Source organism: Rhizobium arsenicireducens, assembly GCF_964021225.1.
In genome coordinates, this window is record NZ_CAXHYK020000001.1 from 3,144,341 (window position 1) to 3,255,664 (window position 111,324).

Consider the following 111,324-nt stretch of genomic DNA (forward strand, 5'->3'; position numbering starts at 1 on the left):
CGTATCGTTGAGCCAGGGCATCAGTTCGAATGGGCTTGGCTGCTCGCCCGTTGGGCCGAGTGCAGAAACAATCCCTTTGCTCTTGCGAAAGCAAAACGGCTTTTCGAAATCGGCGAGACTTACGGCATTTGTCGGGAACGCGGCGTAGCCGTCATGAGCCTGGACGACGACTTCACTGTTCGAGACGGTATGGCGCGATTGTGGCCGCAGAGCGAATGGCTGAAAGCCTCGCTGAGGCTTGCTCTCAATGCCGAGGGAGAAGAACGTGGACGATACCTGCAGTCCGCGCTTCGTGCCCATGATGCACTTAGCTTGTTCCTGACATCTCCGACGCCGGGTCTCTGGTACGACAAGTGGCCGCCGAAGAATGACATGATCGATGAACCCGCGCCCGCGAGTACGTTCTATCACATCGTCTGTTCGATATACGAAGCCGGCGAAGTGTTGAGACAGATGCGATGCGATTAGTCTAATGTAGCCGGTGCGCCTCCTGGCGCGTGAACCGAAGTTACGAGAAAATTCCAGTTGTCCTGGCTGTGCAAATTTCCCGAGCCAGCTTTGGCGATGATGGAACGTCCATTTCCGGCCGCATTTTCCAGACGCAGACAGTCCCCTTGGTAGACCGTATACCGCTGAAGCCAGCGCAAATTGGAACTGTTAGTTTCCGGGGGCACAGGCGAGCGGCTTCTCCCACTATTTCCAGAGAGCCCCTCACTCATTACGGCTGGAGGGGTGCCGATCAGCGGCGGTCGATGATCCGCGGATTGACGCCAGGGTACCATCCGCCAGAGGGATTGGGCGGCTCGAGGCTTTCGTAGACCGCGCCATTGCGGGTGCAGCGATAGACGTTGACGGGCACACCGTCGCCGAAGAAGCGCACGCCGTGGCGCTGTTTCACATAGCGGACCACCGTTTCGCATCGATAGCCGGGCCCGAACAGATCGTCGGACTGCGGCTTCACCCCGGGCAGATCATGAAAGGCCTCCGGTGTGGCGGTGGTCGGAGACTGGGCGAGTGCCCGAGCGGCGGGCACGGCGGCGAGACACGAGACGAAAAGCGCAAGCAGCATCCGGCGCAACGGGCGTTGCTGCGGCATTGCGCGGATCGTCCGCCCTATCATCAAAATTGCCTTCATCGCGCCCTGCCTTTCTCGCTTCACGCCAACCCCATATAGCGATCCTGGCCGCCGTGCCCAAGCGCTACCGCCGCACGGCACACGCGGCTTGGCTACCGGTACCGGCTCTCGACGCAGCCCTTGCTCAGGCGACCGGGCGGCGATAACCGGTCGGCATTTCGTAGAGCCAGCCGATGCGCTTTACCGCCGCCTCGAAATCCTCGAGCGCCACAGTCATGGTATGACCATTGGCATGCAGCAGTGTCCTGTCGTCGACCATGATGCCGGCATGGCCCTTCCAGAACACCAGGTCGCCGCGCCGCAGCTCGTCGCGAGAAATAGCCGCGCCAAGGTTTAAGGCCTGCATGTCGGAATCGCGCGGCGCTTTGCGTCCGGTCATTTGCAGCGCCAGCTGGACGAGGCCAGAACAGTCGATGCCGAAGCCGGACCGACCACCCCAGAGATAGGGCGTCTCGATGAAACGGACCGCGATCGCGACATAGTCGTCGGCGGCGTAAGCGCCGAGTGGCAGGCAATGATTGGCGACCACCGCGCGGCCGTCGGCCAGCAGAAGATAGCGGGTGCCGCGCGTCTCGGCCTCTCCGACGACGGTGAGGCGGCTGCCCATGGAGAGCGCTGCCGAGACCGGGAACCGCAGGTCGGGACCGGGATAGAGGAAGGTGCGCGGTACGATCACATGGTGGCTGGGCAAAGGGGTGCCCATGGCCAGTGCGGTTTCCGGCAGGTAGCCGACGTAGCCGTCGGATTGCGCCTGAACCCAGGCCCAGCCGGCGGCGCGATCGAACACGTTGACGTCCTCGCCCAACAAGAGTTCGGTGTCGATACCGGTAGTCGCTTCCGGTTTCGGGCGAAGGCCCGTGACCGGCACGGCGATCCGGCCAGGCTCACCGTGCGTGAACCGGGTGGCCGTCACCTGGCCTTCCAATGCCTTGTCGGCCAGGTCGTCGCGATAGGCGTTCAATCTGCGATCCAGTGCCATGAAACTCTTTCAGTAGCTCAGCTTGCGGCCCTGATCGATAATCAGGTCGCCGAATTTTTCCAGGAAGAGCGCACCGCCGACGGTGCGCTTGACGATGACACTGCGCCGGTCGCGCTCGTCGCGGACCCGGTCGACCAGTCCCATCTCGCCCATGGTGTCGAGCGCGCGGGTGATCACCGGCTTGGTGACGCCAAGCGTCGCGGCAAGGCCGCGCACGGTGTGCGGCGGGGGCACGAGATAGATCTGCAGGAGGATCGCCATCTGGCGCAGGCTCAGATCGCGCTTGTCCTCCTGCACCTGCCGCAGGGTCACCTTGTGCCACAGGCCAAGGGCCTCGCTGGCGGTCAGTTCAACACTCATGCACCGATCCGGAACGTCGTTGTCGCTTCTTCTTTTCCGGCAATCGGAGCGGCATTGCAAGCGCGGCGAGCCAGAAGCCCGCCGCAGGCCTTCGGCCTCTAGCGCAGATTGGTGCGCAGATAGCGGTACAGCGCGCGGATGCCCTGCGCCTCGCCGCCGACCGGCGAATGCGGGCGCTCGGAGGGCGACCAACCGAAGATGTCGAAATGCACCCATTTGGTCGATTTGCCGACGAAGCGCTTGAGAAACAGCGCCGCGGTGATCGAGCCGGCCATGCCGCCCGCGGGGGCATTGGTGAGATCGGCGATCTGCGCCCGGACATTCTTCTCGTAACCCTTGTAGAGCGGCATGCGCCACAGCGGGTCGTCGGTCTCCAGGCTGGCATCGATCAGGTGCTCGGCGAGATCCTCGTCGTCGGTGAAGAAGGGCGGAAGGTCGGGGCCGAGTGCCACACGGGCGGCGCCGGTGAGCGTGGCCATGTCGATCAGCAGATCCGGCTTGTCCTCGTCGGCATAGGCGAGCGCGTCGGCGAGGATCAGCCGGCCTTCGGCATCGGTATTGTCGATCTGGACGGTGAGGCCCTTGCGGCTGCGATAGATGTCGCCTGGCCTGAACGCATTTCCGGCTATGGAATTCTCGACGGCCGGCACGATCACCCGAAGATCGATCTTCAGCTTGGCGTCCATGATCATCAGGGCGAGGCCCATGACATTGGCCGCGCCGCCCATGTCCTTCTTCATCAGCAGCATGTTGGCCGAGCCCTTGATGTCGAGGCCGCCGGTGTCGAAGCACACGCCCTTGCCGACCAGGGTCACCTTGGGATGACCCTTCTTGCCCCAGCGCATCTCGAGCAGGCGGGGCGCCTGGGCGCTCGCCCTGCCGACGGTATGGACGAGCGGGAAATTGCGCTCGATGAGGCCGTCGCCGACCACCACGGAGACCTCGGCCTTGTAGTGCCCTGCCAACGCCCGGAAGGCCTTTTCGAGATCGGCCGGACCCATGTCGTTGGTCGGCGTGTTGATCAGGTCACGGGCGAGATAGACGCCGGCGAGCTGGCGCTTGATGTCGGCGGCATCGGCGTCCTGGGGAATCATCAGCGTCGGTTCGACCGGTTTTTCCGAACGGTAGCGGCCGAAGCGATAGGCGCCAAGGCCATAGCCGAGGAGCAGACGATTGGCGGTGAGCGGTGCCGTCTCGATGTGCCACTCGCCTGCCGGCAGGCTGCGGGCGAGCTTGCCGGTCAGGAACGGGTTCTCCGACGGATTGGTGCCCATGCCGAAGAGCACGCCTCCGAGATGGCCGTCGCCGGTCGGGATCAGCAGCAGGGAACCCGTCTCGGCCTTGAAACCGGCTTTGCGCGCCCAGTCGAGCGCGATCGGATCGATCGACCCGGTTTCGATATGGGCGGGGGTAACGGCGAACACTGGAAGCGTATGGCCACCCTTGGTGCTGAATGGGGTCGATCTTTCGATGTACTGATATGGGGGCATGGTCTGCCTTCTGGGGAGAATCAACTCGGTTGACACTATTAACACTCCGTTAGGGTTAACAGATTATTGCTTGAGTGGAGGTTGCGCCGTCTTCGTCCTGCGGGACTTCAAGCGGCACCGGCAAACCGATCCAGGAACAGGCAACATGGCTCTTCGGCAGACTTCGACATGTCATCGCATCGGCTATTTAGGCAGCATCTGCGTGCTGATCGCGGCCGCGGCACTCGGCGGCTGCTCGACGACCAAGAAGCCGTTGACCACCGGGTCGATCCCAAAGCTCTCAAAGCCTGTCGAAACGATGACCGCGCCGGAACTTGCCCGGGCGGCCGACACCGTCGGCACCAGCTATGAGCGCAATCCAAAGGACCGCAACGCCGGCCTTGCCTATGCCAATATCCTGATGATGACCGGACGCAATAGTCAGGCGCTGGCGGTGATGCAGCAGGTGGCGATCGCTCACCCCACCGACCGCGACGTGCTTTCCGCCTTCGGCAAGGCGCAGGCGGCGGCCGGGCAGTTGGACCAGGCGCTCGCGACGATCGGCAGGGCGCAGACCCCCGACCGCCCCGACTGGCGTCTCTATTCGGCGGAAGGCGCCGTGCTCGACCAGCTCGGCCGCTCCGCGGAAGCCCGCGCCCGCTATCGCATGGCCCTCGACCTCAAGCCGAACGACCCGACAATTCTGTCCAATCTCGGCATGTCCTACGTGCTGGGCGGAGATCTCAGAACCGCCGAGACTTACCTGAAATCGGCCTCTCAGCAGCCCGGCGCCGACAGCCGCGTACGGCAAAACCTGGCACTCGTTATCGGTCTGCAGGGGCGCTTCCCTGAGGCCGAACAGATCGCCCGCCAGGAACTCGACCCGCAGCAGGCGGACGCGAACGTCGCCTATCTGCGCTCGATGATGAGCCAGCAGAATTCCTGGAAGGAACTGGCGGCCAAGGACACGAAGAGCGACAAGAAGACCAATTGAGGTCCCGCATGGAGCCCCATCGCAGGTTTTCCGTCAGAGCGGCCGCATTCTCATGGCGTCGAGGATAAGCCTCAGACCGAGCCCGACCAGCACCGCGCCGGCGACACGGTCGACGATGTGCTTGACCCGGCCATAGGCCGCGCGCGGCCGGTCGGCGGAGAAGACGAGCGCTACCGCCACATACCAGCCCGCCTCGACCAAGAAGACACCGAGCGGCAGTACGGTGAACAGCCATCGCTCCGGGGGTGCCGGCAGGAAGGCGGCGAAGATGCTGCCATAGACCAGAGCGGTCTTCGGATTGCTGAGCTGGGTGGCGAGACCGACGGCAAAGCTCTTCCATGCGGGGGCGCCCTGATCCACGCCCCCGGCTTGCTCCAGCGGCAAGGGCAGACTCGCGCCGCGCCAGATGCGCACCCCCAGATAGGCAAGATAGGCGCCGCCGAACAGCTTGAACAGCAGATAGGCCCACTCGACCCGTACCAGAAGGGCGTGCAGGCCGGCCAGCGCCAGCAGGGCGAAAATCGCACCGCCGATCCCCATGCCGAGCGCGGCGGCAAGACCCGCCTTGCGCGATCGGATGATCGCCGTGTGGGAAACGAGCACAAAGCTCGGACCGGGGCTCATGGCGCCGATCAGGACCGTCCCGACGATGCTCAACAGGATTGCGATGGAAGACATGCGGATCTCCGGCTGCCAAGCCCAACGCGGCGCCAATCACAGTCTGTTAGCCGACGAATTCGCCGGCTGCAATCGGACAGGTCAGAGAGAGGCTAGAAGCGGTCGGCAACCTGGATGCCGGCCGGGCCGAGGATCACAGCGACGAGAACGGGCAGGAAAAACAGAATCATCGGCACGGTCAGCTTTGGCGGCAGGGCGGCCGCCTTTTTCTCCGCCTCGTTCATCCGTTCGTCACGGCCCTCTTGGGCAAGCACGCGCAGGGCCTGGGCAATCGGTGTGCCGTAGCGTTCGGCCTGGATCAGCGCCTGGGTGACGTTCTTCACACCATCGAGCTGGGTGCGGTTGCCGAGGTTTTCGAGCGCAGTCCGGCGGTCCTGGAGGAAGGAGAGCTCGGCCGTGGTCAGCACCATTTCCTCTGCCAGTTCGCTCGACTGGGTGGCGATCTCTTCCGCGACGCGGCGCATGGCGGCCTCGATCGAAATGCCCGATTCGACGCAGATCAGCATGAGGTCGAGCGCATCCGGCCAGGCGCGGCGGATCGAATGCTGGCGCTTGTTCATGCGGTTCTTGACATAGATATTCGGCAGGTAGAACCCGACATAGCCGCCGACGATGGTGACAAGCAGCCGCATGGGAAGCGCCTTGTCGGCCATGTTGCCGAGGCCGAAAATCCACACCGCGGTCAGCGTTACCGTCAGGAAGGGCAACAAGAAGCGTGCGACGAGGAAGATGTTGAGCGCGTTCTGCGAACGGAAACCGGCCGCCTTGAGCTTGTCCATCGTCGCGTCGTCGACCAGCGCCTTGCGCAGGTTGAATTTCTCGACGATCTGACGGACCGACTGGTTGCTCCCGGCGCGCAGGCTCGCCTTGCCATGACTGCTCTCGGCATTCATGCGGGCCCGTTCCCGGGCGCGAATGAAATCGCGCTCGGTCGAAACGGCCTTCATCCGCTTGTTGAGGTCGCCGCGTTCCAGATAGGGGATGGCGAGGGTGTAGAGCGTCGCGAAAACCGCGATGGCAACGAGGACAGCGACCACCATTGCCGGGTCTGTCAGTCTTGCGGCGAGCTGCTCCATGACCGGTCCCCTCCCTAGATGTCGAATTGGATCATGTTGCGCATGACGAGAATGCCGATCGACATCCAGACTGCGGAAGCACCGAGAATGAGATGCCCGCGCGGATCGGTGAACAGCACCATGATGTAATGCGGCGACGTCAGGTAGACGAGCAGCGCCACGATGAACGGAAGGGCGCCGATGATGGCGGCCGACGCCTTGGCCTCCATCGACAAGGCCTGGACCTTGGCGCGCATCTTCTTGCGATCTCGCAGCACCCGCGACAGGTTTGACAGCGATTCCGACAGGTTGCCGCCGGCCTGAGCCTGAATGGTGATGACGATGGCGAAGAAGTTGACCTCCGACAAAGGCATGGTCAGCATCATGCGCGTGCAGGCTTCGGGAACGCTCAGACCCACTTGCTGGGATTCCACGACGCGCCGGAATTCAGTCTTGACCGGCTCCTGTCCGTCGGCCGCGATCAGCCTGAGCGCATCATTGAGCGGCAGACCCGAGCGGATCGAACGGACCATGACATCGAGCGCATTGGGGAATTCGTTCAGAAACTTCTTCTGCCGCCGCCCGATGAGGAATCCGAGAATCCAACGGGGCAATCCGAGACCGCCGACGAAGGCCATGCCGAGGGTCACGAACAGAGGCAATCCACCGAGAAAGGCTACGATGAGCACGACGAGACCGAGCACGAAACTGGCGATGTAGTAATGACTGGTGGTGAAAGACAGTCCAGCCTGGACCAGCCTCTGCTTCAGGCTGGTACTGGCGATCTTCTTCGTCTTCTCTTCCTGCTTACGCTCCAGGTCTTTGAGCGAATCCTGAACCGATTTGCGCCGCTTGGAGATCTCCTGCACCCGGTCTCGTGCCGCCTTGACCTTCAGGGTGTCGGTTTCCGCAGCCTTGACCCGGTTTATTCGGCTCGTCGTCTTCTTGTCGACCTCGATCCGGGAATAGAGGATCCCATAGGCCATGCCGGCCGTCGCGATAGCCGCAAGGCCGATGATGGCGAGCACCATGGGATCGAAACCGAACATCGCGCTTAGATCTCCTTGCTTTTCTGTTCCATGGCGTCGAGTGCGGCAGCGAGACGTCGTTCCTCGTTGTAGTATCGGGCACGCTCCCAGAAATGCGGCTTGCCGATGCCGGTCGAGACATGGCGGCCGATGATCTTGCCTGCGAGGTCCTCGCCCTCCATCTCGTAGCGCATCAGGTCCTGGGTGACGATCACGTCACCTTCCATGCCGATCACCTCGGTGATTTGGGTAATGCGGCGCGAGCCGTCGCGCAGGCGGGCTGCCTGGATGATGACATCGATCGAGCTGGAGATGATCTCGCGCACCGTCTTGGAGGGTAGGCTGAAACCGCCCATAGCGATCATCGATTCCATACGGGATAGGCATTCGCGCGGCGTATTGGCGTGGATCGTGCCCATCGAGCCGTCGTGACCCGTGTTCATCGCCTGCAACAGGTCGAAAACCTCCGGTCCGCGCACTTCGCCGACGATGATGCGTTCGGGGCGCATACGCAGGCAGTTCTTGACGAGATCGCGCATGGTGATCTCGCCTTCACCCTCGATATTCGGCGGGCGGGTTTCGAGGCGCACGACATGCGGCTGCTGCAGCTGCAGTTCGGCGGTATCCTCACAGGTGATGACGCGCTCTTCCTTGTCGATATAACCGGTGAGGCAGTTCAGCAGCGTCGTCTTGCCCGAGCCGGTGCCGCCGGAAATGACCACGTTGCAGCGGACACGTCCGATGATCTGAAGGATCTGGGCACCCTCCGGGGTGATCGCCCCGAACTTGACCAGCTGGTCGAGGTTGAGCTTGTCCTTCTTGAACTTGCGGATGGTGAGCGCCGGGCCATCAATGGCGAGCGGCGGTGCGATGACGTTGACACGGCTGCCGTCGGGAAGACGGGCGTCGCAGATCGGCGAGCTCTCGTCCACACGGCGGCCAACCTGGCTGACGATGCGCTGGCAGATCGACAGGAGCTGGGAATTATCGCGGAAGCGGATTTCCGACTCGATCGTTTTGCCGTTGACTTCGATGAAGGTCTGGCCGGCGCCATTGACCATGATGTCGGCGATGTCGTCGCGGGCAAGCAGCGGCTCGAGAGGGCCGTAGCCGAGCACGTCGTTGCAGATGTCCTCGAGCAGTTCCTCCTGCTCTGATATCGACATCGCGAAGTTCTTGATCGTGATGATGTCGTTGACGATATCGCGGATCTCCTCGCGCGCGCTTTCGCCGTCGAGTTTGGCGAGCTGCGAGAGGTCGATCGTGTCGATCAGCGCCGAGAAGACCTGGCTCTTCGTGTCGTAATAGTCCTGTGTACGGGGCGGGCGCTTGCGCGCCGGGCTCGCGGCAGGCGCCTGGAGCGGCGGCGGCGCCATCTGCTGGCGCACTGCGGGCTCTTCGCCGACCGGATCGGTTGCCGGCGCACGCGGCGGCGCGGCGGCAGCCGTCGGCGAAACCGGCGTCACCGTCCCGGCCGACGATCCGCCCTTGCCAAATCCCTCGCTTCCGCGTCTGCCAAACATCACTGACTACCTGTTCCTGTCGAAGACACTATTTCCGTCCGAGCAGCCCGAGTACCTTGCCGAGACCGCCCTTCTTCGGCTTCTTCACCGTGGCCCGTCCTGTCACCAGATGGGCGATCTGGGCGAAGATCTCCGCCGTCGGCGACTTAGCGTCGATTTCGGAGATCATCCGTCCGCTGTTGGCGGCATTGCCGAACAATCCCGCGTCGAAGGGAATGATGGCGACCGGCTCGATTTCCAGGGGCTCGAAGAAGTCCTGCGGCGCGATCTCCGGCCGCTTCGGCATGCCGACCTGGTTGAGTATCAGATGCGGCGCCTTGTCGTTCGGCCTGAGCTTTTTCAAGGCGTCAAGCATGTTCTTGGCGTTGCGCAGGTTGGCGAGATCGGGGACGCAGGCAATGACCACTTCGTCGGCCTCCGAGAGCACCGCACGGGTCCAGTCGGACCAGGCATGCGGCACATCGAGCACGGTGACCGGGGCAGAGCGCTGCAAGAGCTCGAGCAGCGGATGGAAGGCGCCACGATCGAAATCATAGGGGCGATCGAGCAGGGACGGTGCTGCCAGAAGCGAAAGGTTCTGCGAGCAGGTCGTCAGCAGGCGATCGAGGAAGACCTCGTCCAGGCGCTCCGGCGAGAACACGGCTTCGGCAATCCCCTGGGCCGGATCCTGGTCGAAATCGATATTGGCGGTGCCATAGGCGAGGTCGAGATCGGCGAGAATGGTCTCGGTCGAGAACAGGCTGGAAATGCCAAACGCGCAATTGTGGGCGATGGTCGAGGAGCCGACACCGCCCTTGGCGCCGATGAAGGCGATCGTTCGGCCAAGCGGTTCGGCTTCCGGATCGACGAAAATCGCCGAGACGGCAGCCATGACTTCGGACATGCTGACCGGCGAGACGATGTATTCCGAAATGCCGTTGCGGACGAGCTCGCGATAGAGCGCAATATCGTTGTGCCGCCCGATGAGGATGACGCGCGAACTCGGATCGCAGACCTCGGCCAGCGGCGCGAGTTCCTGCAGCAGGGTCTGCGGGGTCGCCTCGGTCTCGAGGATGATCAGATTGGGCGTGGGGGTCGAGGCGAACATGGCAGCGGCGGCGGCGATATTGCCGCTGGTGATCCGCATGCTGACCTTTGCCATGCGCCGATCCTGGGCGCATTGCTCCATCACCCGCTGCACGCCCTGCGAGACGCAGAAGGCATGCACCGAGATCCGCGGCAAGGGCCGCAGGCTTTCCAGATCACCGGTCCCGACCCTTCCCTCAGGAAGGATGTCGTCTTCGGACGTCGTCTCGAATTCGTAGTCGATCGCACTCATGCTTTCATCCTGCCTTCGAATGGCTCCAGCCATCCTATCTCGTCGAGGTATCCTTGCCTTCACGATAGAGACCGATCACGGTCGAGCGTCTCGTGGCATCGATCGGTGCCTGGGCGCGCGGCGTGACAAGGTCCATCGGATTGGCGATTTGCGCCGCCAGGTTGGCCTGGCTCACACAGCCGAAATTATGCCAATTCTTGTTGGAGAACGTGTTGTCCTGCAGGTCCTCCGGCCACTGGCCGCACTGGTTGGTCACCGCGGTGATCGCCACATAGCTCAAGCGTACCGGAGCCGCGTCGCCGGTCGCGCCAGCCTGATAGCTCGTTTCGATGATGCGCGGTCCAGGCACGCCACGCGAGATCAGCACCTGGCGGATCTGCTTGCGCATTTGCGCGGCAGCACCCGCGTTCGGTGAGCCCTGCGGCAAGAGGATCTGGATCGTGCCGGACGAACTCGACAGATAGTCGGAGGCAAAGCCGCCGACCGCATCCGACATGCCGATGGTCATCTGGCGGTCGCCGGAGGCGATCGGGATGTCCAGCGTGTGCTCGACCTCGGTCAGCGTGATCGGATGGCGGGTGCGATAATCGTCCGGGATCGAGCCCGTCGTCAGATCATCGCGGTTCGTACCGCATCCAGAAAGGATCGCCACAGCGCCGAGTATGGTGGCGGCGAGCGCGGTCCGGGCAAAGCGAGGCGCGGCGAAGGTCGTTGTCTTGATGGGCATGGTGGTGCGGCTTTCGCTGTTGCCGGGCGAGGTCTCATGCTTCTTCATCTCGGCCTCCCCCCTCACTTGTAAATGAACCCGACGTTGCCGTGGTAGCGGCCGGCGGCATCCGCCTCGCGTCGGCCGTAGACCTTGTTGACCTTGTTGAGGAAGAAGGTCGCGGCGTCGTTTTCGGGATTGAAGTTGTCATCGGGCCGCTGCAGCTGGTTGCGCGCCACCGGCCGCACCAGATAGGGCGTCGCAATGATGACCAGTTCGGTCTCGTTGCGCTGGAAGTCCTTGCTGCGGAATAGCGTACCGAGGATCGGCACCTTGGCGAGACCGGGAACGCCCGACGTTGCCTGGCGGATGTTGTCCTGGACCAAGCCGGCGATGACGATCGACCCGCCTGACGGCAGCTCGACGGTGGTCGAGGCCTCGCGCTTGCGGATCGACATGTAGGTCGAGCCCGGAATGCCGTTCGCCGTATTCCCGGTCACGGCCGAGCCTTCCCAGGTCGGCTCGGAGACATTGGTCTCGATCTTCAGGCTGATGCGGCCCGGCGCCAGCACGACGGGGCGGAAATTGAGTTCGATGCCATAGTCCACGGTCTGGGTGGTACGGGTGACGGAGGGCCTGCCGGTCGCGTCGTCGAAATCGATCTCCTGTTCCGCCGCCAGGCGGAACTCGCCACCGACGTAGAACTTCGCATGTTCGCCTGAAATGGCGGTCAGGCTTGGCTCGGCCAGGGTGCGCATCACGCCCGCCTGCTCCATGGCGTTGATATAGCTGCCGATCGTGTAGCGACCGATGGAAGCGACCGCGGTGGGCAGGTTCCCGCCAATGGCATTGGTAACTCCGACGGCATTGCCGAGATTGGCCGGATTCTGGAAGGTGATGCCGCTCGAACCGTCCGACACGCGGCCGTTGAAGCCGAGCTGCTTGAGCACCTGGCGGCTCACTTCCGCCACGGTGACCTTCAGCGTCACCTGATCTTCGCCCTCGATGGTCAAGAGGTTGACGATCGAGGAAACCTGACGCTCTTCCGCGAAGATCGCCACATCGCCGCCATTGTCGCCGCCGGAGGCCGTTTCGTTACGCGTGGTCGCCTCGCCGCCCTTGAGGAAGGCGCTGGCCAGGCTCTGTGCACGGGCGGCATCCTGGGGCGTGCGAACCGTGCCGGTCAGAACGATATTGTCAGAGACGATCTCGACGGTGATGTCGGATTCGGGGATGAAGCGGCGCAGGTTGGCCTCGAGGCCAGCGATGTCGCGCTCGATCTCGATGTCGAGGCTGACGATTTCCTCGCCGTTCTGGCCGAAGATGAAGATATTGGTCTGCCCGACGGCCTTGCCGAACAGGTAGATGCGGCGCGAGGTGCGGGTGACGGCATCGGCCATTTCCGGATCGGCGACGAGAATGTCATGGGCATCCCGCGGCAGATCGACGACCAGCGCCTTGTTGAGGCCAAGCTTGACGGTGCGGCGCGTTCCGGGACCGGCGTCGGAGATGCGCAATATGCTCTGGCTCGCTGCCGCCGCGACCGGAATGGCGAAAAACTGGGGGGCATGATCGCCCGGCATGCCGGAACAGGCCAGGCAAAATGCCAGGCCCGCGGTGAGCGAGGAGCGGAATTTCCGTTTCAAGCTGTTCATGACATCCCCACTCATTGCGACTTCGCATCGGTGGTCGACTTGACCACCTCCCCCGACTTGATGACCTGGATCGATGGCCGGCCCGATCCTCCGCTCAGCAGATAGTCGGCTGCCGACGTGTCTTCTTCCTGCGCATCGGCGACCGAGCGCAGCGCAAGCGACAGGCGCTCGGCCATCTGCTGGGCGACCGTGATGACCTTGGTCTGGTCCGGCGTGAGCTCAAGCGTTGCGGTGGTGCCGATGACAGACTTCTCTCCATCCGGCGTTTCCTGGATCTGCTGGTCGATCGCCAGCACGCGGACATTCGAAAGCACAGTCTCGGTGAGATAGTTGTCCTCCGTGCCACGGCGCACCATGATCACGTCGACACGATCGTTCGGCAGGATGAAACCGCCGGCGCCGGTAGCGACCGAAATCTCGGTTGCAACGGCGCGCTTGCCGGAGGGCAGCAAAGACGACATGACACGGCCGGACGAGTCGGCGATCTTTTCGCGCCGTACCGGCTCGCCCTCGAACATCGGCAGGCGAACGACGACGCCGGTCAGCTCGGTCATCGCCTGTGGGCGGATGCTTTCCGTGATGAACCCATCGATGAGACTGCCTTCAGGCCAGGCCATCCAGCGCATCGACTTGTCATCGAGCCGCGAGCCGACGGGCAAGTTGGCGGCGGATACCAGGACGTTGACCGTCGGTTCCTTCCTCACCAAGGCTTCGGCCTGCTGCACGACGGCATTGGATCCGCTGAGCCGCATGGCCAGCAGCCCGGCCATGCCGGCGGCGACGATAGCCACTGCGAGAATGATGATGCGCGCGGGTTTCATGATCGTTCCTTGAGGGACACAAAGGTCTGTGCCTCGCAGAATGATCAGCAATTGGTGTAATTATGGTTAATGAGCCTCTTACGATCTTGGTTAACGATCGCTTTCTTTTATCTGCCCGTCGCAACCTCAGCCGATGTTGTCGAGCGCCCACAGCACCAGAGGCGAGTGGGGATATGTCATCAGACCGGCAAGGCCGATGGCGATGGCATAGGGCACCTTCTTGGCGCTGAGCAGCGAATGGGGAATGGGCAGGCCCATGGCGATCACCGTATTCGATCGCGCGCGCAGAAGCAGGATGGCGATGGTCAGGATGCCACCCAGGTAGGCGACGTGAATGAGGAAGGACAGGAGTTCGGGGGTGAAACCGTACCAGACGGCCGCCGCGGTCAGCAGCTTGGCATCGCCGCCGCCCATGACATTGAAGGCGAAAAGCGTGAAGCCGACCGAAAAGACGATCAGGCCTGCCACGAGGTGCATGCCGAAGCCGGTCCAGCTGAGCCCGACGAAGGGGGCCACGACGAAAAAGGCCGCCAGCAGGACCGCGGGGATCCGGTTGGGGATCGTCATCTCGAACAGGTCGGTCAGAGCCGCCAGGACGAGGCTTATCGGGAATATGACGAAGATTGCAGCTTCAAGCATGGCAATATTCCACACCGATAGAGATTAATTTTCCGGCAATTCCTGCTCACCGGAGTCGAAGAAATCGGAAAGAGTCCACCTACGAAAAAGTGCCGCTCCGAAAGAGCGGCACTTTTTTATATCGCATTTCAGATCGGATTACGGCTGGTTCTTGTTCAGCTCGGTCGACAGGTTGGTGAACGTGTTGTCCAGTGAATTGCCGAGCGTCGAGGCGCCGGTGATCAGGGCCACGGAGATCAGGGCGGCGATCAGGCCATACTCGATGGCGGTTGCACCGGACTCATCCTTGAAGAAACGTGCGAAAATCTTGGTCATGTTACTCTCCTACTCCACAAAGGTTGTTCAGCACTCCCGGCAACTGTTTGCCGTTGCTCGGATGGCTGAAAACTACACAGCGGCCATTGCCATCGGCTTAACGAAGAGGGTTAGCGAGTGCTGAAGGCCGGATTGCCTCGAGCGTGGTAAATGAATGCGGAACGTGACCGGCAGTATTTTAGTCATCTGCCGAGGTGTCTCGCGCCTTCAGAAATAAGCACCTATTATCAATTACTTGTAATTTCCGTTGAAAGGCTCCTCGGGGCGGGTCAGCGCGCGGCATCCCCAGCGCAGCCAGCCGACTCCTTCCTGGAAAGGAGACAATGCGCCATTTCGGCACGCCCGCATTGCGGAAACCCCAAGAGCGGACCGGATCCAGCCCTTTTCGCTGGCAATGACGCGGGAACAGTTACGTTCCATGCGCCCATGGCGGCGGTGTGTTGTCACAATGGCGAGTGCGATCGTTTCCGCAGGTGACTTAACCGTTCATTCACCATTTCCGCCCATGCTCTCAAACCAGTCACCATCACAGGCGGTTCCAAAGGCTGGCACTCATGTTGTCTCGCAGCGCACTCTTCTCGCTTGCCGGCGCCCTTGCGCTGAGCGGAGCTCTTGTCGCCGGTCCAGGCCGGGCGGAAGATGACACTGTCCTGCGCGTCTATATGAACAGTGCGCGCGTGCTCAAGCTCGACCGCCCCGTCAGCAAGGTGATCGTCGGCAATTCCGACGTCGCGGATGCAACCGTTGCCGATGCTCAGACCATCGTGCTGACCGGCCGGGCCTTCGGCACCACCAATCTCGTGCTGCTCGACGCCGACGGCAATGCCATTGTCGACGAACGCATCCTGGTGTCGATCGACGAGGGCAATACGGTGCGTGTCTTCAAGGCGACCGCCCGCACTGTGCTGTCCTGCTCGCCCAATTGCGAAGAACACGTGGCCACCGGAAATAAGACCGCATCGAACTGAGCCCCGGCTGCTGCACTGTGGCCGGCTCTTCACGCATGTGCTCGCGCCATGCGTCGATTTGTAAAGAAAGCGGCAACGGAAAATCAATATTTCGCTCCTAACGTCGAGACTGATCCCGGACCGCGGATATGAGCGATGAGCGCAGACTTGCAGCACAAAGACGGGCAGCTCCATGAGGGGCAAGCCAATCCCGGACGGCGGAAACGCCGCCTATGGGGTCGTCTCTATCGCTCCCGTGATGGTTCTGCGGCCATCGAATTCGCCATCCTGGCCATACCCTATTTCCTGATCGTGTTTGCAACGCTCGAGACCTTCGTGGCCTTCTATGCCGAGCAATTGGTCAATCTGGCGGTGAACAACATGGCGCGCGAACTGCGCACCGGACGGATCACCTATAATCTCGGCCGTCCGACCGACATGACCGAGGCCCAGTTCCGCCAGGCATTCTGCAATGAAATCTCGATCCTGATGAAATGCTCCGAGACCGAGATCGACACACCTTCGAAACTCTACATCGACGTCCGCAGCTTTCCGACCTTCGGCGACATTCCCACCGAGATACCGCGGCTCTCGAACGCCCAGTTCTCCGACATCGATCCGTCGAGCTTCGATTTTGCGCCAGGTGGAGCCAAATCCATCAACATGGTGCGGGCGCTCTACCGCTGGCAGGTGACGACAGACCTCGTTCGCCCCTACATCACAACGATCCGGCCAGCCGACGGCTCAATGCCCACAGACTTCCTGATCGCCGCGACGACGGCCATCAAGAACGAGGACTACCCGTGAGCGCGCCGAACGAACCCATGCGGGAGGGCCGAGAGTACGGCAGAGTCCGGACGGGAGGATTCGCCCGGCTGATCTCCGCACTGCGCCGCTTAGGCGAAGACCGAAGCGGTCTTGGCGGCGTCGAATTCGCGCTGATCGCCCCGCTGCTGCTGGTCGTCTATCTGATGGCCTTCGAACTGACGCTCGCCTTCAACACATCCAAGCGCGCGACCGTGTCGACCAGCACCGTCGCAGACCTCGTGTCGCGCACCGACAAGGTCGCCAAGAGCGATCTTGAGGACATGGCTGATGTCGTTGCCGCGATCTTTGCGCCTTATAATCCGCAAGCCCTGTCGCTGAAGATTACCGGCGTCAGGGTGGACAACGCCAAGGCCGCGAAGGTCGCCTGGTCGTGGTGGAATGCCGGTTCCGCTCCTTACCCGGTCGGCACCACAGTGCCGGTGCCCATCGACATGCTCGAGGCCGATATCTTTCTTGTCCGGGCAGAGGCTCAGCGTGTCTCATGAATTGCTGATGTATCTGCCGGCTTTCTCCGGCTCGGAGATCAAGAACCTGACGATCGGCCGGGAATTCTACTTCCGGCAGCGCATCAACACCAACATTACCTGCAGCAACTGCTGACCGGCGATCGCTTCGGCGGCAACTCCCTCGGCGCGGATAGAAACTGCCGTCGGCGCGCGCGGGTTTGCCAAGCCTGCGGCTTGGCGCTAAACATGCCGGCTCGATCGCCCGGACGACGACAGCCATGACGGCCACATCCCGCGGCGCAGGTGAACCATGGCACGTGCTTTTCTTTTCGTTCTCGATTCCTTCGGCATCGGCGGCGCCCCCGATGCGCCCGCCTATGGCGACGACGGTTCCGATACGTTCGGACATATCGCCGAGTTCTGCGCGGCGGGTGCGGGCGACCGCAAGGGCTTAAGGTCCGGTCCGCTTTCCCTTCCCAACATGTCGGCACTCGGCCTGGTGGCCATCGCCAAGCTTGCTACCGGCCGCGCGCCGGCCGGCATGCCTATCCCGGAGCGGGTGTTCGGCCTGCACGGTGCGGCAAACGAGGTCTCGCACGGCAAGGACACGCCGTCCGGCCACTGGGAGATCGCCGGAACACCCGTGATGTTCGACTGGGGCTATTTTCCCGCCGAGGGCGACGCCTTTTCTGAAGAACTGGTGGAGGCAATCTGCCGCGAGGCGGAGCTTCCCGGCATTCTCGGCAATTGCCATGCTTCGGGTACAGAGATCATCGCGAAGTTCGGCGAGGAGCATATCCGCACCGGAAAGCCGATCTGCTATACCTCCTCGGATTCGGTCTTCCAGATCGCCGCCCACGAGACGCATTTCGGCCTCGAACGTTTGCTGAAGCTCTGTCAGATCGTGCGCAGGCTGATCGACCCGCTCAATATCGGCCGGGTCATCGCGCGGCCCTTCGTCGGCAAGACGCCCGCCACCTTCCAGCGCACCGGCAACCGCCGCGACTATTCCGTGCTGCCGCCGGAGCCGACATTGCTCGACCGCCTCGTCGAGGCCGGCCGCACCGTACACGGCGTCGGAAAGATCGGCGACATCTTCGCCCATCAGGGCGTCTCGCGCGTCATCAAGGCGAACGGCAACATGGCGCTGATGGATGCGACGCTGAAGGTCATGGACGAGGCCTCAGACGGCGACCTGGTGTTCAGCAACTTCGTCGACTTCGACATGCTCTACGGCCACAGGCGCGACGTGCCGGGCTATGCCGCGGCACTCGAAGCCTTCGACCGGCGGCTGCCGGAGGTGCATCGCAAGCTCAAGCCCGGCGACATGGTGCTGATGACCGCCGACCACGGCTGCGATCCGACCTGGCGCGGCACGGACCACACCCGGGAGCGCGTGCCGATCATGGCCTTCGGCCCCGGCATCAAGTCGTGCATGGTCGGCATCCGCAATACCTATGCCGATATCGGCGAAACGATCGCGGCGCATCTCGGCATCCCGGCCGGACCGCATGGACGGAGCTTCCTTTGACGGCACATCTGAAGAAGGCGGAACTGCACTGCCATGTGGAGGGTGCGGCACCGCCGGCGCTGACGATCGCCCAGGCGGAGAAATACGGCGTGGCAACCGATGGCTTCGTCAAAGACGGCGCCTATGCCTGGAACGATTTCACGAGCTTCATAGCCTGCTATGATTTCGTCGCCTCGGTCTTTCGCACGGCCGAGGACTATGCGGCGTTGGCGGAGGCTTACTTGAGCGAGCTTGCGGCCGCGAACACGATCTATAGCGAGCTATTCGTCTCGCCTGACCATGGCGAAGCCGTGGGCCTGTCACCGGACGACTATATCGGCGGGCTTGCGGCCGGCATCTTGTCGGCCCGGGAAAAGACCGGCATCGAATGCCGCATGGTGATCATCGGCGAGCGGCATCTGGGGCCGGAGAACGTGCTTGCCCGCGCCAAGTGGGCGGCCAGGTTCGACCACCCGCTGGTCACCGGCTTCAACATGGCGGGCGAGGAGCGCATGAACCGTGTGGCCGATTATGCGCCTGCCTTCGACATCGTGCGCGCGGCAGGCCTCGGTCTCACCATCCACGCTGGCGAACTGTGCGGCGCCTTCTCCGTCGCCGATGCGCTGGATCTCGTGAAGCCGAGCCGGATCGGCCATGGCGTGCGGGCGATCGAGGATGCGGATCTGGTCAAGCGCCTTGCCGATCTCGGCACGGTGCTGGAGGTCTGCCCGGGATCGAACATCGCGCTCAAGGTCTTTCCCGACTATGCCAGCCATCCGCTCCGGCGCTTCGTCGAGGCCGGCGTGCGCGTGACGCTCAATTCCGACGACCCGCCCTTCTTCCATACGTCGCTTGCCGCCGAATATGAGACTGCGTCGAAGGTCATGGGCTTCTCCGACGCAGAGATCGACGCCATGACGAGGACGGCCATCGAGGCGGCCTTTGTCGACGAAGAGACCCGGCAGGCGCTACTTGCCCGGCTTTGAGCCGCAGCAATTGGGGATGAGCAGGCAATTTTCATCGATGCCCTTGCGGGCGCCTGAGTGAATGTGGGAAACATTTCCCGTCACAGAAGAAGAATAGAAGGGCCCGGCCATGAACGGCGTCACAGTCATCGACCATCCGCTGGTACAGCACAAGCTCACCATCATGCGCCGCAAGGAGACCTCGACGTCGAGCTTCCGCCGGCTGCTCCGGGAAATCTCCACGCTGCTCTGCTATGAAGTGACGCGCGACCTGGAACTGACCATGGAGACCATCGAGACGCCGCTGACGACCATGCAGTCGCCGGTGCTCGAGGGCAAGAAGCTGGTCTTCGCCTCGATCCTGCGCGCCGGCAACGGCCTTCTGGAAGGCATGTTGGAGCTGGTTCCGGCCGCCCGCGTCTCGCATATCGGCGTCTATCGCGATCACGAAACGCTGCAGCCGGTCGAATACTATTTCAAGGCGCCCGATGCGCTGGACGAGCGCCTGATCATCGTCGTCGACCCAATGCTCGCCACCGGCAATTCGTCGATCGCTGCTGTCGACAAGCTTAAGGAGCGCGGTGCGAAGAACATCCGCTTTGTCTGCCTGCTCGCCGCGCCGGAGGGCATCAAGCACTTCCGCGAAGCGCATCCGGACGTTCCCGTGTTCACCGCCGCGATCGACAGCCATCTCAACGAGAAGGGCTACATCATGCCGGGTCTCGGGGACGCCGGCGACCGCATGTACGGAACGAAATGAAGCCTTAACCAGTTTGCCGAGATCGCGGCCCGGAACAGACTTTCCGGGCCGTTTTCGTTTGCGCTTTAGCGGCTTTTCAACCGCAATGCGCTATCAGCCTGCGACAGGCTGACTGACGGCAGGAGAGATGCCATGCTGATGCGCGCGATCGGACTGGTGTTCGTGGCCGCCGTGCTTGCGACCCAGGTGCCGGGCGCTTTCGAGGCGCTGCAGAAAGGCGCGCCAGAAGGCCGCGATGAGACGCCGCCCCCGACGCCCGTGGCGGTCGCACGAACCGGAACGACGATCCTGCAAGCCGACGCAGCGGGTCACTATCGCGGCACCTTCAAGCTCAACGGAAGGACGACCGAGGCATTGGTCGACACCGGGGCATCACTGGTGGCGATCAATGAGACGACCGCTCGGCGCATCGGTGTGAGCGTCGCCTCTCTCGACTTCAAATATCCGATCAGCACGGCCAACGGCGAAACCCGCGCCGCGCATGTCCGCCTGCAAAGGGTCGAGATCGGCACGGTGCGGGTGGAGGATGTCGATGCCTTCGTGCTTCGCGACAAGGCGCTTTCCGGAACATTGATCGGCATGAGTTTCCTCAAGCGCCTCACCGGCTATGCCGTCGAAGGCGAAAGGCTGCGCCTGGAGCGTTAAGGGGCGGCTCCCGCCCCTCGCCGCATGGCCTAGCTGATGCGTTTGCCGATCACTGGCGCGAGTGCCGGCCGTTCGTCGGCGATGCCATAGCTTGCCGCCACCATCTGCGCTGCACGTTCGCCGCTGTCGCGGTCGTTGGCATGCACGGTAGCGATCATGTCTCCCTTCGAGACAGCCGTGCCAAGCGGCACGAGACCGGTCAGGCCGACGCGGTGGTCAATGGCGTCGGTCGGGCGCTGACGCCCGCCGCCGAGGGCGACGACGCAAAGACCGAGGCCGCGAGTATCGGCGGAAGCGAGGAAACCGTCGGACTTGGCAAGCACCGGGATTTCGATTGCCGCCTTCTGCAGGTAGCGATCCGCGTGGTCCAGGAAGTCGACGGGACCGCCAAGCGCGTGCACCATGCGGCCGAAAAGCTCGGCCGCCTTGCCAGAGGCGAGCACATCGCGGCACCGGGTGAGGCCCGTCTGGAGGTCAGCGACAGTGCCGGCATTCACCAGCATTTCGGCCCCCAGCGCCAGCGTCACCTCCTCGAGCCGCGTGCCGGTCTTGGCCCCGCGGAGGAAGTCGACGGCATTCTGCACCTCGACCGCATTACCCGCCGCATCAGCGAGCGGTTCGTTCATGTCGGTCAGAAGTGCCGAGGTGCGCACCCCTGCCCCATTGGCGACAGTCACCAGCGACCGGGCCAGCGCCTCGGCATCCTCGGCTTTGGCCATGAAGGCGCCATTGCCGACCTTGACGTCGAGGACCAGGCTTTCCAGTCCCGCGGCGAGCTTCTTCGACAGGATCGAGGCGGTGATCAGCGGGATCGATTCGACCGTAGCGGTGACGTCGCGGATGGCGTAGAGCCGCTTGTCGGCGGGGGCGAGGTCGCCCGTCTGGCCGATGATGGCGCAGCCGACCTCGTCCACCACCCGGCGAAAGGTCGCCGCATCCGGCATGACATCGTAGCCGGGGATCGACTGCAGTTTGTCGAGCGTGCCGCCGGTGTGGCCGAGGCCCCGGCCGGAAATCATCGGCACGGCGAGCCCGCAGGCCGCGACGATCGGCGCCAGCATCAGCGAGACATTGTCGCCGACGCCGCCGGTCGAATGCTTGTCGGCGATCGGTTTACTGACGCCGGCCCAGGACAAAACCTCGCCGGAATCGCGCATCGCAAGCGTCAGCGCGACAATTTCTTCTGGCGTCATGCCCTTGAAAAAGACGGCCATGGCGAAGGCCGCCACCTGACCTTCGGAAATTGTCTCCTGGTTCAGCCCCTCGATGAAGGCCGCGATCTCGGTTGTGGTAAGTACGCCACCGTCACGCTTGCGGCGGATGATTTCCTGAGGAAGCATAGATCAGTATCCCGTGTTGTCGGCGATCGACCGGCCGCCGCCGAGCACCGCAAGAATATCGTCGAGCAGGCCGGAGGCGCCGAAGCGGAAGGTGGACGGCATGACCCAGTCCTCACCCATGATGGTGTCGGCAAGGCGCAGGTAAAGGCCCGCATCTGCGACACTCGAAATGCCGCCGGCCGGCTTGAAGCCGACCTTCTTGCGGCTATCGCGGATCGCCTGCAGCATGATGTCGGCTGCCTCCAATGTCGCGTTGACGGAGACCTTGCCTGTCGAGGTCTTGATGAAGTCGGCGCCAGCAGCGATCGCCAGTTCCGATGCGTGCCGTATCAGCCCTGTTCCCCTGATCTCGCCCGTCTCGAGGATGGTCTTGAGGAGGACCGGTTCGGGACAGGCTTCGCGGACAGAACTAACCATGGCCGAGACGGCGGCTTCGTCCCCCGCGATAAAGGCCCGGTAGGGAATGACGAGGTCAATCTCGTCGGCGCCGTCGGCGATCGCCTCCCGGGTTTCGGCAAGCACATCTTCAAGCTTCAATTCACCCGAGGGGAAGTTGACGACGGTTGCGATGCGGACGGGGCTTTCCGGGCCGAGCAGTGTCCTGGCGCGCGCTACGAAGCGGGGCCAGATGCAGATGGCTGCCGTGTGGCCATAGGGCGTCACCGCCTTGGCGCAGAGCGCGTCGATCTGCTGCGGCGTGCAGTCGTCCTTGAGATTGGTGAGATCGACCAGGGCAAGTGCCCGGACGGCGATGGCCCGCGCTTCGTGACTATCCAAGTTCCGTCCCTCCACCAGCGATCATTCTCTTGAGGACGGCGGCAAGGCGCTTGCCCCCGATCGGTGCCATGTCCTTGGTTTCGGCATGACTGAGTTCCGCTCCCGTCATTCCCGCGCCGAAGTTGGTAATAACCGATGCGGCCGCCACGCGCAGCCCGAAAAAGCGCGCAAGGATGACTTCCGGCACCGTCGACATGCCAACAGCATCGGCGCCGAGGATGCGCGCCATGCGGATTTCCGCCGGCGTTTCGAAACTCGGGCCGGAGAACCACATGTAGACGCCGGACGAGAGCGGAATACCCTCCTCCTCTGCTGCGCGCTGCATCGCGGCGGCGAGTTCGGCATCGTAGGCCGATGTCATGCCGACGAAACGGGCGTCGCTCTCCTCACCGATCAATGGGTTGCTGCCGGAAAAATTGATGTGGTCGGTAATCTGCATGACCGAACCCGGTGGCAGGTCCTCGCGGAGCGAACCGGCAGAATTGGTGAGGATCAGCGATTGCACGCCAAGCCCCCGCAGCACTTCGATCGGCACGCGCATGGCGTTGGCATCGCCGTGCTCATAGTAGTGAATGCGGCCGGCCAGCATGATCACCGGCTCGCGGTCGAGGTAGCCCGCAACCAGTTCGCCCGCGTGACCGGACACGCCGCTAATCGGAAACCCCGGCAGTTCATGGTAGGACACGCGGATCGGATCGCGGATTTCGTCGACCAGGGAGCCCAGGCCGGAACCGAGCACGATGCCGTAGCGCGGCAACAGGCCATCCAGGCGGTCGACGAGGAAGTTGATCGCCTCCCTCATCCAAGGATGTCCGTCTTGAACGAGAAGGGCAGAAGCTCATCCATGGTCATCGTCTTCTGCACGCCGACCTCGTCGCAGAGGTAGATCCTGGTGTCTGCATTGGCAAATTCGGCGATCTTCTGACGGCAGCCCCCGCAGGGCGGGCAAAGCGCCATCTTCTCGGCGATGACCGCCATTTCAACGATCTTCCTTCCCCCGCCCATGATCATGCAACCGATCGCGGTCGGCTCAGCACACCAGCCTTGAGGGAATGAGAGGTTCTCGATGTTGGCGCCGGTGTAGATCTGGCCGTCGTCGGCGCGGATCGCCGCCCCGACGGGGAACTTCGAATAGGGCGCGTAGGAGAAATGCATAGCGGCACGCGCCGCTTCGAACAGCTCATGAGACATCGATCAACGCTCCTTCACATAGGGTACACCGCCGGCCTTCGGCGCGTTGGCCGAGCCGATCAGGCCGGCCAGCAGGATGCAGGTCAAGACATAGGGCAGCGCCTGGAAGATCTGTACCGGCACTTCGCCGACCAGCGGCACGGACTTGCCCTGCATGAAATTGGCAAGCGCATCGAGGAAGCCGAACAGCAGGCAGGCGAAGAGCACCGGAACCGGCTTCCACTTGGCGAAGATCAGCGCGGCCAGCGCGATATAGCCCTTGCCGGCCGACATGTTGTTGATAAAGGCCGCCGACTGGGCAATCGCCAGATAGGTCCCCGAAAAGCCGCAGAGGAAACCTGCGACCAGTACTGCGCGGTAGCGCAACCAGGTAACCGAGATGCCGGCGGTGTCGACGGCGCCCGGATTCTCGCCGACGGCGCGCAGGCGAAGGCCGAAGCGGGTGCGATAAAGCACCCACCAGGATATCGGCACGGCGAGGAAAGCGAGATAGGTCAGAAGATTGTTTCCAGAGATCACATGCATGTAGATCGGCCCGATCACAGGCACGTCATGCATCATCTCGGCGCCCGGAAGGGTGATCGGCGAGAAGCGCGCATCGGTGGACAGACCAGGAGTACGCCCGCCCTGACGGAACCAGGCATGGCCGAGAACGGCGGTGAGGCCCGCAGCGGCGAAGTTGATCGCCACGCCGGAAACGATCTGGTTGCCGCGATTGGTTATCGAGGCGAAGCCGTGCACCAGCGACAAGGCGAGCGATACGCCGATGCCCGAGGCAAGACCGATCCATGGCGAGCCGGTCATGTAGGCGGCCGTGGCGGCAGCAAAGGCAGCCGCCAGCATCTTGCCTTCAAGGCCGATGTCGAAAATGCCGGCACGTTCGGAGAACAGGCCTGCGAGAGCTGTGAAGATCAGCGGAATCGACAGGCGGATGGTGGAGCCGAGAATGCTGACGACGATGTCCAGAAAATCCATTGGCTTGACCTCAACCGCTGACGAACTGCTGGTAGATCCGCACGATCGCCGGGCGGAACATATATTCAAGGGCGCCGGCGAAGAGAATTACCAGGCCTTGAATGACGACGATCATGTCGCGGGTGATGTTGGGCATGTCGAACGACAGTTCAGCGCCCCCCTGATAGAGGACGCCGAACAGGATGGCGGCAAGCACGATGCCGAACGGGTGACTGCGGCCCATCAGTGAGACGGCAATACCGACGAAGCCGGCGCCGCCGACGAATTCGACCTGTAGGCGGGCAGACGCCCCCATGACCGGGTTGAGCGCCATCATGCCGGCCAAACCGCCCGAAATCAGCATGGCGATGATCACGATCCGGACATAGGAAATGCCGGCATAGGCCGCGGCCGAGCGGGAAATCCCCATGGTGCGCATTTCATAGCCGAGCTTGGTACGCCAAATCAGCACCCAAACCAGCACGCACATGACAAGCGCGATCAGAAAGGAAACGTTGAACGGCGCCGGACCAAGCTTCAGGCCGAACATCGCCATCAGCCAGTCGAGCTTGGGCAGTCGCCCGCCTTCGAGGAAGGTGCGGGTCTCGGGCGCCATCTTGCCCGGTACGATCAGTACATTGACCAGGAGATAGACCATCAGCGCCGCGCCGATGAAATTGAACATGATCGTGGTGATGACGATGTGGCTGCCGCGCTTGGCCTGCAGCCAGGCTGGGATCAGGGCCCAGGCGGCCCCGAACAACGCAGCCGCCATGACGGCAAAGGGCATGGTGACGTACCACGGCACATAATGGTCGAGCGACAGTGCCACCAGTGCCGCACCCAGGCCGCCGACATAGGCCTGGCCTTCGGAGCCGATATTGAACAGGCCGGCATGATAGGCGACGGCAACCGACAATCCGGTGAAGATGAAGTTCGTGGCATAGAACAGGGTGAAGCCGATGCCCTCGCCACGACCGAGCGCACCGGCCAGCATCAGCTTCAAGGCTTCATAGGGGTTCTCTCCGATCACCCAGACCACGAGACCGGAGACCAGGAAAGCGAGAATGAGGTTGATCAGCGGGATCAATGCATAGTTGATCCAATTGGGCAGCGGCACGGAAACGGTACTCATCAAAACCTCATGCGGCAATGCCGGCCATCATAAGGCCCAGCGTCTGTTCACCAGTCTCCGGGCTTTTCTCGCCGACGACCCTGCCGGCGAACATCACCAGGACACGGTCGGAGAGCGAACGGATCTCGTCGAGCTCGACCGATACCAGCAGCACGGCCTTGCCGGCGTCCCGCGTTTCTATGATCCGGCGATGGATGAATTCGATGGCGCCGATATCGACGCCGCGGGTCGGCTGGCCGACCACCAGGAGCTTCGGATCGCGCTCGATCTCGCGGGCCACGACGATCTTCTGCTGGTTGCCGCCGGAAAAATTGGCGGTTCTCAGGCGCGGATTCGTCGGACGGATGTCATACTTCTCGATCTCGTCGACCGCAGCCTTGCGGACCGCTTCCGGATTGAGGAAGAGGCCCTTGCCGTAGCGTTCATCTCGGTGATAGCCGAGGATAGCGTTTTCAGCTTCCTCGAAGGCCAGCACCAGGCCCATGTGGTGGCGGTCTTCCGGGATATGGGCAAGACCAAGCGCACGCAGCCGGGCCGGATCATAGCCCGTTACCGGATCGCCGCAGAACAAAATCTCGCCCGAGGTCGGCTTGCGGATGCCGGTGATGGCTTCCAGCAGTTCACTCTGGCCATTGCCGGCGACGCCGGCGATGCCGACGATCTCGCCGGAGCGTACGTCGAAGGAGACATTGTCGACCATGGTGACGCCGCGATTGTCCTTGACCGTCAGGTTGCGCACCGACAGGAAGACCTCGCCGGGCTTGGCGTCGCCCTTATCGACCTGCAGCAGAACGCGGCGGCCGACCATCAGTTCGGCCAGTTCCTCGACGGTGGTCTCGGAGGTGGTGCGGGTCGCGACGATCTCACCACGGCGCATGACCGACACCGAGTCGGTGATCGCCATGATCTCGCGCAGCTTGTGGGTGATCAGGATGACCGTCTTGCCCTGGTCGCGCAGCACGCGCAGGATCTTGAACAGGTGGTCGGCTTCGGCCGGCGTCAGCACGCCGGTCGGTTCATCGAGGATCAGGATCTCGGCGCCGCGATACATGGCTTTCAGGATTTCGACCCGCTGCTGAAGACCGACGGGCAGTTCCTCGACGACCGCATCCGGGTCGACCTCGAGTTCGTAGTCGTCCTCGAGCTTCTTCAGTGCGTCGCGCGCCGCATCCGTGCCCTTGCCGAGCAAGGGGCCGCCTTCTGCGCCAAGCATCAGGTTTTCCAGCACGGTGAAATTCTCGACCAGCATGAAGTGCTGGTGCACCATGCCGATGCCGGCGGAAATGGCCGACTGGCTGTCGCGGATGGTGATCGGTTTGCCGTCGATACGGATCTCGCCGCTATCGGCGTGGTAGAAACCGTAGAGGATCGACATCAGGGTGGACTTACCGGCCCCGTTTTCGCCGATGATGCCGTGGATCGAGCCCTTGGCCACGGTGAGGTTGATGTTCTTGTTGGCGTGCACCGCACCGAACCTCTTGTCGATGCCGACCAGCTCGATCGCCGGTGCCTGGCTCTTGTCACTCATTCGGTCCCCCAGACATGGAAAGGGCGCAAGGCGGATTAATCACCCGCCATGCGCCCGGATCAGCTCACTTCGGGCAGGAATTGTCCGACATGTAGTCGTGCACCTTGACGGTTCCGGCAATGATGTCGGCCCTGGCCTTTTCGACCGCTGCCTTCATCTCTTCGGTAATGAGCTTGGCATTATGCTCATCGAGGGCATAGGCGACGCCGTCTTCCTTGACGCCGAGCGACTGGACGCCGGCGGTGAACTTGTCACCCATGGAGTCGGCATAGGCGTTGTAGACGGCAAGGTCGACGCGCTTGACCATCGACGTCAGGACCGAGCCTGGATGCAGGTGATTCTGGTTCGAGTCGACGCCGATCGACAGCTTGCCGTTGTCGGCAGCGGTCTGCAGCACGCCGAGGCCCGTCGCGCCGGCTGCTGCGTAGATCACGTCAGCACCCTGGTCGATCTGGTTCTTGGTGAGCTCACCGCCGCGAACCGGGTCGTTCCAGGCCGCACCCGTCGTGCCGGTCATGTTCTGGAACACCTGAATATCGGGATTGGCAGCGCGCGCGCCCTGCTCGTAGCCGCATTCGAACTTGCGGATCAGCGGAATATCCATGCCGCCGACGAAACCGACCTTGCCGGTCTTCGACGCCATGCCGGCGAGAACGCCGACGAGGTAGGAGCCTTCCTCCTCCTTGTAGACCACCGAGCGCACATTCGGCAGATCAACGACCGAGTCGACGATCACGAACTGGGTATCGGGGAATTCGGCTGCAACCTTCTCGATAGCCGAGGTCCAGGCGAAGGAAACTGCAACGACCGGGTTATAGCCCCTGGAGGCGAAGTTGCGGATCGCCTGTTCACCCTGCGTGTCACCGGTCGGCTCGAAGTCGCGATAGTCGGTGCCGGTCTCGGCCTTGAACTTTTCAGCGCCTGCATAGGCTGCTTCATTGAACGACTTGTCGAACTTGCCGCCCGTACCATAGACGAGGGCCGGGTTCACATCGGCGGCGAGCGCCGTTCCCGACATGGCAGCCACGGCAAAGAGACTCAAAAGGGTTTTTTTCATTTTGCAGCCCTGTTGTTGCTATTGATCTTGTTGGGTCCTCCCGCAAGCGCTTTGACACGCCAGTCTGCGGAACCACCGACCCCTTATTCCAAGGGCCTGGCTGAACGCATCCTTGCATGGCTTTTGGAAAAATTCACTCGATTTTTTTCAACTGGTAAAGAATCATCCGCGCGCCACGAGGTCCATCAACAGGCGCTGAATATTCAGCCAGATCAAAGGGCTCGCCGCTACTGGAACATGCAGCCGACGTTCATCCGGCGGTGGGAAGCGGACAGGCCACGCCGATACCGCGCAGACCGCAATAGCCGTTCGGATTCTTCGCCAGATACTGCTGATGGTAGTCCTCGGCGTAGTAGAAGGGTCCAGCCGGGGCGATCTGCGTCGTCACTGTCTGCTTGCGGCCCGCGGCGATCATCGCCTCCTGGAAGGCATCGCGAACCCTTAGTGCCGCGTCGATGTCATCGGCACTTTCGGCGTAGATCGCCGAACGATAGGTCGTTCCAATATCATTGCCCTGGCGCATGCCCTGGGTCGGATCATGCGCTTCAAAGAAGAGCTTCAGCAGGGCATCGAGTGAGACGACCGTCGGGTCATAGACGACCTTCACCACTTCCGCATGGCCCGTGAGCCCCGTCACCGTTTCCTGGTAGGTGGGGTTGGGCGTGAAACCACCCTGGTAACCGGCGGCGGTCACAAAGACGCCCGGCGTCTTCCACAGCAGACGCTCGGCGCCCCAGAAACAGCCCATGCCAAGATAGATAGTCTTTAAGCCCTTCGGATAAGGCCCTTTCAGCGATCGCCCGGACACGAAATGGGTCTCAGCGGTCGCGAGCGGCTCCGCTCGCCCCGGGAGCGCGGTCTCGGCCGTCGGCATGGTCATCTTCTTGTTGAACATATCGATCAGGAACATGGAAACTCCTCGCAGGCGGGCTCTGCCGCCCGGACACGACTGCACAAGGGTCAGGCCGCGAAACGTCCGGCCGGCGAAGGCTTCTTGTAGCCGACCATCCACAACAGCAATGCCAGCCCAAGGAGCACGGCAAAAGCAGGCTGCGGCAGGAACCAGGCATCGAACATGCGCCAGATGGACGTTCCGATCTTCTCTTCGACGACAGCACGGAAACGGACCAGCGACGTTGGGTTGATCTCCACCCAGGCCAGTCGGACCGGTGTCACGACGATCTGCGAAGCGGACACTGAGGCGATCGAATCCTTGGCGGCAGCAATCACCGCAAGACAAAGTGTTGCGAAACTCGCCAGACGGAAAACAAAACGCACCATCCGATCCCCTTGCATGCACTCCACGCGACAAGACACGAGCCCCTTGCATGCAACCCGGGCATCGACGAAGACCAGCTAACAGGAAGGCTTTTGGCCAGGCAAGTCAAAAATCCGTCAGATTTCGGTTGATCGCCAGGAAATCCTCGTTATATATCGCGCCCGACCGGCCGCTTCGACAATGCGATGCGCTGGCCGTTAAGGACAGGTGGCCGAGTGGTTTAAGGCGCACGCCTGGAACGCGTGTGTACGTGAAAGCGTACCGAGGGTTCGAATCCCTCTCTGTCCGCCATGCAACATTTTAAAATATTGTTTTTAAAATTAGATTTCAGTTTCCTTTGGATTGGCCCGCCACCTAGCCCGCCACGACAGACTTGTCGAAGCTGCCCTCCTGCGCTTTGGAAAAATATTGAAATCGCCTCGTGTCACATGAGACCACATCGGGCGAAATGAGATTCATCATAACCAGCTGCGCAAGACGTGCAGATCCTCCGAAAGGGTCAACCATGTCTTCAATTTTGCAGCTCGTTCTCTTTGAAAATATCGAAGAGCCTGATACGCCAGCCGCTGAACTCGGCAAGCCAATGCCTGCGTCTCCCGTTAAGGAGGCTCGCGATTCATTGGCAACTGTGCAGGAGAATAAGGCCACTTGTGCCAAAGGCTCCTGCGAGCTGACTTGATCATCCGGTCTGTGCGCAAGAGGCCGGATCGCTCAGGCTCGAGCACGTCCCGACAGGACGAGCGCTATCTCTCGGTGCGTGATGTTGTCGACCGATACGCGATCAGCATCCAGACTGTCTGGCGCCACACGAAATACAATCCGGCCTTCCCGAAACCGATCAAGATCCTGAACGGCTCAACCAGATGGCGGATGAGTTGATGCGTCGCCCAACCGGATAACGCTACTTGCACCCGCATGACCGAGCCTGGCGGGCAGGAAATTCATCGCGGGCGCGCTGATGAAGCCGGCGACAAACATGTTGGCCGGCCTTTCTCTGCCGGACACAGACCGAGTCGCGAGCCGCTGTAGTATGGGCGAGCGCCTCGACATCACGCTCTATGTCTTCTCACCACTCGAGTGGCCGGCGTCGATTGCAGCGAGAATTGCCGTCTGAACGGCATCGTCCTGTGCAGCCACGGCGGCTGTCAGTTTCAACAGGCGCTGGCGGGTCTGGTAAAGCTGATCGACCAGGGACAGCACAACAGGCAGCGTCTCTGCATCGACCTCCAGTTCATAGTGCAGGGTGCAGATCAGACGGATGCGTGCGCATTCCATCTCTGAAAAGACCAATACGTCCGTATCTTGCTGCGGCGAGATCAACTGCTCGCCGATCCAGGCCTCGAGATCGCTTTGCTGGAGAGCGTCTATCTGCTCGAGGAGTTCGTCAGCGCGCATCATTTCAACATCTCCCTGCGCGGCTCATCCGGAGATTTCGGCTGCCAGGTCTCCAGAAACGCTGCCAACTCTGGCTCCTCGCCAGCGGGCAGAACGACTTTCAACGCGATCAACTGGTGACCGCGCTTGCCGGACTTTCGGTCGAGCACTCCCTTGTCGCGCAGTCGCAACGTCTGGCCGGTGTTTGCACCTTTCGGAATCGTCATTGCGACCGGGCCAGTGATCGTCGGCACGTTGATCCGCGCCCCCAATATGGCTTCCTTCAGCGTGACAGGTACCTCCACATGGATGTTGTCATCCTTGCGGTGAAAAAACGGGTGCGGCTCGACATGCAGCTCGACAAAGGCGTCGCCTGCCGGCCCGCCGCCGAAGCCGGGCATGCCCTGGCCTTTCAGCCGCAACATCTGCCGGTCGTCAGCGCCCTCCGGGATCGACACATTCAGCGTCTTGCCCTCGGGCAATGTAATGGTGCGAACGGCGCCATTGGCTGCGTCCAAGAAGCTGACTGGAAGCACATAACTCACGTCCTGCCCGCGCGCCCGGACTGAGCCCTGGGACCGCCGCGTCCCGCCGCCAAAAGCCCGCGCCAGGAAATCCTCCAGATCCTCATTGCCGGCAAAACCGTCCTGCGCTGCGTGGGAGGCGTGGCCTGGTCCATCGGCGAAATCACGGTAATACCGCTGCTGAGGCTTTTCCGCTCCGCTGGCGTCGATCTCGCCCGCATCGAACCGTCGGCGCTTTTCCTTGTCTTTCAGTAGATCGTTTGCCGCCGAGATGGCCTTGAACCTCGCCTCGGCCGTCTTATCATCCGGATGCAGATCAGGATGATATTTGCGCGCCAGCTTCTTGAACGCGTCCTTGATTTCCTTGTCGGTCGCAGTGCGAGCAACGCCGAGGGTCTCATAAGGGTCTTTCATGCACTGATCCCATCTCATGCGCGTCTTGAGCGGCCGTAGGACTTCGCCGCGGGCCGATGCCCGATCGGCTCGCTATCCCCGTCTCCTAAAACTTAATCAGCGTGACGGTGAGACGCAATGGAAGCGTTCACTGTTTTCGCTTCGTCGCGGCAGCCGAGACGCGCCAGTCTCTACGCAATGCAGGCAATTGCCGCCAGCGCGACAACGGCTTCACAGCCATCGCCACCTTTTCAATTATTATTCATTGCTACGCAGCTACGCAATAACGTATATATAGCCATTGAGACCAGCGATGTGCACTCGCGCAAGGACAGGACCACCAACGCGGAAGGAAGCAAGATGACTGCAAGACCTGAGGTGAAGGGCTTTTTCGACAAGCGTACCTGGAGCGTTCAATATGTCGTTTCGGATCCCAAGACAAAGAGATGCGCCATCATCGATCCGGTGCTCGACTATGACGAAAAGTCCGGCTCGACGGGCACGATGAATGCTGATGCCCTGCTCGACTATGTCAAGGAACAGGGCCTGACCATCGAATGGATCCTCGACACCCATCCCCATGCTGATCACTTCTCCGCAGCCCACTATCTGCACGAAAAGACCGGAGCCCCCACGGCGATCGGCGCCCATGTGACCGATGTGCAGAAGCTCTGGAAAGGGCTCTACAACTGGCCCGTCTTTCCGGCCGACGGCTCGCAATGGGACCGCCTTTTCGAGCATGGCGACCGCTTCAAGGTCGGCGAGATCGACGCACATGTGCTGTTTTCGCCCGGCCACACCCTGGCCTCGATCACCTATGTGATCGGCGATGCGGCATTCGTTCACGATACGCTGTTCATGCCGGACAGCGGCACCGCTCGGGCCGACTTCCCCGGCGGCAGCGCAGCGGCGCTCTGGGCCTCGATCCAGGAGATCCTCAGGCTCCCCGACGAAACGCGTCTCTTCACCGGCCACGACTACCAGCCGGACGGGCGTGAGCCGCTTTGGGAAAGCAGCGTTGCCGAACAGAAGCAAAAAAACGACCATGTGGCCGGCAAGGACGAGAGCACATACATCGCGCTGCGTCAGGCGCGCGACAAGACCTTACCCATGCCCAAGCTGATCCTGCATGCGTTGCAGGTCAATATCCGGGGCGGCCGCCTACCGGAGCCGGAGGCGAACGGCAAGCGCTACATCAAGATCCCGCTTGACGCGCTTCCCGGCGCCGACTGGGGTTGATAGACCGATGATAGACGGCATGATCGAGCAGACGATCGCGGCGCTTGCATCCGGCGGACTTGTCGGCTTTACGCTCGGCCTGATCGGCGGCGGCGGCTCCATTCTCGCCACACCGCTCTTGCTTTATGTGGTCGGCGTAGCCCAGCCACACATCGCAATCGGCACCGGGGCGCTTGCCGTTTCGATCAATGCCTATGCCAACCTTATCGGACACGCCCGGAAAGGTAATGTCTGGTGGCGCTGCGCGCTTGTGTTCGCCGGCACAGGCACCGTCGGCGCCCTTATCGGCTCGAGCCTCGGCAAGGCGATGGACGGTCAGCGGCTGCTTTTCCTGTTCGGTCTGCTGATGCTCGCCGTCGGCATTTTAATGCTGAGGCCGCGCAAGACCCCTCTACCAGCAGCTCGGCAAGCCGATATGCGCACATGCCTGAAGACGGCAGGCGTTGCCGTCGTTGCGGGTGCAGCTTCCGGGTTCTTCGGTATCGGCGGGGGGTTCCTGATCGTGCCCGGGCTTATGTTCGCTACAGGAATGCCGATGATCAATGCGGTCGGATCGTCCCTCTTCGCGGTGGGTACATTCGGTCTCGCCACTGCGGTCAACTATGCTGTTTCGGGCCTCATCGACTGGCGCATCGCCGCCGAGTTCATTGCCGGCGGCGTTTTCGGGGGAATAGGCGGCATGCTGCTTGCCACGAAGCTTGCCCGTCGCCGCAACACGCTGAACCGTCTCTTCGCAGCCATCGTGATGGTGGTCGCCGGCTATGTTCTTTACAAGAGTGGGTCGTCGCTCGCCCTCTTCTGAGCGATCGGCAGAGCCCGTGGCGGCGGCGGATGGATCTCTGGCGGACGGAGAGATGAAACGCTATGAGGGACGCTCAGGAGCATCCCATGTATACGCTTGAGCGCACCGAGACATTCTCCCAGGACATCAAGAAGAGCCGGTTCATTGCTCACGCCGCTCCGGCGGGGAGTGAAGACGAGGCCAAAGCCTTCATTGCCGTCGTGAGTGATCCCTCGGCCAATCACAATTGCTGGGCCTGGAGGATCGGCCAGGCGTATCGCTTCAACGATGACGGGGAGCCGAGCGGGACCGCGGGCAAGCCGATCCTCCAGGCGATCGACGGCCAGGCGCTCGATCGCGTCGCAGTCGTCGTCACGCGGTGGTTCGGCGGCATTCTGCTCGGCAGCGGTGGCCTGATCCGTGCCTATGGCGGCACGGCGGCCGCTTGCCTCAGGTCAGCGGGCAAGATCGAGATCATCCCGCGGATCGAAGGCAAGATCGTTGCAGGATTTTCCGACCTTGCACTCCTCAAGGCGCGGCTCGGCGCCCTATCCGATATCATCATCCTGAACGAAGAATTCACGGCAACGGGGGCTGTCATGACTATCGCAGTGCCTGAAGCGATAGCCCAACAGGCCAACAGGCTCGTGACCGACGTTACCGGAGGGCGGGCTTTCATCCGCCTTAGCGACAGCTAAGGCCGTCCTGGCTCAGACAAATGTCAGTGGAGGGTGTCCGGCGATTCGCCACGGAGGAGATGCAGCGCATCGGTGAGCGCAGCGACGAGAATGTCGGTCAGCTCATCGCCCTTGTTCTCGACAAGCATGGCCTGGATAGCGGCGTCTTGCTGTTCGAAAAAGTGATCCGGTTCATTGGTCATTCTATCAGTCCCCTCATGGTGCCGATTCAGTCTGCATCGTTCAGGGCAGTTTAACTGCGGCTGGCTTGCGCCGGGCTGTCATGCCCGGCTCTCTCCAATACCGCCAACGGTATCAGGCGGTCTGAGGTTCCCCGCTCTCTTTGCCGCTGGCGACGATCTCACCAAATTTGGAGAAGAACTCACCGGCCAGCTTCTTCGAGGTCGAATCAATCAGACGGCTGCCCAGCTGGGCGATCTTGCCGCCGACCTCGGCCTTGACGGTGTAGGTGAGGATCGTCGCATCCGGCCCGTCTGCCTCGAGCGACACGTTGGCGCCGCCCTTGGCAAAGCCGGCCAAGCCGCCCTTTCCTTCTCCAGCAATCGTATAGGAGTGCGGCGGATTGAGATTCTGCAGCTCGACCGCACCCTCGAACTTTGCCTTGATCGGACCGACCTTCAAAACCACCTTGGCGGTCATGGTGGTGTCAGAGGTCTTGTCCAGGCTCTCGCAGCCGGGGATCGCCTGTCGCAGGATCTCCGGGTCGTTCAGCGCCTGCCAGACGGTTTCGACCGGTGCTTCGATCCGTTCGCTGCCACTCATGTCCATGCTGTTTCTCCTCCCAGAGCGAAAACTTCCTGCCGCGTGCTCCTCCTCGAGCGAAGCGACGGAGTATCTGAAGGACAGCTTACAGACCGGCACACGGATCGCAAGGGACAGACGGAAAGGAGAAGCCGTCAGACGAAAACGGCCTGCTCGACGCGATCCTCGGTGCCGAAGAATCTCAGATAGCGCTCGACCTCGGCCGCATCGCCCGTCGCCTTCTTCGGATTGTCGGAGAGCTTCACCGCCGGCCGGCCGTCCGCCTCGCTGACCTTGCAGACCAGCGAAATCGGCTTCAGGCCCTCGATCTCGCGCGGCGCGCAGCCGGCGAAGTCGTTGGTGAGGTTGGTGCCCCAACCGAAGCTCATGCGCACCCGGCCCTCGAAATGGCGATAGGTGTCGATGATCGCGTCGACGTCGAGGCCGTCGGAGAAGATCAACAGTTTCTGGCGGGGGTCGCGTCCCATCTTCTTCCACCAGTCGATGATCTTCTCGCCGCCTTCGATCGGCGGGGCGCTGTCGGGACGGAAACCGGTCCAGTCGGCCACCCATTCCGGCGCATTGCGCAAGAAGGCGGCCGTGCCATAGGTGTCGGGAAGTACGATCAACAGATTGCCGCCATAGAGGCGGTTCCAGTCGCGCATGACGTCGTAGTTCGAGGAGAGTAGCTGTTGGTCGGTGTTGGCGAGAGCCGCCCTGACCATTGGCAGCTCGTGGGCATTCGTCCCCACCGCTTCCAGATCCGAGTCCATGGCGAGCAAAACGTTGCTCGTTCCAGTGAAAGCCGGGCCGATACCTTCCTTAAGCGCTTCGACGCACCATCGCTGCCAGAGGAAACTGTGGCGGCGGCGCGTGCCGAAGTCGGAGATTCTCAGGCCCGGCAGTTCGCGCAAGCGCTCGACCTTGGCCCACATTTTGGCCTTGGCGCGAGCATAGAGCACGTCCAGGGTGAAAAGGCCCATGTTTTTGGACACGGTGCGGGAGCGCAGCTCGTTGATGATGGCGAGCGCCGGGATCTCCCACATCGTCGTTTCCTTCCACGTGCCGTGGAAGTTAAGGACAAACTGGCCGTCCTTTTTGGAAAGCTCGTATTCGGGCAGCTGAAAGCTGGCGAGCCAGGCGAGAAAGTCCGGTTCGAAGATCTGCTTGGTGCCATAGAAGGTGTTACCCGCGAGCCAGATTGCCTCTTTCTTGCTGAGGCGGAGCGTGCGGGCGTAGTCGAGCTGCGCGCGCAGCTCGCCCTCATCGATTTCATCGGCAAGACGCACCGTCTTGGTTCGGTTGATCAGGGTGAAAGTCGCATTGACGTCCGGATAGAGCTTCCAGATCATCTGCAGCATCAGGAGTTTGTAGAAGTCTGTATCGATCAGACTGCGGATGATCGGGTCGAGTTTCCAGCTATGATTGAAGACTCTTGTCGCGATGTCGGTCTTGGTCATCGAGTGACTGCCCTGCTAGTCGCGGCCGGATCAGACCGCATCAGCGGCCGGAATTCACCCCGGCCATTTCAGAGGTCACTTATCTGGAATTCGTCTTGCAAAGTCCATAGGGGCCAATCAGCCCTGGACCGGCGTATTCTCCGCCGGCGACGGGGCAGTTTCCTGAACCGGCTGGTTCGACGGGCTTTCAGGCGCAATCGAATTGCCCCACCACTCTGCTGGTATCCAGACGAGCATTGCAAGCACGATGCCGGCCAGCAATACAATCAAGACGGGACGGCCGCGAAAACCCTGACGAGCTTCGGTCGGCGTTACGGGCTCGGGTTTCATGCCTCGCGTATGACGTGCGGTGCTGTCGGGCAGGTCGGTTCGGCTGGTCATGGGTCTCTCCCCTGTCGTGCTCAAGGTTCGGCGTGACTGCGCCGCGGTCTCAAGGCAAACGGAGCGAAAGGCCTATTGTTCCCAAGAAGATTCCGAAGACGGGTCAATAACCCGACGCGCGGTCCACGACATGATCGAGCGGATCACCCGCTTCAAATCGGGCGATCTGGCGCTCAGCGTGACGAAAAAGCGCACCAACGTCCGAGGCGGCGGCGGCATGCGGCGTGATCACCACATTGTTGAGATCCCAGAGCGGGCTTGCCGGCGAAAGCGGCTCCTTTTCGAAGACATCGAGCGAGGCCGCACCCAGCACGCCCTTCTTCAGCGCTGCGATAATATCCGTTTCGACCTGGCTTCCGCCGCGGCCGGCATTGATGAAGACCGGCTTGCCCAGCGCCCCGCCCTGGCGGAGCGTGCCGAACAAAGATGCGTTGTAGATGCCGCGCGTATCCGGCGTCAGCGGCAGGAGGCCGACCAGAATGTCGGTGCGGGAAAGGAAGACGTCGAGGCCGGTGGCATCGAAGGTCTCGACGCCATCGATCTGCCGCTTGCGCCGCGACCAACCGACCACGTCGAAGCCCATGACCTTCAGCTTGCGCACCGCATCCTCGCCCAGCACGCCGAGGCCCATGACGCCGACGGTGACATCGCGGGCTTCCGGCTGCGGCGAAATCTCGTCCCACACATGCTCGCGCTGCTGGCGGGCATAGGGGAGTGCTCCGCGCAAATGGGTGAGGCACTGCAGCACAACCCATTCACTCATGCGATCGGTCAGGCTGCGGTCGACGAAACGCACGACGGGCAAGTCCGGAAGCTCGTAGGCGGAGAGGATGTGATCGACGCCGGCGCCGCCAGAGAAAATTATCTTCAGGTCTCCTGCGCGCTGGAACAACGATGGATCCGGCTTCCACACGACGGCATAGGGGACCCCGGAGAGATCACGGCCGGTATTGGCCGAATCGCCCATATCGATCACCTCACGGCCGGGAAAGGCCCCGTTCAGCGCCTCAATGACGCCACTACGTGCGAACTTGAGGTCAATGACGACGGCATTCTGGTCGGGCATGGGATGAGGGTCCGTTACTGGCTGACGCCGCCGGTCTCGACGGCTTCGAGGTTGAAGGCTGCGGCCATCAGCGCGCGCGTGTAGTCGGCTTTTGGCGCATGGAAAATCTCGGTCGCGGGCCCCTGCTCCACTACCTTGCCGGCGCGCATGACGATCACTTCGTTGGCAAGCGCTTTCACGACGCGCAGGTCATGGCTGATGAACAGATAGGCGAGATCGTGCTTCTTCTGCAGGTCGCGCAGCAGATCGACCACTTGAGCTTGCACCGTCATGTCGAGCGCCGAGGTCGGCTCGTCCAGCATGACGAAGCGGGGCTTCAAGACCATGGCACGGGCAATCGCGATGCGCTGGCGCTGACCGCCGGAAAATTCGTGCGGATAACGCCAGCGGGTGGCCGTGTCGAGACCAACCTCGTCGAGCGCCCAGCAGACGCGGGCATCGCGTTCGGCGGCGGAGAGCTTTCGCTCATGCACCTTAAGTCCCTCGGCAATGATCTCACCGACCGACATGCGCGGGCTAAGCGAGCCGAACGGGTCCTGGAAGACGATCTGCAGCCGATCGCGCAATGGCCGCATCTCGGCGAAGGAATAGCCGTCGATGTCCTGGCCGATGAAGCTGATCCGCCCCTTGGACGAGATGAGGCGGGCGAGAGCGAGGCCTAGCGTCGTCTTGCCGGAGCCCGATTCGCCGACGACGCCGAGCGTCTGACCGGCACGCAGCACCATGTCCACCCCATCGACCGCCTTCACGTGGTCGACGACCTTGCGCAGGAAGCCGGCCTTGATCGGGAACCAGACGCGGATGTCGTCGCCCTGCATGACAACCGGCTTGGTCTCGTCAAGTGTGGGCGGTTCGCCGCGCGGTTCGGAGGCCAAGAGCTTCTTGGTATAGTCGTGCTGAGGATTGGTGAAGATGTCCTCGACCGGGCCGCTTTCGACGATCTGACCCTTGGTCATGACGCAGACCTTGTCGGCGAACTTGCGCACGATGCCGAGGTCATGGGTGATGAACAGCATGGACATGCCGTGGTCGGCCTTGAGCTTGCGCAGAAGATCGAGGATCTGTGCCTGGACCGTCACGTCGAGCGCGGTGGTCGGTTCGTCGGCGATCAGGAGCTTCGGCCGGTTGGCAAGCGCCATGGCGATCATCACGCGCTGGCGCTGGCCACCAGACAATTCGTGCGGATAGGCGGAAAGGCGTTTTTCCGGATCGCGGATGCCGACCTGGCGCAGGAGCTCGAGCGTGCGTTCGCGCGCCGTCTGGCCGGCGATGGCCTGATGCAGCGCCAGGATTTCGCCGATCTGCTTCTCGATATTGTGGAGTGGATTGAGCGAGGTCATCGGCTCCTGGAAGATCATGGTGATGTCGTTGCCGCGCACCGCGCGAAGCTCGCGCTCCGGCGCCGTCATCAGGTCGCGGCCCTCGAACATGATCTCGCCTGACGGATGGCTGGCCGCAGGATAGGGCAAGAGCTTGAGGATCGAGGCTGCGGTAACCGATTTACCCGAACCGGATTCGCCGACCAGCGCCACGACCTCGCCCGGCACGATATCGAAGGATACGCGGTCGACAGCGAGCGTCTCCGTATCCCCCTGGTGAAAGGCAACGGACAGATCGCGGACGGAAAGAAGCGGAGCCGTCATCGGAACGTCTTCCTCGGGTCGAAGGCATCGCGCACAGCCTCTCCGACGAAGATCAGCAGAGAGAGCATGATCGACATGGTGAAGAAGGCGGTGAGGCCGAGCCAGGGGGCCTGGAGATTGCGTTTGCCTTGAGCGATCAGTTCGCCGAGCGAGGGCGAGCCGGGCGGCATGCCGAAGCCAAGGAAGTCGAGCGAGGTCAGCGTGGTGATCGAGCCCGACAGGATGAAGGGCAGGAAGGTGAGGGTCGCCACCATGGCATTGGGCAACAGGTGGCGGAACATGATGGTCCAGCTGCCGACACCAAGCGCACGAGCGGCATTGACATATTCGAAGTTTCGGGCGCGCAGGAACTCGGCTCGGACGATGCCGACAAAGCTCACCCAAGAGAACAGCAGCATAATGCCGAGCAGGACGAAGAAGCCGGGCGGCAGGATGGCGGCGATAATCAGCAGGATGTAGAGAACCGGCATGGACGACCAGATCTCGATCAATCGCTGCATCAGGAGATCGGTCCAGCCGCCGAAATAGCCCTGGATAGCACCGGCTGTCACGCCGACGATCGCCGAGCAGATGGTGAGGATCAGGCCGAACAGGACGGAGATGCGGAAACCGTAGATCATCCGGGCAGCAACGTCGCGGGCCTGATCGTCGGTGCCCAGCCAATTGAGGTTGCCGATCACGCAATTCGGGTCCCCGTCCTTAAGCGGATATGCTGAGCAACGCTCAACCTTGTCCATCAGCCAGAAGGGCGCGGTCGGGGCAGAATGGGGAATCTCGGAATTGACGGTCCGGTAGGAATAGCGGATTGGCGGCCAGACCATCCAGCCATTGGCGTTGATCTCGTCGGTGATGAAGGGCGAGCGGTAGTCGGTAACCGCCAGGAAACCACCGAACTTCTCCTCCGGATAGTCAACAACGACTGGAGAGAGGATTTCGCCCTTGTAGGACACAAGCAACGGCCGGTCGTTGGCAATGAACTCGGCAAACAGCGACAGCACGAACAGCACCATGAAGAGCCAGAACGACCAGTAGCCGCGCTTGTTGGACCGGAAGTTTTCCAGCCGGCGCTTGTTGGTTGGCGAGAGCCACGGCTTCCGGACCGGGGCCACGGCATCGGTGCGGGAGGCGTCGAGCGCGGTCATGTCAGACATCCCTCCGCTCGAAATCGATGCGCGGATCGATCCATGTGTAGATCAGGTCGGAAACCAGGCTGACGACGAGGCCCATGAGCGAGAAGATGTAGAGCGTGGCAAAGACGATCGGATAGTCACGGTTGACGACGGCGAGATAGCCGAGGCGGCCGAGGCCATCGAGCGAGAAGATGTTCTCGATCAGCAGCGACCCGGTAAAGAAGGCCGAGATGAAGGCGCCCGGAATGCCGGCAATCACGATCAGCATGGCATTGCGGAAGACGTGGCCGTAGAGCACCTGGCGCTCGGCGAGCCCCTTGGCGCGGGCGGTCACCACATATTGCTTCTTGATCTCGTCGATGAAGGAATTCTTGGTGAGCAGGGTTGTCGTGGCGAAGGCAGAAAGCAGCAGGGCCGTCAGCGGCAGGGTGAGGTGCCAGAAGTAGTCGAGGATCTTCTCCCACCACGAAAGCTCGGCGAAATTGTCCGAGGTGAGGCCACGCAGCGGGAACCAGTCGAAGAAGGATCCGCCGGCGAAGAGCACGATCAACAGGATGCCGAACAGGAAGCCCGGCACGGCATAGCCGATGACGATGACGCCGGAGGTCCAGACATCAAAAGGAGATCCGTCGGCAACCGCCTTCTTGATGCCAAGCGGAATGGAAATGGCATAGGAGATTATCAGAACCCAGACGCCGAGCGAGATTGAAACCGGCATCTTCTCAACGATCAGGTCGATGACGCTGGTGTTGCGGAAGAAACTCTCGCCGAAATCGAAGCGGATATAGTTCCACATCATGTCGAGGAAGCGGGTGAGCGGCGGCTTGTCGAAGCCGAACTGCTTTTCCAGCTTGGCGATCAGTTCCGGATCGAGCCCCTGTGCGCCGCGATATTTCGCGTTCATCTCGTCGCCAGCGAATTGCTGATTGAGCATGTCGCCACCGCCGGAGAGGCGCTGGTCGGCGCTGTCGCCCTGGCCAGTCAACTGGGCGATCACCTGCTCGACCGGGCCGCCGGGGGCGAACTGGATGACAAGGAAGGAAATCGCCATGATGCCGACGATGGTCGGGATCATCAGCAGCAGGCGCCTCAGGATATAGGCACCCATCAGACTTTCGCTCCCGGCGCCCATGCGCCCTGCTCAACCATGGTCATCCTTGCTTCGATCAATCCGCGGACCCCTTCGGTGACACCGATTCGTTATTGTCATTCCTAGCCGTTCAAGGCCTGAGCGCAAAGCCCGGCCTTACCGGACCGCCGCTTTCGACCACCAGACGGCTGGAAAGCCAATCGAATAGGTCGGCAATTCCGCCGGATGATCGAACTTGTCCCAATAGGCGATGCGGGCCGTGCTTCCATAGTAAAGCGGAACGACATAATCGTGGGCGAGCAGCACGCGATCAAGCGCCCGGGTGGCCGCCACCAGTTCGTCGCGCCCCTTGGCGAAGATCACCTTATCGATCAGCGCGTCGATCCCCGGATCTGCAATGCCGGCATAGTTGCGCGAGCCTTCGCGATCCTTTGACACCGATCCCCAGAAGTCGCGCTGCTCGTTACCCGGGTTGAGCGTCTGCGCCCAAACCACCCAGGTCATGTCATAGTCGAAGCTGCGGGCGCGGTTGGCGTATTGCGACGCATCAACGGTGCGCACGCGAGCCTCAATGCCAATCTTGCGCAGGACTTCGCTGTAGGGCACGGCTACCACTTCGAGCAGGGGGCTGGACAGCAGGATTTCAAAACTGAGAGGTTTGCCGGTCCCAGCATGGATCATTCGCCCCCCCTTGATCTCGTAGCCCGCCTCGTTGAGCAAGGCGACCGCATTGCGCAGGTTGTCGCGTTGCGCCTGCGGCGTTCCGCCGACCGGATTAACGTAAGGGGTGGTAAAGACTTCGGCCGGGACGTTGTCCCTGACCTCGTTCAGTATTTCCGCCTCGCGTGCGTCCGGCAAACCTTTGGAGGCGAGTTCCGTGCCGAAGAAGAAGCTGTCCACCCGCGTGTATGCGCCATGGAAGACGGTGCGGTTCAGCTCCTCGAAATCGAGCGCATAGTTCAGCGCCTCTCGGACGCGCTGGTCCTTGAACATCTCGCGGCGCATGTTCGGCACCAGTGCCTGCATGATGCCGGTGGCGCGATAGGGGTTGGGCAATTCCTCACGCTTGACCCGACCCTCCTTGACTGCCGGGAAATCGTAGGACGTCGCCCAGCGCGCCGCCTTGGTCTCCATCCAGTAGTCGAAATTGCCGGAACGGAAGGCCTCGAACTGGACGTTGAGGTCGCTGAACATGGTGTAGCTGATTGAACCGAAATTGTTCTGGCCCACATTGACGTTGAGATCCCTGGCCCAATAGTCGTCGCGCAGCTCGTAGCGGATCGTAGCGCCGGCCTTGAACTCGGCGATCCTGTAGGGACCCGATCCCATGACCGGCTCGAGCGTCGTGCGGTTGATGTCGCGCGGCTTGCCGTCAGGGCCTGAGCCTTCCCACCAGTGCTTGGGCAGGATCTGGAACTGACCGAGGATCATCGGCAATTCGTGATTGTTCTTCTCGTCGAAGCGGAAGGTGACGTCGCGCTCACCGGTTTTCTCAACGGCAATCACATGGCGATAATAGCTCATGTAGAGCGGATTGAGGTCCTTCGATTTCTCGAAGCTGAAAATGACGTCTTCCGGCGTGACCGGCTTGCCATCGGCCCATTTCGCCTCGGCGCGCAGGCGGAAAGTCGCCGACGACACGTCCTCGGGATAGGAAACGCCCTCAGCGAGCAGACCGTAAGAGGCCGAGATCTCGTCTTCGGCGTCCTTCATCAGCGTGTCGAACAGCAGACCGAGACCAGGGGCGGCCTCTCCCTTCTCCAGGATCGGATTGAAGGTATCAAAGGTGCCGGTGGCTGCGAGCTTGAGGTCTCCGCCTTTCGGCGCGGCCGGATTGACGTAGTCGAAATGCGGAAAACCGACGGGGTACTTTACCTCGCCGGACAGGGCGACACCGTGGCGCAGGGGCTCAGCGGATTGCGCCGGCAGAGCGATAACCATAGTCAGAAAGGACAGAAGAGCCCCCACCCACACTTTCGCCAACCCCATACAAATCACCCCTCGTTTTTTATGGATTGCCAAAACAATAAGCCAAACCACGGCAAAAAACAGGCCATACGTACGGAAGTGTACGAACGGGCCTTGGAAAACACGGATTCACCAAAATCCTGTTCCAAGGTATTGTGATGGCAAATCACCCGGACGGGGCGGGCGATCCTGGATGCGGCGGAAGACAGCATGACGATGATGATGCGTGGAAGGTTGAAGGCTCTGGCAAAGGGCCTGACCATGGCGGCGGGACTTGTCGCTACGATAGCCGGCGGCGCGTCGGCGGAAAGCCGGCCAGCCAAGGAATTGTTCGGCGGCATGAAACTTCCTGCGCGGGCGGTGCCTGCTCCGTATGGATCCTACGCCAAGGGCTGTATTGCCGGTGCGGTCGCTATCCCGGTCGACGGTCCCAACTGGCAAGCCATGCGCCTGTCGCGCAACCGGCGTTGGGGCCATCCGCAGATGATTTCACTGATCGAACGGCTGTCGAAGGATGCGCCGAGCGTCGGCTGGCCAGGCATCCTGATCGGTGACGTGTCGCAGCCGCGCGGCGGACCAATGCTGTCCGGCCATGCCTCGCACCAGATTGGCCTCGACGCCGACATCTGGCTGACCCCGATGCCGAACCGGCGCATGTCGGCCAAGGAGCGGGAAGACCTGCCCTTCACCTCGACGCTCAAGAACAACAAGTTCCTGACCATCGACGACAAGGTCTGGACGCCCGCCCACGCCCGGATGATTATGCTGGCGGCGAGTTATCCCGAGGTTGAGCGCATTTTCGTCAATCCGGCGATCAAGAAAAAACTGTGCGACACTTGGTCCGGCAACCGCTCGGCGCTTGGCAAGGTTCGGCCGGTCTACGGCCATGACGCGCATTTCCACATCCGCATGAAGTGCCCGCAAGGGGCCACAGGCTGCAAACCGCAGGCGGCGGTTCCGGCCGGTGACGGCTGCGACAAGTCGCTGGCCTGGTGGTTCACCGACGAACCCTGGGCCAAGCCGAAGAAAGACCCGAACGCTCCCCCACCGAAGCCGCCGCGGCCGACACAATTGTCCGACCTGCCGAAAGCTTGCGCCGCGGTGTTGCAGGCCCCCTCGCCCGACAGCGAAATGGCGGCGACTTATGGCGGCGGTGGAGGAACGGTTGTGGCTTCCGCGCTCGTGCCCGTTGCGGCGGGCCAGAACGACGCCGTTCCTGCGATCGCAGCACAATTTCCGGAGCTTCCACTGGTCGTGCCGATCCCCCTTCCGCGCCCCGCCGGCTACTGACGCGCAGAAGGCTCCGCCCACGGACTTTTCAAGCAGCACATCCTGGGTTAGAAGGCGATCAAATCGATTTAAATCAGGCCGGCAGGTTTCATGACCCGATGCATCGCTTTGATTGCCCATGATCAGAAAAAGGACGATATGGCGGATTTCTCCAGTCGTCACCAGTCGGTACTTGCCTCATGGCGGATCGTCGCCACGGGCACGACCGGCGGCCGGATCCAGGCGGCCTGCCCGAACCTCGAAGTAACCCGGCTGAAGAGCGGCCCGCTCGGCGGCGACCAGCAAATCGGCGCGATGATCGCCACGGGCGAGGTCGACATGCTGATTTTCTTCGTCGATCCTTTGACATCCATGCCACATGATGTCGATGTGAAGGCGCTGATGCGACTGGCGACAGTCTACGACATTCCGATGGCACTCAACCGCGCCACCGCGGAAATCCTGATGAAAACCCAAGCGAACTGAGCGCCCCGCCTCGGTCCAAACGGAACCGGACATGCCCAAGCCCCACGATAACGACAAGCTGACGTTTCCTATCCTGATCGGCGACATTGGCGGAACGAATGCCCGCTTTTCCATCCTGATCGACGCCTATGCCGAGCCGAAGGCGTTTCCGATCGTTCACACCGCCGATTTCACCACGATCGACGAAGCGATCCAGGCGACCGTGCTCGACAAGACCTCGGTTCAGCCACGCTCGGCGATCCTTGCCATTGCCGGTCCGATCGAGGGAGACGAGATCGCGCTCACCAATTGCGACTGGGTGGTGCGCCCGAAAGCGATGATCGCAGATCTCGGCTTTGCCGAGGTGATGGTGGTCAATGATTTCGAGGCCCAGGCCCTGGCGGTGGCCTCTCTCGCCGAGCAGGATCGCACGCCGATTGGCGGCAACCATCTAAGCCCGCTCGCGTCGCGCGTCGTGCTCGGACCCGGCACCGGCCTCGGCGTGGCCGGTCTTGTCCATGCGCAACACACCTGGTTTCCGGTTCCCGGCGAAGGCGGTCACGTCGACATTGGCCCGCGTAGCGAACGGGACTTCGCGATCTTCCCGCACCTGACAGCGATCGAAGGACGCATCTCGGCCGAGCAAGTGCTGTGCGGCCGCGGCATCGTCAACGTCTATACGGCAGTCTGCCTCGCAGATGGCGTCGAACCGAAATTTACGATCCCGGCGGACATTACCGCCACCGGCCTTTCGGGGGCCGACGCCCAGGCCGAAGAGACGATCAGCCTGTTCGTCACCTATCTCGGCCGGCTCGCCGGCGATCTCGCTCTGATCTTCATGGCGCGCGGGGGCGTCTTCCTCTCCGGCGGCATTTCCCAGAAGATCATCCCAGCCCTGCAGCGCCCCGAGTTCCGCCAGGGCTTCGAGGACAAGGCGCCGCACACAGCATTGATGAAGACCATCCCGACCTTTGTCGTCACCCATCCACTTGCGGCACTCTCGGGCCTCGCCAGCTATGCCCGGACGCCCAGCAATTTCGGCCTTGCAACCGAAGGACGGCGCTGGCACGGCTGAACCGGGCTGCTGCTTCAGGGCGGATTGACTATGGCCAAACGCCATTCGACTGGCTATAGAGCGCCCAGCGCGGGCCGATGGCGCATGCCGCGGCCCTTTTCCAACGGGAACGCCCTCATTTGAACGCCAGCAGGAAAAACCAGATACCGGTCAGCTCGACAAGCCTAACCGCTGTCCTCAAGCGTATCATCGCGGAAAACGGCCGCGACCACGTGCGCAGCTACGCCTTTGCCGTTTTCTGCCTGGTGATTGTCGCATTGACGACCGCCTTTACCGCCTGGATCATGGAGGCAGTGGTCAACGAGGCCTTCGCCAACCAGCGTGCCGACGTCGTCCTGCTGATTTGTGGCTCGATCCTCGCCGCCTTCATGCTGCGCGGCTTCGCCGGCTACGGCCAGGCGGTTACGCTTTCGAGGATCGGCAACAACATCGTCGCGCGCTACCAGCGGCGCCTCTACTCGCACCTGATGACCTTGTCGCTCGGTTACTTCACCGAGTCCCGCTCTGCCCGGCTGGCTGCCCAGATCAGCCAGAACATCAACGGCATCCGTGATGTGTTGAATCTGACCGTGACCTCCATGGCGCGCGACCTGCTGACGCTGGTCGCCCTGGTCGGGGTTATGGTGTTCAAGGACCCGGTTCTGTCGCTGATCGTCTTCGTGGCTGCTCCGCCGCTCCTCTTGGCGATGCGTTATATTTCCAAACGGCTCCGCAGCGCCACCAAGGAGTCGGTGATCTACAACAGCCATGTCGTGGGGGCGATCCAGGAAACGATCCAGGGGATCGCCATCGTCAAAGCCTTCACCATGGAGGCCGAACTCGAGCGCAAAGTCGAGGGAACGATCAAGGCGGCCGAGAAACGCTCCAACCGCATCGCACGGCTGAGCGAACGCACGTCGCCGATCACCGAGACCTTTGCCGGTGTCGCGATCTCCGGTGTTCTGGCCTATGCCGCCTTCCGGTCGATCTATGGCGGCGTTCTACCCGGCGCCTTCTTCTCCTTCGTCACCGCCCTTCTGCTGGCCTATGAACCAGCCAAACGCCTGGCCAAGCTGCAGGTGCAGATGGAACGCGCCGTGGTCAATGCGCGGATGATCTACGAGATCCTCGACATGCAGACCCACCAACGCGACCGGGACGGTGCAGCGGACCTGAAAGTGAGCGAAGCACGTATCGAATTCCGCGGCGTAAAGTTCTCCTATGGGGATAACGATGCGGTGCTCAAGGGGATCGATTTTGTCGCGGAGGGCGGCAAGACGACCGCTCTGGTCGGGCCGTCCGGGGCAGGCAAGTCGACAGTGATCACGCTCATCCCACGGTTCTACGATCCGCTCGAGGGCGAAATCCTGATCGACGGGCAGAATATCGCCGACGTCACCAAGGCCTCGTTGCGCAAGCATCTCGCCTACGTGTCGCAGCAGCCGTATCTTTTCGAAGGGACGATCCGCGACAACATCCGCTATGGCCGCCCCGACGCCACCGATGCCGAGATCGAGGAAGCGGCTCGGCTTGCGCATGCCCATGATTTCATTCTGGCCCAGCCGCTCGGCTATGATACCCCGGTCGGTGAAAACGGCGTCACGCTTTCCGGCGGACAGCGCCAGCGCCTGTCGATCGCCCGCGCGCTGGTGCGCAATGCGCCGATCCTTCTGCTCGATGAGGCGACATCCGCCCTCGATACCGAGTCCGAGGCTGCCGTGCAGAAGGCGCTCGACGAGGCGATGACCGGCCGCACCGTTGTGGTGATCGCCCACCGGCTGTCGACCGTCCGCCGGGCCGACAAGATCATCGTCATGCAGGCCGGCACGATCGCCGAGGAAGGCAGCCACGACGACCTTGCACAGCGTCCAGACGGGCTTTACGCTCGACTGAACCAGCTCCAGCCGACCGCCGCCACGGACGACTTCATCTAAGGGACAGCCGATCGCCATGAAGGATGCTATGAAACTCGTCGTGGTGGGTGCCGGCGGTCGGATGGGCCAGACACTGATCCGCGTGATCGAATCGACCGAAGGCGTGAAGCTGCACGCAGCAGTCGAGCGGCAAGGCTCGAACCTCATCGGCCGCGATGCCGGCGAGCTTGCCGGGCTCGGACACATCGAGATTCCCGTGACCGACGACCCGCTCGCCGCCTTCCTCGATGCCGACGGCGTCATCGACTTCACCTCGCCGCAAGCCTCCACCGAATTTGCCGCGCTTGCCGCCCAGGCGCGCATCGTCCATGTAATCGGCACCACAGGTTGCCTGGCCGAACACGACGCCCGGATCGAGGCCGCCTCCCGCCACGCGCGGATCGTCAAGTCCGGGAATATGAGCCTCGGGGTCAACCTGCTCTCGGTGCTCGTCCAGCAGGCAGCGCGCGCGCTCGACGCCGCCGGCTGGGACATCGAGGTGCTGGAAATGCATCATAAGCACAAGGTCGATGCACCGTCTGGAACCGCGCTCTTGCTCGGCGAAGCCGCCGCCCGCGGTCGTGGCGTGGATCTCGCCTCTCATTCGGTACGGGTTCGCGACGGGCATACCGGTGCTCGCGAGACTGGTTCGATCGGCTTTGCCACGTTGCGCGGCGGCTCGGTGGTCGGCGAGCACTCGATCGTTCTCGCCGGCGAGGGCGAACTGGTGACGCTGAGCCACAGTGCCGGCGACCGCTCGATCTTCGCCCGCGGCGCGGTCAAGGCGGCTCTCTGGGCGCGCGATCAAAAACCCGGTCTCTATTCGATGCTCGACGTGCTCGGGCTGTCTTCTTCCATCTGACATCAATGCGGAGGATTTTTCGATGAGTGGTACCCTCGTGCTCGTGCGCCATGGCCAGAGCGAATGGAATTTGAAGAACCTGTTCACCGGCTGGAAGGACCCGGGCCTGACCGAGCTCGGCGTTCAGGAAGCCAATGCCGGCGGCAAGGCGCTTGCCGAATACGGTAAGAAGTTCGACATCGCGTTCACCTCGGTGCTTTCGCGCGCGCAGAAGACCTGCCAGATCGTGCTCGACAATGTGGGCCAGCCAGACCTCGAAACGATCTGCGACGAGGCGCTCAACGAGCGCGACTACGGCGACCTCTCCGGCCTCAACAAGGATGACGCCCGCGCCAAATGGGGCGAGGAACAGGTGCACATCTGGCGCCGCTCCTACGACGTTCCGCCGCCGGGCGGCGAGAGCCTGCGCGACACCGGCGCCCGCGTCTGGCCCTATTACATGACCGAGATCCTGCCGCGCGTCCTGCGGGGCGAGACCGTGCTTGTCGCCGCCCATGGCAACTCGCTGCGCGCGCTCGTCATGGTGCTCGACCGCCTGTCGAAGGAAGAGATCCTCAAGCTCAACCTCGCGACCGGCGTGCCGATGGTCTACAAGCTGAACGCGGATTCGACGGTGAAGTCGAAAGAAGTGCTCGGCGACATGTCGGGCGCGCACTGAGGCATCCTTTCATCGTCAATTCATGATGGTGAACTCGACGCGGTCGGCGGGAAACCGGGTGACCGCGTATTGTATGGGAATGCCGTCCAGGTCGGTATTGAGTGCCCGGGTCACCAGGACGATGGCGCCCGGCGTCAGCGCCAGTTGCGCGACATCGTCGGGCTCGGCATGGGTGGCGGAGACCTTCGTTACATCGCGCAGGTAATCACTCACGCCTTGATCCATAAGCGCCCGGGTGATCGAGCCGGTCCGGCGAAAGGCCGTGTCGATGCCGTCGAAGCGCCCGGCCGGGAACCAGGTCGTGGAGCGTGACAGCGGACGGCCATCGGCCTTGCGCAGCACTTCGAGGCGGATGACCGGATCGCCGGTGGCAAGCTTCAGCCATTTTGCCACCTCGGTGCCGGCCGGCTCCCGCCCTGAAGACAACAGCAGCCCTTCCAAATCCCGTGCCTGCGCGCCGATGCCCTCGGTGAAACGGGTGCGCCTGGCGATCGGGAAGGTGAATTTGTCCTTCCGGTCGATCATTGTGCCGCGTCCCTGCACGGCCCGCACGATGCCTTCCTGGCCGAGCGCCGCGAGCGCACTTCGCACCGTGTGACGATTGACCCCGAACTGCTCGGCGATCTGCGTTTCGGGTGGGACCATGCCCGTCGCATCATAGTCCCCTTGCGCAATGGAGGCACGGATCCTGTCGGCGATCTGGCGCCACAGCGCCACGCCCTTTTGTCGTTCCATCGTTTTCCGCTCAGTCATGTCACACGCTTGTCACGCCGGATTGCTAGCCATAAAGTAACTTGTATAGTTGTCTATATTACTAGACATTTAGGGGCCTGACAATGGAAGCTAGACAGGAAAACCCAGAAATCCAGAAGCCGGAGCGCAAGCGCGTGGTCGACCTGCTGGCGCGCGCCGAACTCGATGACCTGACCCGTGTGTGGGACGACCTGGCCCCACAGCCCGAGATGCAAATGCTGCGCGGACCGGAGATCGGGCTCGTCATGGTGCGCGGACGGATCGGCGGCGGCGGCGCGCCCTTCAACCTTGGCGAAGCCACGGTGAGCCGGGCGACGGTGCGGCTGGGCAATGGCGTGGTCGGGCATGGCCATGTGCTCGGCGCCAATCTCAAGCGCGCCAAACTCGCGGCCGTCTTCGACGCGCTCTGGCAGGACCCGGCGCATCGCCCCCTGGTCGAGGCGCAGTTGCTGCAGCCGGTTGCGGCACGGATCGTCGAAGAGAAACAGAAGAAATCGGAAGAAGTGGCTGCGACGCGCGTCGACTTCTTCACCATGGTGCGGGGAGAGGACTGATGAACCCGAAGATCGAAGCCCTGACCGGCGGTTTCGCCGAACCTGTGCATCACGCCCAGAGCGTGTTCCGCATGATGATGGACTGCCTGTCGCGGCCCGGCACCATCCAGTCCATCCTGCCGGAAGTCGAACCGCCGAAGCCGATGGGCGTCGCCGCCGGTGCGATCGCGCTGACGCTCCTCGACCACGACACTCCGGTCTGGCTGACGCCCGGCCTTGCCAAGTCGCCAGTGGCTGAGTGGATCGGATTTCACACCGGCGCGCCCCTCACCCGGGAAAAATCGGAAGCACGCTTCGCCTTTGCCGAGGCCGGCGCAGCGTTCTCCTCCTTCGGCCTTTTTGCCACCGGCACTCAGGAATATCCCGACCGCTCGACGACCATCGTGCTCGAGGTGACGAGCCTCGACAAAGGGCCGGCGCTGACGCTCTCGGGCCCCGGCATCCGGAACAGCGCGGCCATCACACCGCTCGGCCTGCCCGAGATGTTCCTGCGGCAATGGGCCGACAATCGCGCCCATTTTCCGCGCGGCGTCGACGTCGTGCTGACAGCCGGGCACCAGATGCTCGGCCTGCCGCGCACCTGCAAGATCACGCCCAAGGAGGTTTGAGACCATGTATGTTGCCGTCAAGGGCGGGGAAGCCGCCATCGACAATGCACATCGACTGCTGGCCGACCGTCGGCGCGGCGACCGTTCGCTGCCGGCGCTGACCATCGACCAGATCGTCGAACAGCTCGGCCTCGCCGTCGATCGCGTCATGGCGGAAGCCTCGCTGTTCGACCGGGCGCTGGCAGCTCTCGCCGTCAAGCAGGCGCGCGGCGACATGATCGAGGCGATCTTCCTGCTGCGCGCCTATCGCACCACCCTGCCGCGTTTCGGCTATAGCGTGCCGCTCGACACCGGCCGCATGCAGATCGACCGGCGGATTTCGGCGACCTACAAGGATCTGCCCGGCGGACAGCTTCTCGGGCCGACCTTCGACTATACCCATCGCCTGCTCGACACCTCGCTGCTCGATGACGGCGATGTTGCTCAGCCGGCGCGCAAGAAACCGCTTTGCGAGGCGGTGATGCGCGTCTCCGAAATCCTGGCGGAAGAAGGACTGATCGAGGCGGACGGCGACATGCCCGAGGATCACCTCGCCGGCGACATCACCCGCGAGCCGATCGAATTTCCGATGGAACGCGACACGCGGCTGCAGGCGCTTGCCCGCGGCGACGAGGGTTTTCTGCTGGCGCTCGCCTATTCGACCCAGCGCGGCTACGGCCGCACCCATCCGTTCGTCGGCGAAATCCGCATCGGCGAGGTCGAGGTGGAGCTGGAAGTTGCCGAGCTTGGTTTTGCCGTCTCGCTCGGTGACATCCGCGTCACCGAATGCCAGATGGTCAACCAGTTCATGGGATCGGCCAAGGCGCCGCCGCAGTTTACGCGGGGCTATGGCCTGGTGTTTGGCCAGAGCGAGCGCAAGGCGATGGCCATGTCGCTCGTCGATCGGGCTCTGCGCGCCACCGAGTTCGGCGAGGACATCGTCGCCCCGGCGCAGGACGAGGAATTCGTCATTTCACATTCCGACAATGTGCAGGCGACCGGTTTCGTCGAGCACCTGAAACTGCCGCACTATGTCGACTTCCAGGCCGAGCTCGATCTGGTGCGGCGCATGCGCGGCGAGTTCGAGGTCACACGGCGAACGCAGAGGGCCGGACTCGCCGAGGCCGTCGAATGACAAGGACCAGTTCAGTTACCGCTTGCTCAATCACGGCCCTGCTCATTGAACCAATAAGCGCTGCCGACGGTCGTGGCGATCATGACCGAAATGATGATCGTGAGAATGACATTGATTTCCATATCCAGCACCTCCTTCTGATGCAGGACAACGCCCGATGACGCAGGAAGTTTCACAGTATTCAGGTCTGGCGAGCTATAATTTTGCCTATCTGGACGAACAGACCAAACGGATGATCCGCCGCGCGATCCTGAAGGCGATCGCCATACCCGGGTACCAGGTGCCTTTCGCCTCCCGTGAAATGCCCATGCCCTATGGCTGGGGCACGGGCGGCGTGCAGGTGACCGCTTCGATCATCGGCCAGGACGACGTGCTGAAGGTCATCGACCAGGGCGCCGACGACACGACCAATGCCGTCTCCATCCGCGCCTTCTTCCAGAAGGTCGCCAATGTCGCCGTGACCACCCACACGCGGGACGCGACGATCATCCAGACGCGCCACCGCATCCCGGAAGAAAAGCTCAGGGAAAACCAGGTGCTGGTCTACCAGGTGCCGATCCCGGAACCCCTGCGCTTCCTCGAGCCGCGTGAGACCGAGACGCGCAAGATGCATGCGCTCGAGGAATACGGCCTGATGCACGTCAAGCTCTACGAGGACATCGCCAAGAACGGCCGGATCGCCACGACCTATGCCTATCCGGTGAAGGTTGCCGGCCGCTATGTCATGGACCCCTCGCCGACGCCGAAATTCGACAACCCGAAGATGCACATGTCGGAGGCGCTGCAGTTGTTCGGCGCGGGCCGCGAGAAGCGCATCTATGCCGTTCCGCCCTTCACCGAGGTGGTCAGCCTCGATTTCGAGGATCATCCCTTCGAGATCCAGACCTTCGACAAGCCCTGCGCGCTCTGCGGTGCCGAGCAGGTCTATCTCGACGAGGTCATTCTCGACGACAAGGGCGGACGCATGTTCGTCTGCTCCGACACCGATCACTGCGAAGAACGCCGCGAGCATGGCCATGTGGGCCATCTGGGCGTGGCAAAGGAGGCCGCCGAATGAGCGACACGCCGCTTCTCAAGGTCCGCGACCTTTCAAAATTCTACGGCAAGCGCATTGGCTGCAGCAATGTCGCCTTCGATCTCTGGCCTGGAGAGGTTCTGGCGATCGTCGGCGAATCCGGTTCCGGCAAGACCACCTTGCTCAACTGCCTGTCCACCCGGCTGATGCCGACCACCGGCAGCGTCGAGTACCACATGCGTGACGGCGGCTACCGCGACCTCTATCATATGAGCGAGGCCGAGCGGCGCTTCCTGATGCGCACCGACTGGGGCTTCGTCCACCAGAACCCGGCCGACGGCCTGCGCATGACGGTTTCGGCCGGCGCCAATGTCGGCGAGCGGCTGATGGCCATCGGCAACCGGCACTATGGCAATATCCGCAGTACGGCCAGCGACTGGCTGCAACGGGTGGAAATCAGCACGGACCGCATCGACGACCAGCCGCGCGCCTTTTCCGGCGGCATGCGCCAGCGCCTTCAGATCGCCCGCAATCTCGTGACAGGCCCGCGCCTCGTCTTCATGGACGAGCCGACCGGCGGCCTCGACGTCTCGGTGCAGGCGCGCCTGCTCGACCTGGTGCGCGGCCTCGTCAACGACCTCGGCCTGTCAGCCATCGTGGTTACCCACGACCTCGCGGTGGCGCGCCTGCTTTCCCACCGGATGATGGTGATGAAGGACGGGCATGTGATCGAGCAGGGCCTGACCGACCGCGTCCTCGACGACCCGCGCGAGCCCTATACCCAGCTGCTCGTCTCTTCGATCCTGCAAGTCTGAAGCCTTTAAGAGGAAATCCCCATGGCCACGCCCCTCGTCGTCTCGGAAGTCTCCAAGAGCTTCACCATGCACCTGCGCGACGGCCTCCGCCTGCCGGTGGTCGCCAATGTCTCCTTCTCGGTCGCCTCAGGCGAATGCGTCGTGCTCGGCGGACCGTCGGGCATCGGCAAGAGCTCGATCCTGAAAATGCTCTACGGCAATTATGCCGTGGATGCCGGCCAGATCCTGATCGAGCACAAGGACCGCATCATCGACATCGCCAGCGCCGATCCGCGCTCCGTGCTGGAAGTCCGCCGCGCCACGCTCGGTTATGTCAGCCAGTTCCTGCGCACCGTGCCGCGCGTCGCCACCATCGACGTCGTCGCAGAGCCGCTGGTCGCCCGCGGCGTTGCCGCAGAACAGGCGCGCGAGCGCGCCGCAGAACTCCTTGAAAAGCTCAATCTGCCGCGTGATCTCTGGCAGTTGCCACCCGCCACCTTCTCCGGCGGCGAGCAGCAACGCGTCAACATCGCCCGCGGCTTCATCACCGATCACCGCATCCTGCTGCTCGACGAACCGACAGCCTCGCTCGATGCCGCCAACCGCGCCGTCGTCGTCGCGATGATCCGCGCCAAGAAGGCGGCGGGCGTGGCATTGCTCGGCATCTTCCACGACGAGGAAGTGCGCGAAGCCGTCGCCGACCGCATTCTCGACGTCTCGCGGTTCTCACCGCGGAAGGTCGCCGCATGAGCAGGAAACTCGGGCTCGATCCATACATTCACGAAAGCGCCCGTGTGTCGAATTCGACGCTCGGCCGCTACACCGAGGTCTCCGAGCGTTGCCGCCTGGATGAGGTCGTCATGGGCGACTATTCCTACATCATGCAGGACGGATCTGTGTGGTGCGCGCAGATCGGCAAGTTCGCCAATATCGCGGCGGCCGTGCGCATCAACGCCACCAACCATCCGACCTGGCGCGCGACGCTGCACCATTTCACCTATCGCGCCGTCGACTATTTCGAGGGCGCCGAGAACGATCACGACTTCTTCGAATGGCGCCGGGAGAACCGCGTCACGATCGGTCATGACGTGTGGATCGGCCACGGCGCGACGGTGCTCCCTGGCGTCATCGTCGGCAACGGCGCGGTGATCGGCGCCGGCGCAGTCGTCTCGAAGGATGTGGCCCCCTACACGATTGTCGGCGGGGTGCCGGCTCGGCTTATCCGCGAACGCTTTGGGTCGGAGACGGCGGCCCGCATGGAAAAGCTTTGCTGGTGGGACTGGGACCACGACCGGCTATTTGCCGCGCTTGGAGACTTCCGTGCACTGGAAGCTGAGGAATTCATCGAGAAATACTCCTGATCCCCGTTTTTATTCAAGGCCTTGCAAGGTTTTACATTTCCTACACAAATCTGACATTCGCGCTTCATGGGTGCTCGCTAAAGCCTGTTCGACCCCATGGACATGACGTCGAAAGAGCAGACATGAAATTCCAGCTGAAGAATGTCACCCGCAAGTTTGGCCAGCATCTCGCCGTCGATGGCGTGAATGTCGAGATCGACCGGGGCGAGATGGTTGGCGTCATCGGCCGCTCCGGCGCGGGCAAGTCTACCCTGCTTCGGATGATCAACCGGCTTGTCGATCCCACATCCGGCTCGATCCATTTCGGCGACGTCGAGGTCTCCGCCCTCAAGGGTGCGGGCCTGCGCAACTGGCAGCGCGACTGCGCGATGATCTTCCAGCAGTTCAATCTGGTTCCCCGCCTCGACGTCCTGACCAATGTGCTGCTCGGCCGCCTCAACCATCGCCCGACAGCGCTCAGCATTCTCAACATCTTCTCGCGCGAGGAGCGGATCATGGCGATCGCCGCGCTCGAGCGCCTGGGCATCGAGCAGACGGCGCTTCAGCCGGCCGGCACGCTGTCCGGCGGCCAGCAGCAACGCGTGGCCATCGCCCGCGCCCTGATGCAGGGGCCGAAGGTCGTGCTGGCCGACGAGCCGATCGCCTCGCTCGATCCGCTCAACGCCAAGATCGTCATGGATGCCCTGCGCGACATCAACGAGCGCGAGGGTATCACCGTCGTCACCAACCTGCACACGCTCGACACGGCGCGCAACTACTGCTCGCGCATCATCGGCATGGCACAAGGCCGCGTCGTGTTCGACGGCACGCCGGACCAGCTGACTGCCGATACGGTTCAGGAAATTTACGGCGCCGACAGCCATGGCGCCGGCATCGACGAGAGCATGACCTCGACGAGCATCCGCATCCCGAGCGCCGCAGCCGGCGCCCCCGCATCCCCCGGCTTCAGGACCCTGGCCGTCGCCGAGGCCTGAAATCACATCGATCGACCGCCCGCGTGAAGGGCACTTCATTGATCAGAAAGTTCCGGCCCGGCCGGACAACAGGAGAGAAACTCATGCTGAAGAAGACCCTTCTTGCCGCCGTGGCGCTCGTGGCGCTCGCCGGCGTTGCCGCTGCCGAAGACCTCAAGGAATTCCGCATCGGCATTCTTGGCGGCGAAAACGAAGCCGACCGCCTGCGCAACTTCCAGTGCATGACCGAAAAGCTGCCGGCGGTTCTCGGCGTCGAAAAGGTCTCGCTGTTCCCGGCCGCCGACTATGACGGCGTCGTCCAGGGCCTGCTCGGCGGCACGCTCGACTATGCCGAACTCGGCGCCTCGGCCTATGCCAAGGTCTATCTCGCCAAGGCCGATGCCGTCGAGCCGATCCTGACTACGGTTCAGACCGACGGTTCGACCGGCTACTACTCGATCATGGTCGCCCGCAAGGACTCGGGCGTGACCAAGCTCGAAGACATGAAGGGCAAGAAGCTCGGCTTCGCCGATCCGGATTCCACCTCCGGCTACCTCGTACCGCTCGTCACCCTTCCGGAAGCCATCGGCGGCCCGGTCAAGGAATTCTTCGGCGAGACCGGCTTCGGCGGCGGCCATGAGAACCTCGTCCTCGAAGTGCTCAAGGGCACCTTCGTCGCTGGCACGACCTGGGGCTCGGGCGTCGGCGAGTTCAAGGACGGCTACACCTCTGGCAACCTGGCGAAGATGGTCGACAAGGGCATCCTGAACATGGACGACCTGGTTGAGCTCTGGAAGTCCCCGCTGATCCCGAACGGCCCGATCGTCGTGCGCTCGTCGATGAACGATGACATGAAGACGAAGTTCAAGACCTTCATGATGGAGCTGCCGAAGTCCGACCCGGCCTGCTTCTCGGCCATCCAGGGCGGTGACTTCACTGGCTACACTGAAGTCAACGTCGACTTCTACAAGCCGATCATCGACGCCCGCAAGGCCACCATCGGCGGCTGATCATCCACGAAAAGAAGCGCCGGACGATCTTCGTCCGGCGTTTTCTTGGGGTAATCCGGCTCGCCTGCGCTGCGGCAAGAGGAATGACATGACGCTTTCGACAACGCCTTCGCTGGGCGAGAATGGGTCGCTCGTCGAGCGGCACTGGCAAGAGCTCGCAGCAAAGCGGCGCCTCTATTCCCTGTTCGGTATCGGCCTTCTTCTTCTCGTCGTCAGCGGCTCGCTCTGGTTCGCCAACGAGACCAATTCCGGCAAATTCTTCGACCGTATCCCGCACTTCTTTGATTTCGTCGAGGATCTCGTTCCGCGGGACGGCATGGAGGTTTTCCGTGCACTTTTCGACCTGCCCTCGCCCTATGACGACGGCAGCATGAAATACAACTATCCGGAGGGCCGTCTCTATTTTACCGAGACGCTCTACATTCCCGAATACATTCACAAGATGGTAGAGACCGTCAATATCGCCATCCTGTCGACGCTGATCGGCTTGCTCATCGGCTTTTGCCTGTCCTTTCTAGCCGCCCGCAACATGATGACGAACCCCTGGGCCCGCGGTGCTGCCCGGCGCACCATGGAACTGCTTCGCGCCTTTCCCGAGGTCGTCATCGCCGGCTTCTTCCTCGCTGTCTTTTCGCTCGGCCCTATCCCGGCGATCATCGCCGTGTCGATCCACACGATCGGCGCACTCGGCAAGATGTTCTTCGAGGTCATCGAGAATGCCGACATGAAACCGGACGAGGGCCTGAAGGCGGTCGGCGCCAATTGGTTCGAGCGGGTCTGGTTCGGCATGGTGCCGCAGGTCATGCCGAACTTCATGAGCTATTTCCTGTTGCGGCTCGAAATCAACGTGCGCGCCTCGACTATCATCGGTGCGGTCGGCGGCGGCGGCATCGGCGAACTTCTGCGGCTTTCGATCGGCCAGGGCCATGAGGCGAAGACCCTGGCGATCGTGCTGCTGCTTTTCTGCACCATTATTACCGTCGATCAGTTTTCCGCCTGGCTGCGCCGCAAGCTTGTCGGCGAGCAGGCCTTCCAGACCATCCAGTGAGGACCACGTCCATGCAAACCATGAACATGTACGAACTGGAGGTAATCGCCGCTCGCCATCCCAGCATCCTGCAGCGATCCGTCTGGCAGCGATTCAAGATTGGCTTCATCGCCGGCGGTATACTTCTCTATTTCGTCTTCGCCTGGTGGTTCTTCTCGATCGGCAAGGTTGTCTCCAATGCCAACTGGTCGATTGCCGGTTCCTATCTTGCCGACTGGGTGTCCTACGAGGTACGGCCGGACATTTTGATTGCCGCAGACGGCGCCATGGAGATCACCTATCCGCGCTTCGACCCGCTTGGCCCGAATGCCAATCCGGTTTGGCTAAATGCGACCCGGGAGACTGTGACCCGCACCGCCGCAGTGCCGGCAGCACCGAGCGCCGGCGCCACGACGCCAGCGGCAAGGTCCTCGAGTTTCAGCTTTATGGCGCCAGCGGCGACGACGGCGAAGGTCGACGAGAACGCGCAGGCAGCGATCGCTCCGCAAGCCCGGCAGGAAGAAATCGTCACGCAGGCACTCGTCGAGATGGGCCGCGGGCGCACGGTCGAAATCATGCCCGACCGCGTCGTCCTGGCGCGCGATGGCGAGACGATCATGCTGGATCTCGACGGAACCCGCGACACCGTCGATGCCACGGCAGCGCTCCCCGATTGGGCCGAACAGCGCAAGCCCGGCGCCAAGGTCGTCGCCAGTTTCGGTCTCTCTGGCTGGGTCGAGGTTCAGGCGGACAAGGTCAAGATCCGCAAGCGCTTCTTCGGCTGGGAAAACTTCTTCTTCGACACGAACTCGGCCTTCTTCGACAAAAGCTTTGCCGAAGTTGCCGGCCTGGTCTTTGCCGGCGAGCGGCTTGATCCGGCACGCAGCAATCTGTCGCTGGCCTGGAACGATATTCTCTACAATCCCTCCTGGCAGCATCTCGACGTGTGGACGAAGCTCCTGCAGACGATCGTCATGGCGTTCATCGGCACACTGTTCGCGATGATCGTCGCCTTCCCCCTATCCTTTCTTGCGGCACGCAACATCTTCCGCAACCGGCTGGCCAACCAGATCATCAAGCGATTCTTCGACTTCCAACGCTCGGTCGACATGCTGATCTGGGCGCTGTTTTTTACCCGCGCCTTCGGTCCCGGGCCGCTCGCCGGCATGTCGGCGATCTTCTTCACCGACACCGGCACGCTCGGAAAACTCTATGCCGAGGCGCTGGAGAACATCGACGACAAGCAGCGCGAGGGCGTCAAGTCCGTCGGCGCCGCACCGCTCGCGGTGCAGCGCTTCGGCGTGCTGCCGCAGGTCCTGCCGCTCTTTGCATCGCAGGCGCTCTACTTCTGGGAATCCAACACCCGCTCGGCCACGATCATCGGCGCGGTCGGGGCCGGCGGGATCGGCCTAAAGCTCTGGGAAGCGATGCGGACCAATTCCGATTGGGAAAATGTCGCCTATATGGTGGTGCTGATCCTGATCGTGGTCTTCGTGTTCGACGGCATTTCCAATGCGTTGCGCTCGCGATTGATGGGGACAAGGCACTGATTCTTGAACCAATCTGCTCGCCGTATCATCAATCTGTCATGCGGCTCGGCTAGCGACACCGACTTGTAATCTGCCCCGCTGAGCCGTCATTGTGGCCGCGACCTGTCAAACGAGGATTTCCGCATTGCGCTATGCGCTCTATTTCACCCCGCCCGCCGATGATCCGCTGACCCGGACGGCGGCCGCCTGGCTCGGCCGGGACGCCTTTTCTGGCGAAGACATTGCCGCAAGAGCGGCGGATGCGTTTCCGGCACGGACCATGGCCGCCCTCACCGCCGAACCGCGGCGCTACGGATTTCACGCCACGCTCAAGGCGCCGTTCGGACTGGCTCCGAACCGGAACGAAGCGGAATTGATCGCGCAGTTCGGAGTGTTCTGCGCCGCGCAGCCGGCCTTCGACATCCCTTCGCTCGTGGTCGGGCAACTCGGCCCGTTTTTCGCGCTGATCCCCGCCAAGACGCACCCGCCGCTGCAGGACTTCGCGGCCGCCGTCGTGGAGGCCTTCGAGCCGTTTCGCGCGCCACTCAGCGATGCCGATATCGCCCGGCGCAAGCCGGAACGCCTGAGCGAGACGCAGCGCGCCAACCTGCTGCGCTGGGGTTATCCCTATGTCATGGAAGATTTCCGCTTTCATATGACGCTGAGCGGCCCGGTGGACCCCTCGCAGGCGGATGCCGTGCGCCAGTTCGCCACCGCGCGCTTCGCCCCCTTCACCGACAAACCGCTCCGCATTTCCGGCCTCGCGCTCTTCATCGAGCCGGAACGGGGTGCGCCCTTCACAGTCCACACCTGGCTGCCGCTTACCGGCGCCTGAACCATCGAAAGTCGATCGCATGTCCGCCGAAACCATTCTTGCCAATGCCCGCATCGTTCTCGACGACCAGGTCATCGAAGGCTCCGTCCAGATCCGCGACGGCCGCATCGCCGACATTTCGGAGGGCCCTATGCGCACCGGCGAGGATTTCGGCGGCGACTTTCTGATTGCAGGGCTCGTCGAACTGCATACCGACCATCTCGAATCTCACTATTCACCGCGCCCGGGCGTGCGGTGGAACAAAACCTCGGCGATCCAGGCGCATGACGCCCAGGTGGCAACCGCCGGCATTACCACCGTGTTCGACTGCCTGCGCATGGGGTCGGATGAGGATGGCGGTTTCGCCCAAGGCGAGATGCGCGAGATGGCCGATGCCATCCAGGCGGCCGAGCGCGAGGACCGGCTGAGGGCAGAGCACCTGATCCACCTGCGCTGCGAGGTCTCCGCTGCCGACGTGCTCGACCATTTTTCCGATTTCGAGGCCGATCCCTATGTGCGGCTGGTCTCGCTGATGGACCATGCGCCGGGGCAACGGCAGTTCCAGACGATGGAGCAGTACACGCTCTACTACAAGACCAAGCGCGGCCTGTCGGAAGAGGCGTTTGCCCATTTCGTCGCCCGCCGGCAGGAATCCTCGGCGAAATACGCCGCTCCTCACCGCGACGCGCTCGCTAAAGTCTGCGCGGCGCGCGGCATCACGGTCGCCAGCCATGACGATGCGACGCTCGACCATGTCGAGGAAGCCAAGGGCTATGGGGTGCGGCTCGCAGAATTCCCGACCAGCCTCGAAGCCGCCGATGCCTCGCACCAGGCCGGCATGAGCGTGTTGATGGGTGCGCCGAACGTAGTGCGCGGCAAATCGCATTCCGGCAACATCGCGGCCCGCGACCTGGCGGGGCGTGGTGTGCTGGACGTGCTGTCATCGGATTACGTGCCGCTCAGCCTGCTGCATGCGCCCTTCGTACTTGCGGACGATTTCGATGAGATCAGTCTTCCGCAGGCGCTCGCCATGGTCACCTCCACGCCAGCGCGCACCGTCGGTCTGAACGACCGCGGCCAGATCGCGCCAGGCCTGCGCGCCGACCTCGTTCGCGTGCGGCGCGACAACGGCGTGCCAGTGGTGCGGGCGGTCTGGCGTGAAGGCCGCAGGGTCGCCTGATGGACAATCAGCCCGGCAGATTGCAAACGAAGGGTGTGGCGGGCACGATGGTGGCTGTCGTCGGGCCGAGCGGAGCCGGCAAGGACAGCCTCATACACTTGGCGATGCAACATTTCGCCGGCCGGCCGGACGTGCATTTCGTTCAGCGGGTGATCACCCGGCCCGCCGATTCCGGCGGCGAACAACATCGCGGGGCTTCGCCGGCCGAGTTCGAGGCGATGCGCCGGGAAGGCAGCTTCGCCGTGGATTGGGATGCCCATGGCTTGAGCTACGGCATTCCGGCGTCGGTGCATGAGAAACTGGCGCTCGGCCATATGGTAATCGCCAACGGTTCGCGCTCGGCGCTGAAGCACTGGGCAAGGGCGTTTCCGTCCCTTCTGGTCATCAATGTCACGGCTTCGCCGGAAGTGCTCGCGGAGCGGCTGGTTGCGCGCGGCCGCGAAAGCCGGGAAGAAATCCTCGAGCGGCTGAAGCGAGGCTCCCTCACAGTCGAGGGCGACTACGACGTCGTCACCATCGACAATAGCGGAGCCCTCGCCGAGGCGGGGACGAAGCTGATTTCGACGCTCGAGGCGGTGTTGGCGGGCCGCGCCAGGAACTGATCCGGAGTCAGTCCCGATCGCCAAGCCGTTCGACAGAACCGAGTAGCGACGCGGCATGCAACAGGGCTGCGGCGGTCGCCTCGATCATCTGGGGAAGGATCAGCCATTCCAGTGTCCAGGCGCTGCCGGAGCGTTCCTGTTCATGCACCAGCGCCTGATGAATGCCGGAGAGTTGCGTGGCATTGTAGCGGGCAAGGGTTAGCAGCACTTCGGCAAGGATGGGATTGCGCTTGTGCGGCATGGCCGAGGAACCGCCGGTGCCGGCGATCTCAATTTGGTCGATGCCGTTCTGCGCCATCAACGCGATGTCGAGGCCGACCTTGCCAAGCGCGCCCGTGACCCGCGAAAGGAAGGAAGCGAGATCGGCGATGCGGTCTCGATCGGTATGGGGCACGTATGTCGGCACCGACAGACCCAGTTCCTCCGCCATGGCGGCTCGTACCGGATCGATCTTGTCACCGAATTTTTCCGCCGTGCCGGCCGCTCCGGCGAGCGACAGGATCAACAGCCGGTCGGCCACGGCAGGGAGCGCCGCTGCCAGCTGCGCCAACGCCTTACGCCAGACCAAGAGCCGGTCGCCGACATCAATGAGGATCGCGGCCTGCATGCGGGACCGGGCCATCAGCGGCCGGTCTCCGAACCTGTCGATCAGGTCGGCGAGAATACTGTCGACAGCCTCGAACCGCTGCTCGAGCAGCGTGAAGACGGGCTTGAGTTTGAGGGCCAGCGCCGTATCGATGACGTCCTGCGTGGTTGCCCCGAAGTGCAGGGTCGATGCGGCTTCACCGCCGATCGCCTCGCGCATCTGTGTGACAAGGTCCGGGACCGGGACGCCGTCCCTTAGCGTCGCCTGGGTCAGGCGCGCCATGTCGGGCCGGAAGTGCTCCAGCCTGTCCGCGATCGCGGCCGCAGGCGCGGCGCCCACCAGTCCGCTGGCGGCTTCGGCGCGCGCAAGCGCCACCTCGAAGCGGAGCATGGCGGCAAGATCCGCCGCCTCCCCCAGCATTGCCGATACTTCGGCATCGCCGAGCAGGCGGTTATGATAAGGCAACATCGTCAACGCCATAAGTCAAACGCACTCCAATACGAAGGCCTAACCCTCACCAAAACCGTTGCCGATCGTCAACAATTATCAACGATCAAGGCACGCAACCGCTAAAAGACGGCGCGCCCCTCCCAATGCTGGGAGAGGCTCGCCGCCCGCGCTGGAGCCTAGGGTCAGATGTCGAAGAACACCGTCTCGTTCTCACCCTGAAGGTGGATGTCGAAAGTGTAGGTGTCACCTTCGCGATTAGCGATCAGGGTCGGCACACGTACCTTGTGCTCGATACGGGCGAGTATCGGATCTGCCGCGTTCGCCTCGACCTCGTCGGAGAAGTACATGCGGGTGTGCAGACCGATATTGATGCCGCGTGCCACGATCCACATCGTGATATGCGGCGCCATCAGCCGACCGTCGCTAAACGGCACGCGGCCGGGCTTGATCGTCTCGAAGACGAATTCGCCGGTATCCATGTGGGCCGCGCATCGGCCCCAGCCGAGGAATTCCGGGTCGGCTTTGCCGCGCGTTTCCGACGGGCTGTTGTACAGACCATCGGCATCAGCCTGCCAGATCTCGACCATTGCGTCCTTCAGTGGCGTGCCCGAGCCGTCGATGACGTGACCGCGAATGGTGATGCGCTCACCCCTCGTCTTGTCATTGTGGAGCGGGCCGGAGCCGAGATCCTTCTCGTATACGCCCTCGATGCCGGTGAAACTGGGGGTACAGCCGATATGTACGTAGGGACCTGCGGTCTGGGAGGGCAATTCCTTGAGGTAGCCTAGCGATTGCACCATGTCAGTTGCCCTCCTTGCGATTTTCGAACAGCGTCGAGCGACGGCCACGCAGCACGATGTCGAACTTGTAGGCGCGCATGTCGTGCGGCATGGTGGCGTTCATGTCGAGCGGTGCGATCAGCCGCTCGATCGCCTCCTTGTCCGGGATCGTCTTGACGATCGGGCAGATCCAGATCAGCGGATCGCCTTCGAAATACATCTGGGTGATCAGCCGCTGGGCAAAGCCGTGGCCGAAGATCGAGAAGTGGATATGCGCCGGGCGCCAGTCGTTGACGCCGTTCGGCCAGGGATAGGGGCCGGGCTTGATCGTCTTGAACCAGTAATAACCGTCCTCGTCGGCGATGGTGCGGCCCACGCCGCCGAAATTCGGATCGAGCGGCGCGAGATAGGTATCCTTCTTGTGCCGGTAGCGGCCACCGGCATTGGCCTGCCAGAACTCAACCAGTGCGCCTGCAACGCCCTTGCCCCGTTCATCGACGACGCGGCCATGGACGAGGATGCGCTGACCGATCGGGCTCTCGCCTGGCTTGGCGTAGTTGACGATCAGATCGTTGTCGAACTCGTTCAGGATGCTGTGGCCAAACACCGGACCGGTGATCTCACTCTTTGTACCTTCGAGCGAGATCAGCGCACGCTGCGGCGAGCGTAGCACGCTTGTCTTGTACCAAGGCGTATAAGCTGGCGGGTGCATCTCGCGGTCGCGGGGGAAAAATGCCCCCGTTTCTGGCATGACGTTCTTCATCTTGCTTCCTCCTCCGTCTTATTTTCGGCTTCCATGTCCTGAAGCGCTGTCCTGGCGATCTTGATCGCATGATTGGCCGCCGGCACACCGGCATAGATGGCAACATGCAGCAGTGCTTCCATGATATCCTCCGGCGTCGCGCCGGTGTTTTTCGTCGCCCGCACGTGCATGGCCACCTCGTCGTGGTGGCCAAGGGCGGCGAGCAGCGCAATGGTCACCATCGAGCGCTCGCGCTTGGTCCAGTTCGGTCGCGACCAGACATGGCCCCAGGCAGCCTCCGTGATCAGGTCCTGGAACGGCTCGTCGAAGGCGGTCTTCGACTTTTGTGCCTGGTCCACATAGCTGTCGCCGAGCACGCTGCGGCGGGTCGCCATACCCTGATGGTAGCGGGGAGACTTTTCCGGGGCTTCGCTCATGTCAGTCCTTCATGCCTTCTTGAGAAACGATTGCAGCAGTTCGGCCAGTTCCTCCGGCTGCTCGACGCAGGGAATATGACCGCAGCTCTCGATGATCTCGAACCGGGCGTTCGGGATTGCGCCAGCCATCGCCTCGACCAGTTCCGGCGGGGTGGAGCCATCCTGATCGCCCACAAGGCAGAGAACGGGGACGGAAATCGTTGGGAGCGCATCGGTGAAATCGGTGTCGCGGATCGCCGCACAGGTGGCGGAATAGCCGTCCGCAGGCTGGCGGGTCATCATCAGCCGGTAGCCGACGAGATCGTCAGCGCGCTCCCGATGGAAGTCCGGAGTGAACCAGCGCTCCATCACATTGTCGCCTATGCTCTCGAGACCATCCTTGGCGATGGCATCGATGCGCGCGTTCCAGACGTCGGCCGAGCCAATCTTGGCCGCGGTGTCGCACAGCACCAGTCTCTTCACCAGATCCGGCCGTTTCTGCCAAACGCCCTGGCATACGAGTCCGCCCACCGACAGGCCGCAGAACACCGCGCGCTTGATTCCGACATGCTCGACCAGGGCAATCAGGTCATCGACCAGGTCGCCCATGCCGAAAGGCTTGTCGGCGCCGCCGGTCAGGCCATGGCCGCGGCTGTCGTAGAGCAGCACGGATATATCTTCGCTGATTTCGTCGAACAGCGGCAGCCAGATGCGGAAATCGGTGCCGAGCGAGTTCGAGAAGACGACGAGATTCTTAGCGTCGGGCTCGCCGAGAAGTTCGTAGTGAACTGTGATGCCGTTGATGGTGGCGAAGGCCATGGGATTCTCCTCACTGGATGGAAGGTTATTCGATGCATTTCGGTGGGTAAAATGATATTTCCTCCCCTATCCATAATCAAACTGGTATGAATCATGGATCAGAGGATCAAGTTCAGACACCTTCAGACTTTCCTTGAGGTCGCACGCCAGAGGAGCGTGGGCAAGGCCGCAGATGCACTGGCGATCACCCAGCCGGCGGTGACCCGGACGATGCGGGAACTCGAGGACATCCTTGGCGTCTCCCTGCTGGAGAAGGACGGCCGGGGCATCCGCGTCTCGCATTTCGGCGAAATATTCCTCAAGCATGCCGGAGAAAGCCTCGCCGCCGTGCAGCGCGGAATGGACTCGCTTGCCCAGGCGCTCAAATCGGAAGGTCCGCCCATCCGAATTGGAACATTGCCGACCGCGTCCGCGACCATCATGCCCGATGCGGTGGCCGATTTCCTGGCGATCGGAACGGGCAGCCAGGTCACCATCGTCTCGGGAGAAAACCGCGTCCTGCTCAATTCCCTCAGACTGGGTGAATTGGATCTGGTGGTCGGGCGGCTGGCGGCACCGGAGTACATGACCGGCCTTACCTTCGAACCTCTCTACAGCGAGGAGGTGGCGATCATCGTTTCACCCAACCACCCGCTGCTCGCCCGACGCAACTTCACGCTCGGGGCGCTGGCGAACTTCACCGTGCTGATGCCGACGAGGAAGCTCGGTCATCCGGCCCTTCGTCGACCGGCTGCTGCTGACCAACGGCATTCCGGACCTGCCGAACACGGTAGAGACCGTGTCTGATTCCTTCGGCCGCGCCTTCGTCACGCGTCATAATGCCATATGGTTCATTTCGCGCGGGGTGGTGGCCGACGAGTTGCAGAGCGGCCGGCTCGCGGAACTTGAGATCGACATGGGCGAGACGCGGGGTGCGGTCGGACTGACGACCCCGGCGGCCGTAGAGCCAAGTGCTGCGCTTGCCCTAATGAAACAGACGATCCGCAACCATGTGGCGGCGCGGACCGCGCTGATCTGACCCGTCAGTGCGCCTCGTCCCAGTTATGGGCGGCACGGGCATCCACCTTGAGCGGCACGCGCATGGAAACGGCCGGCATGGCGGCATGCTCCATGGTCTCAACGATGATCCGCATGGCGGCCTCGACCGCCTCGTCCTCGACCTCGAAGATCAGTTCGTCGTGAACCTGCAGGAGCATGCGCGCCCGCTCCTTGAGACCGGCCGTCTCGAGCGCCGGTTCGACCTTGATCATGGCGCGGCGGATGATGTCGGCGGCCGAACCCTGGATCGGGGCGTTGATCGCGGCCCGCTCGTTGAAGGCGCGCATCGAGGGGTTGGACGACTTGATTTCCGGATAGTGGGCGCGGCGGCCGAAGATGGTTTCGACATAGCCGTTTTCGCGCGCAGACGCCTTGGTGCTCTCCATGTAGTCCTTGATACCGGGGAACCGCTCGAAATATTTCTTGATATATTCACCGGCTTCCGTCCGTTCGATGCCGAGCTGGTTGGCCAGCCCGAAGGCGGAAATGCCGTAGATGATGCCAAAGTTGATCGCCTTGGCGCGGCGGCGCACTTCCGAAGGCATGCCCTCGACCGGCACGCCGAACATTTCAGACGCCGTCATCGCATGAATGTCGATGCCGTCGGCAAAGGCCTGGCGCAATTGCGGGATCTCGGCGACATGGGCCAGCACCCTGAGTTCGATCTGGCTGTAGTCGGCCGACAGCAACTTGTGGCCTGGGGTCGCGACGAAGGCCGTGCGGATCTTGCGGCCTTCGGCCGTGCGCACAGGGATATTCTGCAGGTTCGGTTCGGAGGACGACAGGCGGCCGGTCGTGGTTGAAGCGAGCGAATAGCAGGTGTGAACCCGTTTGGTCTGGGGGTGGACGAAACTCGGAAGGGCATCGGTATAGGTCGACTTCAGCTTGGTCAGCTGGCGCCAGTCGACGATCTTGCGCGGCAGCGGCGCGCCTTCAGCCGCAAGATCCTCCAGCACCTGGGCCGAGGTCGACCACTGGCCGGTCTTGGTCTTCGAGCCGCCTGGCAGGCCCATGCGGCCGAACAGGATGTCTCCGAGCTGCTTGGGCGAACCGATGTTGAAGCGTTCGCCGGCGAGTTCATAGATCTCGTCCTCGAAGGCGGCGGCCTTCTGGCCGAGTTCGCCGGAGAGGCGCGACAGGATCTGGCGGTCGATCGAGATGCCGCGCTCTTCCATGTCGGCGAGCACGGGCACCAAGGGGCGCTCCAGTCGCTCGTAGATGCGGGTCAGCTTGTCGGCGGCGAGCCGGGGTTTCAGCACCATCCACAAGCGCAGCGTCACATCGGCATCTTCCGCGGCATAGGCGGTCGCCTTGTCGATATCGACGTGGTCGAAGGTGACCGATGACTTGCCGGTGCCGGCGACGTCCTTGTAGGCGATCGGCGTATGCCCCAGCCAACGCTCGGACAGGCCGTCCATCCCGTGATTGCCCTTACCGGCATCCAACACGTAGGACATCAGCATGGTGTCGTCGAAGCCTTTGATGACGATGCCGTGGCGCTTCATCAGCAGGTAGTCGTATTTGAGGTTCTGCGCGACCTTGAGGATCGACGGATCTTCCAGCAGGCCTTTGAGCGCCGCAAGCGCCGCCTGCATGGGCATCTGCCCTTCCGCCAGTTTCAGACCGTCGCTGAACAGGTCGTCGCGGCCGGTCTTGTGGCCAAGCGGCACATAGGCGGCGCGAATGTCGGTCGAGCCGGGCTGCTGCCCGTTGTCGGCGATGGCGAGCGAGAAGCCGACCAGTTCGGCCAGCATCGGATCGATGGAGGTCGTCTCGGTATCAAAGGCGACAAGGCCGGTTTCGCGCGCCGCATCGATCCAGGCCTGAAGCGTGTCGAGGTCGCGGATCGTCTGGTACCCGGCCGTGTCGATCTTTTGGCCGTGGAACGCAGCGGCGCGCACGGCGGCGAGATCCGCCGGCGTCGGATCGCCGGTCGGCGCCGCGGCCGACGGCAGCGTCTTGCCGACCGCGACCAAGACAGATGCTGAAGGGGCGGCCGTGTCTTTTGCAGGCGCTGCAGCATCGAGATCCGGCCCGTGTGCGGCGGGCCCCCACTCGACCGTGACCGGAGCCGGGTCGATGGCGGCGGCATCACAACCGCAAGCGTCGGCGACGCGGCGCGTCAGCGTGGTGAATTCCATCGTCTTGAGGAAGCCGATCAGCTTCGGCCCATCCTGCTTCTCCAGCACCAGGGCATCAAGCGGCATGTCGACCGGCACGTCGGTCTTCAGCGTCACCAGCTGGCGCGACAGGCGGACGAGTTCCGCATTGGCCACGATGTTCTCGCGGCGCTTGACCTGCTTGATCTCGCTGGCGCGGGCGAGCAGCGTATCGAGATCACCGAACTCTCCCAGCAGCTGCGCGGCCGTCTTCGGGCCGATACCCGGAACGCCCGGCACATTGTCGGTCGAATCGCCGGTCAGCGCCTGAAGATCGATCATTTTTTCCGGCGGGACACCCCATTTTTCCACGACGTCGGGAATGCCTATCTGCTTGTCCTTCATGCTGTCATACATGTGGACCATGGGGGTGACGAGCTGCATCAGGTCCTTGTCGGAGGAGATGATGGTGACGTCTGCGCCAATTGCCTCGGCCTGGCGCGCATAGGTCGCGATCAGGTCATCGGCCTCGAAGCCCTCGGATTCGATACAGGGGAGATTGAAGGCTCGGGTCGCCTGACGGATGAGGCCGAATTGCGGGACCAGCTCTTCCGGCGGCGCAGATCGATTGGCCTTGTACTGCGGATAGAGCTCCTTGCGGAAGGTCTTCGACGAATAGTCGAAGATGACGGCGAAATGGGTCGGCGTCACCCCGACATTCGTGTCACGCGCTTCCGTCAGCAACTTCCACAGCATGTTGCAGAAGCCCGAAACGGCGCCGACCGGCAGCCCGTCCGACTTTCGCGTCAGCGGGGGAAGAGCGTGGAAGGCGCGGAAGATGAAACCCGAGCCGTCGACGAGGAAAAGATGATCGCCTTTTTTCATGTCGGCATGGATAGCGCGAGGCGTTCGAGGCGTCCATATAAAGTTCGAGCAAGAGCAAGGACGGCGAACACGGAAACGTTACGAATTTGTAATCCAGCATTCCCTTGAAAAACCATATTTCACGGCACATTTGATAGTCACCGGCGCCTGATCACGCCGCGGTCTGAAAGAGGCTCGTCCCCCGCCGCTTCAGACTGGACAAAGGCCTTATCCCCCCTCTCCGGGCCTTTGTCCCCCGTTTCGAAGCCGCCATGGCATTCCGCCTCCAGCCATGGCGGCTTCTTCGTGTCCGGGCAATGGTACGCCCGCTGCAACCTCCCAAAAAAGACCTGATACGGAATTGGATCGCCTGCGATTTATTCTTGAGAGAAGCCTTGAACCGGCCTATCCATGGCCATGGCTCAAAATCGCTCCGATTCCGCCACTTATCTCGCGGGCCAACTGGCCAAGGGATTTGCCCGCGCCCTGCAGGTGCGTGCGGCGAAACTGGGATTTTCGGCCGGGCAATTGCCCATTCTGATCGAATTGTGGGGCGAAGAGGGACTGACCCAGAAACAGCTTCTTGAACGGGTCGACATCGAACAGGCGACCATGGCGAATACGCTGTCGCGCATGGAGCGGGACGGCCTGATCGAGCGGCGGCCGCATCCCTCAGACCGCCGCGCGCAACTCGTTTTTCTCACCGAGAAGGCGCGTGGACTGAAGGACGAGGCGCTCGCCGCTGCCGACGAGGCGGATCAGGTGCTTTTCTCCGGCTTTCGCCGCTTTGAGAAGGAGTTGATGCTCGAATATATTCGCTGGGCGATCGACAACGCGCGCAAGCTCTAGACGCACCATTCGTGCTCGCGGCTGACGAAATTTAGTTTCCAGCGCCCTCGAAACCTCCAAGCCTTTGGTCTATCGTCCGGCCGATTTGCAACGTCCAGGATGGATGCCATGACCGATATTTCCGCCGTACTCGACAGCGCCGACGAGGCACTGCCGCAGAGCCTCGACCGCCTGTTCGACCTCGTCCGTATCCGCTCGATCTCGACCGATCCGGCCTACAAGCCCGAGTGCCGCAAGGCCGCCGAATGGCTGGTCAAGGAATTGACCGAACTCGGCTTTACGGCTTCGGTGCGCGACACGCCCGGCCATCCGATGGTCGTCGCCCATCACACCGGCGCGACCGCGAATGCGCCGCATGCCCTTTTCTACGGCCACTACGACGTCCAGCCGGTCGATCCGCTGAACCTGTGGGAAAACGATCCCTTCGCGCCGGCGATCAAGGAACTCGACGGAGGCCGCAAGGTCATCACCGGCCGCGGAACGTCCGACGACAAGGGACAGCTGTTGACCTTCGTCGAAGCCTGCCGCGCCTACAAGGCCGTGCACGGCAGCCTGCCAATACAGATCACCATCCTGTTCGAAGGCGAAGAAGAATCCGGTTCGCCCTCGCTGAAGCCTTTCCTGCTGGCCAATGCCGAAGAACTGAAGGCCGACTACGCGCTGGTCTGCGACACCAGCATGTGGAACACGGAGACGCCGGCTATCGCGGCTGCGCTACGCGGATTGGTGGGCGAGGAGATCACGATCACCGCCGCCGACCGCGACCTCCATTCCGGCCTGTTCGGCGGCGCTGCCGCCAACCCGATCCATATCCTGGTCGACATCCTGGCCGGCCTGCATGACGAGACCGGCCGTATCACCCTGCCGGGCTTCTATGAAGGTGTCGAAGAGACGCCGGCCAACATCAAGGCATCGTGGGAAACGCTCGGCCGCACCGCGGAAAGCTTCCTCGGCGAAGTGGGGCTGTCGATCCCGTCGGGTGAAAAGGGCCGCTCCGTGCTGGAACTCACCTGGGCGCGGCCGACGGCGGAAGTCAACGGCATTTCCGGCGGCTATACCGGCGAGGGCTTCAAGACAGTGATCGCCGCCAAGGCGTCGGCCAAGGTGTCGTTCCGGCTGGTCGGCGACCAGAACCCGGGCCAGATCCGCGAGAGCTTCCGCGCTTACGTGCGCTCGAAGATCCCGGCCGACTGCTCGGTCGACTTCCACGAACATGGCGGGTCGCCGGCAATCCAGCTGTCCTATGACTCACCGGTGCTGACCAAGGCCAAGAACGCCCTGTCGGACGAATGGCCGAAGCCGGCCGTCGTCATCGGCATGGGCGGATCGATCCCGATCGTCGGCGATTTCCAGAAGATGCTCGGCATGGATTCGCTGCTGGTCGGGTTCGGCCTGACCGACGACCGCATCCATTCGCCGAACGAGAAATACGACCTGAACTCGTTCCACAAGGGCATCCGGTCGTGGATCCGCATTCTCGATGCACTGGCTTCCTCCTGAGGGAGCCAGGGCTTCTTGGCGCATCCCGCCTTTCCGTGTGGCATACCAAAAACGCAAAAAGGCCGGGAGTTACCCGACCTTTCCTCTGCCGTTTCGACGCCCGTGCCAGTACATCCGTGGTCAGGGGCGGAAACGAGCAATGCGCATTTCCGGATTTTGGCCCGCCTTTCGGCCTTGCCTAAATCCCATAATCAAGAGAATGGGGCTAAGTGATTAACCAATGGTTAACGTCAGCTTCATCCTTGATCCAAAAAGCTGCAGCCATCTTGCTGTGGCCGCTGCATTGGTTGATCTTTAGGTGGGACGTCCCGACGTCCATATCAAGGGCTTTATTCGAATGAGACACACTCGAACCTAAAGACTTAGGACAGAAAAGACCCATGAGCCTCGAATCCGTCCGTTCCTTCTTCGCCGAAACAGCCCCCGAGATTAACGTCATCGTCACCGATGGAAGTTCCGCTACGGTCGCGCTGGCGGCGGAGGCCCATGGCGTAGAACCCGACCAGATCGCCAAGACGATCTGCCTGAGGATCGGTGAAGAGGTCGTGCTGGTGGTGACCGCCGGCACCAGGCGACTCGACAATCGCAAGTTCAAGGATCGCTTCGGCGTCAAGCCGCGCATGCTGGGTTCGGAAGAGGTGGTCGAGTTCACCAGCCATCCGGTCGGCGGCGTCTGTCCGTTCGGCCTGCCCTCGCCTCTCAAGGTCTATTGCGACGTGTCGCTGAAGTCGTTCGACCAGGTCGTGCCGGCCGCCGGCGCCACCAATTCGGCGGTCCATATCGCGCCGGGGCGCATGGCGGAACTGACCAGTGCCGAGTGGGCGGACCTCTGCCAGTAGTGCAGTGTCCTGATGCCCCGCAAAAAACGCCGGTTCATGTCGGCGCAATGCGATAGGGGAATGTTTACCACGTGTTAACCCCCCCTTAAATCGCCGCAATTAAACTCCAATCCTCCGGCCGCGCCTTCCTGCTTGTCATGCGGCTGCAACACACAGCGCCAAGCGCGTCCCGGCGACGGCCAAGGACGCTGGCGTACAGGATTCTGGAGCAAGATCGCCCGCCATGGCAAGCAGAGGCAAATCCCGTGAACGCGTCGAGCCGACCTTCGAGGCGGAGGATGAGCGCGATGACGAGCTTCGTGCCGATGCTGGCGACCGTATCGGCGGCAAACGCGCCGGCCGCACCGCCAAAGGAAAGACGTCCAAGACCACGAAGGCCACCTCCAGACCACGCGAACGAAGTGCCAAGGGCAAGCCGAAGCGCAGCACCGGCGGTATCACCGGCCTGCTCGGACGCCTGATCTATTGGTCAATCGTGCTGGGCATCTGGGGCGCGATCGGCGTCGGTGGGATCGTCATGTATTATGGCGCGCGCATGCCAAGCGCCAGTTCCTGGTCGATCCCCGAGCGCCCGCCCAACCTCAAGGTCGTTTCGGTCGAAGGGACAGTCATCGCCAATCGCGGCGCGACCGGCGGCGAAGCGCTGGCGCTCGAAGACATGTCGCCCTTCATTCCGCAAGCCGTCATCGCCATCGAGGATCGCCGCTTCTATTCGCATTTCGGCGTTGACCCCCTCGGCCTTGCCCGCGCGGTGGTGACCAATCTTGCCAGCGGCCGCACGGTCCAGGGTGGCTCGACGCTAACGCAGCAGTTGGCGAAAAACCTCTTTCTCTCGCCCGAGCGTACGGTCGAACGCAAGATCCAGGAAGTGCTCTTGTCTTTCTGGCTCGAACACAAGTTCACCAAGGACCAGATCCTGGCGATGTATCTCAACCGCGTCTATTTCGGTTCGAACGCCTATGGCGTCGAGGCGGCGTCGCGGCGTTATTTCTCCAAGTCGGCCCGCGACGTCAATCTCGGTGAAGCGGCGCTTCTGGCCGGTCTCCTCAAGGCGCCGTCCCGCCTCTCGCCCGCGCGCGATCCGCAGGCGGCAGAAGCCCGGGCGCAGGTCGTTCTCGGCACGATGCGCGAGGAAGGCTTCGTCTCCGACGACGAGATCAAGACGGCTATGTCGCAGCCCCCAACCACTGCCAAGCGTTATTGGACCGGTGCGGGGCAGTATGTCGCCGACATGGTGCTCGAGGAAACGCGGCGGCTGATCGGGACCATCGGCGAGGATCTCCTCGTCGAGACGACGATCGACATGGCGCTGGAGAGGAAGGCCGAGGCCGTGATCGTCGAGACGCTCAAGGTCGAAGGCGGAAAGCTTGAGGTATCGCAGGCGGCCCTCGTCTCGATCGACGGCACAGGCGCGATACGCGCGCTGGTCGGCGGCAAAGACTATGCCGAGAGCCAGTTCAACCGCGCAGTCAAGGCGAAGCGCCAGCCCGGTTCGGCCTTCAAGCCCTTCGTGTATGCGGCAGCGCTCGAGACCGGCATTCGCCCCGATTCGTCCCGCAACGACGCACCGGTCAGGATCGGCAACTGGACGCCGCAGAACTATGACGAAAAATACCGCGGCCCGGTGACCATATCCCATGCGCTTGCCAACTCGCTGAACACCATTGCTGCCCAGCTGGTGATGGAGGTCGGCCCGGACCATGTGATCAAGCTTGCGCATCGGCTTGGCATCGAATCGGAACTGCAGGCCAATGCCTCGATCGCGCTCGGCACCTCGGAAGTCTCCCTGCTCGAACTGACGGCCGCTTATGCCCCCTTCATGAATGGCGGCTACAAGGCGACACCGCACATCATCCGCCGTATTTCCACCGCCGAGGGCAAGGTGCTCTACGAGAACGACTATGCGGAACCGCCGCGCGTGCTTGGCGAGCCTGTTGTTGCTGCCATGAACCGCATGATGAAAGGCGTCCTTACGGAGGGTACCGGCAGGAAGGCGCGCCTCTCCGGATGGGAAGCGGCCGGCAAGACCGGTACGACCCAATCCTTCCGCGACGCGTTGTTTGTCGGCTATACCAGCAATCTGACGACGGGCGTTTGGTTCGGCAATGATGACGGGAAATCGATGAAGAAGGTGACGGGCGGTGGGCTGCCTGCCCAGGCTTGGCGCGAGTTCATGACCGCCGCTCATACCGGTCTGACGCCGGTACCGCTGACCGGCAGCGATTATGTCGAGCCGCAGCCCATGCCGATGACCATCGGCACCATTCTCTCCGACGTCTTTTCCGGCGGCGAGAAGCGCTATCCCGCCGCGCCGGCCACAAACAGAACGGCAGTGCCACAAGGCGAGGTCCCCTTGGTGGGAACGCCGCAGGCAGATCCCTATCAGCCGGGCTCGGGCGGTCCCATTCCACCGGCCGCCGTCGGTGATTCCTCGCCGGTTCAACCCGCGAGCCGGCGCACGACGCTGCTGGACATCATCATGGGACGGTGAGAGCATCGAACGCGTGCCGCTTGAATCCGTGCGAGGCAAGAGCCATGTTTTGGCTGCAGCCCGGCGCAAGGCTTGACTGTTACCGGCGTTCTCCCGCTCAGGAAGAAATTTCGGGGCCGCAGGAAGGCGGAACAAGAGGAGCCAATCTGTTCTTTTTACTGGACAACACCGAGTTTCCAGCCTTGCAGTCCGAAAAACCGCTTCTTATATACGCGACATAACCGCGGCGAAGGCCGCGAGATCCCAGACCATCCACGTCGAGGGGCCGTCAGGGGAATGCCTTTCGGGGGTTCCGACGGCCTGCTTCAAGGAGAGAATGACATGGCTAAAGTTATCGGTATCGACCTTGGAACAACCAATTCCTGCGTATCCGTCATGGACGGCAAGGATTCGAAGGTCATCGAGAATTCCGAAGGCGCACGTACCACGCCCTCGATGGTTGCCTTCACGGATGACGGTGAACGCCTCGTGGGTCAGCCCGCCAAGCGTCAGGCAGTGACCAATCCGACCAATACCCTCTTCGCTGTCAAGCGCCTGATCGGCCGCCGCTACGAAGATCCGACTGTGGAGAAGGACAAGGGTCTCGTTCCGTTCCCGATCGTCAAGGGCGACAACGGCGATGCCTGGGTCGAAGCCCAGGGCAAGGCCTATTCTCCGGCACAGATCTCAGCCATGATTCTTCAGAAGATGAAGGAAACCGCGGAAGCCTATCTCGGCGAAAAGGTCGAGAAGGCCGTCATCACGGTTCCCGCCTACTTTAACGACGCCCAGCGCCAGGCGACCAAGGATGCCGGCCGGATCGCCGGTCTTGAGGTCCTGCGCATCATCAACGAGCCGACGGCTGCTGCCCTTGCCTATGGTCTCGACAAGAAGGAAGGCAAAACCATTGCCGTCTACGACCTGGGCGGCGGTACCTTCGATATTTCGGTCCTGGAAATCGGCGACGGCGTCTTCGAAGTGAAGTCGACCAACGGCGACACCTTCCTCGGCGGTGAAGACTTCGACATGCGCCTGGTCGAATATCTCGCAGCCGAGTTCAAGAAGGACCAGGGCATCGACCTGAAGAGCGACAAGCTGGCCCTTCAGCGCCTCAAGGAAGCGGCCGAAAAGGCCAAGATCGAATTGTCTTCGTCGCAGCAGACCGAAATCAACCTGCCGTTCATCACGGCCGACGCCTCCGGCCCGAAGCACCTGACGCTGAAGCTGACGCGCGCCAAGTTCGAAAGCCTGGTCGACGACCTGGTCCAGCGTACCGTTGCGCCGTGCAAGGCAGCGCTCAAGGATGCCGGCGTCACCGCTGCCGAAATCGACGAAGTGGTTCTGGTCGGCGGTATGAGCCGCATGCCGAAGGTCCAGGAAGTGGTCAAGCAGTTGTTCGGCAAGGAGCCGCACAAAGGCGTCAATCCGGATGAGGTCGTCGCCATGGGCGCGGCCATCCAGGCGGGCGTTCTGCAGGGCGACGTCAAGGATGTTCTGCTGCTCGACGTGACCCCGCTGTCGCTCGGCATCGAAACGCTGGGTGGCGTCTTCACCCGTCTGATCGATCGCAACACGACGATCCCGACGAAGAAGAGCCAGACCTTCTCGACTGCCGAAGACAACCAGAACGCCGTGACCATTCGCGTTTCACAGGGCGAACGTGAAATGGCGGCCGACAACAAGCTGCTCGGCCAGTTCGACCTCGTCGGCCTGCCGCCGTCACCCCGCGGCGTGCCGCAGATCGAAGTGACCTTCGATATCGACGCCAACGGCATCGTCCAGGTTTCGGCCAAGGACAAAGGCACCGGCAAGGAGCAGCAGATCCGCATCCAGGCCTCCGGTGGTCTCTCCGACGCAGACATCGATAAGATGGTGAAGGACGCCGAAGCGCACGCCGAGGAAGACAAGAAGCGCCGCGCCGCGGTCGAAGCCAGGAACCATGCCGAGAGCCTCGTCCATTCGACGGAGAAGTCGCTCGGTGAATATGGTGACAAGGTTTCGGAAACCGACCGCAAGGCCATCGAGGATGCAATCGCCGCTCTCAAGACCGCGATTGAAGCCTCCGAGCCGGACGCTGAGAGCATCCAGGCCAAGACCCAGACTCTCATGGAGGTTTCCATGAAGCTTGGTCAGGCAATTTACGAAGCGCAGCAGGCCGAAGAAGGCGCTGGTGCCTCGGAAGGCGGCAAGGAGGACGATGTCGTCGATGCCGACTACGAGGAGGTCAAGGACGACGACGCGAAGAAGTCGGCCTGATGCAGCGGCCTGAGCGACGCTTTACCTTCAAGGGGCTGGCCTTCGGGCCAGCCGCATTTTCATTGGCCCTTGGAGCGAGCACCGTTTGGGCGCAAGAGAGCGGTCAACTGGAAACGGTTTTTCGCAAGCTGAGCGCCGCAGAAGCCACCATCGTCAAGGCGATCGGTGCGCGCGACAGCCGGCAACTTTCCAAGACAGGTAGCGAACTCGGCCGGATCATCGAAGCGGCGCTCAAACGCCGCGAAGATGGCGGCAGCGTGACCTCTTGCGACATGGCGGCCCATTCCTTGGCCTATCTCGCCGTTTCGGTGGCCGACGGCTTGGCGAACAAGGGCGATCCGCGCCGAATGCTGATCGAAGATGCACGTGCCGCGGCGTCTGACTTCCAGAAGGACATGGCCGCCTGCGAGAAGCAGGCGGGCAAGAAGACTGGCAGCCACACGAGCGTGGAGAAAGCTTTGAGAGCTTTGTAAGACCATGGCAAAAGCAGATTTCTACGAGACCCTCGGGGTCACCAAGACCGCCGATGAGAAAGAGCTGAAGAGCGCCTTTCGCAAGCTAGCGATGAAATTTCACCCGGACAAGAATCCGGGCGACGACGAAGCCGAAAAGAAGTTCAAGGAACTTAACGAGGCGTACGAGACGCTCAAGGATCCGCAGAAGCGCGCAGCCTACGACCGTTTCGGCCATGCCGCCTTCGAGCATGGCGGCGGCGGTTTCCATCCGGGCGGCGGCGGTTTTGCCGGCGGTGGGTTCTCCGACATCTTCGAGGACATCTTCGGCGAGATGATGGGCGGCGGCCGAGGTGGCCGGGCCCGCTCCACCGGCGGTCGCGAGCGCGGTGCCGACTTGCGCTACAACATGGAAATTTCGCTCGAGGAGTTTTTCACAGGCAAGACCGCGCAGATCCACGTTCCGACTTCGATCACTTGCGAGACCTGCACCGGGACCGGCGCCAAGCCAGGCACCAAGCCGACAACCTGCGCTACCTGCCAGGGGACGGGACGCATTCGTGCGGCACAGGGCTTCTTTTCGATCGAGCGGACCTGTCCGACCTGTCACGGTCGCGGTCAGACGATCTCGGATCCTTGCGGAAAATGCCACGGTCAAGGCCGTGTTACGGAAGAGCGATCGCTTTCGGTTAACATTCCGGCCGGTATTGAGGACGGGACCCGCATTCGCCTGCAAGGCGAAGGCGAGGCAGGCCTGAGGGGCGGTCCATCGGGCGACCTCTACATCTTCCTGTCGGTGAAACCCCACGAGTTCTTCCAGCGCGACGGCGCGGATCTCTATTGCTCCGTACCGATCTCCATGACGACGGCGGCCCTTGGAGGCACGTTCGACGTGGTGACGCTGGACGGTGCCAAGTCGCGCGTGACGGTCCCGGAAGGCACCCAGCCAGGCAAGCAGTTCCGGCTGAAGGGCAAGGGAATGCCGGTCTTGCGTTCGGCGCAGATGGGTGATCTCTACATCCAGATCCAGATCGAGACACCGCAGAAACTGACCAAGCGGCAGCGCGAGTTGCTGCAGGAATTCGAGCAGCTTTCGTCGAAAGAAAACAACCCGGAATCGACGGGCTTCTTCGCCCGTATGAAAGACTTTTTCGACACGCTCAGCGACTGAGCAAAGCATCATCTTTCGAGAGAAAAGAAGCGCGCCAAGGCCGGCAAGCTGACCATCTACCGTTGGTGGCCATCCAGGGCGGCACTTCTGCTGGATCTCGCTGTTCCTGTCAGGGCTACTCGGTTTCTGGCGCGACGGCGGAGGGGCGATATTCCGCTCGATCATCGCAGAAGCGCAGATCGATCCCGCCGCGCTACAGGCGCTCCAGGACTATGCCGCGTCCAGGTGTCGGCAGAGCGGGGCTATCCTCAAGCGAGGACAGGCGCGCGGACAGGTGCGAGCGGACATCGATCCCGCACTGTTGATCGAGCTGTTCTCGAGCCTTGCCTGGAACCGACTGCTGACCAGCCGGCTGGACGTGAGCCAAAACGAGATCGAGCAGATCGTCTCGGCGGTCGTAGAAGGGGAAGCCGTTCGAAAATAGGCGTTCAATAGTGCGGCGGCCGGGTGATGGCAGGCGCTTCCAGTGACTGCTCCTCGAGCGACAGAAAACGCTCGGTCAGCCGATCGAGCTTGGCGCGCGCCTGCTCGACCACCTTCCACTGTTCGGTGATCTGGTCGGAGAGCTCCTCGATCACCCGGGCCTGATGTGCCACCGTCTCTTCGAGCCGCAGCACGCGGTCTTCCTGGTCGGTCATGATCTGCTCCCGTTGTTAGGTTGGAGGCGGTTCTGGCGGATGTCCGCCGCCCGGTCAATGGTGGCGAAACGGCAGGCCTTCGTCTAGCGCTGCTTCTTTTTCTTGTAGGGCATCAACATGATCGCCGACGCAGTCACCGCCGCGCCAAAGGTGAGTGCCAACGGGATTGCGATCATCGCCGCGGGTAAATACGGATTGCGGCTATGCGCGAGGTGTGTTCCGAGCCCGCCGATGTCGAGCCAGATCAGCACGATGGCTACGGCAAGGCCCAGGCCCGCACCGAAAAGCGCGTTTATCGCAAGGAAGCGCAGCATCTCCCAGTGATCGCGGCGCGCTTCTTCCGGCGTTAGTTCGTCTCGATCAAAATTCATATCCTTGGCCTCTGCTTTGCGCACTGACCGACCAGATACACCCGTCCCAGGTGCCGGTCCATGCGTCCGAACGTCCACAGCCTATTGACGCTTCGGGACCAGGGCCCGGGAAAACCCGAACGCCGCCTTGTTATTGATGGGTTTTCAGCCTAGCTCAGAGACACACCGAATTCGGACCACCATGACGCACAAGACCTCGATCCACCGGCTGAAGCTCACGGATTTCCGCAATTATGCGACCGCAGCACTTGCGCTCGATAGGCGGCACGTCGTGCTGACGGGGGAAAACGGCGCCGGCAAGACCAATCTCATGGAGGCCGTCTCCTTCCTTTCGCCCGGCCGCGGCCTGCGCCGGGCCGTACTGGGCGATGTGGCGCGCGTCGGCGCACCGGGCGGATTCTCGGTCTTCGCCGAAATCGACGGCATGGAGGGCAATGTCGAGATCGGGACAGGCTCGGAGGGCGAAGGCGAGGCCGTGGTGCGGCGGCTCCGTATCAACGGTACTCCGGCCAAGTCCGTCGACGAGTTGACCGATCACCTACGCATCCTCTGGCTGACGCCGGCGATGGACGGGCTTTTCACCGGCTCCGCCTCCGATCGCCGCCGATTCCTCGACCGGCTGGTGCTGTCGCTTGATCCTGCGCACGGACGCCGCGCCAGCGACTTTGAGCGTGCCATGCGCAGCCGCAACAAGCTACTATCCGAGGGCCGGTTCGATCCGGCCTGGCTCACCGGCATCGAGCAGCAGATGGCGGCTCTCGGCGTGGCCATGATGCTCGCCCGCCGCGAAATGCTCGGGCTGCTTGCCGGCCTGACGGCCCGGCAGGACGACTCGAGCTTCCCTTCGGCCCAACTGGCCCTCAGCGGCTTTCTTGCTGAAGAGGGCGAAGCCCCAGCCATCGAAATCGAAGATCGATACCTCGCGAGTCTCGCCAATGGCCGCTATCGCGATGCGGCTGCCGGCAGGACGCTCGAGGGGCCGCACCGCGCCGATCTTCTGGTGCGCCACGCCGACAAGGACATCGAGGCCGAGCGCTGCTCGACGGGAGAGCAAAAGGCCCTGCTCGTCGGCCTGGTGCTTGCCCATGCGCGTCTCGTCGCCACCATGACCGGCCACGCGCCCATCCTCCTGCTTGACGAGATCGCCGCCCATTTCGACGAGGGCCGGCGCGCAGCATTGTTCGACCGAATCGATTCACTGGGCGGCCAGGCCTTCATGACCGGAACCGACCGGGCGATGTTTTCGGCGCTCGGCGAGCGTGCCCAGTTCATCACCGTGCGCGACAGCGTGCTTTCCGCCTGACGGCCTTTCCCAGCCGCGCCAACCGTGCGATCATTGCCGCCATGGATCCGCTCAGCCCCGACGAAATCTCCCGTTATCACCGGCATATCCTACTCCCCGAGATCGGCGGGCAGGGCCAGCAGAAACTGAAGGCCGCCCGCGTCATGGTGATCGGCGCTGGCGGACTGGGCGCACCTGCCCTGTTGTACCTTGCCGCCGCCGGCGTAGGCACCCTCGGCATTGCCGACAACGATCATGTCTCGCTCTCCAACCTGCAGCGCCAGGTCATCCACGACAGCGGCACGATTGGCGAAGAGAAAACGGAAAGCGCGGCGCGATCCATCGCCCGCCTTAACCCCCATGTCAGGGTACGGCGTTTCGAGGAGCGCTTCGACGGTGCATTCGCAGCAACTCATCTCGGTGGCTTCGATCTGCTGATCGATGGTTCCGACAATTTCGACACCCGCTATGCGGCAGCGGATGCGGCCGAGGCTCGGCAAATCCCACTGGTAACGGGCGCCGTCGGTCGATTCGATGGTTCGCTCACCGTTTTGCAGCCTTATGTGGAGAATGCGGAAGGCGAGCCCAATCCGCGCTACCGCGACCTCTTTCCGGAAAAGCCGCCCGCTGGCCTTGTGCCGGCCTGTGCCGAAGCGGGTATCGTTGGGGCTCTGACTGGTGTGATTGGCACGCTGATGGCGATGGAAGCGATCAAGCTGATCACCGGGATCGGGGAGCCTCTGGTCGGCCGCCTGCTACTCTACGACGCGCTCTCGGCCCGCTTCGACACGATCCGCTATCGGCGACGCAAGGCTTCGCTTTCGCCATGACGATCGAGATCCTCCGAATTGGTGCAGACTTTGACCGCTACGGGGAGTTGCTCGATCTGATCCTGGCCGCATTTGCCTTCATGGACGGACGGATCGACCCGCCCTCCTCCGCCCGTCGGCTGACGCCAGCCTCGCTCAGGCAAAAGGCCAGACAGGAGATCGCGTTTGCCGCGATCGACAATGGACGCCTGGTCGGCTGCATCTTCCTGAAGCCCGAAGAAGCGCTGCTCTACATCGGCAAGCTCGCGGTCCACCCCTCCACGCAAGGCAAGGGCGTTGGACGATCACTGCTCGGGCAAGCCGAAGCGACAGCGCACGAACTCGGGCTCTCCAGTCTCCGGCTGGAGACGCGCATCGAGCTGATCGAAAATCACCGCCTCTTTGCCGCCTGGGGCTTTGGCAAGACGACGGAAAGCCGCCATACCGGCTATGACCGGACGACATCCATCGAGATGCGTAAGAGGCTCGACTGACAGAAGCCCGGATCAGGTGCGGCCCGGCAGCACCCGGTTCGGCGGGCGATGGCCGTCGAAATAGGTGCGGATGTTGATGATCACCTTGTCGCCCATGTCGATGCGCCCCTCAATCGTGGCCGAGCCGGTATGCGGCAAGAGCACGACCTTCCCTTCATTGGCGAGCTTGACCAGCTTGGGATTGACCGCCGGCTCCTTCTCGAACACATCGAGGCCGGCACCGGCGATCCGGCCTTCGCGCAGGCTCTGGATCAGGGCGTCCTCATCGATGATGTCGCCGCGCGCGGTGTTAACGATGTAGCTGTTCGGCTGCATCAGCGCGATACGCCGCGCCGACAGGAGATGAAAGGTGGCCGGGGTCGACGGGCAGTTGACCGAGACGATGTCAACGCGGGCGAGCATCTGGTCGAGGCTGTCCCAGTAGGTCGCTTCCAGCTCGTCTTCTGTCGCCGGATTGACGCGCTGGCGGTTGTGGTAGTGAATCGACAGACCGAAGGCCTTGGCGCGGCGGGCGACGGCCGTGCCGATGCGGCCCATGCCGATAATGCCGATCCGCTTGCCCCAGATGCGTCGACCGAGCATCCAGGTCGGCGACCAACCGGTCCATTCGCCGGGCCTGTCCATCAGGATGCGTGCACCCTCGACGAGACGGCGGGGCACCGCTAAAATCAGTGCCATAGTCATGTCGGCGGTGTCTTCGGTCAGCACGTTCGGCGTGTTGGTGACGGTGATGCCTTTTCTCGCCGCCGCGTCGACATCGATGTGGTCGATACCGTTGGAGAAGCTGGCGATCAACTTGAGCTGGGGGCCCGCCTGCTCGATCAGCGCCGCATCGATGCGATCGGTTACCGTCGGCACCAGAACGTCGGCGATTTTCATCGCCGCGACGAGTTCCGGCTGGGTGCGCGGCTTGTCATCGATATTGAGCTCGGCCTCGAACAGTTCGCGCATGCGGGTCTCCACGGCGTCCGGCAATTTCCGGGTGATGTAGACCTTGGGTCTTTTCCTGTTCGTCATGGGAAGAATCGATGCCTTGTTCAGAGGTCGTTAACCAAGACGGGGGATAATTTCCCCGTTCAGGGCATTTTCTACCAAACCCGTCAGCGAAGACAAACAAAACCTCGCAGGTCGGCGCCCGTTTTCTGGCGAGACCTGCGGATCGATTGGCGGAATCGCGGGGAAGCCTTTGAAATCTTTGAGCGATCGGAACCGCCATGCGTCACTTCGTGCTTCGTGCCTCACTCATTGCGTGGATCGCCCTCGGGCTTTCGGCGATGGGGGGAACGATAGCCGATGCCCAAGCCGTGTCCAAGGGGTCGAGCGGCCTGCCCTTGCCACGCTTTGTCAGCCTGAAAGCCCAACGCGTCAATCTCCGGATCGGTCCCAGCACCGACTATGCGGTGTCCTGGCTCTACCTGAAATCCGGCCTACCGGTCGAGATCATCCAGGAGTACGAGAACTGGAGGCGCATTCGCGATGCGGACGGCACAGAGGGATGGGTGAGCCAGAGCCTGGTATCCGGCGAGCGCACTGCAGTCGCCGCGCCCTGGATGCGCGGCAATGATGTCTTCGTGATCTTGCGCGCCGACTCGCAGTCTAGCGCCGCAGCCGTCGCAAAGCTCGAGCCGGGTGTGGTGATCCGCCTCCAGCAGTGCACCGGCAACTGGTGCCTGGCAGAAGCGGGCGGCATCACCGGCTGGGTCGCCCAGGCCGAGATCTGGGGCGCTTATCCCGGAGAGGCGTTCAAATAAGGCCGGCGTCGTGGGCTGCGTGCGAAAGCGACCCGAATGGACGGGGACCTATCTGCTGAATGACGATTCCGGCAGCGAGGCAGCCGAGCCGCCCGCAGTCGTAGAGTGTCCGGCCTTGCGTATAGCCATAGAGGAAGCCGGCGGCGAACAGGTCCCCAGCGCCGGTCGTATCGACCAGCTTGTCGATCACCGTTGCTTCGACACGGATGCGCTCGCTACCTTTTAGGATCACCGCTCCATCTTCGCTCATTGTCACGGCTGCGAGCTTGCAGTCTTGCGCCATCTTTTCCAGCGCGAGATCAAAATCGTCGGTCTCGTAGAGGGAAAGAGCTTCCTGTTTGTTCGAAAAGACGATGTCGACCGTGCCGGATCGCATCAGGTCGAGGAATTCGCCACGGTAGCGGCCGACACAGAAGCTGTCCGACAAGGTCATCGACATTTCGCGACCGTTCTCGTGAGCAATGCGGGCACAATCGAGGATTGCCTGTTTGGCACGCGGCGGATCCCATAGATAGCCCTCGAAATAGGTCACCTTCGACTGGGCGACGACTGCCGGCTCGACATCTTCCGGACCGAACTCGACGCAGGCGCCGAGGTGAGTGTTCATCGAGCGCTCGCCGTCCTCGGTGACGAAGATCATGCTGCGCGCGGTCGGCGGAAAGCTACCTTCCGGCTTGGTCTCGTAGTGCACACCCTGGGCACGAATGTCATGCGCGAAGATCTTGCCCAGTTGATCGTCGGCAACCTTGCCAAAATAAGCGGCTTTCCCACCAAGACTGGCGATTCCGGCGGCTGTATTGCCGGCGCTGCCGCCGGAGGCTTCGACGGCGGGGCCCATCAGAGCGTAGAGCTTCTCGGCGCGCGCGGCGTCGATCAGGTTCATCGCGCCCTTGGTAATCCCATTGTCGACGAGGAAGGCTTCCTCACAACGTGAAATGATGTCGACGATAGCGTTACCGACGGTGAGAACATCGAACCTGCTCATGAATTCCGGATCTCCGATAGTGTAGGTTTTCAGGTCATAACCGTTTTTCTCGGGCGTAAAAGGAAAAACCGCCAGCTGAAGCGGAATTGCGTAGACGTCATTCCGTTGTCACGCAGACCGATTAGACAGAGTTCAAGTGACGACGGCACAATGCGCCTCACACGCAGTGCCGTCGGCTCGGGACAGATCCGTCCCCCTTCCAGCTCGCATCGACCACGGATGTACTGGCGACGCGGCGTGGAGCCCAACGGGATTGGGCAGGAAAGCGGGGGAAGCCCCGCTTTTTTCGTATGTCTGCCGTACTGACAATGACCAAAGCGCACTGGCCGCACGGCAGGCATCGCGGTAGGTCTTCGCTCCCCAAATCCTCCCGAGAGCCATTCCTCCCATGTATGCCATAGCCCAGGACGTCTTTCCGATTTTCATTCTCATCCTATTCGGCTGGAGCCTCGTGAAGGTCAGGGTGCTGAATGCGGATATCGGCGATGGTCTCGGGGAGTTTGTGTTCAAGGTCGCGGTGCCGGTCCTGCTCTTCAACACGATATCCCACGCTGACTTCCACGGGGCTTCGCCCTTCCGCCTCTGGACCGCCTACTTCTCCGGCGTGGGAGTGACCTGGGCGGTCGGTCATCTTCTCGCGACACGGCTCTTCGGGCGGGATGCGCGCGTGGGCGTGCTGGCAGGCGTATCCTCCGCCTTTGCCAACAACATCTTCATCGGCCTACCGCTGGTCGAGCGCACCGTCGGCAGCGATGGCATCGTCGCGGTGTCAATCCTGCTTGCCGTGCATCTGCCGCTGATGATGGTGATCGGCACGGTGTTGATGGAGCGCGCCGAGCAAAAGGTGAACGGCGGCGTATCCCGGGGGCTGGTAGACATATTTCGCCAGGTCGGCACCAATCTCATGCGCAATCCGCTGGTCATAGGCCTTGTCGCTGGCCTTCTGATGCACCTGAGCGGGCTCAAACTGCCCAATGTGCTGGCGAGCGTTGTTGATCAGGTCACCGCCATGGCAGCCCCGGCCGCGCTGATTTCACTCGGCATGGCACTGAACAAATACGGGATCCACGGCAATGTCCGCATCGCCTCCGTTGTCGCCATTCTCAAATTGCTGCTCATGCCGGCCTGCGTCTGGCTCGCCTGTCGGCTCCTGGGGCTGAGCGACGACTGGACCGCGGCCCTGGTGCTGACCTCCTCGGTTCCGACCGGCATCAATGCCTGGCTGATCGCCAATCGGTTCGGCGTAGGCCATGGACTTGCTGCTTCGGCGATCTCGCTTTCCACGGCCGTCGGCGTGCTGAGCGTCACCCTGTGGGCCTGGTTCCTGCAGTAGACCGCATGCGGGGACCCTGAACGAAAAATGCCCGGTCGAGACCGGGCATTCCAATTGAACAAATCCGCTGGGATCAGTTATTTGCCGCCGGTGCCGGCTCAGTTTGCGCAGCCGGTGCTTCGGCATCAGCAGCAGGCGCCGCGTCGGTTGCCGGAGCAGCTTCTTCTGCAGGCGCTGCATCCGCAGGCGCTTCCGCTTCAGCCGGTGCAGCCTCCACGCCCTCGGCGGGAGCAGCGGCCTCTTCCGGGGCAGCGGCTTCAGCCTGCGGCAGCGGAACCGGGGTGTCGGCCAGCGAGCGCAGATAGGCGATCAGGTTGGCGCGCTCGTCTTCCCTCTTGAGACCGGCGAAGCTCATCGCCGTACCGGGGACGAAGCTCCTTGGAGCAGTCAGGTAGTGGCTAAGGTTGTCATAGGTCCAAGTGACCGAAGCACCCTGCGAGAATTCCTTCATGGCGGCCGAATAGCCGAAACCTTCATGCGATGCGACCGGACGCTCGACAATGCCGAACAGGTTCGGGCCAACCTTGTTGGCGCCGCCCTTGTCGCCGGTGTGACAGCTGACGCATTTCTTGAAGACCGTTTCGCCAACGGCGGCATCGGCGCTTGCCAGGAGCGTGGCAATCGGCGTCTCCGCAGCTGCGGCGGCATCGGCGCCAGCTTGAGCCTCAGAAGAAGCTTCGGCGACGATCGCATAGCCTTCCTTCTCCGGAACCTCCGCGTGGAAAATGCCTTCCGACACGATGGATACGGTCATCAGGACGAAAACGGTGCCAAGAAGAGCACCAACGCCCATGTTCACATATGAGTTCATCTGCAAACGCTCCCATGCAGCCGGCGGATCAGCGGCCGGACGATCTTGAAATCGCGCGGAACCTATGTCTTTTGCTTGACAGTTGCAACACGATTGTGGTCCCCAATTCGGGACTTTTTGACACTTTTCCGGCGTGATTTGAAGGGGCTGACGATGAATAAAGACGAATTGGGTAAGACCCTCGTGCTGATCCCCGCCCGTATGGCTTCAACCCGCTTGCCAGGCAAGCCGCTCGCCGACATCAGCGGAAAGCCGATGATCGTCCAGGTGGCGATGCGGGCACGCGAGGCAAATGTCGGACGAATCATCGTCGCGGTCGATGACCAACAGGTCTACGATGCGGTCGAGGCTGCCGGTTTCGAGGTGGTGATGACGCGCTTCGATCACCAATCCGGATCGGACCGGATCCACGAGGCTCTCACCAAGGCCGATCCGGACGGCAAGGTCGAGACGGTGATCAATGTCCAGGGTGACTTGCCAACGATCGAGCCAGAAACCATCCGCGCAGCGCTGCGCCCTCTCGACAACCCGGACGTCGACATCGCCACGCTGACGGTCGAGATCACCGACGAGGAAGAGAAGACCAATCCCAACGTCGTCAAGGTCGTCGGTTCGCCGTTGTCGGACACACGGCTTCGCGCCCTCTATTTCACCCGCGCGACCGCGCCCTACGGCAAGGGGCCGCTCTACCACCACATTGGCCTTTACGCCTATCGTCGCGAGGCACTTGAGCGCTTCGTGGCCCTTCAGCCCTCGCCTCTGGAAAAGCGCGAGTCGCTTGAACAGCTCAGGGCGCTCGAGGCCGGCATGCGCATCGACGTCGAAATCGTCAACTCGGTCCCGCTCGGCGTCGACACGCCCGCCGACCTGGAAAAGGCAAGGCAGATACTTGGCCTCAAGGCCAGTTAAGAGAACGGACAATCCGATGATGACCAGGACCAACAGGATCGCCTTCCAGGGTGAATTCGGCGCCAATTCCGACATGGCATGCCGGGACATGTATCCACAGATGGAACCGCTCCCTTGCCCGACCTTCGAGGATGCCTTCGTGGCACTCGAGACCGGCGAGGCCGACCTTGCAATGATCCCAATCGAGAACACGCTCGCGGGCCGCGTTGCCGATATCCACTATCTGCTGCCGCTGTCGCGGCTACACATCATCGGCGAATACTTCATGCCGATCCGCTTCCAGTTGATGGTGCTGCCGGGTGTGAAGATGGATGAGATCCGCACCGTCCACAGCCATATCCACGCGCTCGGCCAGTGCCGCAAGATCATTCGCAGCAACGGCTGGAAGGCCGTCGTCGCCGGTGACACTGCAGGCGCGGCAAAGCTGGTGGCGGAAAAGGGTGATCGAAGCATGGCGGCACTCGCCCCAGGGCTTGCCGCCTCCCTCTACGGGCTGGAAATCCTCGCCGAGAATGTCGAGGATTCGGACAACAACGTCACGCGTTTCGTCGTCCTGTCCCGCGACGAAGACGAGCCGAAGCGAAAGAGCGCCGACGAGACGTTCATCACCACCTTCGTCTTCAACGTGCGCAACATTCCAGCAGCCCTCTACAAGGCGATGGGCGGCTTTGCCACGAACGGCGTCAACATGACCAAGCTCGAAAGCTACCAGATCGGCGGCAAGTTCATCGCGACGCAGTTTTATGCCGATATCGAGGGACACCCGGACGACGCGCCGGTGAAACGGGCACTGGAAGAACTGCGCTTCTTCTCGGAGAAAGTACACATTCTCGGCGTCTACAAGGCCCACGCCATGCGCGGCAGGTTCTGAGGCCGGGCCTCAGCGCTTCCAGTCAAGCCAGTCGACGATCAGGCGCCTGGCTATCGTTCCGTCGATCGGAAGGCTCAGGCCGTTGACCGGGCCCTGCTGGATCAGTTCGGCGATTTCCGCCCGACCGAACCAACGGCAATCGGCAAGCTCGGCCTCGTCCGCCTGGATGTCGAAGGAGATCGCCTCGGCGAAGCAGCCCAGCATCAGCTGATGCGGCATCGGCCAGGGCTGCGAGGCGTGATAGCGGACGCGACCGATCTCGATGCCGGATTCCTCGCGCGTCTCGCGCCGCACTGCATTCTCTATGGTCTCGCCCGGCTCGACGAAGCCCGCAAGGCTCGAATACAAGCCGTCGGGGAAGCGATGGTTACGGCCAAGCAGGCAACGGTCGCGCTTTTCGTCGATCGCCAGCATGATCGCCACCGGATCGGTGCGGGGAAAGATCTCGTGGTCGCAAGCCATGCAGACGCGCTTGTAGCCGCCGATGCGAATCGCCATTGCCGAGCCGCATCGCCCGCAGAAGCGATTGTCGGCATTCCAACGCAAGAGACTGAGTGCCTGGGCCGCCTCGCCCACGAGATCCTCTCCGACCAGCTTGTCGCGATAAAGGGCACGGGCATCGGCCGGCTTGTAGTGGCTCTCCAGGTCCTCGGCAGGGCATTGCACCGGGACGGCTATCCTCGGCTCGCCATTCGGCCGAAAGCCGAGCAGGACGGCATTGTCGAAGTCGGGTGCCAGTTCGGCCAGTTCGTAAGGCGCAAAGAGCGGATCGAGCACCTGGCCGTCATGCTTCAGTACGAGTTTGGCATCGCAGAAGGCGAGGATGTGGGTTCCCTCCACCGCGAGCGCCTTTTCAAGGGAAGTCTCGTCGCGGTGCTCGCTGTCGCGGGCCAGGGCATTACGGGAAAAGGCGGTCAGGTCGCTGGGCTCGAGATGCGGGCCGCTGAAGTCGAAAATCGATTTTTTCATGAGTGGATGGCTTCGAGTATCTTGTGCTGGAAGACGTGTCGTTCGTCCTCGCCGTAAGGCACGGCGGTTCCATGGCCCCAGACGGGACCCGGCCAATTGGCATCGCCTTCGGTTCGGGCAATGACATGGACATGAAGTTGGCGGACAATGTTGCCGATCGCGGCGATATTGATCTTGGTCGCTCCGGTCACGGATTTGAGTGCGGCAGCGACGGTATTCTGCTCGAAGGTCAGCACGGCCTGGTCGAGCGGAGTCAGGTCGAACACCTCGGAAATGCCGGGACGCTTCGGCACCAGCACGAGCCAGGGCCAGCGACTGTCTTTGATCAGCCGCAGTTGGCACAGGCCCAGATGAACCAGGAGTTCACTGTCGCGCGCCAGCCGCTCGTCGAGTGCGAATGTGTCCAAGGCGTCCCTCCTGACGTTTTTCTCCTTCATAGCAGTTTTTTGTGGGCTTGGCTTGCATTTGATCGCGCAATTGCCGATATGTGGCTCGGGAGGTTGGTGGTGGACGAGCCACTCGCCAACCGGGTCAGGTCCGGAAGGAAGCAGCCCTAACGAGCGCGGCACGGGTCATCGTGCCAGCCTCCCACCTTCCGTTTCATTTGGCCGGCCACGTTGCTGGCCAGTGCGTGCCCGGGCATCGGGTCTTCGAGAGACGCTGGCAGGGCGATGAGCGATTTCGAGCCGAAAGCATCGAATTCCGAGGGTAGCGTCACCGGCTACCGGGTTCTAGCCCGCAAGTATCGTCCCAAGGATTTCACCGACCTGATGGTCGGTCAGGAGCCGATGGTGAGAACCCTCACCAACGCCTTCGAGACCGGACGGATCGCGCAAGCCTACATGCTGACCGGGGTGCGCGGGGTGGGCAAGACCACGACCGCCCGTATTCTGGCGCGAGGCCTAAACTACAAGACCGCCGAAATCGACAAGCCGACGATCGACCTGAAAATCCCCGGCGAGCACTGCCAGGCGATCATGGAAGGCCGCCATGTCGATGTGATCGAGATGGACGCTGCCTCGCATACCGGCATCGACGATATCCGTGAGATCATCGAGCAGGTGCGCTACCGACCGGTATCGGCGCGCTACAAGGTCTACATCATCGACGAAGTGCACATGCTGTCAACGCAGGCCTTCAACGGCTTGCTGAAGACGCTCGAGGAACCGCCCGAACATGTGAAGTTCATCTTTGCCACCACCGAGATCCGCAAGGTTCCGATCACGGTCCTGTCACGCTGCCAGCGCTTCGACCTGCGGCGCATCAGCGCCGGCGATCTGGTGGGGCTCTTTGCGACGATTTCCGCCAAGGAAGGCATCATCGCCGAGGAAGAGGCGCTCGCCATGATCGCCAGGGCGGCCGAAGGCTCGGCGCGCGACGGTCTGTCGCTGCTGGACCAGGCAATTGCCCATGGCAGCGGTGTGGTGCGCGCCGAAGCCGTGCGCGGCATGCTGGGCCTTGCCGACCGCGCCCGCATCGTCGACCTGTTCGACCATATCGTGCGCGGCGATGCAGCCGCGGCATTGGCCGAATTCGGCAGCCAGTACGAGGCCGGCGCCAACCCGACCGTCGTCTTGACCGATCTTGCCGATTTCACCCATCTGGTGACGCGCCTGAAATATATCCCGTCCGCCTCCCAGGATCCTTCGCTTAGCGAAGTGGAACGCGTGCGTGGCGCAGCGCTTGCCGACAGCGTCTCGGTTTCCACCCTGTCGCGCATGTGGCAGATGCTGCTGAAGGGCATTCCCGAAGCGGAGAACTCGTCGCGGCCTGCCGGGGCTGCCGAAATGGTGATCATCCGTCTGTCGCACGCCGCCCACCTGCCCTCGCCGGAAGATGCGGCGCGTCGGCTTTTGGAAATGTCCGAAGGTGGCGTGGACGCGCAGCCTGGCGGCGCCCCGCGTGGCGGCAATGGTGGCGGCACTTCCGCGGCCTATCGTACAGCCGTCGCCCCGCAACAGGCCATTGAAGTCTCGGCCCGGTCCTCTGGCGCACAGCCTGTTGCGCGGCTGCACAGCGTGCCGCAGCTTGAGAACGTGCCAGCGGTGCTCGGCCGCAGCGAAGCGAAGCCCGCCGAGGCGCAGCCTCAGCCGAAGGTTCACATCAATTCGCTTGAGGACCTGTCCGAGCTATGCACGAAAAACAGGGATCCCAAGCTTAGGGCACTGTTGCGCAATTTCGTTCGGCTGGTGCGTATCGAACCCGGCAGACTGGAGATCAACCTTCCGGCGGAAGCGCCGAAGACATTGGTCAGCGACCTGCAGAAGCGTCTCGAGGAATGGACAGAGATCCGCTGGATGGTCATCCTCAGCCGAGAGGTAGGACAGCCTACATTGGTCGAGGCGGATGCTTCGACGCGCGAGGCGCGCCTCATCGACGCAAGGCAGGACCCGGACGTGGCAGCGATTCTATCCCGCTTTCCGGGTGCGCGGATCACTGACGTTCGGATCCGTGCGCCGATCGCCGAGGATGAAGCGCCAAGCCTGCCCGCGGCAGCGGAATCAGCCGAGGGCGACATCCTTCCAGGCGACGACATCGAATTCTGACCAAGGCGAATTTACTTCAGACATCCAAGGAGACAACGACGATGCGCGACATCATGGGCATGATGGGCAAGGTCAAGGAAATGCAGGCCAAGATGGAGAAGATGCAGGCGGAAATCGCCTCGCTCGAAGTCGAAGGCAAGTCCGGCGGTGGCTTGGTTACCGTGACCATGACCGGCAAGGGCGACCTCAAGGGCCTGAAGATCGACCCGTCACTCTTCAAGGAAGACGACGTCGAAATCCTCGAGGACCTGATTGTCGCCGCACACAAGGACGCCAAGGACAAGGCCGAGGCTGTCATGGCGGAAAAAACCAAGGAAATGACCGCCGGCCTGCCGATCCCACCCGGCATGAAGCTGCCGTTCTGAGACCTGCCGCTCGACTGTTCTTGGGCACGGCCGCCCCTCGCGGCCGTTTTCATTTGGCGGTCAGAAACGCTCTCAGCTTTTGGTGAATGGGTGCCGAGAGATAACGCTCCCTTTCCACGCCCTCGAGCCGCTTGCCATACGTCGCCATCAGTTCCGGCATGAGGATGCGCTCGCCGTCATGGCGGTGATAGGCGACAGTCTGGCCGGCCTCGAGCATGCCACCGGTCAGGACGCGCGCATAGGCTCCGGCACGGCCGGACGCCATGTAACGTTTGGGAAATTTCGGATCTCCCATCTTCGCGGCAAACGTGGCGCAGGGGATCCGTGTCGAGGTCACCTCCAGAACCACTTCGCCGGCAATGAACCGGTCGCCGACTGCGATCTGGCGATTGTCGATGCCGGAGATCACCAGGTTTTCCCCGAAGGTTCCGGGCTCCAGGGGATGGCCGAGCTCATCCGCCCACCAGTCAAGCGTCTTTGACCCTTCGATGTAGATCGCCTGCTCCTCACCACCATGGAGGTCGCCGTTGCAGATCGCATCGCCGACAATGCCATGAGCGTCAACCATAACCGGACCGTTCACCGGCACCTTGTTGATACCGGTCTTGTATTTCTTGCCGGGCAGGATTTCGGCACTGCCGCGGCAGATGGCGAGGATTTTCATGCAGCGGCGCTCCTTTGGACGATTCCGTTCGACTAAGATATGGGGTAGAAGCGCCCAATGGCAAAGCGAGTCACCGGTCCGGAAATCGAGAAACTTATCCAGCTCCTGGCAAAGGTGCCGGGACTTGGACCGCGCTCGGCCCGCCGCGCGGCCCTGCACCTGATCAAGAAGAAGGACCAGTTGATGGGTCCCTTGGCGCAAGCCATGGGCGATGCCTTCGACAAAGTGAAGGTCTGCTCGCATTGCGGCAATGTCGATACGGTCGATCCATGTACGGTCTGCACCGACCACCGCCGCGACCAGTCCATCATCATTGTCGTCGAGGATGTCTCAGACCTCTGGGCGCTGGAGCGTGCCGGCGCGATGAATGCCGCCTATCATGTACTTGGCGGCACGCTCTCGCCGCTCGACGGCGTCGGGCCGGACGATCTCAACATCAAGGGCCTGATCGAGCGCGTCGCCAAAGGCGGGGTCCGCGAGATCATCATCGCCGTCAACGCCACCGTCGAGGGACAGACGACAGCACACTATATCACCGACCACCTTGCCGGCCTCGACGTGAAGATCACGCGGCTGGCGCATGGTGTTCCGGTTGGAGGCGAGCTGGATTATCTCGACGAAGGCACACTTTCGGCCGCTTTGCGGGCCAGGACAGTCATCTGATTCTCTGCACGAATACGGGAGACCTGCCATGATCGGCCTTAGTTCCATCCGTCCCGTCGGGCCTTTCCCCGGCAAGAGGAGTATTCGTGGCATCCTCGCAGTGGCCTTGTCCGCCTGCCTATGGTGGAGCGCACCCGCCTTCGCCGCACCGTCAAAGACCGCCGTCGAGCAGCAATTCCAAGCCTGGCTTGCCAACGACCTGTGGCCGGAGGCGAAGGGCGCCGGCATCTCGCGCGCCGCTTTCGACAAGGCGGTTAGCGGCCTCCGGTTGAACTGGGATCTCCCCGATCTGGTGCCGCCGGGCAGTGCCGCGCCCAAGGACCGGAAACAGAGCCAGGCCGAATTCTCCTCCCCCGGCGCCTATTTCTCGGAAAAGCGGTTGCAGGGATTGGCCGCCACCGGGCGCAGCCTTGCCGATCGCCATGCCTCGACGCTGCGCAAGGTCGAGGCGACCTATGGCGTGCCGGGCCCGATTATCGTCGCCATATGGGGCCGGGAATCAGGTTTCGGCGGTGCCAAGCTGCCCTACTCCGCCGTCGAGGTGCTGGCCACCAAGGCCTTCATGTCGACGCGCACGGATCTCTTCCGCCGCGAACTGATCTCGGCACTGCATATCATCGAGGGCGGCGATATCGGTGCGGGCCAGATGATGGGGTCCTGGGCCGGTGCACTCGGCCAGCCGCAATTCATGCCGACGAGTTTTCTGAAATACGCGGTCGACTTCGATGGTGACGGCCATCGCGACATCTGGAACTCAGTCCCCGACGGCTTGGCATCGATCGCCAACTACCTCAAGAAGAGCGGATGGCAGACCGGCCGCGACTGGGGCTTCGAGGTCAATATTCCGGACGGCGTCTCTTGTGCGCAAGAGGGTCCGGACCGGGCAAAGCCACTGTCGGAGTGGTCGACGCAGGGGATCACCCGCATTTCTGGCAAGGCTTTTCCGAGCAAGGAGCTTTCGGCCTCGACCATGATGCTGGTGCCGGCCGGTACGCACGGGCCAGAATTCCTCGTCAGCCCGAATTTTTATGTGCTCAAGGAATACAACAACTCCGACCTCTATGCCCTCTTCATCGGCAATCTGGCCGACCGCATCGCCTATGGCAGCGGGGCGTTCAAAGGGCCATGGGGCGATGTCGGCAAAATGCTACGCTCGGACGTGCTCGCCATGCAGAAGGCGCTCGTTGCCAAGGGCTATGACGTGGGCAACGTCGACGGCCTGCCCGGTTTCAAGACGCGCCGTGCACTTGGCGACTGGCAGCAGAAGAACGGACTTGCTCCGACCTGCTTCCCCGATGCCGCGCTGAAGAGCAGGCTCCGCTAGCACTCGGCGCCTCGCGCACTCAGTGTGGGTCGATATGGGTCTTGTGGAAGATATCGCCGGCCGGCGGGATCGCCTGCCGCTCGATCATCCGGTGGACCCTCGGCGCCGTTTCGCCGCGATGCAGGGCGAGCAACCGGTCGGTGGTCTCGGCATCCGCTTTGGTGCGGCGCTGGTTGTGGCGGACATATTCGACCCAGGTCGGCGTGTGATAGGTCTCTGTCCAGATATCCGGGTTCTCCAGGTCGCGCATCAATGCCCAGTTTCTGGCACCGTCGCGGATGCGGATGCGACGCCGCTCGACCATGAGACCAAGGAATTCGGGCAAGTCCTCGTCGGCGATCTCGTAGTCGATATTGACGACGATGGGTCCGCTGCGCGGCCGGATGTCGAGCTTCAGCGGCGGCTCGTTGAAGCGGTTGAGCGGATCGAGGTTGAGGGAGGCAAAGGCCGGCATCGGCAGCCACAGACCGATTGCGACACCGAGGATCATCAGCAGGCTCGAGGCGAAGAAGGCGTTGGTCAAACCATGGCTTTCCGCCAACAGACCCCAGATCCAACTGCCTCCAGCCATGCCGCCGAAGGTTGCGGTCTGGTAAAGGGAAAGCGCGCGCCCCACCACCCAGCGCGGCGTCGATAGCTGGACGACGGTGTTGAAGAGCGACAAAGCCAGCACCCAGCAGGCCCCGGCGACCAGAAGAGCGAGGCTGGTTAGCACCGCATAGGAACTGATGCCGATGATGGCAGAACTCAAGGCAAAGCCGGCAAAGGCGCAGCGCACGATGTCCTCGCTCGAAAGGGCCTCCCGCAGCCTGGAGTTCGCGAGCGCCCCGGCGATAGCCCCGGCGCCGAAGGCGCCGAGCATGACGCCATAGGTGAGCGCGCCGCCGCCGACCAGATCGCGCGCAACGACCGGCAGCAAGGCCAGGACGGCGCTTGCGGTCAGGCCAAACACGAAACCACGGAACAGCACCTTACCGATGTTCGGCGACATGGCGACGTAGCGCAGGCCGGCGCCGATCGCCCGGCCGAGTGCCTCACGCGGCAACGTCCGCTTCGGCAGTTCCGGTTTCCAGCGGTAGAGCGCGAAGATGAGGGTAAAATAGCTGAGCGAATTGGCGGCAAAGGCAGCGGCCGCGCCTGCGACAGCGACAATCATGCCGCCGATCGCCGGGCCGACGCTCCGGGTAATGTTGAAGCCGACGCTGTTCAGTGAAACCGCGCCGGCCAGATCCTCGCGCGGCACCATGTCGCCGACCGAGGCCTGCCATGAGGGATTATTGAGCGCAACGCCGCTGCCGAGCAGGAAAGTGAAGAGCAGCAGCAGCCAGGGCGTGATCAGATCAAAATAGGCAAAGAGCGTCAGAAGCACGGAGACGCAGAACATGAAGACCTGGGCTGTCAGCATGACGCGGCGACGGTCATAATTGTCGGCGATGGCACCGGAAAGCAGCGAAAATAGCATCAATGGCAGGGTGGTCGAGGCCTGCACCAGCGCCACCATGTTTTCGGACTGAGAGATCGACGCCATCATCCATGCCGCACCGACCCCCTGGATCAGTCCACCGAGATTGGATGCAATGCTTGCGCTCCATATACTGCGGTAGACGGGATGCTTCAACGGGGACAGGAATGAGCTGCGCTCGGGCATGTCGGCTTACCTTTTCTACGGCCATTTCTCTGGCGATGACTGCAATAGACTGCCAGCAATGATCTTCCTCGTGAACCAGCATCCTGTCGCCCGAAGGCAGAAACATGCCGATCCTCGTGAAAAGCTTGCAATCCCGTCCGAGGTGGCGTATAAAACGTTCAAATTCTTGATCGATAGATGAAGGGTGGGGCCGCAAGGACCCGCTCTTTTTTGTTGGCGATCACATCCATCCGGGAGTATGACGATTGACTGACAGCATGCCGACGCCGGAAGCCGGCGAAGCACGTATCATCATCGAAACTGGGCTTGACCGGCGTATCGCCGAGATCATCGAGCCGGTTTTGGTTGCGATGGGGTACAAGCTGGTGCGCGCGCGGCTGATGAACCAGAACGGCCTGACACTGCAGGTGATGGCAGAACGCAACGACGGAACGATGACCGTCGCGGATTGCGAAGATGTTTCGATGGCGATCTCTCCCGTTCTCGACGTCGAAGATCCAGTCGACAAGGCCTATCACCTTGAGGTTTCATCGCCGGGCATCGATCGCCCGATGGTGCGCAAGTCGGATTTCGAGCGGTGGAGCGGACATATCGTCAAGTGCGAGACCTCCATCCTGGTCGAGAACCGCAAACGTTTCCGCGGCAAGATCACCGAGGTCGATACCGATGGCTTCACACTCGAGCGCGACCAGGTCGCCTATGGCGAGGAGCCGCGGGTCAAGATCCCGTTCAATGCGCTCAGCGAAGCGAAGCTGGTCCTGACGGATGATCTCATTCGCGATGCGCTGCGCGCCGACAAGCAGGCGAAAGCGCAAGCGGCCAACCAGAACGACGAAGACAGCGACGAAGCATAACGTTTGACTAACCGCCTCGAGGGCCAGGGCCCCGGCAGGAAGACGGAGACTTAAGACAATGGCAGTCAGTGCTAACCGGCTCGAGCTCTTGCAGATCGCGGACGCGGTCGCCCGTGAGAAAGTCATCGACCGCGAAATCGTCCTTGCAGCTATGGCCGACGCCATCCAGAAGGCCGCCCGCTCGCGCTACGGCTCCGAAACGAATATCCGCGCCGACATCAACTCGAAGACCGGCGAAATCCGTCTGCAGCGTCTTCTGGAAGTCGTCGAGAAGGTCGAGGATTATTCGACCCAGATCGCGCTGGAACTCGCCCGCGACCGCAATATCGAAGCCAAGATCGGCGACTTCATCGCCGATCCGTTGCCGCCGATGGATTTCGGCCGTATCGCTGCGCAGTCGGCCAAGCAGGTCATCGTGCAGAAGGTGCGTGAAGCAGAGCGTGACCGCCAGTTCGACGAGTTCAAGGACCGTGTCGGGGAAATCATCAACGGTACCGTCAAGCGTGTCGAATACGGCAATGTCATTGTCGACCTCGGCCGTGGCGAAGGCATCATCCGTCGTGACGAGATGATTCCACGCGAGGCCTTCCGTTACGGCGACCGCGTCCGCGCCTACGTCTACGACGTGCGCCGTGAACAGCGCGGGCCGCAGATCTTCCTGTCGCGAACCCATCCGCAGTTCATGGTCAAGCTCTTCACCATGGAAGTGCCGGAAATCTACGACGGCATCATCCAGATCAAGTCGGTTGCCCGCGATCCTGGTTCGCGCGCCAAGATCGCCGTCATCTCGAACGATAGCTCAATCGATCCAGTCGGCGCCTGCGTTGGTATGCGCGGCTCCCGCGTCCAGGCCGTCGTCGGCGAACTGCAGGGCGAAAAGATCGACATCATTCCGTGGTCAAGCGATCCGGCCGCCTTCATCGTCAACGCACTGCAGCCTGCGGAAGTCGCCAAGGTCGTTCTCGACGAAGATGCGGAACGCATCGAAGTCGTGGTGCCCGACGAGCAGCTGTCGCTCGCTATCGGCCGTCGCGGCCAGAACGTGCGCCTCGCATCGCAGCTGACCGGTTGGGACATAGACATCATGACGGAAGCCGAGGAATCGGAGCGCCGCCAGAAGGAATTCAACGAGCGCACCAACCTGTTCATGGATGCTCTCGACGTCGATGAAATGGTAGGCCAGGTTCTGGCCTCGGAAGGCTTTGCCGCCGTCGAGGAAGTCGCCTATGTCGATCTCGACGAAATCACCTCGATTGACGGCTTCGACGAGGACACCGCCCAGGAAATCCAGACCCGCGCCCGCGAGTACCTGGAAAAGATCGAGGCAGAAATGGACGCCAAGCGCAAGGAACTCGGCGTTGCCGACGAACTGCGCCAGATCGACGGCATCACTACGCAAATGATGGTCGCGCTCGGCGAAGACGGTATCAAGACCATTGAAGACTTCGCGGGCTGCGCCGCCGACGATCTGGTCGGATGGAGCGAACGCAAGGACGGCGAGACGAAGAAGTTCGAAGGCCTGTTCTCGAAGTTCGACGTTTCGCGCGCCGAAGCGGAAAATATGATTGTTCAGGCCCGCCTTTCGGCCGGCTGGATCACCCAAGACGATCTGGCAGCTCCTGCTGAAGAAGAAGTGGCAGAAGAAGCCGGGCAGGCTGAATGATCATGACCGGTGCGGCCGAAGAAAAGCCCGGGGACGATGGTCCCGAGGGTGACGTGAACGGCCGCATGTGCATCGTTACGCGAGAGAGCGGTTCACCGGAGTCGCTCATCCGTTTCGTTGCCGCCCCGGATGGAACCATCGTACCGGACCTGAAGCGCCAGCTTCCCGGCCGAGGTTGCTGGGTGACGGCGCGTCGCGAACTGGTGGACAAGGCGGTGGCGAAGAAGCTCTTCGCCCGGGCCCTGAAAAAGGAAGTAAGGGCGGATGCCGACCTCGGTCAGACTGTCGACCGGCTCCTTGCTCAACAGCTTGCCGGGATGATGAACCTGGCACGCAAGGCGGGTCAGTTCGTGTCGGGATCGGCGAAAGTCGACGCGGCCGTCCGCGGTGGCGAGGCGCTGGCCGTCTTCCATTCGACGGACGCGGCAGCTGACGGCGTCAGAAAAATCGACCAGGCCCGCAAGGCCTGGCACCTCGGGATGGAGACGGACGCGGAGATTCCCGCGTTTCACCTGCTTTCCAGAGCAGAAATGGACGAACTGATGGGCCAGAACGCGTTTATCCATGCAGCAGTGCTTGCAGGGCAGGCGGGTGAAGGTGTAGTGAAACGCGCAAACCTACTTGAACAGTACCGCACAGGCGGCCTGTCTCAGAAAAAGGATGTCGCAGACATGCCGAAGCAATGACGCGGTCAACGGCTTCAGCCGGACGCTTTATGGGAATTTATGATTTGAACGACGAGGTCTGATGTTCCATCCGGCCTTGTCCAAGGAACGGAACGGAATGACCGACAACAACGACGACAAGACACTCAGCACGCCGGCCAAGAAGACCCTCACCCTGAAACCGTCAGGCGTGACACAGGGTACCGTGCGCCAGGACATGGGTCGCGGTCGTACCAAGGCCGTCGTGGTCGAGACCCGCAAGCGCCGCACGACCCGTCCCGAGGACGAAAAGATCGTGACGCCGGTCGCTCCGGTCGCGCGCGCGTCTGAACCTGCGGCAGCGCCGGCCGTCCAGGCCCGTCCCGCAGCACCCGCCCCGCAGACCCGCACTCATCAGCCGACTCCTCAGCCGCAGCGCCCTGCGCCGCAGCAACCCGTCCGCCAGGAGCGCCCGCGCGGCGCCGTCCTTCACGACCTGTCGGCCGGCGAGATGGAAGCGCGTCGTCGCGCGTTGATCGAGGCCCAGGCTCGCGAAGTCGAGGAAGCCAAGCAGCGCGTTATCGATGAGGCGCGGCGCCTCGAGGAGGCCAAGGAACACGCTCGGCTGGCTGCTGAAGAGGCCGTCCGCCGCGCTTCCGAGCCCCAGCCGGAAGAAGAGCCCGCAGCGCCTGTTGCCGAAGCCAAGCCCGAAGTTACAAGGCCGGCTGTCGCGCCGGCCGCTCCAGGGCAGCCCGGTTTCGTACGCGGCCGCAAGGCCGTTGGCGATGAAGAGGAGGAGCGCACTGTCAGTCGCGGCGCGCCCGCTCGCGGCAAGATCGCTATCCCGGCTCCGGCCAAGGTTCCGCCGCGTCCCAAAGCTGAAGAGGACCGTCGCCGCGGCAAGCTGACCGTCACCACGGCGAATGTCGATGAAGAAGGCGGTCCCGCGCGCGGTCGCTCGCTTTCCGCCATGCGTCGCCGCCAGGAAAAATTCCGCCGCAGCCAGATGCAGGAAACGCGTGAAAAGGTCATGCGCGAAGTCATCCTGCCGGAAACCATCACCATCCAGGAACTGTCGCAGCGCATGTCCGAACGGGCAGTCGATGTCATCAAGTATCTGATGAAGGAAGGCCAGATGATGAAGCCGGGCGACGTCATCGACGCCGACCTTGCCGAACTGATCGCCACCGAATTCGGCCATACCGTCAAGCGTGTTTCGGAGTTGGATGTTGAAGAAGGCATCTTCAATGTCGCCGACGACGAAGGCGAACTGGTTTCCCGTCCGCCGGTCGTGACCATCATGGGTCACGTCGACCACGGCAAGACCTCGCTGCTTGACGCGATCCGCAATGCCAGCGTCGTTTCCGGCGAAGCCGGCGGCATCACCCAGCATATCGGTGCCTACCAGGTGGAGCAGAACGGCCACAAGATCACCTTCATCGACACCCCCGGTCACGCCGCCTTTACTGCGATGCGTGCCCGCGGAGCGCAGGCAACCGACATTGCGATCCTGGTGGTCGCAGCGGACGATGCCGTCATGCCGCAGACGATCGAGTCGATCAACCACGCCAAGGCGGCCAATGTGCCGATCATCGTGGCGATCAACAAGATCGACAAGCACGAGGCGAACCCGGACAAGGTGCGCCAGCAGCTTCTGCAGCACGAGGTGTTCGTGGAATCCATGGGCGGCGAAGTGCTCGACGTCGAAGTCTCGGCGAAGAACAAGGTCAACCTCGACAAGCTTCTCGAAGCCGTCCTGTTGCAGGCCGAAATCCTCGACCTGAAAGCCGACCCGAAGCGTACCGCAGAAGGCACTGTCATCGAAGCGCAGCTCGACCGCGGTCGTGGTGCCGTGGCGACCGTACTTGTCCAGAAGGGTACGCTGAAGCCCGGCCAGATCATTGTCGCAGGCGACCAGTGGGGCCGTGTACGCGCCCTCGTCAACGACCGTGGAGACCATGTCAAGGAAGCTGGTCCTGCCATGCCTGTCGAGGTGCTCGGCCTGTCCGGAACGCCGGCCGCCGGCGACCGCTTCGCGGTGGTCGAAAGCGAAAGCCGCGCTCGCGAGATCTCGGAATATCGTCAGCGCCTCGCCCGCGACAAGGCCGCCGCTCGTCAATCTGGTCAGCGCGGCTCGCTTGAGCAGATGATGACCCAGCTGCAGGCGACCGGTTTCAAGGAGTTCCCGCTGCTGATCAAGGCCGACGTGCAGGGTTCTGTGGAGGCCATTGCCGGCGCATTGGATAAGCTCGGAACCGAAGAAGTTCGGGCGCGGATCGTCCACTCCGGTGCCGGCGGAATCACCGAGTCGGATATTTCGCTGGCGGAAGCTTCGAACGCCGCCATCATCGGCTTCAACGTTCGCGCCAACACCCAGGCCCGCAGTGCAGCAGAGCGTGCCGGCATCGAAATTCGCTACTACAACATCATCTACGATCTGGTGGATGATGTGAAGGCAGCGATGTCGGGCCTGCTCTCGCCCGAACGGCGCGAGACCTTCCTCGGCAATGCCGAGATCCTCGAGGTGTTCAACATCACCAAGACCGGCAAGGTCGCGGGCTGCCGCGTCGTCGAAGGCAAGGTCGAGCGTGGGGCAGGAGTGCGCCTGTTGCGCGACAACGTCGTCATCCACGAAGGCAAGCTCAAGACGCTCAAGCGCTTCAAGGACGAAGTGGCCGAGGTGCCGATGGGTCAGGAATGTGGCATGGCCTTCGAGAACTACGAAGACATCCGCGCCGGCGATACGATCGAGTGCTTCCGCGTGGAACACATCACGCGCACGCTTTAAGGCGACGACCCGCACGGGCTAACAGGACGGGCGCCGGACGATCCGGCGCTCGCTTCGTTTGAGGCGAAAAGACATGACCAGACCAACTTCTTCCGTGCCCAACCAGCGCATGTTGCGCGTCGGCGAACAGGTGCGCGCCGCAATCTCGCAGGTGTTGCAGCGTGGCGACGTGCGCGATCCGCTGATTGAAAAGACGGTGATCTCAATCTCCGAGGTCCGCATGTCGCCGGATCTGAGGGTCGCCACCGCCTATGTGACGCCGCTCGGCGTCGCCGACCATCAGGCGGTGATCGACGCGCTGAACCACCACGCCAAATATATCCGCGGACGGCTCGGCCCCCAACTCCGGCAGCTGAAGTACATGCCCGAGGTGCGTTTCAAGGACGATACCAGTTTCGACAATTACCAGAAGATCGACGCGCTCTTGCGCTCGCCCGAGGTCCAGCGCGACCTGGGGCACACCGACAGCGACGACGAACAAGAATAGAGGCGCATGTCCAAACCCCGCAAACCCAAGGGCCGGCCGATTTCCGGTTGGTTGATCCTCGACAAGCCTGTAGACTTCGGCTCGACTGAGGCTGTTTCCAAGATCAAGTGGCTGTTCGACGCCCAGAAGGCCGGCCATGCCGGCACGCTCGATCCGCTTGCCTCCGGCATGCTGCCGATCGCGCTCGGCGACGCCACCAAGACAGTGCCCTATGTCATGGATGGCCGAAAGATCTATGAATTCACCGTGAGCTGGGGCGAAGAGCGCTCGACCGATGACCTCGAAGGCGAGGTGACACAGTCATCTGTCCATCGTCCGACGGAGGAGCAAATCCGCGCCCTATTGCCGAACTACACCGGTGTCATCTCTCAAATACCACCGCAGTTCTCAGCCATCAAGATCGCCGGCGAGCGTGCCTATGACCTGGCACGCGAAGGCGAGACGGTGGATATTCCATCCCGTGAAGTCGAGATATTTCGTCTCAATCTGATCGGTTGTCCCGACGCCAACCGCGCGCAGTTCGAAGTCGAATGCGGCAAGGGCACTTATGTGCGTTCGCTCGCCCGCGATTTCGGCCGCGATCTCGGCTGCTACGGCCACATCTCCTCGCTCAGGCGCTCGTTCGTCGCGCCTTTCGCCGAGGAAACGATGGTGCCGCTGGCCGAACTGACCGCGCTCGAAGCGATCGAGGACAAGCAGGAACGGCTGGCCGCCCTCGATGCGTTCCTAATCGATACCGGCGAGGCACTGTCCAGCCTACCGCACATCGCCATCACAGAAGATCAGGCGCATCGCCTCCGAATGGGCAATCCGATCCTGCTGCGCGGCCGCAACGCACCGGTCGCTGAGGCTGACGCCTTTGTCACCTGCTTTGGCAAGCTGGTGGCAATCGGCGAGATCGGCGAAGGCGAGTTCCGGCCGCGGCGCGTTTTCACCTGAACTGCGTCTGGACAAACAACGCTTTCATTTCGTCTCCGGATGAGCTATAGGCACGCCAGTACGGCGGTTTTCCGCCTGCTTTCACGGCCTTTGCTGGACGACATCCCGGCATATGGCGACTTTTTCTCCTGATATTCAGAAAGGATCTCCGATGTCGATCACTGCAGAGCGCAAGGCTGCCCTCATCAAGGAATATGCAACCGTCGAAGGCGATACCGGCTCGCCGGAAGTCCAGGTTGCGATCCTGACCGAGCGGATCAACAACCTCACCGGACACTTCAAGGACCACAAGAAGGATAACCATTCCCGTCGTGGCCTGCTGACGATGGTGTCGAGCCGTCGCTCGCTTCTTGACTACCTCAAGAAGAAGGACGAAGGCCGCTACACGAAGCTCATCACGAGCTTGGGCATTCGCCGCTAAAAATTTACCGGCGGACCATCTTCACGGGGGTCCGCCGGTTCCTTTTCGGGACCCCGTCCCGGCCGGTCGCAACGGGCGGAATGCTCCGCGACCTCTATATGAAGGGCAGCCCGGATGGGCCGGCGCTGCCAAAACCAACCGATGGCCTGTCATGGGGCAGGATTGCAGGGTGCTTTCGCCGAAGATCTTCGGCAAGTCGTGAGAGAAGATGTCCCAAACGCGCGGATGTCTCTCGACCTAGGAGAGCCTCCCGCTGTCTTGCCCGTGATGCGTCAGCATTCCCGTGGATGCGAACGCTCTTTTCGAGCGGCGGCCTTAGGGCCCGCAATCGCGGAAGAAGGACAAGACAGATGTTTGATATCCATAGCGTGGAAATCGAGTGGGCAGGTCGCCCGCTCAAGCTCGAAACCGGCAAGATCGCCCGCCAGGCTGACGGCGCCGTTCTCGCCACTTACGGCGAGACCGTCGTGCTCGCCACCGTCGTTTCGGCCAAGTCGCCGAAGGCGGGCCAGGACTTCTTCCCGCTGACCGTGAACTACCAGGAAAAGACCTATGCCGCCGGCAAGATCCCGGGCGGCTATTTCAAGCGCGAAGGCCGCCCTTCGGAAAAGGAAACGCTGGTTTCCCGCCTGATCGACCGCCCGATCCGCCCGCTCTTCCCGGACGGCTACAAGAACGACACCCAGGTCGTCGTCACCGTGATCCAGCACGACCTTGAAAATGATCCCGACGTCCTGTCGATGGTCGCCGCTTCGGCAGCGCTTACGCTTTCCGGCGTACCCTTCATGGGCCCGGTCGGGGGCGCCCGCGTCGGCTTCATCAACGGCGAATATGTTCTGAACCCGCATCTCGACGAGATGGACGAGTCGGTTCTCGATCTGGTCGTCGCCGGCACGCAGGACGCCGTCCTGATGGTCGAGTCGGAAGCCAAGGAACTCAACGAAGAGATCATGCTCGGCGCCGTCATGTTCGGCCACAAGGGCTTCCAGCCTGTCATCGACGCGATCATCAAGCTCGCCGAGGTTGCCGCCAAGGAACCGCGCGATTTCGATCCGGCTGACTATTCCGCGCTCGAAGCCGAAATGTTGGCGATGGCCGAGACCGAACTGCGCGACGCCTACAAGATCACCGAGAAGGCCGCCCGTTACGCCGCCGTCGACGCCGTGAAGGCGAAGGTCAAGGCGCACTTCCTGCCCGAGGGCGGCGAAGCCAAGTACACGGCTGAGGTCGTCGGCTCGGTGTTCAAGACCCTGCAGGCGAAGATCGTCCGCTGGAACATCCTCGATACCAAGAGCCGCATCGACGGTCGCGACTTGGAAACCGTTCGTCCGATCGTATCGGAAGTCGGCATCCTGCCGCGCACCCATGGCTCGGCCCTGTTCACCCGCGGCGAGACCCAGGCGATCGTGGTTGCCACGCTCGGCACCGGCGAAGACGAGCAGTATGTCGACAGCCTGACCGGCATGTACAAGGAACGCTTCCTGCTGCACTACAACTTCCCGCCCTACTCGGTCGGTGAAACGGGCCGCATGGGCTCCCCGGGCCGCCGTGAAATCGGCCATGGCAAGCTCGCCTGGCGAGCCATCCGCCCGATGCTGCCTTCGGCTGAACAGTTCCCCTACACGCTGCGCGTCGTCTCCGAGATCACCGAGTCGAACGGCTCGTCCTCGATGGCAACCGTCTGCGGCACTTCGCTGGCGCTGATGGACGCAGGTGTTCCGCTGGCCAAGCCGGTTGCCGGTATCGCCATGGGCCTGATCCTCGAAGGCGAGCGTTTTGCTGTTCTCTCCGACATTCTCGGTGACGAAGACCACCTCGGCGACATGGACTTCAAGGTTGCCGGCACCTCCGATGGTATCACTTCGCTGCAGATGGACATCAAGATCGCCGGCATTACCGAAGAGATCATGAAGGTGGCTCTGGCCCAGGCACAGAGCGGCCGCAAGCATATCCTCGGCGAAATGGCGAACGCCATCACCGAAGGCCGTTCGCAGCTCGGCGAATTCGCCCCGCGCATCGAAGTGATGAATATCCCGGTCGACAAGATCCGTGAAGTTATCGGTACCGGTGGCAAGGTTATCCGCGAGATCGTTGAAAAGACCGGCGCCAAGATCAATATCGACGACGACGGTACGATCAAGATCGCCTCTTCCTCGGGCAAGGAAATCGAAGCCGCCCGCAAGTGGATCCATTCGATCGTTGCAGAACCCGAAGTTGGCGTCGTCTATGAAGGTACCGTTGTAAAGACCGCCGATTTCGGCGCCTTCGTCAACTTCTTCGGCTCACGTGACGGCCTCGTGCACATCTCGCAGCTCGCTTCGGACCGCGTTGCCAAGACCTCGGACGTCGTCAAGGAAGGCGACAAGGTTTGGGTCAAGCTGATGGGCTTCGACGAGCGTGGCAAGGTTCGCCTCTCCATGAAGGCCGTCGACCAGACGACCGGCAAGGAAATCGCAGCCGAGAAGAAGAAGGAAGAGGGCGAAGCCGCCGAATAAGTGGCCCCTCACTTTTGAACCAAGGCGCGGAAACCATTCCGCGCCTTTTTTATTCGCCCGGAGAACCTGCCATGAGCCGCGAAACGCTGAAAACCCTGTTCCACCCCTTCGCCAGTGGCGTCGTCGCCGCACCCGCGGACGGTGAACGCTTCCTGTTCCTCGGGGCCGAGGCTGGCTTTGCGGCGCCCGCTGAGTTCGCAGCGTCCCTCGTGCCCGTACAGGGTCATCGCGGGGAGTTCCTCAAGCTGCAGGCCGCACGACTCGAACCGATCCCCCAGGTCGAGGGCGAGGGCTTTGACGGGGCGCTGGTGCTGCTTGGCAAGCATCGGGGCGAGAACGACAATCGCGTCGCGGAAGCCCTTAAGCGGGTCAAGGCGGGCGGCCTGATCGTGGTTGCTGGCGGCAAGGAGGACGGCGTCCAACCCATGCGCAAGCGTCTGGCCGGGCTCGGGATCGAAGCCGAGCACATGCCGAAATACCACGGCGTCGCGCTGTGGTTCAACACACCGGAGAATGCTGGCGCGGCAGTCGCCAAGCTTGCCGCGCAAGATGCACTCGTTGACGGACGCTTCCATACCCGCCCCGGCATGTTCTCGCATGATCGCATCGACGACGGCTCCGAGCTGCTAGCAAGCCGACTGCCCGAGAATTTCGACGGCAATGCCGCAGACTTCGGCGCCGGCTGGGGCTATCTTTCTACCATGCTCGCCACGCGCTCGCCGCGGACCGCCCGCATCGACCTGTTCGAGGCCGATTTCGACGCCTTGGAATATGCCAAGGCCAACCTCGCGGCCAGCTGCCCTAACCTGACGGCACGCTTTTTCTGGCAGGACCTCACGCGCGAGCCGGCAAAGGAAAAATACGACCTGGTCATCATGAACCCGCCCTTTCACCAGGGCCATGCCGCGGAGCCGGGCCTGGGCCAGGCGATGATCAAGGCTGCAGCCCAGGCGCTGCGCAGCGGCGGCATGCTGCTGATGGTGGCCAATCGTGGCCTGCCCTATGAGGCAATCCTCGGCGAAGGCTTCCGCGAGCATGGCGAAACCTGCCGAAATGCGCGGTTCAAGGTTCTCTGGGCCAAGAAATAGGCTCTGCTAACCCGTTATCCGACATTGTTGGCCCGTTACGGAAGAGTGAGCGGGGGCCGCGGTGGGCGGACCGCTCCGTATTCCGTGCCGGCGCGATATGAGATCGCGCCAGGCTCCTCCGG

111 protein-coding genes, 1 tRNA gene, 1 other RNA gene and 2 pseudogenes (1 of these 115 running past the window's edge) are annotated in these 111,324 nt (G+C 62.4%); 64 read left to right on the plus strand and 51 right to left on the minus strand.

Annotated elements, in window-relative coordinates:
• Positions 1-468: the 3' portion of an AGE family epimerase/isomerase gene (locus ACWPVA_RS15580; RefSeq protein WP_454289610.1), read on the plus strand. It extends 711 nt beyond the left edge of the window; only the last 468 of its 1,179 coding nucleotides appear in the window; its start codon lies beyond the left edge, outside the window; the stop codon is at positions 466-468.
• Positions 469-739: 271 nt separating this feature from the next.
• Here the strand turns inward: ACWPVA_RS15580 and ACWPVA_RS15585 are convergent, their stop codons facing one another.
• The 4 genes from ACWPVA_RS15585 to ACWPVA_RS15600 all read right to left on the minus strand — a co-directional run bounded on the left by ACWPVA_RS15585 (position 740) and on the right by ACWPVA_RS15600 (position 3,964).
• The gene (locus ACWPVA_RS15585) at positions 740-1,135 is read right to left on the minus strand and encodes a hypothetical protein (RefSeq protein ID WP_454288548.1); all 396 of its coding nucleotides are present in this window, start codon (positions 1,133-1,135) and stop codon (positions 740-742) included.
• A 124-nt stretch (positions 1,136-1,259) separates the two neighbouring features.
• Positions 1,260-2,114, minus strand: a complete 855-nt coding sequence (locus ACWPVA_RS15590; RefSeq protein WP_454288549.1) for a C40 family peptidase — start codon at positions 2,112-2,114, stop codon at positions 1,260-1,262.
• 9 nt (positions 2,115-2,123) lie between these two features.
• Positions 2,124-2,474 carry a MarR family transcriptional regulator gene (locus ACWPVA_RS15595; RefSeq protein ID WP_454288550.1) on the minus strand — a complete coding sequence of 117 codons (351 nt, stop codon included), beginning with the start codon at positions 2,472-2,474 and terminating at the stop codon, positions 2,124-2,126.
• A gap of 98 nt (positions 2,475-2,572) precedes the next feature.
• Complete coding sequence (locus ACWPVA_RS15600) at positions 2,573-3,964, minus strand: leucyl aminopeptidase family protein (protein ID WP_454288551.1); 1,392 nt, start codon at positions 3,962-3,964, stop codon at positions 2,573-2,575.
• 145 nt (positions 3,965-4,109) lie between these two features.
• Between ACWPVA_RS15600 and ACWPVA_RS15605 the strand changes: the two genes are divergently transcribed.
• Entirely contained in the window at positions 4,110-4,937 is an 828-nt protein-coding gene (locus ACWPVA_RS15605; RefSeq protein ID WP_454288552.1) for a tetratricopeptide repeat protein, read from the plus strand.
• A gap of 33 nt (positions 4,938-4,970) precedes the next feature.
• On the opposite strand, the gene ACWPVA_RS15610 is transcribed toward ACWPVA_RS15605, so the two are convergent.
• The 10 genes from ACWPVA_RS15610 to ACWPVA_RS15655 form a co-directional block, all read right to left on the minus strand.
• Complete coding sequence (locus tag ACWPVA_RS15610) at positions 4,971-5,615, minus strand: LysE family translocator (protein WP_454288553.1); 645 nt, start codon at positions 5,613-5,615, stop codon at positions 4,971-4,973.
• Between the two features lie 92 nt (positions 5,616-5,707).
• Positions 5,708-6,691, minus strand: a complete 984-nt coding sequence (locus ACWPVA_RS15615; RefSeq protein ID WP_454288554.1) for a type II secretion system F family protein — start codon at positions 6,689-6,691, stop codon at positions 5,708-5,710.
• 14 nt (positions 6,692-6,705) lie between these two features.
• Complete coding sequence (locus ACWPVA_RS15620; RefSeq protein WP_454288555.1) at positions 6,706-7,719, minus strand: type II secretion system F family protein; 1,014 nt, start codon at positions 7,717-7,719, stop codon at positions 6,706-6,708.
• 5 nt (positions 7,720-7,724) lie between these two features.
• Positions 7,725-9,221, minus strand: a complete 1,497-nt coding sequence (locus tag ACWPVA_RS15625) for a CpaF family protein (protein WP_454288556.1) — start codon at positions 9,219-9,221, stop codon at positions 7,725-7,727.
• 28 nt (positions 9,222-9,249) lie between these two features.
• Positions 9,250-10,539 (minus strand): CtpF protein, encoded by a 1,290-nt coding sequence (locus ACWPVA_RS15630; RefSeq protein WP_454288557.1) that lies wholly within the window; start codon positions 10,537-10,539, stop codon positions 9,250-9,252.
• Between the two features lie 34 nt (positions 10,540-10,573).
• Positions 10,574-11,266 (minus strand): CpaD family pilus assembly protein, encoded by a 693-nt coding sequence (locus ACWPVA_RS15635; RefSeq protein WP_454289611.1) that lies wholly within the window; start codon positions 11,264-11,266, stop codon positions 10,574-10,576.
• Positions 11,267-11,328: 62 nt separating this feature from the next.
• Positions 11,329-12,900: a type II and III secretion system protein family protein gene (locus tag ACWPVA_RS15640; RefSeq protein ID WP_454288558.1), complete on the minus strand. Its 1,572-nt coding sequence runs from the start codon at positions 12,898-12,900 to the stop codon at positions 11,329-11,331.
• Positions 12,901-12,911: 11 nt separating this feature from the next.
• A complete protein-coding gene (cpaB, locus tag ACWPVA_RS15645; protein ID WP_454288559.1) occupies positions 12,912-13,721 on the minus strand; it encodes a Flp pilus assembly protein CpaB in 810 nt (269 codons plus the stop codon).
• Positions 13,722-13,847: 126 nt separating this feature from the next.
• Positions 13,848-14,360, minus strand: coding sequence for an A24 family peptidase (locus tag ACWPVA_RS15650; RefSeq protein ID WP_454288560.1), 513 nt, complete (start codon positions 14,358-14,360; stop codon positions 13,848-13,850).
• A 138-nt stretch (positions 14,361-14,498) separates the two neighbouring features.
• Positions 14,499-14,675 (minus strand): Flp family type IVb pilin, encoded by a 177-nt coding sequence (locus ACWPVA_RS15655; protein ID WP_454288561.1) that lies wholly within the window; start codon positions 14,673-14,675, stop codon positions 14,499-14,501.
• A 554-nt stretch (positions 14,676-15,229) separates the two neighbouring features.
• Between ACWPVA_RS15655 and ACWPVA_RS15660 the strand changes: the two genes are divergently transcribed.
• The 8 genes from ACWPVA_RS15660 (at position 15,230) to ACWPVA_RS15695 (ending at position 20,776) form a co-directional block, all read left to right on the plus strand.
• Positions 15,230-15,643, plus strand: a complete 414-nt coding sequence (locus ACWPVA_RS15660) for a pilus assembly protein N-terminal domain-containing protein (protein ID WP_454288562.1) — start codon at positions 15,230-15,232, stop codon at positions 15,641-15,643.
• Between the two features lie 135 nt (positions 15,644-15,778).
• Positions 15,779-16,429, plus strand: a complete 651-nt coding sequence (locus tag ACWPVA_RS15665; protein WP_454288563.1) for a TadE/TadG family type IV pilus assembly protein — start codon at positions 15,779-15,781, stop codon at positions 16,427-16,429.
• Entirely contained in the window at positions 16,426-16,935 is a 510-nt protein-coding gene (locus ACWPVA_RS15670; RefSeq protein WP_454288564.1) for a TadE/TadG family type IV pilus assembly protein, read from the plus strand. The genes ACWPVA_RS15665 and ACWPVA_RS15670 overlap by 4 nt, the downstream gene beginning before the upstream one ends.
• On the plus strand, positions 16,925-17,050 hold the full coding sequence (locus tag ACWPVA_RS15675; protein WP_454288565.1) for a hypothetical protein: 126 nt from the start codon (positions 16,925-16,927) through the stop codon (positions 17,048-17,050). Before ACWPVA_RS15670 ends, ACWPVA_RS15675 begins: the two co-directional genes overlap by 11 nt.
• Before the next feature lie 156 nt (positions 17,051-17,206).
• On the plus strand, positions 17,207-18,427 hold the full coding sequence (locus ACWPVA_RS15680) for a phosphopentomutase (RefSeq protein WP_454288566.1): 1,221 nt from the start codon (positions 17,207-17,209) through the stop codon (positions 18,425-18,427).
• Positions 18,424-19,392 carry an adenosine deaminase gene (locus ACWPVA_RS15685; protein WP_454288567.1) on the plus strand — a complete coding sequence of 323 codons (969 nt, stop codon included), beginning with the start codon at positions 18,424-18,426 and terminating at the stop codon, positions 19,390-19,392. The genes ACWPVA_RS15680 and ACWPVA_RS15685 overlap by 4 nt, the downstream gene beginning before the upstream one ends.
• Before the next feature lie 109 nt (positions 19,393-19,501).
• Positions 19,502-20,131: a uracil phosphoribosyltransferase gene (upp, locus tag ACWPVA_RS15690; protein WP_454288568.1), complete on the plus strand. Its 630-nt coding sequence runs from the start codon at positions 19,502-19,504 to the stop codon at positions 20,129-20,131.
• Between the two features lie 132 nt (positions 20,132-20,263).
• Complete coding sequence (locus tag ACWPVA_RS15695) at positions 20,264-20,776, plus strand: TIGR02281 family clan AA aspartic protease (protein WP_454288569.1); 513 nt, start codon at positions 20,264-20,266, stop codon at positions 20,774-20,776.
• Between the two features lie 29 nt (positions 20,777-20,805).
• On the opposite strand, the gene deoA is transcribed toward ACWPVA_RS15695, so the two are convergent.
• The 10 genes from deoA to ACWPVA_RS15745 all read right to left on the minus strand — a co-directional run bounded on the left by deoA (position 20,806) and on the right by ACWPVA_RS15745 (position 30,036).
• Complete coding sequence (deoA, locus tag ACWPVA_RS15700; protein WP_454288570.1) at positions 20,806-22,116, minus strand: thymidine phosphorylase; 1,311 nt, start codon at positions 22,114-22,116, stop codon at positions 20,806-20,808.
• Between the two features lie 3 nt (positions 22,117-22,119).
• Positions 22,120-22,893 carry a deoxyribose-phosphate aldolase gene (gene deoC / locus ACWPVA_RS15705; RefSeq protein WP_454288571.1) on the minus strand — a complete coding sequence of 258 codons (774 nt, stop codon included), beginning with the start codon at positions 22,891-22,893 and terminating at the stop codon, positions 22,120-22,122.
• Positions 22,886-23,695 (minus strand): purine-nucleoside phosphorylase, encoded by an 810-nt coding sequence (locus tag ACWPVA_RS15710; protein ID WP_454288572.1) that lies wholly within the window; start codon positions 23,693-23,695, stop codon positions 22,886-22,888. Before ACWPVA_RS15710 ends, deoC begins: the two co-directional genes overlap by 8 nt.
• Positions 23,692-24,084 (minus strand): cytidine deaminase, encoded by a 393-nt coding sequence (locus tag ACWPVA_RS15715; RefSeq protein ID WP_454288573.1) that lies wholly within the window; start codon positions 24,082-24,084, stop codon positions 23,692-23,694. The genes ACWPVA_RS15710 and ACWPVA_RS15715 overlap by 4 nt, the downstream gene beginning before the upstream one ends.
• 3 nt (positions 24,085-24,087) lie before the next feature.
• Positions 24,088-25,059, minus strand: coding sequence for an ABC transporter permease (locus ACWPVA_RS15720; RefSeq protein WP_454288574.1), 972 nt, complete (start codon positions 25,057-25,059; stop codon positions 24,088-24,090).
• 10 nt (positions 25,060-25,069) lie between these two features.
• A complete protein-coding gene (locus tag ACWPVA_RS15725; protein WP_454288575.1) occupies positions 25,070-26,173 on the minus strand; it encodes an ABC transporter permease in 1,104 nt (367 codons plus the stop codon).
• 7 nt (positions 26,174-26,180) lie between these two features.
• Positions 26,181-27,701, minus strand: a complete 1,521-nt coding sequence (locus ACWPVA_RS15730; RefSeq protein WP_454288576.1) for an ABC transporter ATP-binding protein — start codon at positions 27,699-27,701, stop codon at positions 26,181-26,183.
• Positions 27,702-27,765: 64 nt separating this feature from the next.
• Positions 27,766-28,758: a BMP family lipoprotein gene (locus ACWPVA_RS15735; RefSeq protein ID WP_454288577.1), complete on the minus strand. Its 993-nt coding sequence runs from the start codon at positions 28,756-28,758 to the stop codon at positions 27,766-27,768.
• A gap of 250 nt (positions 28,759-29,008) precedes the next feature.
• The gene (gene msrA / locus ACWPVA_RS15740) at positions 29,009-29,668 is read right to left on the minus strand and encodes a peptide-methionine (S)-S-oxide reductase MsrA (RefSeq protein WP_454288578.1); all 660 of its coding nucleotides are present in this window, start codon (positions 29,666-29,668) and stop codon (positions 29,009-29,011) included.
• Positions 29,669-29,718: 50 nt separating this feature from the next.
• Positions 29,719-30,036 (minus strand): hypothetical protein, encoded by a 318-nt coding sequence (locus ACWPVA_RS15745; protein ID WP_454289612.1) that lies wholly within the window; start codon positions 30,034-30,036, stop codon positions 29,719-29,721.
• Between the two features lie 202 nt (positions 30,037-30,238).
• Between ACWPVA_RS15745 and ACWPVA_RS15750 the strand changes: the two genes are divergently transcribed.
• Positions 30,239-30,328: transfer RNA gene (locus ACWPVA_RS15750), tRNA-Ser, on the plus strand.
• Between the two features lie 765 nt (positions 30,329-31,093).
• On the opposite strand, the gene ACWPVA_RS15755 is transcribed toward ACWPVA_RS15750, so the two are convergent.
• On the minus strand, positions 31,094-31,435 hold the full coding sequence (locus tag ACWPVA_RS15755) for a chaperone modulator CbpM (RefSeq protein WP_454288579.1): 342 nt from the start codon (positions 31,433-31,435) through the stop codon (positions 31,094-31,096).
• Positions 31,432-32,349 (minus strand): DnaJ C-terminal domain-containing protein, encoded by a 918-nt coding sequence (locus tag ACWPVA_RS15760; RefSeq protein ID WP_454288580.1) that lies wholly within the window; start codon positions 32,347-32,349, stop codon positions 31,432-31,434. Before ACWPVA_RS15760 ends, ACWPVA_RS15755 begins: the two co-directional genes overlap by 4 nt.
• Positions 32,350-32,697: 348 nt before the next feature.
• Here ACWPVA_RS15760 and ACWPVA_RS15765 point away from each other — a divergent pair.
• The 3 genes and pseudogenes from ACWPVA_RS15765 to ACWPVA_RS15775 form a co-directional block, all read left to right on the plus strand.
• Positions 32,698-33,567 (plus strand): annotated as a pseudogene (locus tag ACWPVA_RS15765) (MBL fold metallo-hydrolase); the annotation flags it as partial.
• Between the two features lie 19 nt (positions 33,568-33,586).
• The gene (locus ACWPVA_RS15770; protein ID WP_454288581.1) at positions 33,587-34,369 is read left to right on the plus strand and encodes a sulfite exporter TauE/SafE family protein; all 783 of its coding nucleotides are present in this window, start codon (positions 33,587-33,589) and stop codon (positions 34,367-34,369) included.
• Between the two features lie 86 nt (positions 34,370-34,455).
• A complete protein-coding gene (locus ACWPVA_RS15775) occupies positions 34,456-35,046 on the plus strand; it encodes an IMPACT family protein (RefSeq protein ID WP_454288582.1) in 591 nt (196 codons plus the stop codon).
• A 23-nt stretch (positions 35,047-35,069) separates the two neighbouring features.
• On the opposite strand, the gene ACWPVA_RS15780 is transcribed toward ACWPVA_RS15775, so the two are convergent.
• From ACWPVA_RS15780 to ACWPVA_RS15820, 9 genes are all read right to left on the minus strand, one after another.
• A complete protein-coding gene (locus tag ACWPVA_RS15780; protein WP_454288583.1) occupies positions 35,070-35,228 on the minus strand; it encodes a hypothetical protein in 159 nt (52 codons plus the stop codon).
• 112 nt (positions 35,229-35,340) lie between these two features.
• The gene (locus ACWPVA_RS15785; RefSeq protein WP_454288584.1) at positions 35,341-35,814 is read right to left on the minus strand and encodes an SRPBCC family protein; all 474 of its coding nucleotides are present in this window, start codon (positions 35,812-35,814) and stop codon (positions 35,341-35,343) included.
• Positions 35,815-35,942: 128 nt separating this feature from the next.
• On the minus strand, positions 35,943-37,247 hold the full coding sequence (gene pncB, locus ACWPVA_RS15790) for a nicotinate phosphoribosyltransferase (protein WP_454288585.1): 1,305 nt from the start codon (positions 37,245-37,247) through the stop codon (positions 35,943-35,945).
• A 117-nt stretch (positions 37,248-37,364) separates the two neighbouring features.
• Positions 37,365-37,628, minus strand: coding sequence for a hypothetical protein (locus ACWPVA_RS15795; protein ID WP_454288586.1), 264 nt, complete (start codon positions 37,626-37,628; stop codon positions 37,365-37,367).
• A gap of 103 nt (positions 37,629-37,731) precedes the next feature.
• Positions 37,732-38,694 carry a 2-hydroxyacid dehydrogenase gene (locus ACWPVA_RS15800; RefSeq protein WP_454288587.1) on the minus strand — a complete coding sequence of 321 codons (963 nt, stop codon included), beginning with the start codon at positions 38,692-38,694 and terminating at the stop codon, positions 37,732-37,734.
• A 14-nt stretch (positions 38,695-38,708) separates the two neighbouring features.
• Positions 38,709-40,337: an ABC transporter ATP-binding protein gene (locus tag ACWPVA_RS15805; protein ID WP_454288588.1), complete on the minus strand. Its 1,629-nt coding sequence runs from the start codon at positions 40,335-40,337 to the stop codon at positions 38,709-38,711.
• Positions 40,334-41,479: an ABC transporter permease gene (locus ACWPVA_RS15810; protein ID WP_454288589.1), complete on the minus strand. Its 1,146-nt coding sequence runs from the start codon at positions 41,477-41,479 to the stop codon at positions 40,334-40,336. Before ACWPVA_RS15810 ends, ACWPVA_RS15805 begins: the two co-directional genes overlap by 4 nt.
• Position 41,480: 1 nt before the next feature.
• Positions 41,481-42,575 carry a microcin C ABC transporter permease YejB gene (locus tag ACWPVA_RS15815; protein ID WP_454288590.1) on the minus strand — a complete coding sequence of 365 codons (1,095 nt, stop codon included), beginning with the start codon at positions 42,573-42,575 and terminating at the stop codon, positions 41,481-41,483.
• 138 nt (positions 42,576-42,713) lie between these two features.
• Positions 42,714-44,546 carry an extracellular solute-binding protein gene (locus tag ACWPVA_RS15820; RefSeq protein ID WP_454288591.1) on the minus strand — a complete coding sequence of 611 codons (1,833 nt, stop codon included), beginning with the start codon at positions 44,544-44,546 and terminating at the stop codon, positions 42,714-42,716.
• A 189-nt stretch (positions 44,547-44,735) separates the two neighbouring features.
• On the opposite strand from ACWPVA_RS15820, the gene mepA reads away from it, so the two are divergent.
• The 6 genes from mepA (at position 44,736) to ACWPVA_RS15850 (ending at position 50,746) form a co-directional block, all read left to right on the plus strand.
• Positions 44,736-45,815 (plus strand): penicillin-insensitive murein endopeptidase, encoded by a 1,080-nt coding sequence (gene mepA / locus ACWPVA_RS15825; RefSeq protein ID WP_454288592.1) that lies wholly within the window; start codon positions 44,736-44,738, stop codon positions 45,813-45,815.
• Positions 45,816-45,905: 90 nt separating this feature from the next.
• Positions 45,906-46,280, plus strand: a complete 375-nt coding sequence (locus ACWPVA_RS15830; protein ID WP_454288593.1) for a methylglyoxal synthase — start codon at positions 45,906-45,908, stop codon at positions 46,278-46,280.
• A 31-nt stretch (positions 46,281-46,311) separates the two neighbouring features.
• The gene (locus ACWPVA_RS15835) at positions 46,312-47,334 is read left to right on the plus strand and encodes a glucokinase (protein ID WP_454288594.1); all 1,023 of its coding nucleotides are present in this window, start codon (positions 46,312-46,314) and stop codon (positions 47,332-47,334) included.
• A 119-nt stretch (positions 47,335-47,453) separates the two neighbouring features.
• A complete protein-coding gene (locus ACWPVA_RS15840; protein ID WP_454288595.1) occupies positions 47,454-49,247 on the plus strand; it encodes an ABC transporter ATP-binding protein in 1,794 nt (597 codons plus the stop codon).
• Positions 49,248-49,263: 16 nt separating this feature from the next.
• Positions 49,264-50,088, plus strand: coding sequence for a 4-hydroxy-tetrahydrodipicolinate reductase (dapB, locus tag ACWPVA_RS15845; RefSeq protein ID WP_454288596.1), 825 nt, complete (start codon positions 49,264-49,266; stop codon positions 50,086-50,088).
• A gap of 22 nt (positions 50,089-50,110) precedes the next feature.
• Positions 50,111-50,746 (plus strand): 2,3-bisphosphoglycerate-dependent phosphoglycerate mutase, encoded by a 636-nt coding sequence (locus ACWPVA_RS15850; protein WP_454288597.1) that lies wholly within the window; start codon positions 50,111-50,113, stop codon positions 50,744-50,746.
• Positions 50,747-50,761: 15 nt separating this feature from the next.
• On the opposite strand, the gene phnF is transcribed toward ACWPVA_RS15850, so the two are convergent.
• Positions 50,762-51,499 (minus strand): phosphonate metabolism transcriptional regulator PhnF, encoded by a 738-nt coding sequence (gene phnF / locus ACWPVA_RS15855; RefSeq protein ID WP_454288598.1) that lies wholly within the window; start codon positions 51,497-51,499, stop codon positions 50,762-50,764.
• 83 nt (positions 51,500-51,582) lie between these two features.
• Here phnF and phnG point away from each other — a divergent pair, with 83 nt between their 5' ends.
• The 14 genes from phnG (at position 51,583) to phnN (ending at position 64,060) form a co-directional block, all read left to right on the plus strand.
• On the plus strand, positions 51,583-52,053 hold the full coding sequence (gene phnG / locus ACWPVA_RS15860; RefSeq protein ID WP_454288599.1) for a phosphonate C-P lyase system protein PhnG: 471 nt from the start codon (positions 51,583-51,585) through the stop codon (positions 52,051-52,053).
• The gene (gene phnH, locus ACWPVA_RS15865; RefSeq protein ID WP_454288600.1) at positions 52,053-52,661 is read left to right on the plus strand and encodes a phosphonate C-P lyase system protein PhnH; all 609 of its coding nucleotides are present in this window, start codon (positions 52,053-52,055) and stop codon (positions 52,659-52,661) included. Before phnG ends, phnH begins: the two co-directional genes overlap by 1 nt.
• 4 nt (positions 52,662-52,665) lie before the next feature.
• Positions 52,666-53,775 (plus strand): carbon-phosphorus lyase complex subunit PhnI, encoded by a 1,110-nt coding sequence (locus tag ACWPVA_RS15870; protein WP_454288601.1) that lies wholly within the window; start codon positions 52,666-52,668, stop codon positions 53,773-53,775.
• 157 nt (positions 53,776-53,932) lie between these two features.
• A complete protein-coding gene (locus ACWPVA_RS15875) occupies positions 53,933-54,832 on the plus strand; it encodes an alpha-D-ribose 1-methylphosphonate 5-phosphate C-P-lyase PhnJ (protein ID WP_454288602.1) in 900 nt (299 codons plus the stop codon).
• Positions 54,829-55,605: a phosphonate C-P lyase system protein PhnK gene (phnK, locus tag ACWPVA_RS15880; RefSeq protein WP_454288603.1), complete on the plus strand. Its 777-nt coding sequence runs from the start codon at positions 54,829-54,831 to the stop codon at positions 55,603-55,605. Before ACWPVA_RS15875 ends, phnK begins: the two co-directional genes overlap by 4 nt.
• A gap of 21 nt (positions 55,606-55,626) precedes the next feature.
• On the plus strand, positions 55,627-56,334 hold the full coding sequence (phnL, locus tag ACWPVA_RS15885; protein WP_454288604.1) for a phosphonate C-P lyase system protein PhnL: 708 nt from the start codon (positions 55,627-55,629) through the stop codon (positions 56,332-56,334).
• A complete protein-coding gene (locus ACWPVA_RS15890) occupies positions 56,331-56,945 on the plus strand; it encodes a DapH/DapD/GlmU-related protein (RefSeq protein ID WP_454288605.1) in 615 nt (204 codons plus the stop codon). The genes phnL and ACWPVA_RS15890 overlap by 4 nt, the downstream gene beginning before the upstream one ends.
• Positions 56,946-57,067: 122 nt before the next feature.
• Complete coding sequence (phnC, locus tag ACWPVA_RS15895; protein ID WP_454288606.1) at positions 57,068-57,919, plus strand: phosphonate ABC transporter ATP-binding protein; 852 nt, start codon at positions 57,068-57,070, stop codon at positions 57,917-57,919.
• Positions 57,920-58,002: 83 nt separating this feature from the next.
• Entirely contained in the window at positions 58,003-58,908 is a 906-nt protein-coding gene (gene phnD, locus ACWPVA_RS15900) for a phosphonate ABC transporter substrate-binding protein (protein ID WP_454288607.1), read from the plus strand.
• A gap of 88 nt (positions 58,909-58,996) precedes the next feature.
• Positions 58,997-59,956 (plus strand): phosphonate ABC transporter, permease protein PhnE, encoded by a 960-nt coding sequence (gene phnE, locus ACWPVA_RS15905; protein WP_454288608.1) that lies wholly within the window; start codon positions 58,997-58,999, stop codon positions 59,954-59,956.
• Positions 59,957-59,967: 11 nt separating this feature from the next.
• Positions 59,968-61,485, plus strand: a complete 1,518-nt coding sequence (gene phnE / locus ACWPVA_RS15910; protein ID WP_454288609.1) for a phosphonate ABC transporter, permease protein PhnE — start codon at positions 59,968-59,970, stop codon at positions 61,483-61,485.
• A gap of 124 nt (positions 61,486-61,609) precedes the next feature.
• A complete protein-coding gene (locus ACWPVA_RS15915; protein WP_454288610.1) occupies positions 61,610-62,299 on the plus strand; it encodes a DUF1045 domain-containing protein in 690 nt (229 codons plus the stop codon).
• 19 nt (positions 62,300-62,318) lie between these two features.
• On the plus strand, positions 62,319-63,458 hold the full coding sequence (locus ACWPVA_RS15920; RefSeq protein ID WP_454288611.1) for an alpha-D-ribose 1-methylphosphonate 5-triphosphate diphosphatase: 1,140 nt from the start codon (positions 62,319-62,321) through the stop codon (positions 63,456-63,458).
• Positions 63,458-64,060, plus strand: coding sequence for a phosphonate metabolism protein/1,5-bisphosphokinase (PRPP-forming) PhnN (gene phnN, locus ACWPVA_RS15925; RefSeq protein WP_454288612.1), 603 nt, complete (start codon positions 63,458-63,460; stop codon positions 64,058-64,060). Before ACWPVA_RS15920 ends, phnN begins: the two co-directional genes overlap by 1 nt.
• Positions 64,061-64,067: 7 nt before the next feature.
• Here phnN and ACWPVA_RS15930 read toward each other — a convergent pair whose 3' ends face one another.
• The 5 genes from ACWPVA_RS15930 to pcaD form a co-directional block, all read right to left on the minus strand.
• A complete protein-coding gene (locus tag ACWPVA_RS15930) occupies positions 64,068-65,114 on the minus strand; it encodes a 3-carboxy-cis,cis-muconate cycloisomerase (RefSeq protein ID WP_454288613.1) in 1,047 nt (348 codons plus the stop codon).
• A 164-nt stretch (positions 65,115-65,278) separates the two neighbouring features.
• On the minus strand, positions 65,279-65,896 hold the full coding sequence (gene pcaG / locus ACWPVA_RS15935; RefSeq protein WP_454288614.1) for a protocatechuate 3,4-dioxygenase subunit alpha: 618 nt from the start codon (positions 65,894-65,896) through the stop codon (positions 65,279-65,281).
• 1 nt (position 65,897) lies between these two features.
• Positions 65,898-66,638 (minus strand): protocatechuate 3,4-dioxygenase subunit beta, encoded by a 741-nt coding sequence (pcaH, locus tag ACWPVA_RS15940; RefSeq protein WP_454288615.1) that lies wholly within the window; start codon positions 66,636-66,638, stop codon positions 65,898-65,900.
• Positions 66,635-67,054: a 4-carboxymuconolactone decarboxylase gene (pcaC, locus tag ACWPVA_RS15945; protein WP_454288616.1), complete on the minus strand. Its 420-nt coding sequence runs from the start codon at positions 67,052-67,054 to the stop codon at positions 66,635-66,637. Before pcaC ends, pcaH begins: the two co-directional genes overlap by 4 nt.
• Positions 67,055-67,063: 9 nt before the next feature.
• Positions 67,064-67,852 carry a 3-oxoadipate enol-lactonase gene (gene pcaD, locus ACWPVA_RS15950; protein WP_454288617.1) on the minus strand — a complete coding sequence of 263 codons (789 nt, stop codon included), beginning with the start codon at positions 67,850-67,852 and terminating at the stop codon, positions 67,064-67,066.
• 90 nt (positions 67,853-67,942) lie between these two features.
• Between pcaD and pcaQ the strand changes: the two are divergent.
• A pseudogene (gene pcaQ / locus ACWPVA_RS15955) lies at positions 67,943-68,870 on the plus strand (pca operon transcription factor PcaQ).
• A gap of 4 nt (positions 68,871-68,874) precedes the next feature.
• Here pcaQ and polA read toward each other — a convergent pair.
• Positions 68,875-71,874, minus strand: a complete 3,000-nt coding sequence (polA, locus tag ACWPVA_RS15960; protein ID WP_454288618.1) for a DNA polymerase I — start codon at positions 71,872-71,874, stop codon at positions 68,875-68,877.
• Positions 71,875-72,270: 396 nt separating this feature from the next.
• Between polA and ACWPVA_RS15965 the strand changes: the two genes are divergently transcribed.
• The 8 genes from ACWPVA_RS15965 to ACWPVA_RS16000 all read left to right on the plus strand — a co-directional run bounded on the left by ACWPVA_RS15965 (position 72,271) and on the right by ACWPVA_RS16000 (position 81,814).
• Positions 72,271-72,702: a MarR family winged helix-turn-helix transcriptional regulator gene (locus ACWPVA_RS15965; RefSeq protein WP_454289613.1), complete on the plus strand. Its 432-nt coding sequence runs from the start codon at positions 72,271-72,273 to the stop codon at positions 72,700-72,702.
• Positions 72,703-72,810: 108 nt separating this feature from the next.
• A complete protein-coding gene (locus ACWPVA_RS15970) occupies positions 72,811-74,202 on the plus strand; it encodes a M20/M25/M40 family metallo-hydrolase (RefSeq protein WP_454288619.1) in 1,392 nt (463 codons plus the stop codon).
• Positions 74,203-74,582: 380 nt separating this feature from the next.
• A complete protein-coding gene (locus ACWPVA_RS15975) occupies positions 74,583-75,041 on the plus strand; it encodes a YbaK/EbsC family protein (RefSeq protein ID WP_454288620.1) in 459 nt (152 codons plus the stop codon).
• 223 nt (positions 75,042-75,264) lie between these two features.
• Positions 75,265-77,532, plus strand: coding sequence for a transglycosylase domain-containing protein (locus ACWPVA_RS15980; RefSeq protein WP_454288621.1), 2,268 nt, complete (start codon positions 75,265-75,267; stop codon positions 77,530-77,532).
• A gap of 321 nt (positions 77,533-77,853) precedes the next feature.
• Positions 77,854-79,767, plus strand: a complete 1,914-nt coding sequence (gene dnaK, locus ACWPVA_RS15985; protein ID WP_454288622.1) for a molecular chaperone DnaK — start codon at positions 77,854-77,856, stop codon at positions 79,765-79,767.
• Positions 79,767-80,240, plus strand: coding sequence for a hypothetical protein (locus ACWPVA_RS15990; protein WP_454288623.1), 474 nt, complete (start codon positions 79,767-79,769; stop codon positions 80,238-80,240). Before dnaK ends, ACWPVA_RS15990 begins: the two co-directional genes overlap by 1 nt.
• Positions 80,241-80,244: 4 nt before the next feature.
• Positions 80,245-81,390, plus strand: coding sequence for a molecular chaperone DnaJ (gene dnaJ / locus ACWPVA_RS15995; RefSeq protein ID WP_454288624.1), 1,146 nt, complete (start codon positions 80,245-80,247; stop codon positions 81,388-81,390).
• Between the two features lie 163 nt (positions 81,391-81,553).
• Positions 81,554-81,814: a TetR-like C-terminal domain-containing protein gene (locus ACWPVA_RS16000; RefSeq protein WP_454289614.1), complete on the plus strand. Its 261-nt coding sequence runs from the start codon at positions 81,554-81,556 to the stop codon at positions 81,812-81,814.
• 4 nt (positions 81,815-81,818) lie between these two features.
• Here ACWPVA_RS16000 and ACWPVA_RS16005 read toward each other — a convergent pair whose 3' ends face one another.
• Together ACWPVA_RS16005 and ACWPVA_RS16010 are read right to left on the minus strand one after the other, a co-directional pair.
• Positions 81,819-82,028, minus strand: coding sequence for a SlyX family protein (locus tag ACWPVA_RS16005; protein WP_454288625.1), 210 nt, complete (start codon positions 82,026-82,028; stop codon positions 81,819-81,821).
• An 83-nt stretch (positions 82,029-82,111) separates the two neighbouring features.
• On the minus strand, positions 82,112-82,423 hold the full coding sequence (locus tag ACWPVA_RS16010) for a hypothetical protein (RefSeq protein ID WP_454288626.1): 312 nt from the start codon (positions 82,421-82,423) through the stop codon (positions 82,112-82,114).
• A 157-nt stretch (positions 82,424-82,580) separates the two neighbouring features.
• On the opposite strand from ACWPVA_RS16010, the gene recF reads away from it, so the two are divergent.
• From recF to ACWPVA_RS16025, 3 genes are read left to right on the plus strand one after another with little or no spacing between them, the layout of a single operon-like run.
• Positions 82,581-83,702 (plus strand): DNA replication/repair protein RecF, encoded by a 1,122-nt coding sequence (recF, locus tag ACWPVA_RS16015; RefSeq protein WP_454288627.1) that lies wholly within the window; start codon positions 82,581-82,583, stop codon positions 83,700-83,702.
• 41 nt (positions 83,703-83,743) lie between these two features.
• Positions 83,744-84,511 (plus strand): molybdopterin-synthase adenylyltransferase MoeB, encoded by a 768-nt coding sequence (gene moeB, locus ACWPVA_RS16020; RefSeq protein ID WP_454288628.1) that lies wholly within the window; start codon positions 83,744-83,746, stop codon positions 84,509-84,511.
• The gene (locus tag ACWPVA_RS16025) at positions 84,508-84,984 is read left to right on the plus strand and encodes a GNAT family N-acetyltransferase (RefSeq protein ID WP_454288629.1); all 477 of its coding nucleotides are present in this window, start codon (positions 84,508-84,510) and stop codon (positions 84,982-84,984) included. The genes moeB and ACWPVA_RS16025 overlap by 4 nt, the downstream gene beginning before the upstream one ends.
• A gap of 12 nt (positions 84,985-84,996) precedes the next feature.
• Here ACWPVA_RS16025 and ACWPVA_RS16030 read toward each other — a convergent pair whose 3' ends face one another.
• On the minus strand, positions 84,997-86,001 hold the full coding sequence (locus ACWPVA_RS16030) for a 2-hydroxyacid dehydrogenase (protein ID WP_454288630.1): 1,005 nt from the start codon (positions 85,999-86,001) through the stop codon (positions 84,997-84,999).
• Positions 86,002-86,198: 197 nt separating this feature from the next.
• Here ACWPVA_RS16030 and ACWPVA_RS16035 point away from each other — a divergent pair, with 197 nt between their 5' ends.
• Entirely contained in the window at positions 86,199-86,735 is a 537-nt protein-coding gene (locus tag ACWPVA_RS16035) for an SH3 domain-containing protein (RefSeq protein ID WP_454288631.1), read from the plus strand.
• Here the strand turns inward: ACWPVA_RS16035 and ACWPVA_RS16040 are convergent.
• A complete protein-coding gene (locus ACWPVA_RS16040) occupies positions 86,728-87,720 on the minus strand; it encodes an adenosine kinase (protein WP_454288632.1) in 993 nt (330 codons plus the stop codon). The two genes, ACWPVA_RS16035 and ACWPVA_RS16040, sit on opposite strands and share 8 nt — an antisense overlap.
• A 388-nt stretch (positions 87,721-88,108) precedes the next feature.
• Between ACWPVA_RS16040 and ACWPVA_RS16045 the strand changes: the two genes are divergently transcribed.
• A complete protein-coding gene (locus ACWPVA_RS16045; RefSeq protein WP_454288633.1) occupies positions 88,109-89,053 on the plus strand; it encodes an AEC family transporter in 945 nt (314 codons plus the stop codon).
• A 73-nt stretch (positions 89,054-89,126) separates the two neighbouring features.
• Here ACWPVA_RS16045 and ACWPVA_RS16050 read toward each other — a convergent pair whose 3' ends face one another.
• Positions 89,127-89,864 (minus strand): c-type cytochrome, encoded by a 738-nt coding sequence (locus tag ACWPVA_RS16050; protein WP_454288634.1) that lies wholly within the window; start codon positions 89,862-89,864, stop codon positions 89,127-89,129.
• Positions 89,865-90,017: 153 nt separating this feature from the next.
• Between ACWPVA_RS16050 and ACWPVA_RS16055 the strand changes: the two genes are divergently transcribed.
• Complete coding sequence (locus ACWPVA_RS16055; protein WP_454288635.1) at positions 90,018-90,773, plus strand: 3-deoxy-manno-octulosonate cytidylyltransferase; 756 nt, start codon at positions 90,018-90,020, stop codon at positions 90,771-90,773.
• Between the two features lie 16 nt (positions 90,774-90,789).
• Positions 90,790-91,644, plus strand: a complete 855-nt coding sequence (locus ACWPVA_RS16060; RefSeq protein WP_454288636.1) for a prephenate dehydratase — start codon at positions 90,790-90,792, stop codon at positions 91,642-91,644.
• A 9-nt stretch (positions 91,645-91,653) separates the two neighbouring features.
• Here ACWPVA_RS16060 and nudC read toward each other — a convergent pair whose 3' ends face one another.
• Positions 91,654-92,613, minus strand: coding sequence for an NAD(+) diphosphatase (gene nudC, locus ACWPVA_RS16065; protein WP_454288637.1), 960 nt, complete (start codon positions 92,611-92,613; stop codon positions 91,654-91,656).
• Complete coding sequence (locus ACWPVA_RS16070) at positions 92,610-93,020, minus strand: HIT family protein (RefSeq protein ID WP_454288638.1); 411 nt, start codon at positions 93,018-93,020, stop codon at positions 92,610-92,612. The genes nudC and ACWPVA_RS16070 overlap by 4 nt, the downstream gene beginning before the upstream one ends.
• Before the next feature lie 88 nt (positions 93,021-93,108).
• On the opposite strand from ACWPVA_RS16070, the gene ffs reads away from it, so the two are divergent.
• The 3 genes from ffs (at position 93,109) to ACWPVA_RS16085 (ending at position 95,524) form a co-directional block, all read left to right on the plus strand.
• An RNA gene (gene ffs / locus ACWPVA_RS16075) (signal recognition particle sRNA small type) lies at positions 93,109-93,205 on the plus strand.
• 79 nt (positions 93,206-93,284) lie between these two features.
• The gene (locus ACWPVA_RS16080) at positions 93,285-95,159 is read left to right on the plus strand and encodes a DNA polymerase III subunit gamma/tau (RefSeq protein ID WP_454288639.1); all 1,875 of its coding nucleotides are present in this window, start codon (positions 93,285-93,287) and stop codon (positions 95,157-95,159) included.
• A gap of 41 nt (positions 95,160-95,200) precedes the next feature.
• Complete coding sequence (locus ACWPVA_RS16085) at positions 95,201-95,524, plus strand: YbaB/EbfC family nucleoid-associated protein (protein ID WP_028737439.1); 324 nt, start codon at positions 95,201-95,203, stop codon at positions 95,522-95,524.
• A 49-nt stretch (positions 95,525-95,573) separates the two neighbouring features.
• Here the strand turns inward: ACWPVA_RS16085 and ACWPVA_RS16090 are convergent, their stop codons facing one another.
• A complete protein-coding gene (locus ACWPVA_RS16090) occupies positions 95,574-96,188 on the minus strand; it encodes an MOSC domain-containing protein (RefSeq protein WP_454288640.1) in 615 nt (204 codons plus the stop codon).
• Between the two features lie 57 nt (positions 96,189-96,245).
• Between ACWPVA_RS16090 and recR the strand changes: the two genes are divergently transcribed.
• Complete coding sequence (gene recR / locus ACWPVA_RS16095; RefSeq protein ID WP_454288641.1) at positions 96,246-96,851, plus strand: recombination mediator RecR; 606 nt, start codon at positions 96,246-96,248, stop codon at positions 96,849-96,851.
• Between the two features lie 28 nt (positions 96,852-96,879).
• Complete coding sequence (locus ACWPVA_RS16100; RefSeq protein ID WP_454288642.1) at positions 96,880-98,175, plus strand: lytic murein transglycosylase; 1,296 nt, start codon at positions 96,880-96,882, stop codon at positions 98,173-98,175.
• Between the two features lie 19 nt (positions 98,176-98,194).
• On the opposite strand, the gene ACWPVA_RS16105 is transcribed toward ACWPVA_RS16100, so the two are convergent.
• The gene (locus ACWPVA_RS16105) at positions 98,195-99,823 is read right to left on the minus strand and encodes an MFS transporter (RefSeq protein ID WP_454288643.1); all 1,629 of its coding nucleotides are present in this window, start codon (positions 99,821-99,823) and stop codon (positions 98,195-98,197) included.
• Between the two features lie 257 nt (positions 99,824-100,080).
• On the opposite strand from ACWPVA_RS16105, the gene rimP reads away from it, so the two are divergent.
• The 9 genes from rimP (at position 100,081) to ACWPVA_RS16150 (ending at position 111,202) form a co-directional block, all read left to right on the plus strand.
• A complete protein-coding gene (gene rimP / locus ACWPVA_RS16110; RefSeq protein ID WP_454289615.1) occupies positions 100,081-100,677 on the plus strand; it encodes a ribosome maturation factor RimP in 597 nt (198 codons plus the stop codon).
• A gap of 58 nt (positions 100,678-100,735) precedes the next feature.
• Positions 100,736-102,340 (plus strand): transcription termination factor NusA, encoded by a 1,605-nt coding sequence (nusA, locus tag ACWPVA_RS16115; protein WP_454288644.1) that lies wholly within the window; start codon positions 100,736-100,738, stop codon positions 102,338-102,340.
• The gene (locus tag ACWPVA_RS16120; RefSeq protein WP_454288645.1) at positions 102,337-103,026 is read left to right on the plus strand and encodes an RNA-binding protein; all 690 of its coding nucleotides are present in this window, start codon (positions 102,337-102,339) and stop codon (positions 103,024-103,026) included. Before nusA ends, ACWPVA_RS16120 begins: the two co-directional genes overlap by 4 nt.
• Positions 103,027-103,123: 97 nt before the next feature.
• Positions 103,124-105,772, plus strand: a complete 2,649-nt coding sequence (infB, locus tag ACWPVA_RS16125) for a translation initiation factor IF-2 (protein ID WP_454288646.1) — start codon at positions 103,124-103,126, stop codon at positions 105,770-105,772.
• A gap of 73 nt (positions 105,773-105,845) precedes the next feature.
• Complete coding sequence (gene rbfA / locus ACWPVA_RS16130; protein WP_454288647.1) at positions 105,846-106,259, plus strand: 30S ribosome-binding factor RbfA; 414 nt, start codon at positions 105,846-105,848, stop codon at positions 106,257-106,259.
• A gap of 6 nt (positions 106,260-106,265) precedes the next feature.
• Positions 106,266-107,198: a tRNA pseudouridine(55) synthase TruB gene (gene truB, locus ACWPVA_RS16135; protein WP_454288648.1), complete on the plus strand. Its 933-nt coding sequence runs from the start codon at positions 106,266-106,268 to the stop codon at positions 107,196-107,198.
• A gap of 151 nt (positions 107,199-107,349) precedes the next feature.
• Positions 107,350-107,619 (plus strand): 30S ribosomal protein S15, encoded by a 270-nt coding sequence (gene rpsO / locus ACWPVA_RS16140; RefSeq protein ID WP_034512717.1) that lies wholly within the window; start codon positions 107,350-107,352, stop codon positions 107,617-107,619.
• Positions 107,620-107,969: 350 nt separating this feature from the next.
• A complete protein-coding gene (pnp, locus tag ACWPVA_RS16145) occupies positions 107,970-110,114 on the plus strand; it encodes a polyribonucleotide nucleotidyltransferase (protein WP_454288649.1) in 2,145 nt (714 codons plus the stop codon).
• A gap of 71 nt (positions 110,115-110,185) precedes the next feature.
• A complete protein-coding gene (locus tag ACWPVA_RS16150; RefSeq protein ID WP_454288650.1) occupies positions 110,186-111,202 on the plus strand; it encodes a class I SAM-dependent methyltransferase in 1,017 nt (338 codons plus the stop codon).
• Positions 111,203-111,324 lie beyond the last annotated feature (122 nt).

Excerpts from the sequence above, each read along its gene's own strand:
- ACWPVA_RS15585 (WP_454288548.1), bottom strand. The coding sequence starts at position 1,135 with ATGAAGGCAATTTTGATGATAGGGCGGACGATCCGCGCAATGCCGCAG.
- ACWPVA_RS15590 (WP_454288549.1), bottom strand. The coding sequence starts at position 2,114 with ATGGCACTGGATCGCAGATTGAACGCCTATCGCGACGACCTGGCCGAC.
- ACWPVA_RS15595 (WP_454288550.1), bottom strand. The coding sequence starts at position 2,474 with ATGAGTGTTGAACTGACCGCCAGCGAGGCCCTTGGCCTGTGGCACAAG.
- ACWPVA_RS15600 (WP_454288551.1), bottom strand. The coding sequence starts at position 3,964 with ATGCCCCCATATCAGTACATCGAAAGATCGACCCCATTCAGCACCAAG.
- ACWPVA_RS15605 (WP_454288552.1), top strand. The coding sequence starts at position 4,110 with ATGGCTCTTCGGCAGACTTCGACATGTCATCGCATCGGCTATTTAGGC.
- ACWPVA_RS15610 (WP_454288553.1), bottom strand. The coding sequence starts at position 5,615 with ATGTCTTCCATCGCAATCCTGTTGAGCATCGTCGGGACGGTCCTGATC.
- ACWPVA_RS15615 (WP_454288554.1), bottom strand. The coding sequence starts at position 6,691 with ATGGAGCAGCTCGCCGCAAGACTGACAGACCCGGCAATGGTGGTCGCT.
- ACWPVA_RS15620 (WP_454288555.1), bottom strand. The coding sequence starts at position 7,719 with ATGTTCGGTTTCGATCCCATGGTGCTCGCCATCATCGGCCTTGCGGCT.
- ACWPVA_RS15625 (WP_454288556.1), bottom strand. The coding sequence starts at position 9,221 with ATGTTTGGCAGACGCGGAAGCGAGGGATTTGGCAAGGGCGGATCGTCG.
- ACWPVA_RS15630 (WP_454288557.1), bottom strand. The coding sequence starts at position 10,539 with ATGAGTGCGATCGACTACGAATTCGAGACGACGTCCGAAGACGACATC.
- ACWPVA_RS15635 (WP_454289611.1), bottom strand. The coding sequence starts at position 11,266 with ATGCCCATCAAGACAACGACCTTCGCCGCGCCTCGCTTTGCCCGGACC.
- ACWPVA_RS15640 (WP_454288558.1), bottom strand. The coding sequence starts at position 12,900 with ATGAACAGCTTGAAACGGAAATTCCGCTCCTCGCTCACCGCGGGCCTG.
- cpaB (WP_454288559.1), bottom strand. The coding sequence starts at position 13,721 with ATGAAACCCGCGCGCATCATCATTCTCGCAGTGGCTATCGTCGCCGCC.
- ACWPVA_RS15650 (WP_454288560.1), bottom strand. The coding sequence starts at position 14,360 with ATGCTTGAAGCTGCAATCTTCGTCATATTCCCGATAAGCCTCGTCCTG.
- ACWPVA_RS15655 (WP_454288561.1), bottom strand. The coding sequence starts at position 14,675 with ATGACCAAGATTTTCGCACGTTTCTTCAAGGATGAGTCCGGTGCAACC.
- ACWPVA_RS15660 (WP_454288562.1), top strand. The coding sequence starts at position 15,230 with ATGTTGTCTCGCAGCGCACTCTTCTCGCTTGCCGGCGCCCTTGCGCTG.
- ACWPVA_RS15665 (WP_454288563.1), top strand. The coding sequence starts at position 15,779 with ATGAGCGCAGACTTGCAGCACAAAGACGGGCAGCTCCATGAGGGGCAA.
- ACWPVA_RS15680 (WP_454288566.1), top strand. The coding sequence starts at position 17,207 with ATGGCACGTGCTTTTCTTTTCGTTCTCGATTCCTTCGGCATCGGCGGC.
- upp (WP_454288568.1), top strand. The coding sequence starts at position 19,502 with ATGAACGGCGTCACAGTCATCGACCATCCGCTGGTACAGCACAAGCTC.
- ACWPVA_RS15695 (WP_454288569.1), top strand. The coding sequence starts at position 20,264 with ATGCTGATGCGCGCGATCGGACTGGTGTTCGTGGCCGCCGTGCTTGCG.
- deoA (WP_454288570.1), bottom strand. The coding sequence starts at position 22,116 with ATGCTTCCTCAGGAAATCATCCGCCGCAAGCGTGACGGTGGCGTACTT.
- ACWPVA_RS15710 (WP_454288572.1), bottom strand. The coding sequence starts at position 23,695 with ATGAGGGAGGCGATCAACTTCCTCGTCGACCGCCTGGATGGCCTGTTG.
- ACWPVA_RS15715 (WP_454288573.1), bottom strand. The coding sequence starts at position 24,084 with ATGTCTCATGAGCTGTTCGAAGCGGCGCGTGCCGCTATGCATTTCTCC.
- ACWPVA_RS15720 (WP_454288574.1), bottom strand. The coding sequence starts at position 25,059 with ATGGATTTTCTGGACATCGTCGTCAGCATTCTCGGCTCCACCATCCGC.
- ACWPVA_RS15725 (WP_454288575.1), bottom strand. The coding sequence starts at position 26,173 with ATGAGTACCGTTTCCGTGCCGCTGCCCAATTGGATCAACTATGCATTG.
- ACWPVA_RS15730 (WP_454288576.1), bottom strand. The coding sequence starts at position 27,701 with ATGAGTGACAAGAGCCAGGCACCGGCGATCGAGCTGGTCGGCATCGAC.
- ACWPVA_RS15735 (WP_454288577.1), bottom strand. The coding sequence starts at position 28,758 with ATGAAAAAAACCCTTTTGAGTCTCTTTGCCGTGGCTGCCATGTCGGGA.
- msrA (WP_454288578.1), bottom strand. The coding sequence starts at position 29,668 with ATGTTCCTGATCGATATGTTCAACAAGAAGATGACCATGCCGACGGCC.
- ACWPVA_RS15755 (WP_454288579.1), bottom strand. The coding sequence starts at position 31,435 with ATGATGCGCGCTGACGAACTCCTCGAGCAGATAGACGCTCTCCAGCAA.
- ACWPVA_RS15760 (WP_454288580.1), bottom strand. The coding sequence starts at position 32,349 with ATGAAAGACCCTTATGAGACCCTCGGCGTTGCTCGCACTGCGACCGAC.
- ACWPVA_RS15770 (WP_454288581.1), top strand. The coding sequence starts at position 33,587 with ATGATCGAGCAGACGATCGCGGCGCTTGCATCCGGCGGACTTGTCGGC.
- ACWPVA_RS15775 (WP_454288582.1), top strand. The coding sequence starts at position 34,456 with ATGTATACGCTTGAGCGCACCGAGACATTCTCCCAGGACATCAAGAAG.
- ACWPVA_RS15780 (WP_454288583.1), bottom strand. The coding sequence starts at position 35,228 with ATGACCAATGAACCGGATCACTTTTTCGAACAGCAAGACGCCGCTATC.
- ACWPVA_RS15785 (WP_454288584.1), bottom strand. The coding sequence starts at position 35,814 with ATGGACATGAGTGGCAGCGAACGGATCGAAGCACCGGTCGAAACCGTC.
- pncB (WP_454288585.1), bottom strand. The coding sequence starts at position 37,247 with ATGACCAAGACCGACATCGCGACAAGAGTCTTCAATCATAGCTGGAAA.
- ACWPVA_RS15795 (WP_454288586.1), bottom strand. The coding sequence starts at position 37,628 with ATGACCAGCCGAACCGACCTGCCCGACAGCACCGCACGTCATACGCGA.
- ACWPVA_RS15800 (WP_454288587.1), bottom strand. The coding sequence starts at position 38,694 with ATGCCCGACCAGAATGCCGTCGTCATTGACCTCAAGTTCGCACGTAGT.
- ACWPVA_RS15805 (WP_454288588.1), bottom strand. The coding sequence starts at position 40,337 with ATGACGGCTCCGCTTCTTTCCGTCCGCGATCTGTCCGTTGCCTTTCAC.
- ACWPVA_RS15810 (WP_454288589.1), bottom strand. The coding sequence starts at position 41,479 with ATGACCGCGCTCGACGCCTCCCGCACCGATGCCGTGGCCCCGGTCCGG.
- ACWPVA_RS15815 (WP_454288590.1), bottom strand. The coding sequence starts at position 42,575 with ATGGGTGCCTATATCCTGAGGCGCCTGCTGCTGATGATCCCGACCATC.
- ACWPVA_RS15820 (WP_454288591.1), bottom strand. The coding sequence starts at position 44,546 with ATGGGGTTGGCGAAAGTGTGGGTGGGGGCTCTTCTGTCCTTTCTGACT.
- mepA (WP_454288592.1), top strand. The coding sequence starts at position 44,736 with ATGACGATGATGATGCGTGGAAGGTTGAAGGCTCTGGCAAAGGGCCTG.
- ACWPVA_RS15830 (WP_454288593.1), top strand. The coding sequence starts at position 45,906 with ATGACCCGATGCATCGCTTTGATTGCCCATGATCAGAAAAAGGACGAT.
- ACWPVA_RS15835 (WP_454288594.1), top strand. The coding sequence starts at position 46,312 with ATGCCCAAGCCCCACGATAACGACAAGCTGACGTTTCCTATCCTGATC.
- dapB (WP_454288596.1), top strand. The coding sequence starts at position 49,264 with ATGAAGGATGCTATGAAACTCGTCGTGGTGGGTGCCGGCGGTCGGATG.
- ACWPVA_RS15850 (WP_454288597.1), top strand. The coding sequence starts at position 50,111 with ATGAGTGGTACCCTCGTGCTCGTGCGCCATGGCCAGAGCGAATGGAAT.
- phnF (WP_454288598.1), bottom strand. The coding sequence starts at position 51,499 with ATGACTGAGCGGAAAACGATGGAACGACAAAAGGGCGTGGCGCTGTGG.
- phnG (WP_454288599.1), top strand. The coding sequence starts at position 51,583 with ATGGAAGCTAGACAGGAAAACCCAGAAATCCAGAAGCCGGAGCGCAAG.
- phnH (WP_454288600.1), top strand. The coding sequence starts at position 52,053 with ATGAACCCGAAGATCGAAGCCCTGACCGGCGGTTTCGCCGAACCTGTG.
- ACWPVA_RS15870 (WP_454288601.1), top strand. The coding sequence starts at position 52,666 with ATGTATGTTGCCGTCAAGGGCGGGGAAGCCGCCATCGACAATGCACAT.
- ACWPVA_RS15875 (WP_454288602.1), top strand. The coding sequence starts at position 53,933 with ATGACGCAGGAAGTTTCACAGTATTCAGGTCTGGCGAGCTATAATTTT.
- phnK (WP_454288603.1), top strand. The coding sequence starts at position 54,829 with ATGAGCGACACGCCGCTTCTCAAGGTCCGCGACCTTTCAAAATTCTAC.
- phnL (WP_454288604.1), top strand. The coding sequence starts at position 55,627 with ATGGCCACGCCCCTCGTCGTCTCGGAAGTCTCCAAGAGCTTCACCATG.
- ACWPVA_RS15890 (WP_454288605.1), top strand. The coding sequence starts at position 56,331 with ATGAGCAGGAAACTCGGGCTCGATCCATACATTCACGAAAGCGCCCGT.
- phnC (WP_454288606.1), top strand. The coding sequence starts at position 57,068 with ATGAAATTCCAGCTGAAGAATGTCACCCGCAAGTTTGGCCAGCATCTC.
- phnD (WP_454288607.1), top strand. The coding sequence starts at position 58,003 with ATGCTGAAGAAGACCCTTCTTGCCGCCGTGGCGCTCGTGGCGCTCGCC.
- phnE (WP_454288608.1), top strand. The coding sequence starts at position 58,997 with ATGACGCTTTCGACAACGCCTTCGCTGGGCGAGAATGGGTCGCTCGTC.
- phnE (WP_454288609.1), top strand. The coding sequence starts at position 59,968 with ATGCAAACCATGAACATGTACGAACTGGAGGTAATCGCCGCTCGCCAT.
- ACWPVA_RS15920 (WP_454288611.1), top strand. The coding sequence starts at position 62,319 with ATGTCCGCCGAAACCATTCTTGCCAATGCCCGCATCGTTCTCGACGAC.
- phnN (WP_454288612.1), top strand. The coding sequence starts at position 63,458 with ATGGACAATCAGCCCGGCAGATTGCAAACGAAGGGTGTGGCGGGCACG.
- ACWPVA_RS15930 (WP_454288613.1), bottom strand. The coding sequence starts at position 65,114 with ATGTTGCCTTATCATAACCGCCTGCTCGGCGATGCCGAAGTATCGGCA.
- pcaG (WP_454288614.1), bottom strand. The coding sequence starts at position 65,896 with ATGGTGCAATCGCTAGGCTACCTCAAGGAATTGCCCTCCCAGACCGCA.
- pcaH (WP_454288615.1), bottom strand. The coding sequence starts at position 66,638 with ATGAAGAACGTCATGCCAGAAACGGGGGCATTTTTCCCCCGCGACCGC.
- pcaC (WP_454288616.1), bottom strand. The coding sequence starts at position 67,054 with ATGAGCGAAGCCCCGGAAAAGTCTCCCCGCTACCATCAGGGTATGGCG.
- pcaD (WP_454288617.1), bottom strand. The coding sequence starts at position 67,852 with ATGGCCTTCGCCACCATCAACGGCATCACAGTTCACTACGAACTTCTC.
- polA (WP_454288618.1), bottom strand. The coding sequence starts at position 71,874 with ATGAAAAAAGGCGATCATCTTTTCCTCGTCGACGGCTCGGGTTTCATC.
- ACWPVA_RS15965 (WP_454289613.1), top strand. The coding sequence starts at position 72,271 with ATGGCTCAAAATCGCTCCGATTCCGCCACTTATCTCGCGGGCCAACTG.
- ACWPVA_RS15970 (WP_454288619.1), top strand. The coding sequence starts at position 72,811 with ATGACCGATATTTCCGCCGTACTCGACAGCGCCGACGAGGCACTGCCG.
- ACWPVA_RS15975 (WP_454288620.1), top strand. The coding sequence starts at position 74,583 with ATGAGCCTCGAATCCGTCCGTTCCTTCTTCGCCGAAACAGCCCCCGAG.
- ACWPVA_RS15980 (WP_454288621.1), top strand. The coding sequence starts at position 75,265 with ATGGCAAGCAGAGGCAAATCCCGTGAACGCGTCGAGCCGACCTTCGAG.
- dnaK (WP_454288622.1), top strand. The coding sequence starts at position 77,854 with ATGGCTAAAGTTATCGGTATCGACCTTGGAACAACCAATTCCTGCGTA.
- ACWPVA_RS15990 (WP_454288623.1), top strand. The coding sequence starts at position 79,767 with ATGCAGCGGCCTGAGCGACGCTTTACCTTCAAGGGGCTGGCCTTCGGG.
- dnaJ (WP_454288624.1), top strand. The coding sequence starts at position 80,245 with ATGGCAAAAGCAGATTTCTACGAGACCCTCGGGGTCACCAAGACCGCC.
- ACWPVA_RS16005 (WP_454288625.1), bottom strand. The coding sequence starts at position 82,028 with ATGACCGACCAGGAAGACCGCGTGCTGCGGCTCGAAGAGACGGTGGCA.
- recF (WP_454288627.1), top strand. The coding sequence starts at position 82,581 with ATGACGCACAAGACCTCGATCCACCGGCTGAAGCTCACGGATTTCCGC.
- moeB (WP_454288628.1), top strand. The coding sequence starts at position 83,744 with ATGGATCCGCTCAGCCCCGACGAAATCTCCCGTTATCACCGGCATATC.
- ACWPVA_RS16025 (WP_454288629.1), top strand. The coding sequence starts at position 84,508 with ATGACGATCGAGATCCTCCGAATTGGTGCAGACTTTGACCGCTACGGG.
- ACWPVA_RS16030 (WP_454288630.1), bottom strand. The coding sequence starts at position 86,001 with ATGACGAACAGGAAAAGACCCAAGGTCTACATCACCCGGAAATTGCCG.
- ACWPVA_RS16035 (WP_454288631.1), top strand. The coding sequence starts at position 86,199 with ATGCGTCACTTCGTGCTTCGTGCCTCACTCATTGCGTGGATCGCCCTC.
- ACWPVA_RS16040 (WP_454288632.1), bottom strand. The coding sequence starts at position 87,720 with ATGAGCAGGTTCGATGTTCTCACCGTCGGTAACGCTATCGTCGACATC.
- ACWPVA_RS16045 (WP_454288633.1), top strand. The coding sequence starts at position 88,109 with ATGTATGCCATAGCCCAGGACGTCTTTCCGATTTTCATTCTCATCCTA.
- ACWPVA_RS16050 (WP_454288634.1), bottom strand. The coding sequence starts at position 89,864 with ATGAACTCATATGTGAACATGGGCGTTGGTGCTCTTCTTGGCACCGTT.
- ACWPVA_RS16055 (WP_454288635.1), top strand. The coding sequence starts at position 90,018 with ATGAATAAAGACGAATTGGGTAAGACCCTCGTGCTGATCCCCGCCCGT.
- ACWPVA_RS16060 (WP_454288636.1), top strand. The coding sequence starts at position 90,790 with ATGATGACCAGGACCAACAGGATCGCCTTCCAGGGTGAATTCGGCGCC.
- nudC (WP_454288637.1), bottom strand. The coding sequence starts at position 92,613 with ATGAAAAAATCGATTTTCGACTTCAGCGGCCCGCATCTCGAGCCCAGC.
- ACWPVA_RS16080 (WP_454288639.1), top strand. The coding sequence starts at position 93,285 with ATGAGCGATTTCGAGCCGAAAGCATCGAATTCCGAGGGTAGCGTCACC.
- ACWPVA_RS16085 (WP_028737439.1), top strand. The coding sequence starts at position 95,201 with ATGCGCGACATCATGGGCATGATGGGCAAGGTCAAGGAAATGCAGGCC.
- ACWPVA_RS16090 (WP_454288640.1), bottom strand. The coding sequence starts at position 96,188 with ATGAAAATCCTCGCCATCTGCCGCGGCAGTGCCGAAATCCTGCCCGGC.
- recR (WP_454288641.1), top strand. The coding sequence starts at position 96,246 with ATGGCAAAGCGAGTCACCGGTCCGGAAATCGAGAAACTTATCCAGCTC.
- ACWPVA_RS16100 (WP_454288642.1), top strand. The coding sequence starts at position 96,880 with ATGATCGGCCTTAGTTCCATCCGTCCCGTCGGGCCTTTCCCCGGCAAG.
- ACWPVA_RS16105 (WP_454288643.1), bottom strand. The coding sequence starts at position 99,823 with ATGCCCGAGCGCAGCTCATTCCTGTCCCCGTTGAAGCATCCCGTCTAC.
- rimP (WP_454289615.1), top strand. The coding sequence starts at position 100,081 with ATGCCGACGCCGGAAGCCGGCGAAGCACGTATCATCATCGAAACTGGG.
- nusA (WP_454288644.1), top strand. The coding sequence starts at position 100,736 with ATGGCAGTCAGTGCTAACCGGCTCGAGCTCTTGCAGATCGCGGACGCG.
- ACWPVA_RS16120 (WP_454288645.1), top strand. The coding sequence starts at position 102,337 with ATGATCATGACCGGTGCGGCCGAAGAAAAGCCCGGGGACGATGGTCCC.
- infB (WP_454288646.1), top strand. The coding sequence starts at position 103,124 with ATGACCGACAACAACGACGACAAGACACTCAGCACGCCGGCCAAGAAG.
- rbfA (WP_454288647.1), top strand. The coding sequence starts at position 105,846 with ATGACCAGACCAACTTCTTCCGTGCCCAACCAGCGCATGTTGCGCGTC.
- truB (WP_454288648.1), top strand. The coding sequence starts at position 106,266 with ATGTCCAAACCCCGCAAACCCAAGGGCCGGCCGATTTCCGGTTGGTTG.
- rpsO (WP_034512717.1), top strand. The coding sequence starts at position 107,350 with ATGTCGATCACTGCAGAGCGCAAGGCTGCCCTCATCAAGGAATATGCA.
- pnp (WP_454288649.1), top strand. The coding sequence starts at position 107,970 with ATGTTTGATATCCATAGCGTGGAAATCGAGTGGGCAGGTCGCCCGCTC.
- ACWPVA_RS16150 (WP_454288650.1), top strand. The coding sequence starts at position 110,186 with ATGAGCCGCGAAACGCTGAAAACCCTGTTCCACCCCTTCGCCAGTGGC.